Source organism: Myxococcus xanthus, from assembly GCF_006402735.1.
In the GTDB taxonomy this organism is placed as follows: domain Bacteria; phylum Myxococcota; class Myxococcia; order Myxococcales; family Myxococcaceae; genus Myxococcus; species Myxococcus xanthus_A.
In genome coordinates, this window is sequence record NZ_CP017174.1 from 6,272,576 (window position 1) to 6,387,918 (window position 115,343).

Sequence of the window (115,343 nt, forward strand, 5' to 3'; positions counted from 1 at the left end):
GAGCACCTGGCCGATGCGGCGCGACGGCGTCACGCGCGACAGCGCCTGCGTCAGCTGCGCCTGCGTGAGCAACCCCAGGCGGAGCAGCGCCGCGCCCAGCCGCTCCCAGCGCTCCGTGGAGGTGGCGAACACCACCTGTCCGTCCCGGAAGGACACCGTGCGGCGCCCCGTGGCGTGCTGCACCGCCAGCAGGCCGCTGCGGATGCCGGACAGGACGTGGGCGAAGACCTCCTCCACCGACAGGGTGCGCAGGCTGCCGGCGAGGAAGCCAGCGAAGCCGGGCGGCTCCTGGAGGAGGACCATCCCCTCCGGCCCGTGGAACCAGGCCTGGAGGGGACGAGACGGGGACAAACCCTGGGCGAGCGGCCGCTCCAGGTCGAGCGATGCCGCATCACCCACGAGGCGGGGCGTGGCTTTGGGTCGTGTCGCCACTGCCCACCTCTCCGACTGCCGGGGACTACTTCTTCGGCGCGTTCAGCTCCGCGTCGATGATGCTCTTGAACTCTTCGAAGGGCTGCGCGCCGGACAGCAGGATGCCGTTGATGAAGAAGGCCGGGGTGCCAGACACGCCCGCCTGCTTGCCCTCGGCCAGGTCCTTCTGAACGATGGCGCCCTTCTCACCCGAGTCCAGGCAGGCGTTGAACTTCGCCGTGTCCAGCTGCAGGTCGGCGGCGTACTTCTTCAGGGAGTCCACGCCCAGCGCCTGCTGGTTGGCGAAGAGCAGGTCGTGCATCTCCCAGAACTTGCCCTGATCGCCCGCGCACAGCGAGGCCTCGGAAGCCTTCGGCGCCTCCTTGTGGAAGTCGAGCGGGAAGTGGCGGAACACGATGCGGACCTTGTCGCCGTACTCCTGCTGCACCTGCGCCAGCGCCGGGTTGGCGCGGCTGCAGAACGGGCACTGGAAGTCGCTGAACTCGACGATGGTGATGGGCGCGCCCTCAGGACCACCCTTGGCGGCGCCCGTGGCGGCCACCTGCTTGCGGACAACGGGGGGACGCGGCGGCTCCGGCAGCGTCAGCTTGACATTGGCGGACTTGCGCAGCTCCTCGAAGAGGGCCTGCGCGCGCTCCTGCTTCGGCTGCTGCGTCAGGAACTCCACGATCTGCGGCTTCATCTGCTCGTAGGTGGAACCCTCGGGCAGCTGGCCAGCGGCACCGTCGTAGACTTCCTTGATGCGCTCCTCGGTGGGCGCGGGGACCTTGTCGTCGATCTCCGCCTTCAGGTACGCCTCTTGGGAGAGGCCGCGCTTCTTGGCCTCGGCATCCACGAGCTTCTCCGTCACCATGCCGTCCAGGCCACGCTTCAGGAGCTGCGACTTCTGCTTCTCCAGGTTGGCCAGCGGCTCCTGGAGGCGCTCGTTGAGCTCCTTGTAGGTGATCTTCTGCCCGTCGCCGAACGTCGCGACGACAGTGTCGGGCGCGGGCTCACCGGCGGCCTGCTGCGCCGCGGGAGCGGTGGCCGGCGCCTTCTCCTTGTTACAGCCGGCGGTGAAGGTGGCCGCCAGGAGCGCGGCGAGGATGACGCGGGTGGGACGGTTGAGCATATCCCGCCCACTTAGCCGAGCCTTACCGGACCTGCAAGTTAATGACGTCAGGCGACAAGCGGCTCGAACTCCAGCGCGCCGGCCAGTCCGGAGAAGCCCAATCCCATGCCCTCCAGCTCGCGGCAGCGGGCGGGAACGATTTCGTAGCAGCTCGGGTCGGACATCACCTTGCGCACCAGCTTGTGATTGAGCGCGTGGCCCGTCTTGTACGCCGTCATGTGGCCGATGACGGGCCGGCCGAACAGCGACACGTCGCCGATGGCGTCCAGGATCTTGTGGCGCACAAACTCGTCCGGGAAGCGCAGCCCGTCCGGGTTGAGGATGGAGACCTCGTCCACGACGATGGCGTTCTCCAGCGAGCCGCCCCGGGCCAGGCCCATCTGCTTCAGCTTCTCCACGTCCCGCAGGAAGCCGAAGGTGCGCGCGCGGGAAATCTCACGCGCGAAGTCCCGGTCGCCGAAGTCCAGGTCGAAGGACTGGCCCTGGATGACGGGGTGCTCGAAGTCGATGGTGCAGCTGATGCGGAAGTGCCGGGCCGGCGTGAGCGAGGCCTGCTTGTCGCCGTCCACCACCGACACCGCCTTGCGGATGACCAGCAGCTCCTTGGGCGCCTCCTGCTCCCGCACGCCCGCGCTCTGGATGAGCGCCGCGAAGGGCGCCGCGCTGCCGTCCATGATGGGGACTTCCGGGCCGTCCAGCTCCACCCGGAGGTTGTCGATGCCCATGCCGGCCAGCGCCGCCATCAGGTGCTCCACCGTGCCCACGCGGACACCGTCACGCCCCAGCGTCGTGGCCAGCGACGTGTCCACCACGTACTCCGCCAGCGCGGGGATGCTCACCGGGCGGGCGAGGTCCGTGCGCACGAAGACGATGCCATGCCCCGGGGGCGCCGGGCGCAGGGTGAGCGTCACCCGGGCACCCGAGTGGAGCCCCACGCCCTGCAGGGAGGCGATCTTCGAGAGAGTGCGCTGGTTGTAGGAGGACGGTCGCATTGTGGGTGTCGCCTCGTGGCTTCTCGGTGCTGCGGAGCTTCCGCTCCAGACCCGCCGGAGGGGCTGGAAACGTTCATCAGTGGTCTGATGTGACGCGCGAGTCGAGCAAGCAGCATGCCACTTCCGTGTGACATGCCTGGCAGCGCCGCGGGCTTGAAATTCAGCTCCAACCCCTTGGAGTTGCTCGGCTTTTTCGTGCGTCATCAGGGGCACCGGTTCCGGCCTGGCGCCCCTCCCCCCGTGGCGGATTGCTGATTCCCTCCTGAACCGCGACACCGATGTCGGGGATTTGTCATCCCCGTCCTTGGCATCCCCGCGCCCTCCCCCTCCTCACCAACCCGTGTCTTCCATGCAACACGGGCGCGTCCATAGCGCAAGGAACTCAACGACGCAAACACCGGCCGTGACAATCTCCCCCACACAGGGACTGTTATGCGGGGTGGCCAGTAGCGCCGCGACAGGGCTGTATCAGCGTGCGGGGGTGGTGAGGAACCTGTCCCGCAGGGCTTCTGCGTCCTGGCGATCAAAGCCCCTACCCTGGAGGTGGGTGCGGCGGCTGACGGCGTGGAAGGTGGACTCCAGCGTCTGGATGAAGCGCCGCAGGTCCTCGCCGAGCCGGGCGCGGATGCCGGGCCCCTCCGGGGGCCAGGGCAACTCCACCAGCAGCGAGGTGAAGCGGTCGAAGGCGTCGTAGTCGCCGTAGCGCAGCAGCTGGTAGCTGCCGTCGTGGAAGTAGCCCAGGAAGCCCTTGAGGGCGTCCAGCACGCGCTCGGCGGCGGGGACGTCCTCGGCGCGCAGGTGGGACTCCGCGGCGCGGCACAGCTGGGCGTACACCCACAGGTCCTTGCGCAGGCGCAGCGCCGCCTCCTGCGGACTCATCAGTTCGTCGAAGACGCCGTCGGCCAGGCCCCCGTTGGGCGCCAGCGCCTCCACCAGCGCCACCACCTGCGTGCGCAGCACCGCCGTGAAGGCGGACGCGGCGCGCAGGGGGGCTTCCGCGTCGCGGTCCAGGTTGACCAGCACCTCGCGGGCCACGCGCTCCGTCTCCCGGGCGATGTCGCGCGCGGCGCGCAGCGTGGCGGCCTGCAGGGACTTGGAGCCGGCCTTCGGGGACAGCTCCGAGTGCATCCACGACGCCAGCGCGGTGGCCTCGCTGCGCACCAGCGCCAGCAGCACGCGCACGCGGCGGGAGAAGGGCGGCTGCTCCTCCGCGTCCACATAGGCCAGGTAGTGCAGCAGCCGGAAGAGGCCCAGGAAGGCGGTGGTGAAGGCGGTGCGCTGCTCCTCCTGGAGGGTGACCAGCGTGTCCAGCAGCCGCACCGAACGGAGCCGGTCGTATTCGACGCGGAACTCCAGCGGGCGGAAGGGACGGAAGTAGCGGTTGAGGACGATTTCCCGCAGGGACAGCTTGCCCACGTCCTGGAACAAGCCGAGGTTCGCCGCCGGCAGCTTGAGCAGGTGGTCCAGCAGGTTCTTCAGCGCGTCGAAGGCCTCGCGCAGCACGAAGAGGCTCTCGGGCGGCGTCTCCTGGTCCAGCTGCTCTTCGATGAGCGCGCGCCGGACGCGGTCGTCCGCGAGCTGGGTCTCCACGTACTTGCGGAAGACCATCTTCTGGTCGCTGTCCGGGTCCTGCAGGTGGCGCGCGACGCGGATGGCGCGGTCCATGGCGTCGCGCACGTCCGCCAGCTCCTCGCGGAAGTCACGCGTGACGAGCGGCCTGTCGCGCGCGTCCACCACCGTGTTGAGGTTGAGATAGCGCTCCACCGCGCGCAGCAGCATCTCGAACTCGAACAGCAGCTCCTCCCGCCCCTCCACGGGCACGCCCCGCAGCCAGCGCTCGCGTTCGGCGAGGAAGCCGGCGCGCGACGTCTGGGAAGCGCGCATCAGGTCGGCGTAGAAGTCGCGGGGGACGCGGGGCGGTGAGGAAGGCGTGTCCTGGCTCATGGCATCTCAGAAGAGGCTGCCCTGGGGCGTGGGCGGTGGTTGCTTCTTGAAATATTGGTACGTGCGGTGCGTGGCCATCCGGCCCCGCGGCGTACGCTGGAGGAAGCCTTCCTGCATCAGGAAGGGCTCGTACACGTCCTCAATGGTATCGCGCTGCTCGCCCACGCTGGCGGCGATGGTCTCCACGCCCACCGGGCCGCCGCCGAACTTGTCGAGGATGGTCAGCAGAATCTTGCGGTCCATGGAGTCTAGGCCGCTGGCGTCCACCCCGAGCCTGTCCAGCGACTTCTGCGCCAGCTCCAGGGTGATTCTGCCATTGCCTTCCACCTCCGCGAAATCACGCAGCCGGCGCAGCAGCCGGTTGGTGATGCGCGGCGTGCCCCGCGAGCGGCTGGCCACCTCGCGCGCGGCGTCCTTGTCCAGGGGAATGCCCAGGATGCGCGCGGAGCGGTGGAGGATGCTCTCCAGTGCCTTGGCGTCGTAGTACTCCAGCCGTTCCTGAATCTGGAAGCGGTCGCGCAGCGGCGAGGTGAGCAGGCCGGTGCGCGTGGTGGCGCCAATCAACGTGAAGGGCGGCAAATCAATCTTCATCGCCCGGGCGGCGGGCCCGGTGTCGATGGTGATGTCCAGCCGGAAGTCCTCCATGGCCGGGTAGAGGTATTCCTCCACGGCGGCGTTGAGGCGGTGGATTTCATCGATGAAGAGCACGTCGCGCGCGTCGAGGTTGGTGAGCAGGCCCGCGAGGTCCCCCTTGCGCTCCAGGGCGGGGCCGCTCGTGACGTGGATTCCCACGCCCAGCTCGTTCGCGATGATGTGCGCCAGCGACGTCTTGCCCAGGCCCGGCGGGCCGGAGAACAGGCAGTGGTCCAGGGCTTCGCCCCGGCTGCGCGCGGCCTGCACGTAGACCTTGAGCTTTTCGACGACGGGCCCCTGGCCCACGTACTCGTCGAACGAGCGCGGACGCAGGGAAGCCTCGAGCCGGACGTCCTCGGGCAGGACGTCTTCCGAGAGTGTGTCGGACTTCCTCGCCATGACCATCCGGACCCTATACAGGAAGGCCGCGCGTGTCGCCGCACATCTGGCGGCGATACATCCAGTGGGCCGCCGGGCCCGCCAGCCAGGCGGGCGCGGGCAGGGGAAGGTGGGCCCCTCTCCCAGCGTTCCAGGCACAGCCCCCGCCGATACTCCGAGGCGATTGAAGTGCGCCTGCCGTGTGCGAAAGTCGAGCCTGGAGACCGCATGAACACGAGCCCTGCGTTTCGTCCCCTCCCCTCCCTGGCCGGTGCACGTGCCGAACCCGTGCCCGGGCTCCGGCTCCAGAAGCTCCGCCGGGCCGCGTTGGATGCGCGGGAGGCCTTCGTGAAGGAAGGCCCGGTGGCCGCGGTGGCCACCTGCGACCTCGTCACCTTCCCCTACCCCGCCCAGTTCGCCTTCAGCGGCGCGGCGTCATCTCCGGCGCCCTACGTCATGCTGACGAACCGGATGCAGGTGGTGCAGTTCGTGGACCGGGAGGGCGCGCGGCGCACACTGCTGTTCAACCCCTCCGACTACGAGCGCGGCGCCTCCGCCCCCTTCTACCGCGCGCTGCGCGAGCGCTACGGCGCCTTCGTCTCAGACAAGGTGATGTCCACGCGGCACGGCTCGGTGCAGAGCCACCTGGCCGCGTTGGGCCTCACCCCGGCGGATGTGGACTACCTGGCCTTCGACCACCTCCACATCCAGGACCTGCGCGGCTGGCTGGGCGGTGACGGCATGCCCGCGTACTTCCCCCGGGCCCGGCTGCTGGTGCAGCGCGCCGAATGGGAGGTGGCCCTGGAGCCGCACCCCATGCAGGCGGTGTGGCTCGTCCCGGGCGGCGCCGACATCCCCCGCGAGCGCGTGGTGCTGCTGGACGGTGACGTGTGGCTGGGCCAGGGCGCGGCGCTGCTCAGCACGCCCGGCCACACGCGCGGCAACATGTCGCTGGCGGTGGCCACCTCGCGCGAGGTGTTCGTCACCAGCGAGAATGGCGTGGCCACGGAGAGCTACACGCCGCTCCAGTCCGCCATCCCCGGCGTGCGCCGCTTCGCCGAGCACATGGGCTGGGAGGTCGTCCTCAACGGCAACACGCGCGAGGACTCCCTGGACCAGTACTCCTCCATGGTGGTGGAGAAGCTGTTCGCGGGCACGTCCTCCGTGGAGGGCGCGTTCATCAACTTCCACCCGTCCTCGCAGCTCACCGCGCACGTCATGGCGCCCGGCTTGTCGCCCACCATCGTCCTGCCCGCGCCCAACTTCGGCGACGTGCGGCCCACCCCCGCGTCACGGCGGGCCGCCTAGCACTCAGCAGTCCCGGCTGAAGCAGAGCCACCAGGGGCGGAAGGGCACCGCGTACAGCTCCTGGTCCCTGTCTCCGTCCGACGCGGCGAAGAAGATGTTGAAGCCGGCGCGCACGAAGTTGAACGGATTCGATGACGCAGCCCCCGGCGCGATGTCCAGCAGCCGGCTCGTCACCCAGGGGCGTCCGGCGCTGTACCAGACCTCGCGCCCGTGCCCCGCCGTCTCCGCGGAGAAGAACAACCAGCCGGACTCGGCCTTGAGCCCCGTGGGCACGCTGCCCACCGGCCCCGGCTCGATGTCGCGCACCATCATCGTGCCCTGCGCCGTGCCGTCGGTCCGCCACAGCTCGCGGCCGTGCACGCCGTCGTCCGCGGTGAAGTACAGCTCGCCCCCCAGCGCGACCAGCTCCTTGGGCATCGAGCCCTGGGGGCCGGGCCAGAGGTCCCCGACGAGCCTCGTGCCCTCCACCGAGCCGTCACTGCGCCACAGCTCGCCGCCGTGCACCGCGTCGCCTGGGTTGCCGTACCAGTCGCTCGCCCCCGCCAGGAAGTACAGCGTGTCATCCAGCGCGGCGAGGTACGCCGGGTAGTCACCTGGAAAGGTCCGCACCCGCTCGGCCGACGGCGGGGCCGTGCGCGCCACCCACAGCTCGGCCTGCTCCGTGCCCGGGTCCAACAGGAAGAACAGGTGCCGGCCCGCCGGCGTCAGCCCGAAAATCACCCCGGCGCCCTGCTGGGAGAACAGCCGCGTCGGCTGGCCCTGGAGGTCCACCCACCAGAGCACCGTCTCCGCGGCGTTGGCCGACACCAGCGCCAGGCCCTTGCTCCACGCCGTCAACTGGCTCAGGGCGAGCGAACCCGCGCCGGGCAGGAATTCGTGCACCCGCTCCGTGCCCTTCTCCGTGCCGTCGGTGCGCCACAGCTCGCGGCCGGACACCCCATCATCCGCCGTGAAGTAGAGGGCGCCGTCCACCTCGGTGAGGAACTCCGGCGCCGCGCCCACCGTCCCACGCCGCACGTCCCGCACCAGCACCGTGCCATCCGCCGTGCCGTCCGTGCGCCACAGCTCCGCGCCATGCACGCCGTCGTCCGCGACGAAGAAGACCCAGGGCCCCACCCGCGTCAGGTTCCGAGGCTGCGAACCCGCCGGCCCCGGCCTCAGGTCCTTCAGCCTCATCGTCTGCCGCGCCCCGTCGATGCTGGCCCACAGCTCGCGGCCGCTCACGCCGTCATCCGCGCTGAAGACGAGCACCTCGCCCGCCCGCGCCAGCTCCTGCGGCTGCGAACCCGTCAGTCCCGGCCGGATGTCACGCAGCCGCTGGGCCGTGTCGCTGCACACCGCCCAAGGCTGCGGAAACAGGACGGGCGCCTTGCGCCCCGACGACTCCGTCGACACGTCGACAGGTGCCTGCGACCCAGGGACGGCCCGCGCCCATTCCTCCCCCGCATCACCTTCCACCAGCGGCTCACACCCCGCCGCTCCCCCGCCAAGCAGCAACAGCCCCACAGGAATGGCACGCCATGACGTCATGTATGCAACCCTCATCCTCGGCGCCGTGCCGGCCCTCGCCGCTGGAGCTGGAAAGTGTCACCCATGCCGGATGCTCCTACTCGGACTCGGGTAGGAAATCGCGTCTGCTGTCCGGCATCACGCGACGCCTGACGACTTCTGCAGACAGGGCAACACTGGGGCCTTCTGGCCCCAGCGCCTTTCAAGCTCTCAACGGAAGAGAGGACGGTACGGCCCAGCCGTTCTCCCGGATTTTGCCGTCACAGCGCCGTCACACCGGCGTGTCGTAGCGCTCAGCCGCCGGAGCGGAGCGCCTTGAGGGCCTCGCGGAACAGCGCCTGGAAGGTGGCCTCCGCCCCCAGCCGCTCGCCGGCCAGGTCCGCGGCCTTCTCCGCCTGGGGCTGCTTGTAGCCGAGGTTGAGCAGCGCGGAGACCAGGTCCGCATGGGCGCCGCTGACGGCGGCGGGCGCGGTGCCACGCGACACCGCTTCCAGGTGAATTGTCTTCACCTTGTCCTTGAGCTCCAGCACCAGCCGCTCGGCGGTCTTCTTCCCCACGCCGTGAATCTTCGCCAGCCGGGCCACCTCGCCCCGCGACAGCGCCGCCACCAGCTCCGGCACCTCCATGCCGGACAGCACCATCAACGACAGCCGGGGCCCCACCCGCGACACGCTGTTGAGCAGCAGGAACACCTCTTCCTCGCCCTTCGTCAGGAAGCCGAAGAGGTCGAAGGCGTCCTCGCGCACCACGGTGCGCACGCGCACCTCCACCGGCTGTCCCTCCGCCGGCAGCTTCCCCAGCGTCAGTGAGGAGAAGTTCACCCGGTAGCCCACGCCGCCCACGTCGATGGTGGCGTCCTCCAGGTCCTTCTCCAGCACCGTCCCACGCAACCGCGAAATCATCTCGCCTCCGGACGCCGGTACGCGGGCGCCAGCCGGTCCGCCAACAGCGCCGCCGCGCCCTTGCGCTTCTTGCCCGACGCGGACGCCGCCGGTACCGCGGCCCGCCCATGGTTGAGGTGGCACAGCGCCACCGCCAGCGCATCACTCGCGTCCGCGCGCTCCAGCACCGACGCCTCCAGTTCCAGGAAGGTCCGCACCATCCGCGCCACCGCGTCCTTCCCGTCCGCGCCGCCCGCCCCCACCGCCTTCTTCACCTTCGCCGGCGCGTATTCGAAGACGGGCAACCCCGCCTGCGCCGCCGCCAGCAGCGCGACGCCGCGCGCATGCCCCAGCACCAGCGCGCTGCGTGCGTTGCGGAAGGTGAACACGCCTTCCACCGCCACCGCGGCCGGGCGGTATTTCACCAGGGCCGCCGTCAGCGCGCCGTGCAAGTCCCGCAGGCGGTCCGACAACGGCAGCGCCGGGTCGCCCTTGATGACGCCGTGGCCCACGTGCACCAGCCGGCCCCGCTTCTCCTCCACCACCCCGAAGCCCATGAACCGGCTTCCCGGGTCAACGCCAAGCACGCGCACGTTCCACTCCGTTCCAGGACTCCGCTACTGCAACAACGAATCCAGCATCGCGTCTTCGATTTCGTAGTTCCCGTGCACGTTCTGCACGTCGTCGTTCTCCTCGAGCGCGTCCAGCAGCTTCAGGAGCTTCTTCGCCGTGTCCACGTCCAGCGCGACGGTGTTCTGGGGGAGGAACACCCACCGCTGCTGCCCCAGCGGCAGGCCCGACTCCTGGAGCCGTCCCGCCACCGTGTGCAGGTCCGCCGCCGCGGTGCGCACCTCGGAGCCTTCGTCCCCCAGCATGATGACGTCCTCGGCGCCCGCGTCGATGGCCTGCTCCATCAACTGGTCCTCGGAGGGGCCGTACTTCACGCTGATGACGCCCTTCTTCTGGAACATCCAGGCCACCGCGCCCTCGGCGCCCAGGTTGCCCCCGTACGCGTTGAAGGTGGAGCGCATGTCGGCCGCGGTCCGGTTGCGGTTGTCGGTGAGGCACTCCACCAGGATGGCGACACCGCCGGGGCCGTAGCCCTCGTACGTCACCTCCTCGTAGTTCTCTCCCTCCAACTCGCCCGTGCCCTTCTTGACGGCGCGCTCGATGGTGTCCTTCGGGATGTTGGCCTCGCGGGCCGCGGCCAGCGCGACGCGCAGGCGGGCATTGCCGGAGGGCTCACCGCCACCGAGCCGCGCGGCGACAGTGATTTCCTTGATGACCTTGGAGTACAGCTTCCCCTTGGTCGCGCCCATCGCGGCCTTCTGGCGCTTGATCTTCGACCACCGATTGTGACCGGACATGGTGGGTGTGCCTCAGCGGGCGCCCAGCGGATGGAGCACCCCGCGCCGGGCCTTGTCCCCTACCGGGGGCCGCCGAGTCAAACCCTTCAAACGCCCGCGTCGTCGGACCGGACAGCCCCCGCCAGGTCCTCCGCGCCACTCGACGCGCCGGGGACCTTCTTGGGGAAGTCCAGGATGACGGGAGGCTGCGCGTCTCCGACCAGGGTGAAGGATGCGGAGGACCCATCCCCACCGCAGGCAGCGGGGGCCGTCTCCTGAGCATCCACCGGCACGGCGTCCACGGAGGGCTCGGGCTCGAAGAAGCCGGGCACCGTGGCGCCACAGCGCGCCCGCTCGCGTTCCTCCAGCAGGCACGCGGGCACCAGGATGCCCAGCGCGAACAGCCGCGTGGACGCCTCGTACGCCACCGCCTCCGGGAACTGGCACTCCAGCAACATGGCGCGCAGCGTCCGGCGCCCGTCGAAGAGGCGCACCACTTCGCCCACGTCCTCCGGCAACGACGCCAGCATCTCCGCTAGCCGGGCGAAGTCCACCGTCAGCCGCGACGCCAGCGGCAGGCCTCGGGCACGCAGCGCGTCGAAGCGCTCCAGGCCCTGCAGCACCGTCTCGCACAGGTAAGGGCGGTCCATGGTGAACGAGCCCTTGTGCAGCTCGGGCCCCAGCACCACCGAGTAGTCCCCCGCGCCGAAGCAGAGCATTCGCCGGAAGGCCAGGCTGCCGCGCTCGCCATTGAAGACGGCGTCCACCACCAGGCCGTGCCGGAAGGCGAACCAGCCCTGCCCTTCCGCCATCACCACGCGGCCAGAGCGGACGCCCGCCAGCAGCGCTCGCGCCACGTCCGTCAGCGGCAGCCGCTGCGTGTCCGACTCGAAGGCCGCGTCACCACTGCACCGGCCCGCCTTGAGCCGGGCCAGCGCAACCACGTCTCGCGCGTCCACGGGATGGGCCAGATAGTCGTCCGCGCCCACGCCGCCCGCCAGGTCCCGGTGGAATTCCTCTTCACGCCGGGCCAGCAACAGCACCGGCAGGTGCGCCGTGCGCGCGTCCGCGCGAACCTGGCCACACAGGCTGAAGCCGTCCCCGTCCTGGAGCTCCACCTCGGTGACGACCAACTGCGGCGCCGTGCCGCCTTCCACCAGCGACGCCAGCGCGGCCTGCGCGCCCGCGACCAGCAGGACCTCGAAGCCCGCCTCCGCCAGCGCAGCGGCCAGCACGGCCTGCGCGCCCGGCGCCGAATCCACCAGCAACACCCGAGGCCGGCCCCGTGACGCACGGCGACGCGCACCCGCCTCGGCCAGGGCTTCCGGTCCGGCATACGTGGAAGGTTGTGGGAGCGCGGTAGCCATGAATTACGAAATCTTCGCGCTAAGCCGGACAAATACGCAAGATGCAGACAAGCCCCTGGAATCGTTGGGTTTCCGCCCGCCACGGTGCGGGGTAGGGTGTCCACATGATGCGTCCCGGCTGCTTCGGCCCTCTCGTGTCCGCGCTATTGCTCGTCTCCCTGGAGTCCGCCGCCCAGGCGCCGGCCCCTGGCCCCGCCGACGAAACGCCACGCGTCACGACGTTTGACACAGCGCTTCTGCGCGGCACGAGCGAGGACCCGCTGGGCGCGGTGCTGGCACCGGTGACGCTGCCGGACGGAGCCACGGCGCTCTATGGCTTCGTGGGCGCGCCGGAGATCGGCGTGGGTTTCCGGCAAGGCATCTCCGGCTTCGAGTTGGAGGCGCGCGCGCGGCTCCAGTGGTTCCAGCTCTCCGCCTCGCTGGAGCTCGCGGTGCGGCGCAAGGTGCTGGAGCAAGGCATCCTGTCCCTGGCGCCCACGCTGGGCCTGGGCGTGGTGCTGAACTCGGGTGCCACGTACATGGATGACCGGAACTACTCCGGCGTGCTGTTCCGCGTATCGCCCGGGCTGGTGGCGGGCTGGCGCGTCGCGGACACGGTGTCCGTGCTGGGACTGTTGGACGTGCCGGTGGACATCGGCCTGTCCAATGGCCAGTCGCGGCGCATCCAGGCGCTCGGCGGAGGCGGCGTGGAGGTGTACCTGGGCAGCAACCTGTCGGCGCTGGCGGCGGGCCAGCTCGGCGTGGAGTCCTTCCAGGAGCGCTCGGGTGAAAGCCACACGCGCCTGGGCTACAGCGTACGGCTGGGCCTGGGCGCCCGGCTCTTCTGACTCACGTCAGTCCGAAGCGCTCCAGCTTCTTGAGCAGGCCCTGTCGCGACAGGCCCAGCGCCTCCGCCGTATGCGTGCGGTTGCCGTTCAGACGCCGCAGGGCCTCCTCGATTTCACGCCGCTCCAGCGCTTCCACCTTCTGCGCCAGCGTGGTGGTGCCCGGCGTGCTGGAGGGCCGTAGGCGCTCGCTGCCGGTGAAGGACAAATCCTCGGGTTGGATTTCGCGCCGCTCCCCCGCCAGCACGGTGGCGCGCTGCATCTCATGGCGCAGCTCGCGCAGATTCCCCGACCACGCATGGGCCAGCAGGGCCTCCGCCGCGGCGTCCGACAACAGCCGGGCGCGGCCGTCCGGGCACAGGTGCGCGCACTGGTTGAGGAAGTGCTTGGCCAGCAGCGGCAGGTCCACGGGGCGCTCTCGCAACGGCGGCAGGCGGATTTCGACGCCCTTCACGCGCCAGAAGAGGTCCTCGCGGAAGGCGCCTTCCTGAAGCATGCGGCCCAGGTCCCGGTGGGTGGCGGAGATGAGCCGCACGTCCACCTGGACAGGCCGGTCCGCGCCCACCGGCAGGATGTCGCCCGTCTCCAACGCGCGCAGCACCTTCACCTGGAGGGACGGCGACATGTCGCCCAGTTCGTCCAGGAAGAGCGTGCCTCCGTCCGCCTCCGCGAAGAGGCCACGGTGGTCCTTCGTCGCCCCGGTGAAGCTGCCCTTCACGTGGCCAAACAGGGCGCTCTCCAGCAATGACTCTGGAAGCGCGCCGCAGTTGATGGGGACGAAGGGCCCGTCGTGGCGGCGGCTCTTGAGGTGGACGGTGCGCGCGAGCAGCTCCTTCCCCGTCCCATTCTCCCCGGTGACGAGCACTGGCAGCTCACTGGCCGCCACGCGCTCCGCCAGGGACGTGGCCGCCAGGAAGGATGCGCTCTGCCCCACCAGCGAGACACCGCCCGCCGCGCGCGTCAGCGAGCTGCGCAGCGTCTCCACCTGCCGCTCCAACGTCACCCGCGCGAGCGCCCGCTGCACCACCACCAGCAGCACGTCCGGGTCCACCGGCTTGGTGAGGAAGTCGTACGCACCCAGGCGCACCGCCTCCAACGTGTGCCGCGTGTCCCCCGCCCCGGACACGACGATGACCTTCGTCCCGGGCTTCGCGCTCAGCAACGCCGCGAGCCCTTCCAGCCCCGCGGAGACACTCCCGTCGGGAGGCAGCATCAGGTCGAGCAGCACCAGGGGGAAGTCGCGCGCGTCGAAGGCGGCGCGAGCGGAAGGCCGGTCCGTGGCTTCCACCACCTCGTAGCCCCCCTCGCGCAGCAGCCCGCCATAGACTTTGCGGAACGCGGCGTCGTCATCCACGAGCAGCAACGGGTGCGGTGCGGACATGCGTGTGGCATCCACCTCAGTCCGGAAGCGGCGCCTGGCGTGGCGTCCCCATCAACTCCAAGGTGCGCAGGGCCACCTGGATGAGCGTCTGGGCGCACGGCTCACACCCGCCGCCACAGCACCGAGGCCAACGGCCTTCCGGGTTGCGCAGCAAAGGGCGCACACAGGATTGGTAGTAGCTGGGGAAGCCGAGCTCTTCGCTGGCGCGAACCAGCGCGGCTTCGAACGGAGGTGGCGCGGGGCTGGTGACGTCGGACACGGGGCTGTCATAACAGCCACCGTGTCCGCTGCCCACAAGCCCCGCGCCCGGCACGGACTCAAGGTGTCACGAGAATCCGGGAGCCCACACGGCCGTCGTTGGCGGGATTCGCGTCCGGCGCACTGCCCGTGCTCACGTTCGCCCCCACGAACCACACGTCCCCGCTGTCCACGTTGTTGGCTCGCGAGGACACCGTCAGCGTCCGGCATTGGTTCCGGGAGAGCGTCACGCTCGTCTGGCCGACACGGACGTCTCCCGACTCATCAATGCGCTCATCCCGCGACAGATAGGCATAGACGGTGGCGGCCCCCGACGACGTGCCGCGATTGCACACCGTCACCGACGTCGAATACGAGGCCCCCGTGCGGACCAAGGGAGGGCCGCTCACGGCCGTGACGGCGAAGTCGCTGCGGCCAGTGACGGCCAGTGGCACAGCGAAGGTGAATGCCCGCCGCACTGGCTCGGGCATCACCTCTTCCGGGTATCCCAGCCTTGCCACCAGACGGTAGGCCCCGTCCAGGGGGACGCTGGCCGAGCCTGACAGCACCACCGGCGCGCATGCCCCCGTGGCCAGATTGGACGGCGTAGCCCGGACAGAAAGCGTAGTGACGGGGAAGCCATCCGTCGTCTCCAGCGCGAGGTGAATGGGCATCCCCCATGGCCATGTGGGGCCCCGATTGCACACGGTGGCCGTGGCGGTGAAGAACTCGCCCGGCCAGACGGCGGTTGGCGCCTGGAGCGCGGTGACGGCATGCCCCGTCACGGTCGTCACCCGGAACGCGTCCCCGGAGGCCAGGTTGTTGGATTCCACCGTCTCCCGGACGGCGTTCACGCCATCCACCATGGCTCCCAAGCGCCAGCCTCCTTCTGGTGGCGCATCCAACTCCACGTCCCACGAGCCACACTCGTCGGGCTCCAGGGACGGAATCGACACGGAGGCGCTCAAGGAGAACTCTGGCACGGCGTCCCCGTCCTCCCCCCACATGGGGAACACGTCCAGGGACGCGCGCAGGGAACGCGCGTTACCCCGGTTGCAGACCGTCGCGACGGCGGGCATCGGGGCGGAGGGCCAGGTCACCGAGAGGTCGGTCGTCACGCCCGTCACCACCAGGTCCGGGCCGGAGCCAATCCCGACTATGGGGCCGACGAGCGCGTTGTCGTCCAGGTTCATTTCCCCTCCTTGCGGCGCGACGAGCTCCACTCGCGCCTTCACATGCACTTCACCGACCAACTGCGAGGGAACATTCCCCATCACGGGCACCACGGCGCATCCCTTTGCCAGCGCGCCAAAGGTCCTCGTGCCAACGGAGGTCCCCACCTCCGACTCCAGGCCATCCTCCGACATCAAGACGTGGATGAGCAGCTCGCTGGCGGCAACGCTGCCGGTGTTGCAGACGGTGACCTCCGTGATGAAGGGCTCCCCACCGGACAGCGCGTTCCGCTCCGGCGCGATGCGTGTCACCGAAAGCTCCGCATGATTTCCCACGCGCAGGTCCACGGCTTTGAAGTTGTTGTCCACGTGGGCCTCCGTCAACACCGCCTCAGGGTCCAGCTCCGCCTCCAGCCGCCACAAGCGGTGCGCGACCGCGTTCAGCCCCAAGGGCTCTTCCCACTCCGCGCACTGGTTCGCGGCCAGGGAGGGGACGATCCGGTAGAAGGCGCGCACTCCATGGTCGGCCACCGTGCCGCCCGCTCGCAGTTGAAAGCGGACGTCGGCGGACTGCCCCGGAACATTGCCCTGGTTGCAGACAGTGATTCGGACCGGAAGCGGCCCATTGCTCGCCTCCACCTGAGGCGCCTTCAACGCGGCAATGACGTAGTCCGGCATCTCCCCCACCAGCAACGCGGACACCGGACTGCGGTTGTTGGCTTCGTCGTCCTCGGGCTGCTCATCCAGCGGGTCCGCGATGGCCGCCACATACCAGCGCCCCGGCTGCGACACCTGCCCCTGCAGCAGGACGGCCTCGCAGCGCCCGGCCGGAAGGAAGAGGCCTGGCTGCCGGTTCAACTCCGTGTCCGTCGCATCGACGTGCGCATCGGCGGACAGGAAGAGAGACACGGACGTCACGCCGTCCAGCCTGCCTCGGTTGCAGACACGAACGGAGGCGGTGAACGGCGCATCCGGGAACACGACGGAGGGAAGCACTGCCGACTCCGTGACGAAATCCGTTCCCGTGCTCTCGACATACACCTGCAACACGGGCCCCACGTTGTTCGTCTCGTCGTACTCGCGAACCGTGCCTCGGGTGCTGGAGATCGCTCCCAGGAAGAAGGTTCCCGCGGCCTCGATGACCGCGGGAATGGCGTGCTCCGCGCATTGGCCGGGCGCCAGGGTGCCCAAGGACGCCTCCCCGAGCACCGGGTCCTCGGGCGTCACCCGGGCAAGCCGTGAGGCATGCAGCGCCACCCACGCGGACGCAGGCCCCCTGCCGTCGTTGCATACCCGCACCGTTCCCGTGAAGGGCTGCCCCGGCTCCACCGTGGCCGGCGCGCGGACGGCCTCCGTCACGAGATCCGCGAGCCCATCCTCCACGGAGATGGGTTGGCTGAAGCCCTCGTTGTTGTGTTCGTTGAACTCCGCCACCACGTTATCGGGGTCCACGATGGCGACGACGTACGTGGAAGACCAGGACGACACTTCGGGAAAGAGATACAGCGACAACGCCACGCGCCTGCACGCACCGGGCGCCAAGGACACAGTGGCCGTCGCGAACCCCTGGTCCAACCGGACCTCCGGCAGCGGCTGAACGCTGAATCCCACCAGCGCATGGCTGACGGACGTGGTCCCCTGGTTGCAAACCGTTGCGTCCACCGCCAGCGGCACATCCGGCCGGGCTGCCGCGGGCGCATCCACGGCCGTGACGACCAGGTCCGGCTTGGAGCCGATGCCCATGCGGCGCCCGACACTGGCATTGTTCGCCGTGCTGGCTTCCTCTCCCCACCGCTGCGCATCCACCACGGCACCGAAGTACCATTCGCCTTCCCGGGAAGGCTGGGCGTGGATGGAGGCCTCTCGCAAGACGCAGGTCCCGGGCGCCAATCCCTCCACGAGCATCGAGCCCGCGACCTGCACATCATCCCGGGAGATGACCGCGTCCAACGACAGGTAGGGCGTCAGCACCGCGCTACCGGAAGCCGTTCCCTGGTTGCAGACCGTCATCCGCGCCGGGAACGTTCCGCCGAACGCCACGCTCTCTGGCACCACGACCGAGGTCACGACGAAATCGGGCAGCGCCGCGAACCGCACGGGCACGCCGTCGTGCACGTTGTTCTCTTCCGCCAGCTCGGACACCTGAGCGCTCCGATCAACCAGCGCCCCCACGAACCAGGTTCCCGACCGTTGTGAGTCCCCGGGAACGGTGACTGGAAGCGTGGCGCACTGCCCCTGCCCCAATTCGCCCGTCGGCACGGGGCCGAAATGCCCATCCTCGACGGAGTGGCTCGGGTCCCGGGACAGGAACACCGTCACGTCCGACTGCGCCTCCACGGTGCCCTGGTTGCATACCGTGACGTCGGCATGGAAGGCGTCGGCCGGCCGGACAGCCGTGGGTGCATCAACGGCGGTGACGACGAAGTCCGGCAACTGCCCGACGCGCACGGGAAGGACGGGCCCCGTGTTGTTCTCCACCACGAGCTCCCGCATGCCGTGGATGGGTTTGAGCTCGGAAGACAGGAACCAGAGACCCTCGCCATGGTTCGCAGTCACCGTGCTGGCCAGGGTGACGCACCGTCCCGGGGGCAAGTACGGCACATCAAGCTCCCAGGCCGGCGCGCCACGCGAGGCCCCCGCCCCGCTCCGAGCAAAGTAACCACTCACCACGCCGTAGTAGCTCTCCAGGTTGCCCTGGTTGCACACCTGGGTCGCGACCTGGAACGACGCGCCAGGCCGGACACCAGACGGAGCATCCATGCGACGGATGACGAGGTCAGGCCCCGAGCCGATGCTCACGGGGACCACCTGGCTCCCATTGTTCGTTTCGGACAACTCGGCCCGCGTCTGCTCCGCATCGGCGAGCGCCCCAATGTAACGAACGCCCTCAATCCACTCGGGTGGCCTCGGAACGAGCGACAGCTCCGCCGAGGCGCAGCGTCCCGCGCCCAACGTGCCGAAGCTCCAAGTCTCCAGCAGTGCGTCGTGGGTCGTCACGTCCACGTCGACCGACTGATAGAAGGACACCTCTACGTCTCCCGCGACGGAGCCCACGTTGCAGACCTCGACGAGAGCGGGAAGAGACATCCCGAAATCCACGTTCGAAGGCATGGAAAGCCGGGTGACGACGAAGTCGGGCAGCGCCCCGATGCCGACCGGAAAACCCTTGCTCGTGTTGTTGTCCCGACGCAGCTCGGCTGCCGTGCCATACGGGTCCACCACCGCGCCCACGTACCAGACGCCACTTGAAGGCACCCAGAGACTCACGGGCGCGTCGACCGTGGTGCACGCACCGGGCGCCAGCGGCCCCACGGGCACCGCGCTCAGGGGCATGTCCGCGGCGGTGATGGTCGCATCCTCGGACAGCACGAGCGCCAGGTCCGCCTCCCCGGCCACGGTCCCCACGTTGCACACCTGCACGGCAATGGTGGCGGCCTCAGCCGAAGCAGCACGCGTGACGGGAACATTCACACTCCCCACCGTGAAGTCCGGCAGCGCGCCCACGCCCAAGCGCGCCGTGCGGACGTTGTCGTCTTCACGCGGCTCCGCCCAGGCGCCGTCCGGGTTCGCCACCGCGCTGACGGTGTACATGCCTTCGAACGACACGCCGGAGGCTGCTTGCACGTTCACCGTGGAGCACTGCCCGGGCGCCAGGGACTCCGTCATTGTCTCGCCCAGGGTGTGCTGCGCCGGTGCGTAGAAGGGAGACCAATCGCGGACCAGCCGCACAGGCGTGGCCCCGGAAGAACCGCCCTCGTTGCACACGGTGACTCGCGCGGAGAAGGCCTGCCCTGGAAGTACCGACGAAGGAACCTCCAGCCCGGTTACTGCGAAGTCAGGCGCCAGGCCGACGATCAACTCCCGGACGTCGACGTTGTCGTCCCACTGAAGTTCCTGCTCCCCATGGGAATACACCATGGCGCCCCAGAACCAGCGAACTTCGGGGAGTTCCCATCGAGGACTGGAGACGGGCACCGGGACGCGGAGGAGCACGCATTGCCCCTGCGCAAGCGGTTCGAAGTCGTGCATCCCCTGCACGGCATCCACATTCCCGTCAAACACAGCATCCTCCGACCGGAAGACGTACACGTAGCCGGACGCGCGCAATGTCCCCTCATTGCACACACGCACCTGCGTGGTGAAACGAACGTTGGGGGGTTGGACGGAAGGCATCTCCACGATATCAACGGAGAAGTCCGACCCCACGGCCACGGACAGAGGACCTCCCGCCAGGGCGTTGTTGTCCTCCCGGGGCTCGCGCTCGACGTCCAGCGAGTCCACCAGCGCGCCCAGCACGCCCTGGGTGGGCGCAGAGGGCGCGGTGAGCGAGACCTCCCGCGTGACACACTGACCTCGCTCCAGGGAGCCGACCGGCATGCCCCCCAGCGGCAGGTCGGCCCGGGAGATTCGCGAGGTCCGGGCCAGCACGATGGCGACGTCCGTCGAGCCTCGGGCAGCGCCCTCGTTGCACACCGTCACCTTCGCCGTGAAGGCAGTGCCCGGTGCCACCGTTCTGGGCGCGGACACGGCCGTCACGGCGAAGTCAGCCACGCGCCCGAGCGAGACCTGCCCTCCCGCGAGGGCGTTGTTGTCCACACGCAGCTCATTGCGCGGGAACATCTCGGGATACGGGTCCACGATGGCGCCCACGGTGAAGACGCCCGGCCACAGCGAGCCAGCGTGCGATGGCACCTTGATGGACACGCACTGCCCCGCCTGTACGAGCCCGGTCTCCGCCCAGCCGGCGAAGAGGTCATGGACCGTGATGTCCGCGTCCTGCGATAGGACGACCATCACATCCGTGTTCCAATCCCGGAGCCCCTGGTTGCACACCGTCACGTCCGTGAAGAAGCCCTGGCCCGGGGACACACCCGCCGGGGCCAGCACGGACGTCACCATGAGGTCCGGCCAATCTCCCACGTTCACGGGCACCAGCGGGGACGAGGTGTCGTTCTCCTCGAATGCATCCTGCGTCCAGACGTGTGCATCCAGGAGCAGCCCCATCGGACGGGCGTACTGCAACTGCACCGGCACGTCGTGACGGACGCACACGCCAGGGGCGATGGAGGGCAGGAACTGGAATGCCAACGTCTCCGCCCACAAAGCGCCGCGCGTCATCCGGGAACGAATGTCCAGACTGCCGGCGGGAGATGAAGCATTGCCTTGGTTGCACACCGTGGCCCGGACCATGAACCGAGAAAGCTCGTGGACGCTGACAGGCGCCTTCAGGAACGTGACGGCGAGGTCATGGCCAAGCCCCAGGAACACGCGCCTGCCGACGAACGTGTTGTTGTCCTCGTCCAGCTCCGCCCAGAGGCCGCCCGCATCTGCGAACGCCAGCAGGTACCGAGGCCCGGGAAGGGAATGGCTCGAGTGGATCGACACAGGCCCCGTCGCGCATTGCCCGGGCGCCAGGAAGCCGAAGCCCAGGCTGCCCGCGCTGGGCTCGGGGAGGACGAGTTCTTCGTCTGCGGACCAGTAAAGACCCACGTCCACGGGAGCGCCCACGGTGCCGTCATTGCACACCGTGACGCGAGCCGTGCCATCCGCCCACGCCGAGAGCGCCCCGGGCGCTTCAATGGCGACGATGCGGAAGTCCGGCGCCTCCCCAACCAGGATCCGGCTCGCCGGTCCCACGTTGTTGTCCCAGAAGGACTCGTCCCAACGCGCCCACCGCGCGTTCGCGACAGCGCCCACATACCAGATCCCGTCGACGATTCCGGGAACGGACGCCTCCACCCGCGTCCGGGCACACTGCCCCGCCGCCAGCGGCGCCACCTGCGCAGAACCGATGAGACGGTCCTCGGCCACGACAACGGGATGGGCGGACAGCAGGAGCTCCACCTCGAACGACGTCGGCATGGACCGGGTGCCTTGGTTGCACACCGTGACCTCCGTCCAGAACGGCATGGTGCCTGTCACGCTCGACGGCACGTCCACCTTCGTGACGATGAGGTCTGGCATCTCCGCGAACGTCAGTTGTCCCCCCACCCAGAGGTTGTTGCCAGGAACCAGGTCTGCATGCAGCTCCCAGGGATAGGCATCCACCAGGGCCCCCACATAGCCACGCATGAAGTGGCCCGTGCGGCTGACGTGAAGCTCCACGTCCTCACAGCCACCGGGGTCGAGGAAGAGGCCGCCCGTCCAGGTCTCGACCTTGTCATCCGCCGTGAGGACGGCATCTTCCGAAAGCAGGAGGTCGACGGTGGCATTGGCGACGAGCGTGCCGCGGTTGCACACCGTCGCCGTCGCCACGATGGGCCGCCCGAATTCGACGACGGCCGGTGCGCGGAATGCAGTGATGACGAAGTCGGGCCCATCCCCCACGCCCAGGGTTTCGCCCTGGAACACGTTGTTCGCCTCGTCGGCTTCTTCCACCTGCCCGTCCGCGTCCACGACGGCGGCGACGAAGTGCGCGCCCGCCAGCGCCGCGTCCATCCTCACCCAGCCTTGGACGCGCTCACAGGCAGAGGCCTCCAGCCCATCCACGGCCCGGCGCAGCAGCGTGGGGTCCGTGGACGTGGAGTCACGGCCCTGGGAGAGCCGCACCTCCGCGACGAAGGGCCCTGCGGGAAACGGCATGCGGTTGCACACCTCGACGGAGACATGGACGTCGTCCCCAACGCGGGCCGCGGACGGCAGCGACAACCGGCGCACTACCAGGTCGGGAAGCGTCCCCGGCGCAAGCTGGGTCAGCGCCCCTTGCGGTCCTGGAGGAAGGCGCTCAACGGACGTCTCCTGCGGACCACACGCGACCAGCGACACTTGCAGCGCAAGTCCCAATACCCACGCAAACCTTGACGGCATTACGCCCCCTCCACGTCCGAGGCGGACCTGGACGACTGCTATCAACGCCCCTGACGGCTCGACAGCTCTTTAGCAAACAACCCCTACGCTTGAGGAGATGGCGCAGGACGAATGCGCGCGCGGGCCAGGACAGAACCCGGGTGTCACGAGGCACCCATGTCTGACAATTCCATGAGTCCCGAGATGGCTGTCTGGAGTTACGGAATTCGAGCCCCGAAGGAGCGACGGTCGCGGCTCAAAGCAACGAGGATTGGGCTGACACTTCGGGCGCGCTCGTCAGGGGCTGGCACGTGGCACACCAGTACGTGTTCCGCCCGCCGAGGCGTTGATGGGAAACGGGCGTGGCGCAGCGCGGGCACGGCGCCCCAGCGCGGCCGAACACGTTGCGCCGGTGCTTCGCCTGGCCTTGAACGCCGAAGAGGTCTCGCTGGGTGCCGCGCAAGCGGAGCCCTTCATCGAGCACCGCCTGGATGGCGCGGTCCAGCCGCACCACCTCATCGGCCGTGAGGGACGACGCCAGCCGGCGTGGCTCAATCCCCGCCTGCCACAGGCTCTCGTCCGCATCCCGGTTGCCGAGCCCCGCCACCACCCGCTGGTTGAGGAGCACCGTCTTGAGGGGACTTTTCCGCCGCCGCAGTTGACGCGCCAGCACCGCTGGGGTGAACCCCTCTCCCAGCGCCTCTGGCCCGAGTTCGTCCAGCTTCAAGCGCGCGGCCAGCTCATCGGAAGGCGCCAGGGCGATGCGCGCGTAGCCCAGCGAGTCCGTGAACTGCAACTCCTCGCCGCCCTCCAACTCGAGCACCACCAGTGTCGAAGACGGGCGCTCACTCCCCTTGGGGCGCAGCGCCAATTCACCGAAGAGCATGAAGTGCAGCGCGAGCGTCGTCCCGTCATCGAGCGCGAGCAAGATGAACTTGGCCCTTCGGTTCGCGGCGGTGACCTGCCGCCCCTTCAAGGCTTCGATGAAGTCCGGCGGCGACGGGAAGCGAACGACAGCGGGAACCAGGACCTCCGCCCCCACGAAGCGGCGGCCCAGGACGGCTTGCTGCAAGTCCCGGGTGATGATTTCGACTTCAGGCACCTCTGCCACGCGGGCGTCTCCTCCGCACATGCATGGTGCCGGCGCCTGGCGTCGCGCTACGAAGACGCCCATCCGCCATGGCGCCCGGCTGCCCTCCGAGCGGAGCGCGCGGCGCTGCGCCCCAGGGCCGTCCGCCAACGGACGCGCCCCGGGGGCTCAGGCGCGGACTTCCACCTCGCGAACCTCGCGAGACACCTCCCGCACCTCGACCTTCACATCGAGGAACTGGGCGATAGTCTGGAGCTGCGTCTCGGCATGCCCATCCAGCGGCAGCGTGCGGAACGTGCCGCCCTTCGCCAGCGCCATGAGGAGTAACAGCTGGTCACACAGGTGCTCGCCCACCGGCACGCCCGCATCAAGGTAGCGCTTCACCTCTTCAGCGACCTGCTCGGCCACGACCTCCGCCCGCTTCCCGCGCTCACCGAAGCCGGTGAAGACCTCCGTCACGTGATCGCTCTCCACCTCGGCGACCAGCACGTTGCCGGGCCCCAGCGGACGTTTCAGCTCCTCCGTCCGGAGTTCATCGGGCCGCCACTTCAGCGCCGCCCCCGCCGTGCCCAGCTCGCGCTGCGCCACGTCGAACGGAATCATCGCAATCACGGCCTTCAGGTCGCGACGGACCACGCGCCCCCGCTCCAGCAAGTGCAGCGGCTTCAGCGGCGCGGGTCGCACGTCGACCCGGAACCGCCCGCCCCCGGCCGGGAAGAAACCGGCACGCTCCAGGGTCGCCTCCACGGACGGCCCCATGCGACGGACCAGCGGCAGATACGCCCGCTGGAGGAAGTCGAACGGTGGTGCCATGGGGTTGTGCGTCCCCCCCTCCAACATCAGCGTGGAAGGCCCGTCCGCCAGGAGCAGCGCCGGAAGCACCGTCTGGAGCACCAGCGTCGCGCTGCCCGCGGTGCCTACCGCGAAGTGGTAGTTCCCCGCGGCCAGGGCACTCGGCCGGAAGGTCAGCTCGCGTGAGCCGAGCTCCGCGCCCGACACCTCCGCGGCCCCCACGGCCTCCGCGGCCTTCACCGACGTCAGGTGCTGGCGCAGCAGGCCCGGCTTCTTCCGGCCCGCGCGGATGTTCTGGATGGTGAAGGGCTTGCCCGTCACCAGCGACAGCGCCAGCGAGGTGCGCAGCACCTGCCCCCCACCCTCACCCAATGAACCATCGATGCGCACCATGACGACTCCCTCCTTGCTGCTCGCGACTCACGAACCACCCGGCACGCACTGACACCACCGTGAAAATAGCGGCGCCCGCGTCCCCATCCTGGCGGCCTTTCGGCCTCTTGGGGAGCGCGGGCGCCTCGGTGTCTTCATCCCGGCATGGTCACCTCTGGGTTTCTAGCCCTTCACGCACACGACCTGCTTCAGGGTGTGGACCACTTCCACCAGGTCCGCCTGCGCCGCCATCACCGCATCGATGGGCTTGTACGCAGCCGGCGTCTCGTCGATGACGTCCACGTCCTTGCGGCACTCCACGCCGGCGGTCGCCTTCACGTGGTCCTCCACCGTGAAGCGCCGCTTCGCCGCCTCACGCGACATCACCCGGCCCGCGCCGTGGCTGCAGGAGTGGAAGCTGTCCGCGTTCCCCTTCCCGCGGACGATGAACGAACGCGCCCCCATGCTTCCGGGGATGATGCCGAGGTCGCCCTCGCGCGCCCGCACCGCGCCCTTGCGCGTTACGAAGCAGTTCTTTCCGAAGTGGTGCTCACGGGCGATGTAGTTGTGGTGGCAGTTCACCGCCGCGTCCTTCAGCTCGAACGGAGGCAGCTCACCGCTCAACTGCAGCGCATCCACCGCCTCTTGCAGCATCAGCGCGCGGTTCGTCGCGGCGAAGTCCTGCGCCCAGCTCACCGCGAAGACGTAGTCCTCGAAGTGCTCCGTCCCTTCCGCCAGATACGCCAGGTCCCCGTCCGGCAGGTTGATGAACCAGCGGCGCATGTCCTCCTTCGCCAGCTCGATGAAGTAGCTTCCGATGCGGTTCCCCACGCCGCGCGAACCGGAGTGCAACATCAGCCACACGCCATCCGACTCATCGAGGCACAGCTCGATGAAGTGGTTCCCCGTTCCCAGCGTCCCCAGGTGCGACAGCTCCGGCCCACGGCCGATGCGCGGATGCTTCCCGACGATGCGGTCGTACCCCTCCACCAACCGCGCCCACTCCTTCTGGTGCCGTGCGGGCGCCACACGCCACGCGCCCACGTCGTTGCGGCCACCGTTGTCGGAGCGGCCATGCGGCACCGCCCGCTCAATCGCCGAGCGCACCCCACGCAGCGAGTCCGGGAGCTGGTCCGCCCGCAGCGTCGTGCGAACGGCGATCATCCCGCAACCGATGTCCACGCCCACCGCCGCCGGCACCACCGCCCCTACCGTGGGGACCACGCTTCCCACCGTCGCGCCGTAGCCGCGGTGCACGTCCGGCATCACCGAGACCCACTTATGGATAAAGGGGAGGCCACGCAGGTTGCGGAGCTGCTTCTTCGCCTCGTCCTCGAACGGCACACCCACCGTCCACGCCTTGATGGGGCGGCCCGCCTCGTCCGACAGCACCTCGTAGTTCCCGTTGATGCGGCTCATCGTCTCCACCTTTCAGTCGTCCGCCGGGCGCTGTGTCCCGGTCACGGAGGAGGCCTAGAGCAGCCGGCGTGCCAACACGGCTCCCGAGGGACGCCCTCCAAGCGAGCTGGCATTCCCTATCTGGTTAGATAAAGTCCTATCCCTATGGCGAAATCGCGCGCGCGCAAAACGGTGGTCCTGGGGATGCTCGGGACGACACTGGACAACGGGCAGGGGCCGCAGCGCTGGACGCGGTGGCGGCCCACGGTGGCGCTGTGCCAGCAGGAGGACCTGTTGGTGCACCGGCTGGAGCTGTTGCATCCGCCGAACGCGACCTCGCTCGCGGGCACGCTGGTGGGGGACATCCGGCAGGTGTCACCGGAGACGGAGGTGCGGGGCAGGCCCCTGGACATCCAGAATCCGTGGGACTTGGAGGAGACCTACGGCGCGCTGCTCGACTACGTGCGCGGCTATGCCTTCAACCCCGAAGCGGAGGACTACCTGGTCCACATCACCACGGGCACGCACATCGCGCAGATCTGCATGTTCCTGCTGGTGGAGAGCCGGCTCATCCCCGGCAAGCTGGTCCAGGTATCACCCGACCCCAGGGACCGCGCGGGGGCGGGCACGCACACCCTCATCGATCTGGACCTTTCCCAGTACGACACCCTGGCCGCGCGCTTCCGGCAGGAACAACGCGAAGGCCTGGCCTTCCTCAAGTCCGGCATCGACACCCGCAACGCAGCGTTCAACCGCCTCATCGAGCGCATCGAACAGGTGGCCGTCCAGTCCCGCGCGCCTCTGCTCATCACCGGTCCCACCGGCGCGGGCAAGTCGCAGCTCGCGCGGCGCATCTACGCGCTGAAGAAGTCGCGGCGCGGGGTGGCGGGCCCCTTCGTGGACCTCAACTGCGCCACGCTCCGGGGCGACGGCGCAATGTCCGCCCTCTTCGGCCACGTGAAGGGCGCCTTCACGGGCGCGCTGAGCGACAGGCCCGGTCTGCTGCGGCAGGCGAATGGCGGGGTGCTGTTCCTGGACGAAATCGGTGAACTGGGCGCGGACGAGCAGGCCATGTTGCTGCGCGCACTGGAGGACAAACGCTTCCTGCCAGTGGGCGCGGACCGCGAAGTGGAGAGTGACTTCCAGCTCATCGCCGGCACCAACCGGGACCTCCAAGTCGAGGTCGAGCGCGGGCGCTTCCGGGAGGACCTGCTCGCGCGCATCAACCTATGGACCTTCCGGCTGCCCGCGTTGCGCGAGCGTCCGGAGGACATCCCACCCAACCTGCTCTTCGAACTGGACCAGTCCTCCGAGGCCGTGGGCACGCGCGTCACCATGAACAAGGAGGCGCAGGAGCGCTTCCTGGACTTCGCCACGTCCTCCGAGGCGCGATGGGCGGGCAACTTCCGCGACCTCAACGCGGCGGTGCTGCGCATGGCCACGCTGGCGGCGGGCGGACGGATTACTCGGGACGTGGTGGACGAGGAGCTCGAACGGCTGCGCGAGCAGTGGCGGCCCTCCGGAGCGAAGGCGGCGGTCGTCGCCGGGGACCTGGTCGCGGAGGTGCTGGGGGAGAACCTCGCCAGCGAGCTGGACCGCTTCGACCGGGTCCAGCTCGCGGACGTGCTGAGCGTCTGCCGGGCATCACGCTCGTTGTCGGACGCGGGGCGCGTGCTGTTCGCTCAGTCACGCGCCCAGAAGAAGAGCGTCAACGACGCGGACCGGTTGAAGAAGTACCTGGCCCGCTTCGGCCTCACGTGGGCGGACGTCAGCGGGCGAGGCGCGTAGGCCGGGCTCAGAGCATGGGCATGCCACGCGTCGTCACGCCCTTGCCTCCCTTCGCGCCCTGACTTCGCTGCCCTCCCTGCCCATCGCGGCCCAGGAGGTAGAACGACTCCTGCCGGGACACGAAGAACTTCCAGCCCTCCTCGGTGAGGTAGGCCGGGTCCTCCTGCATCACGAAGACCTTCTGCCCGTCCCACTCCGGCACCGCGGTGGCGGTGTTCAGCTCGATGGCGATGTACGAGCCCAGGCGAAGTGTCTTGGCCTCCTCCTGCCGGCTCGCCGAGCGGAAGTCGATGCTCGCGCCCAGCGCGTGGCCCTGATTACCCAGCGGGTGGCTGTACACCATGGCCTCGATGCCCTTCTCCTTCATCTCCGCCATCGTCTGCGTGTACACCTGCGCGGAGGTGCGGCCCGGACGGGAGGCGCGCAGCATCAGCGCGTCCTGGAGTTCGATGGTGTTGGCCAGCGCCCGCTTGAGCCCCTCCGGCGCGTCCGTCTCCCCCTCGTTCAGCACGTAGGCCATCTTCTGCCAGTCGGAGTTCAGCCCCATGTAGGTGATGCCGAAGTCCACGTGGAGCAGGTCGCCGCGGAGGATGACGACGTCCTCCTTCGCGGGCGCCAGGAAGCCTCGCGAGCTCGAGCCGTCCATGCCCTTGCGCTGCACGCGCAGGTCCGGCTGGAACCAGGTATCCACGCCCAGCTCCCAGAGCCTGTCATAGAGGAAGCGGCGCACGTCACCGACGGTCGTCTTCCCCGGCACCACCACCTCCGGAGAGAAGGCCTCCTTCACCACGGCCTCCGTCAGCATCACCAGCCGCTGGTAGTGCAACCACTCCTCGGGGATGCGCGTGTCCAGGTACTCCTCGATGAGCGGCGCGGCGCTCACGAAGCGGGCCTCCGCCTCCGCGCCCAGGGACTCCACCAGGAAGGCATAGCTGTCCTTCGTCAGGCTGCGCGTCACCCCGCGCTTGCCGCCAATGCCCAGGGCAATCGTCCGGGGCTGATAGCGCGTGTTCAGGTCCGCCAGGATCTCCTGCGGCTTGCGCCCTTCTTCGGGCAGCTCGAAGAAGCGCGCGAGCGTGGCCTCCGAGTAGCCGGAGAGCGCGACGCGCTTGAGTCCCTCGGGCCCGGCGTCGACGAACACGAAGATGTCCCGGTTGCCCGCATATGGACGCGGCGGCGCGATGAACTGGGTGAGCGGGTCGTCGTGGAACTCCTCGTTGACGACCACCCACATGCCCACGCCATGGCGGCGCATCATGTCCAGCAGCATGCCGTGGCGCTTCTCCAGCCAGGCTTCGCGCTCGGCGATCTGCTCCGACCAGGACATGAGGCGCGGCGGCGACTTGTCAGCAGCGCCCTGGCGCCCCGTGGTGGCACAGGCGGCCAGCAGCAACAGCGGCAGGGCCGCCCACTTCACGGACTTCATGTGAGGACTCCCATCGAGAAGGAGGCCGCACCGTATCGCATGAAAGCCAGGGGGCCTCCGCCTCCAGAGCCCTTGGAATCTCTGGAGGCGGAGGGCCTGGGGCGCGCCCCCTCCCTCACTCCCTGGAAGTCCGCACTCCAGCGCCTCTTCGGATGAACGCGTCCTCAACGCCCGCGTCATGTGGTCGTCGGCCCCCCAGTCCCACCGCGGCCACCCTTCGAGATGACGGCTGTCCCCCGACGCCGTCTGCTGGAGCGGGGCTTCGTCCCCCGCGCGCCGAACTCAGAAGCTGGCGATCCGGAACTCGAAGTCGCTCTCGTCGAACGCCTCCAGTCCCTGCCCCCCCAGGTCCTCCGCGTTTCCCCCCGCCTTCACAACACTCCGCGCGTCCCCCCAACCGCCCCGCTCCCCCCGGCTGGAGCTCCCGTTCGACCAGGCCGCCCATCCCCCGCCCATCGCCCCACGCCCCTCCTCAGGTGCCCAGATACCGCTCGCATCCCCTTGGCCCCGCGCGTCACCACGAAACATCTGCTCCCCCTCTTCTCAGGGGCTCGCGACCAACGCCCCCTCAATCTCAGATACGGACCCAGCCCTTTTTCTTGTGCATTCTGTTCAAAAAAATCCGGGACGCCCCGAGCGGGAGCGTCCCGTAAAACCTGTATCGCCAGCGCGACTCAGGACAATCCGGAAAACTGTCACTTATTTACGACGTGAGCTGTCCGAGCCATCTGGTTGAGACGCCGTATTCACGGACGGAACGACGGACATCCTCGCCGAGAACGGCGGGTGCGCCGTCAGGCCCGGGGTGGGCTCCGGCGGTGGGTCATGCGGGTTGATGCTCACCACCGCCCCATCACGCTTCGACTTCTTCGAGAGCTTCTTCACCATCGCATCCCCCTCTGCGCGGCACCGGCGAGGACAAGCGGCATGCCATCCCCCGCCTCCGCACCGGTACAACGCGCCGAGTCGGATTCCTTGGCCATCATTCGAAGAGGAGGATGCCGTGGACCCAGTCCGCGGAGGGGTGGGCCGCCAGCCATGTGCGCCGCTCGTCGCGGAGCGCGAGGGCCGCCGGCGCGCCGGCCCGGATGCGCTCACGAACCGCTTCGAAGAAGCGCCCCGCCGAGTCGGGGATTTCCGCCGTGGAGGCCAACACCGTGGCCGCGCCGGCTTCGATGAAGGCCACCGGCAGGCTGAAGGACTCATGAAGGAAGGGCGTGGCCCGTGCCGCGCTACACGTGGCCAGCAGCACGAGCGGCGCGCGCTCCAGCTTCAGCGCGCGAACCTGGGGGGCGGACAGCGCATATCGGCCATCTGTTTCAGGCGCCAGCACCACCAGCGAGGCGTCCGACATCTCAGGGCTGAAGGCGCCGTGCGCGTGGATTTCCACCTCGCTGGCCTGCGCCATGGCCGCCAGCACCCGCGTCGGCGTGGCCTGTATGCCCGACAGCTCGATTCGCTGCGGGTCCGGCGCGTGCGGCGGCTCCAGTGGAAGCAACCGCGGGAGGCCCAGCGACGCGGGCGCCTCCACCCCATTGACGACCAGGTGCGGCCCGCTGCCACGAGCCAGCACGGGAGACGCTCCTCCGGGCCGCCCCACACGGTAGCTCCAGGCGAGGTCCGCGGGCAGCAGTCCCCGCAGGCCATGCACCGGCGGCAGTGCGAGCACGTCCACCCGCTCGCAGCCCTTCAAGGCGGCCTGGAGCGACGGAGGCACCAGCCCGGAGGCGTCCCGCCCCAGGGGCTCCGCGCGGCTGGCGTCGAAGTGCCCCTGCAGCTCGCCCGTGGCGCCGCGCAGCGCCACCACCGAGCGCTCGTAGTCCACGGCGACGCCCAGCACACACCGCGCGGGCACCTCCACCTGAAGCGCGGCGCCCATGAGCGCCAGGGCCTCACCTGGGGCGTCCGTGCGGCCTGCCTCGTGCGCCAGGACGTTGTAGGCCCCCATGCGCGTCTTGCGCGCGTCCACATCGTTGGGAAGGGACTCCGCCTGTTGGATGGCGCCGCGCAGCAGCTCCAGCCCGGTCGCGCGGTCGCGCTCCAGCACGAACTGCCCCTCGGCGAAACGCATCTGCGCGAGCTTGCCCGGTGAGGGCTGCCCCCGGTGCAGCTCGGCCAGAGTGCGGCGCAACAGGTCCGCGTCCTGGCTGTCCGCCCCGAAGCGCGCCAGGTACGACAGCAACAGCGCGCCGGGCAGCCCCAGCGGCCGGCCACACTCCTGCGCCAGCTCCAGCTCGTTCCGCGCCTCGTGCGCGTCGAACTCCAGCCACGACAGGTATGCCAGGTTGCGGTGCACGTAGGTGCGCTGCTCGCAGGCCTCGGGCGTTCGCGCCAGGGACTCGCGCAGGTAGGCGCGCGCGCTGGTGACGTCCAACCGGTAGCGAGCGATGTGCGCCAGCTCCTGGAGGAACTGCTGCTCCAACTCCCATTCCTCCAACTCCCGGGATGCCAGCCAGCCACTCCATGCCTGCTCGAACGCCTCCGCCGGGCGGTTGAGCGCGAGATAGAGGTCCGACAGCCGCTTCTTCAGCGTGGCGCAGCGGTAGGACAACCCCTTGCCCTGACAGGCGCCCACGGCCGCGCGCAGCCGCGCCTCCGCCTTCCACCATTCGCCCGCGCGCTCCTCGGCGCCCGCCAGCTCTCGCTCGGCCAGCAGCGACAACCAGGGGTCCTCGGCCGCACGGGCCAGCCGCGTGAAATCCTCCAGGTGGCGCGCGCCTGCCGTCTGATTGATGAGCCCGCCCAGGTACAGGTCGTCCTCGCCCGAACGCCGCAGCGTCTCCAGGAAGCGCTCTGGCGAGGACAGCTCGCCCCGCACGAGCTTCGCGTAGTCCGCCGCCAGGGGTGCACGGCGGCTGAAATCCCGCTCCGCCACACGCTGCACGTAGCCGCGAAGCACCTCGCCGCCCTGGACGCCGTCCAACACGTCCGCCAGCGGCAGCAGGCGCAGGGTCCACTCCCGCGACGGCGCGGCCCTCACTGCGTCGTAGAACGCCAGCCGGACGATGCCAGGAAAGCGCTTCGCCTCCTCCAGCGGGAGCCGCGCCTGCGCGTCCACCATCAGGTCCCGCACCGCCGCGCGAGCCCCCTTCCAGGCCCGCCCACGCGCCTGCGTCTGATGCCGGAGCGCTCGCGCGCGGATCCGCGCCTCCTCGCTCCAGCCTGGATCCCCGCGCTTCACCACCGCGTCGAATGCCTCCGCGGCCAGCAGCGTCAGCCCCATCTCCCGCAGCACCAGCGCCCGGTTCCACTGCGCCTGGGCGTGCTCGGGCGCCTGTCGCAATACCCCGTCCAGCAGTGCCAGCGCCTGTTCCGGATGCCCCTGCTCCAACGCGACGATGGCCAGGTCGCTGTCCCGGTCCGGTGACGGCGACATCCGGTGGAGGAAGTCGGAGGCTTGCCGCAGGTCCTTGCGGACCAGGTACGCGGCGGCAATGCCATGCAGGTCCCCCTGGTCCTCCAGATCCGCCAGCGCCCGGAGCGGCAATGCCGCGCCAGTCCCGCCCGGAGGGCCACTGACAGCCGCGCGCAGGGGCACATAGGGCCGGTGTCCGTCCGCGCGTGCATAGGCAACCCTCGCCTCGATGAGACGCGACGACGTCTGCGCGAGCCAGACCTCCTGCTGGGAGCCCCGCACATCGGCGCTCTTGACGACGAGCACCAGGACGATGGCCGCCGCCACGGCGCCCACCGCGAACGGGGCCCAGCGCCAGTGAGGGCGCCCCGGCACTTCGGCCGTGTCACGTGTCTTGGGCGCGTCGGACGCCATCCTGGTTTCGGGCGCGCCCTCCTGCTCGTGCGCCAACGCCTGCGGGTCCCCCATCACATGGAAGCCCAGCAGCTCCAGTTGCATGGCTTCGTGCAGGCCGGACGCGCAGGGGTCACAGCGAGCGAGGTGATGCCGGAAGTTCTCCTCGTCCACGGGCGGCAGCTCGCCATCCAGGAAGAGGGACAGCCTGTTACAGAGCGTCCCCATCACGCGCTGCCTCCTCCGTCGCTCCCGGTGAGCGGCAACAGCAGCGCCTTCAACTCCTTACGGGCCTGATAGAGCCAGCTCCCCACGGTGCCTTCGGGGACGCCCATGCGCAGGGCGATGGCGCGGTAGCGCAGCCCCGAGGCATGCAGCGAATACGCCTCACGCACCCTGGGATTCGGCAGTTGGGCAATGGCCGCCTGGAAGTCCTTCTCCGAGATGTGCTCCCAGACCTCCATGGCCTCCGGTTCGGGGGCCGCCACCCCCTCGCGCACCAGCCGCAACTCTGGACGGTCCTGCTCCAGCAACTCCGAGCGCCGCTTGCGGCACTGGTCGAGGAAATGATTGGTCATCGCCCGACACAGCCACGCCCTGTAGACGGGCTCCGGCTGCGCGGCGAGTGCCCCGTGATGCAACAGTCCGCGCGTGAGCGCCTCCTGCACCAGGTCTTCCGGATCGAGGCCCCCCTGACCGCACAACCGTCTCGCCAGGGCCAACAGCATGGGCCTGACACGATGCGCGAACGCCTCGAACCCGTCGGGATGCACATCCGTACTGTAGGCCACAGGAATGCGAATGACTGTGGCAATGCGTTGGCCGCTCATCGACCCGGACTCCTTCCACGCCTATCGAAACGAAGTCCGGGGCAATCCTTGGAAGGCCGTCGTGAAGCAGACTTAATCGTATCAAGTTGCGCTCGCTCACCGACATCCCTGCCGCCCTGCGGACCAGGGACAGGCCGGCGTCAGGCCAGCGCGGCGGAAATCGAGGCAGGCTGCGCCACGGGTAATTCCAACGTCAACGCCGCGCCCCCCAGGGCTTCCGAGCGTCCCGCACTCAAACGTCCGCCATGCCGTTCGGCGATGCCTCGCGCGATGGCCAGCCCCAATCCCGTCCCCGGCCGAGGTCCCTCGCGCTTGCGGCCCGTCACGAAGGGCTGGAAGAGCCGGGGCAACAGCTCCGGTGGAATGCCAGGCCCGCTGTCCTCCACCCGGACGAGCAACCGGCCGTTCGCCTGCTCAATGGATGTCCTCAACCGCGGTGCGGGCACGTCTCTCAGGGCGAGCAGTGCATTCTCCAACAGGATGACCATCACCTGTGAGAGCTGGGACTGATCGGCCTCCACCGTGAGCGACGCGTCCTCCTCTGACTCGAAGGAGACGTCGGGCGCGAGCGAGCCCAGTCCCTGCCGCGCGGTGGAGTACGCCAGCGCGACGGTGGCTGAGACATCCACGCGGCGCAGGTCCAGCGGGCGCGGGCGACCGTAGCGCAGCAGCTCGTCCACGAAGTGACTGGCGCGGTCAATCTGCTCCCGCATGGCCGCCACCGTGTCCGGGTCCCCGCCCCTTCGCTCCAGCAGCTTGAGGTGCGCGGCGAGCACGCCCAACGGATTGCGGACCTCGTGGGCCACCGCGGACGTGAATTGCCCCAGCTCCGCCAGCCGCGCGGCTTGGTCCGCGCGCGCCTCCTCGCGAGCGAGCGCCACGGCCAGCTCGTCACTGGTGGCGCGGCCCTTGAGGAGCCGGCGCCCCAGCCAGGCCTGAAGCGCCTGACGCACGGGCTCGAACGCGAGCGCGGCCAGGGCCAGGAGAAAGAAGGCACCTACGCGGTACTCGGTGAGGAACGGCTGGCCGCTGCCCGACAGCAGCGTCAATACGCCAAAGAGGAAGCCCGCGGACAACACCGCCGCCACCGCGGAGTAGACGAGGCTGCGTTCAAGCAGCCGTCGGTCCGCGGCTGGCTGATGGGCATTGATGACGTGCACCAGCACCAGCAGCGCCGCCAGCACCAGGTACATTCCGAACGGCAACGCGTACCCGCCTGACAGCAACAGGGCGTTGCCGATACTGCCCAGGTACGCGAGCAGCCCGGCGATGCCCAGGCTGAGGAGAATGGGCCGTCGCTCGGGAGCTTCGCCGCGGTACGCGCGCGACAGATGAACCAGCGGCACGCTCGCCGCCGCCACGGCGAGCACCATGGTGGGCCAGAACAGGGGACCTCGCCCCATCGCCAGCGGCCCGTGCAGGACGTTGGGGAGGAACGCGCCAATGCCCGTCACCACCACCGCCACGCCGTACGCGAGCACCACCAACCGGTAGGAGCGCTGCCGGGTCACGTCATAGGCGGAGTGCAGGTATGCCGCCGCGACGAAGGCCCCACCCGCAACGAAGCGCTCCCCCACCCACGCCATGGACGGGATGCAGAGGAGCAGCAGCGCGCCCGTCCACCCCGCGGTCGCCAGACAGTAGAGCGCCAGGCCTCGTGCGTTGTGCCCCCGGAGCGCGGCCGTGAAGAACAGCAGCAGCGACACGGAGAGGACAGGCACGAGGCTGTAGGCGAACAAGGGCCCCATGCCCGTACTGTGACAGATCAGCGAGCGCCGTGAGGCGGACTCGCCGCCAAGGTATGGGCGGTGATGGCCCGGGTCATCGTCTCCCAGTCATCCGGGTGCAGGTCATGCCCCGCGTCCTGCAGTGTCACCAGGCGCGCGCCCTTGACGGCACGGCTCAAGGCCACGCCATGCGCATGGTCGATGACCGGGTCCACAGAGCCGTGGATGACCAGCAGCGGCGCTTCAATCTCACGAGTCCGGCCGTACCACTCCAGGCCACCGGACAGCCCCGCGTGGTTCAATGCACATTGAGGCGCGAGCGCGCGCCGGTAGTCCTGGACTGCTCGCGCCCGCACCCGGGCCTCGTCGAACGACCTCCGCGCACGGCCCACGCACAACCGTGAGAGTTCGACCTGGAAGCCGATGGCCTCCGCCTCGTCGGCCCAGTTCAGCGTGGCGGCCCGCTGGAAGTGCGCGAGCACCGCCGGGTCCATGCCCGGGTCCTCGAAGTCCGGCTCCGAGAAAATCTGGGCGCTGATGAGCGTCAGCGAGCGGACTCGCTCCGGGTACGTCAACGCCGCCATCTGGCAGAGCAGGCCCCCCAATGACATTCCCACGAGGTGCGCGCGCTCGATGCCATATCCATCCAGCACGGAGATGGCATCGGAGGCGAGGTCGTCCAGCGTGTAGGGCGTGGCGCCTGGCACACCGTGCGAGGAGCGCCCCGTGTCGCGGTGGTCGTAGCGGATGACGAAGTGACCCGTCCGCGCGAGCTGCTCCATGAGCCCGTCGGGCCACCCCAGCATCGAGCTGGCCGCCCCCATCAACATCAGCACGGGGGCGTCGCCCTCGCGTCCGAAGTGCTCGGTGCAGAGCCGAATGTCGCCCGATTCGATGATGCGCTCGGACATCCAGGAACCCCTTTCGACGGCCAGGAACTGGCGTGGATGACGAGTTAATAACCGACGCGTCGGTTATATTCAACCCGCACCTTTCGGGTGCCCCTCCAGGCGACACAACCTTCAGTCGAAGGACTCTCGTGGAAACACGCACCCGAGCAACGTGCGCAAGCGAGCGAGGACGTACTCCGTCAACGGCGGCGTCCGCTCCACCAACCACTGCATCGTCGCACCCGCGATGACGTCTTGAAGCAGGGCGGACACCGCGCCACGGTCGACGCTGGGAGGAAGCCGGACGGCGATGGCGTCGCGCACGAGCAGATTCCGCTCATGCGCCATCCGCCTCAACGTGGGGTCTCTCACGTCCTCCCAGGCCAGGAGCAGGTGTGCGTCGAGCGCCTCACCCTCCCCCATCACCGAGACCAGCGTCTTCAGGAAACGCCAGAGGCCCTGTGCTCCGACTTCCACGGGCAGACCGGCGAAGTACTCGCGCTTCTGCTCGGCGGTCCGCTCCATGAGCCGGAAGTAGAGGTGCTCCTTGTTCTTGAAGCGCTGGATGAGCGCCGCGCGGGACATGCCCACCGCGACGGCCACGTCATTCAGCGTGAATGCGCCCGGCCCGCTCCGAAGCAACACGGACATGGCGGCGTCGAGGATGGCTTCGTCGCTGTGCAGCTTGGGCCGGGGCACGGGCCGTAGATAACACGCGCGGCGAACGCGCGCGCTCAGCGCACCGTGGCGAGAAAGCCGTCCAGCAGCCGATTCACCTCGTCCGGAGCGTCGAGTTGCACCCAGTGCCCCGTGCCCTCCACCTTCGCGTGCGGCAGCTCTGGCACCAGGTGGTGATACGAGCCCGGTTCCTCGTTGAAGGCCGTCACGACCGACAGACGCGGCCCCGAGTAGCGCCGCAGCGGCGTCACGGGGTCGAAGTCCAACAGGGCTCCCAGTCCGCCCCGGACACCCTCTTGGGACGTGGCGCGCATCTCGGAGAGCACCCGCTCGCGGACCTCCGGCCGGGACGGCGCCAACATGGGGCCCCAGGCCTCCTCCACCACCGCGCTCCAGGCCTCGGTCGCCAGCACCGACATCAAGCCCTGGGCCTGCTCCGCGGGCATCGAGCGTCCATCCGAGGCCGGGGCGAGGAGGAACAGCCCCGCGACGCGGTCCGGATGCGCCCCCGCGTAGGCCACGCAGACGGCCCCGCCCAGGCTGTGCCCCACCAGCACGAAGCGCTGAAGCCCCAGCCCCTCCACCACCGTCCCCACGTCCCGGACGAAGTCCTCCACGGTGAAGCCGCCGTCCCGTGGCAGCTCGGACTTCCCGTGGCCTCGCAGGTCCAGTGCCACGGCACGCCGGTGCTCGCGCAGGTACGACAGTTGCGCGGCCCAGTGCGTGGTGTTGCCGGCACTCGAATGGACGAACACCACCGGCAGTCCACCCACGCCCCCATCGTCGACATTCAGCATTCCCTTGGAACCCATCATGACGGCCTCCTCTGGCCTCGAAGCGCGCGGTCATGCGCGACCTGATGCTTGTGGAGTACGGCCCATCCCTGACAGAAACTGTCAGCAATGGCTCGAGTCGACCGGGTGATGCGGCTGCTGGACTTCCTGCGGGGCAGGGACGGGACGACGGTGGCGGAGATCGCCGAGGCGCTCGACGTGAGCGCACGAACCGTCCACCGGGACCTGGCCACGCTGCGGGAACAGGGCCTTCCCCTGAGCAGTGACACAGGCCCTGGGGGCGGCGTCCGGCTGGAGCGGGACCGGGGCGTGGCGGCCGTCCACCTGTCGCAGGAGGAGGTGGTGGCGCTCTGGCTGGCCGCGAACCTGTCCGCGACGGGCAGCACGTTGCCCTGGGGCAGCGCGGCGCGCTCGGGGCTCCAGAAGCTCTTCGCCAGCGTCCCCAAGGAGCGGGGTCGGGGCATGCGTGAGCTCTGCCGCCGCGTGGTGGTGGGACGGCCGGCGAGCGCCCGCGTGCTGGCGGACGTCGGAACCCCGCCGGAGGAACTGCTCGCCGTCTTCGAGCGGGCCTTTCGCGAGCAGGTCTGCCTGTCCTTCGAATACCGCGACCGGCACGGCAAGGCGACCCGCCGCATCGTGGAGCCGCACGGGCTGCTGGTCGAATCGCCCGTCTGGTACGTGCTGGCCCGGGACGTGGAGAAGGCCGCCGCGCGCATGTTCCGCATGGACCGCATCCGCCGGGCTCGCCTCGTCCCCGACCGCCCCTTCACGCCCGACATGGAGGGACTGCGAGCCCAGGCCGAGGCCCAGCGCGCGGACGGTGCGCGCGCCTCTAGCTGAGGTAGGCTGCGCGCCCGCCGGAGCCGGAGTGCGCGCCGGAGTCACCAGGAGTCACACGGTGCGGTACTTCGCCATGGTCGCGGCCGGGGCCACCCTCTGGGGGTGCTGGGCGCTCTTCTTCCGTCCAGCGGGGCTCGCCGGGCCGCAGAACGCATTCCTCGTGCTCCTGGCCATGTCGCTCCCGGCGCCCTTCCTGTTCCGGCGCGAAGCCCTGCGCGACCGCCGAGCCACCCTGGCGATGCTCGTCGTGGCGCTGGCGGACGCGGCGAACACGGCCCTCTTCTTCGCCGCCATGGAGCGAGGGCCGGTGTCCATCGCCGTGCTGACGCACTACCTGGCGCCCTTGCTGCTGGCGCTGCTGGCCCCCTGGGTGCTGGGCGAGGAGCGCTCCACCCGGGCCCTGATAGGCGGCCCCGTGACGCTGGTGGGCCTGGCCCTGCTCATCGGCCGGCCCGACGGTGACTTCTCGGGGCTGACGGCGCTGCTGGGCGCGGGCAGTGCCTGCTTCTACGCCATCATCGTCCTGGCCGCGAAGCAGGCGGCGCGGGCCTATTCACCCATGGCCGTGACATCACTGCATGCCCCCATCTCCGCGGGCGTGCTGCTGCTCTGTTTCGGAGACCGGGTACTGCCACCCACGGTGGATGGAGGCACGCTCCTCGTGCTCGTGGGCGGCATCGTTTGCGGCCTCATTGGAAACATCCTCTTCCATACCGGTCTGCGGCACGTTCCCACCGCGGCCACGGCGGCGCTCACGTACCTGGAGCCGCTTACCGCTTCGCTGGTGGGCTGGGCCTTCTTCTCGGAGACGCTGACGCCCGTCGCCCTGGGCGGAGGCCTGTTGGTGCTGGTGACGGGCGCATGGGTGGCGACCGAGCGACGCGCCACCCTCCAGGCCGTGCCGCTGCGCGCCGCGCCACGCTGAACGCGTGCGCCAAATCACCGCTTGCATGCTTGGGGAGTCCTTTGGTCCTCTTGGGCCCCCGCACACACTCTTCCCTCCGTTCCTGGCGACGCCGTATGCCTATGGAAACCGCAGCCGACAGCCGTGAGTATCGCGTCGTCTTCTTCTGCCCCGCGTCGAGCGCCCGGCTCGAGCGGCTGGAAGTGCCCGTGCGACGGCTGCTCTCGCGTATCCACGCGCCGCCCGCGGAGCTGGCGCCGCTCCAGGAAGCGGGCGCGCTCACCGAGGCTGGCTGGCAGGTGTTCCTGGTCCGCTCGCTGACGGAGCGCTCCGCGGCGCAGGCCATGGCGGCCTATGTCAGCGAGGCCACGTGCGCGCTGGCCGCGGAGCTGGACGCGGAGGTGCTGGGGCTCTACGTGGACGTGTCCGGTGACTCGGCGCGCATCTGCCGCTGCGGTCCCGAGGACGGTCCGGAGACATTCGCGGGCCGCCGTCAGGCCGCGCTCAACCGCACCGCCGAATGGTTGGAAGTGACGCCCGTCAGCCTCTCCGCCCTCTTCCACCTCGACCTGCCCGACGCGGAGTACGAGCCGGACGCGGATGACCGCTTCGTCGAGGAGAAGCTCCGCGAGGCCCGGACCCTCATGGAGCGATACCGCCAGGGCAAATGAGGTCTCGAACGCCCGAGGACCTCGCGGGTCGCTGCCCGCGCTGCTTCCTCCCCATTGCCCTGTGTCTCTGCTCCGAGGTGCCGTGCGTCTCCACGCGCACGGAGCTGCTCATCGTCCGGCACCACAAAGAGACGCTCAAATCCACCAACACCGCGCGCATGGCGGCGCTCGCCATTCCCCGGTGCAGCATCGTCTCCTATGGCTCGCCGGGCGTCCCCTTCGACGCCTCCGTCCTGGAGGGCGATGACACGTGGCTGCTGTTCCCGGACGCGCACCAAGAGCCCGAGCCCGGTGCGGCCTTGCCCAGCAGGCTCATCATCCTGGATGGGAGCTGGGGACAAGCACGCCGCATGGTGCAGCGAGTCCCCGCGCTGCGGCGACTGCCCGGCTTGAAGCTGCCACCGCCCGCTCCGGACTCGCGGCGCCTGCGTCGCCCGCCCCACCCGGATGGCATGTCCACGCTGGAGGCCATCGCCGGTGCGCTTGCGTACCTGGAGGGCGAACACGTCGCCCAACCGCTCCACGCGCTGCACGAGCAGATGATTGACCGCGTCCTCGCGAGCCGGGGACGGCACACCTAGCGCGCTCGACTGCAAGGGGCCGCCCCGGCCGGCGCTTCGCGCTGAGCACGAACAGTCCACTCAGGATGGGGTTGGCGCCAACAGGCGTGGGCTTCAGCGCGCGGTCAGCGCGTCCAGTTCGGCGATGAGGGCGGGCACATCGCCGCGAGGAATCGCCCGACAGGGCCAGAAGCCCGCGGCGCGGTCCGTGGCGATGATGGGGATGCCTTGCTCCCGTGCCTGCGCCAGCTCGCTCAGATGGCTCTCACACCACGCTGGCGCGAGCACCACGTCCACCTGCTGGAGCGTGCGCTGGACCTGAGCCGTCACCTTCCGCACTCGCGGGTGGTTCAGGTGTCGTGGGTCCGTGCCCTCGGCGGGGCGCACCCAGAGGCTCCACTGGGGCCGTTCGTCGAGCACCGCCAAGGCTTCTCGCAGTCCGCCGCGCGCGAGAGCGGGCCCGGCGAGGAGGGCCACGTGCGGGCCGTGGTGCTGGGGCGCCTGGGGCGGTTCGCGGTCCGATGGAAAGTGCAGCCTGCGGAGCTTCTCCGGGGCGTGTCCGGCCAGCCGCAACCGCTCGAGGGCGAGCTCGCCTCGCACCCAGATTTCATCCGCGAGGACGCGCTCCGCCTCCTGCCGCGCGACGTCCTCCGCGGAGGCGCGATGGTTGCGAAGGAAGGCCTCCTCCGGGTGTCTCGCGGCCGCGGCGTCCAGGTCCGCGTGCAGTGCCCTCAACGAGGGCAGGTCCTCCACCAGCACGCAGCGCGCGCCCCGGCGGCGGGCCACCGCGAAGACCTCCCGGGCACCGAGCGCTGGCGCGAGCACCGTCTCCACCGACGCCGGAAGCAGCGCAGAGGCCGCCTGCGCCCATCGCTTGCGAAGGGTGAAGCGGGCCTGCAGTGTCGCCGCCGTCGAGCGCGCCGCGACGCGCATCCCCGCCTCCACGGCCCCCCAGCCTGGCAGCCCCCAGACGCGGAAGCCCTCGGGCACCGGCAGCGTCCGGCGGGTCCAGGCGTGGCGCAGGCGGGTGGGAAGGGGGCCCCAATCGGGCAGTCTCGGCAGCGCCCAGGGGGCCAGCACCTCTGCCTCGCGCGTGAGCAGCGATGCGAGGTGGGAGAGCCAGGGGGCGGGCTCCGGTGCGAGAACCAGGTTCATGGCGCCCGGGCCTCCGACCGTGGGACTTCGACGCGGGCGTGGCATGCGGTCTCCCCGCACGTCAGGCACGTCCGCTTCCGCGCCTCGGGGTTCAGCAGGCGTCGCCGGTTCTCGGCGATGGTGCGCTCTTCGAGCACGGCGCCAGAACCGGTGTCTTCGACTCGGCGCACGACGCGGTTGATGCGCAGGGTTCCCTCGGGAAGCTCGAGAAGGGACTCGTCCTCGGACCACAGCCGTGAGCGTGTCCGGGGGGCGTCCGCCCCATGGATGGAGAGCCGCAGCTTCCCGTCCGAGACGCGGGCACCGAGCCGCACCGGTCCCTCACGAGGCGCCACCACCAGGTCCACATAGGGCCAGGCCACCGTGGCATCCATTCCCCACAGCGCGCCTGGCGGCGGGGGTACCGCCTCCATCGTGTGCCCCCAGCGCTCCAGGATGTGCCAGCCCTGGCGTGCGGCGAACTCGAAGAGCGCATTGGCCAGAAGGCAGATGCCGCCCCCGATGGACGGGGTGAGACAGCCACCGCTCAGCGCCAGCCCATGCCGGTAACCCTTGCGCTCCGTCAGCCGGCCCAGCGTGCGCCAGAAAGAAAGGGGCCTGTCCGGAGCGAGGAGGAGGCCATCGAAGGCCGGCGCCGCCAGACGTACGTTGTGCTGCTTGCCCGCTTCGAGCACAGGGTCCGCGTCCGAGTCCGCGCGCTCCAGATTCACGGTGTGCGAGCCGAGGAGCACGCCCTTCTCGTGAGTGGGCGCCAGGAGCGGGCGCGGCCAGCGCTCTGGGGTCGCGGACCACCGCACCAACCGGTTCGCCTGGAGCATCAACTGCTTGCTCCGCCTCCACAGCAGGGCGTGGGCGGATAACTCCAGGAGTCGGGGAGCGATGGGAGGCGAGGGCATGTCCGAACATTCTGCAAGGGCGGCGCCAGGGAAGGAAACACCGGGGTCTGACACCACTCATGCACGGGCGCGGCTGCAGGGACACCCGCCTGGAATTCCCTCGCCTCTTCGGCGTCACCCGACGGTGTGGGCTGTTAGACTTGCCGCATCATGACCCGCGCCCAGCCCTCGGACACCGTGGTCCTCTTCGACGGCGTGTGCAACCTGTGCAACGGCACGGTCCTCTTCATCATCGACCGGGACCCGGACGCGCGCATCCGCTTCACGGCGCTGCAGTCCCAGCGGGCCGCCGCGCTGCTGGCGCCTCATGGCGTCGTGCCCAAGGAGGAACCGGACAGCTTCGTCCTCCTGCAGGACGGCAAGCTGTACGAGCGGTCCACGGCCGCGCTCCGCGTCGCGCGGATGCTGAAGGGGCCGTGGCGGTTTCTCTACGCTTTCATCGTGGTGCCCCGGCCGCTGCGCGACCTCGTCTACCGAATCATCGCGCGCAACCGCTACCGCTGGTTCGGCCGGGAAGCGCAGTGCCGCATCCCCACGCCCGAGCTGCGAGCCCGCTTCCTTCCGGAGACCGCGCCATGAAGACCCGCATCGCCCACGTGGTGAATGCCGTCGCCATCGTCGCCGCCGTGGGAATCGCCGGGGCGCTCTACTCGAAGCTGCCGGACCCGGTGCCCACCCACTGGAACTTCCAGGGCCAACCGGATGGGTTCACGCCCAAGCCGCTCGGCGCGTTCCTGGGGCCCGCGGTGATGACCGGTGTGTGGCTCCTGTCCCTCTTCACGTCGCGAGCATCCGCCCGAGCCGCCACGCGCCGGGGCCCCGCAGTGCTGGTGCACACGCTGGTCATCGTCATCATCGGCGTCGTGAGCTCCGCCTCGCTGCTGGCCGCGGTGAAGCAGTCCGCTCCGGCAGGCTCGCTGGTCCGGGCCCATGGCATGAAGGACGTGTCGGAAGAGGACTGACGCGCACCAACGCACAGCAGGCGTTGGCGTCGGTAAAGCAGGCCGCGCCGAAAGGACCTCGGGTCCAGGCGTCAGCGAAGAGGCACCCTCCAGCGAAAATCTCGTGAGCGCCTCCGCCGTCAGCAAGCGTTGACGTCGGTGCAGCGCGCCTTCTTCATCTCCGTGGCGAAGGGGCTGGGCGCCAGGAAGCCGGTAACACGTGGCTGGGTGAGCACCTTGCCCTCCGGCGAGATGAACGCCACGGTGGGCAAGCCCTCCACACCAAAGCGCTCCAGCAACGCGTCCAGCGAGTCCTCGCTGTTCGTCGCGTCAATCTTGATGTTGAGGAAGCGCCCCTCGTCGGACTCGGAGATGACCTGCTGCGCGGGGTACGTGTCGCGGTCCAGCTCCTTGCAGGCCGCACACCAGTCCGCGAAGAAGTCGATGAGCACCGGCCGGCCCTCCGCCTTCGCCTGTGCGAGAACCTGGTCGAAGGCCTCCGGGGAGAAGGTGGCCTGCTTCGCCGGCATGACGTGGTGCCACTGCCAGGACGGTGCGCGCGGCGGCTCGGCGAGCCCCAGGCTCACCCACAACGTGCCCACCGGGCCCGCGTCCAGCGCACCGCCGCGCAGCACCAGCGCCGCGACGACGAGCGCCACGCCCAGCGCCTTGAACGAGAACTCCCGCGCGCCTTCCTTGAACGAGCGATGCACCGCGCCCAGGGCCACGCCCACCACCACCAGCAGCGCGGCGATGACGGCTCCTGGCACCCGGCCGACCTGAAGGCCCAGCCCCTTCACCACGTCCCGCGCCCAGGGGAAGGCGTCCTTGAGGTAGCTGAAGGCCAGGGCCACCAGCATGATGCCCAGCACGCTCTTCACCCACTCCATCCACACGCCGCCGCGCGGCAGCCGGACGGTGAAGACGCCGATGAGGAAGAACGGCACGCCGATGCCCAGCGCGTAGACGAACAGCAGCGACGCGCCCAGCGTGGTGTTGGCCGACTTCGCCACGAAGGCCAAGAGGCCTGTCAGCACCGGGCCGGTGCACGGCGCCGCCAGGAAGCCGGACACGCTGCCCATCAGGAACGCGCCCGCCACACCCGCGCCGCCCACGGCGTTGAGCTTCGTCTGGAACGACGACGGCAGCGCCAGCTCGAACGCGCCGAACATGGACGTGGCCAGCAGCAGCAGGAACACCGCCAGGCCCGTCACCACCGCCGGGTGCCCTAGCATCGACCCGAACGCCTGGCCCGTCTTCGCCGCCAACACGCCCAGCGCGCTGAACACCACGCCCATGCCCACGATGTAGGAGGACGTCAGGAGCAGCGCGCGGCCCCGGCCCTCCGTCTTGCGCGCGCCGAAGACGGACACGGTGATGGGGATGAGCGGATAGACACACGGCGTCAGCGCGGTGAGCAACCCACCCGCGAACACCACCGCCGCGCCCACCGCGAGGCTGCCAGATTCGAGGAACCGGGCCGCATCCAGGTTGGCATTGGGGCCCGTGGGCAGCAGCCATGGCACCACGGCCACCGCCACTCCGGCCAGCACCGCCATCACTCCGAGCTTCTTCGCATCCATGCGCGCGTGACTCCGTGGTCCCAGGCCCCCTGTATACGCAGGCCCGGGGCCCCGGGCTACTGCGCAGGAGGAGCAAGCGGGGAAGCAGGCGTCTTCAGTCCGGCGGAGCGTGCCAGCCCCATGACGCCCTCCACCGCCGCGGCGATGTAACCAAACGGATTGGCCCCATCCACCGCGGTGACGTGCACCTCGCCCATCTTCTGCTGGAAGGCCGCGGCCACCTGGGGGAGCTGCTGCGCCAGGGTCATCTGGATGACCTCCGGGCTGACGCTGTTCTCGATGTCGCGCAGCGCGCGCGCCTTGCCCAGCTCCAGCTCCTGCTGCGCCTGGTCCTTGCGCACACTCAGCTCGGCGATGGCCACCTCCGTCTCCACGATGAACCGCCGGGCCTGCACCACCTGGAGCTCCGCGTGGAGCCGTTCGGCCTCCTGCTGGTGCGCGGCCATCTGCACCTCGTGCCACGCGGTGGCCTGTTCGTGCTCACGGCGCAGACGCTCCAGCTCCAGCTGGGCCTTCGCGCCGGCCTCCTCCTGTTCGCGGCGCAGCTTCGCCAGCTCCACCTCCTGCTCGTGCCGCTGGCGTGACAGCTCCAGTTCCTGCTCACGCTGCTGCCGCGCCAGCTCCATCTGCGCCTTGGCGTTCTCCGCCTCCTGCGCGCGCTGGAGCCGCACCAGCTCGATTTTCGCCTGCGCGGCCTCGGACTCCTGCGCCAGCTTCAGCTTCTCCAGCTCCAGCTTCGCGCGCCCGGCCTCCGTGTCCTGCTCGCGCTTGAGCTTCTCCAGGGCCACGCGCTGGCGCGCGACCTCCGCGTCCTGTTCTCGCTGGAGCTTCTCCATCTCCACCTGCGCGCGGCTGACGGCCAGCGCCCGCTCGGAGACGACTTTCGCGTCGGCCAGACGGGACTCCGCGGACAGCGCGTCCAGCTTCGCCTGTTCGTCGGCCACCTGCTTCTTCTGGCGGACCTCCTGCTCGGCGGCCATCTTGGCCAGCGCGACCTCGCGCTCCACGGTGGCCTGCTCCTGCTTCAGCGTGCGCTCCTGGGCGAGCTTCGCCTCGGCCACGCGCGCCTCCACCGCCAACGCCTCCAGCCGGGCCTGCTCCTCCGCCGTCTGCTTCGTCTGGCGCACCTCCTCCTCGGCCGCCAGCCGCTGGAGGCTCAGCTGCCGCTCGGCTTCCGTCTCTTCGCGATGGACGAAGCGCTCCTTGGCCAGCTCCGCCTCGCGCGCCTGCCGCTCCTGCTCATGACGGAAGCGCGCCTGCATGTTGGCGAAGACGGTGGAGGACAGGACGCGCACGTCCTGGATTTCAATCGTGTCCAGGATGACGCCCCAGCCCGCGTCCGTCTGGTCCTCCAGGCGACCCCGGCCCGACAGCACCGGCGCGATCTCCCGCACCAGCTCCGCGGCGATGCCCTCCTTGCGCTTGGAGAGGCACTCCTCCACGGACATGTTCGCCACCAGCCGCCGCGCGGCGCCGACGAACATCTCCCGCAGCAGCTCCGCCAGCTTCTCCTGCGCGCGCTCCGGGAAGGAGAAGTTGAGCATGCGGAAGGCCACCAGCGGGTCCGAGATTCGGTACACCGCCAGACCCGTCACCTGCACGCCCACCTTCTCGTGCGTCACCTGGTCCGCGGTGAACTGGAGTCGCTGGATGCTGGTGGGGACAATGGCCACCGAGTCCCCCGGCAGCTTGAAGCAGCTGGCGCCCTGGCCGCTGACCTCCCGCACCCGGCCGCGCCGCATGTGGACCAGGAACTCACTGGGCCGCGCGGTGACGAGCCCCCAGCGCTTCATCTTCTCCGGATCCTCCGCGGGCTTGCCGGCACGCCACCCGTCCACGTAGCGCGGCTGTTCCAGCTTGCCTCCACCCCCTCCGTCCATCCGGGCCAGGTGGGTCCTCCCGCCGCCCTCCCCCGTCTCCTGCGCCTCCTTCGTGCGGGCCGTCTGCTTCGCGCTCATGTGCGTGCCTCCCTGTGGTGGCCCCCACCCGTGCAGGCGGCCGGCCAGGGAGGGGCTCGCCGGGAAATCAAGAGGTTGGCCGGAGGGCGTGCGCCATTCTGGGGCACCTCGTCCCAGGACGGCGCGCCCGGACTGATCCACGACGGCGCGGCGTTGACTTAAGACGTCCTATTGGGAGCACGCACCCACACCCGCAGCGCTCCTGATGTTCGCTTGACCCGAAGGCGCCCCTTTTTATATTTGACCAGTCCGGTCCACATTCAGGTGTGACGGTGTAGGCTCCCCTGCGGCAAAGGCGCTCCGAGGCGCCGGTCGACGTCCCCTCCAGGAAGGTGTTGGAAGCAATGGTGAAGCTGCCGATCTACATGGACAACCACGCCACCACCCCGCTGGACCCGCGGGTGCTGGAGGCGATGCTGCCCTACCTGCGAGAGGACTTCGGTAACGCGGCCAGCCGTAATCACGTGTTCGGCTGGAAGGCCGAGGCGGCGGTGAACAAGGCCCGGCAGCAGGTGGCCGAGCTCATCGGCGCGGCCGAGCAGGAGATCGTCTTCACCTCGGGCGCCACCGAGTCCGACAACCTGGCCATCAAGGGCGTCATCGAGTTCTACAAGTCCAAGGGTGACCACATCATCACCCTCAAGACGGAGCACAAGGCCATCCTGGACACCTGCAAGCGCCTGGAGCGCGTGCGGCAGGAGCGGTTGGACGAGCTGAAGCTGCTGCGGCTGGCGCAGCTGGCGGGCCAGGACGTCACCGAGGACAACCAGTCGGAGCTGCTGGCGAAGTACGACGTGGACTCCGACGAGACGTACCGGAAGTGGGCCGAGCTGCCCACCGGAGGCGCGCGCGTCACCTACCTGGACGTGGAGCCCGACGGCCGGGTGAGCCTGGAGAAGCTGGCTGCGGCGATGACGCCGAAGACGGTCCTGGTCTCCATCATGTTCGCCAACAACGAGATTGGCGTGGTCCAGCCCGTCGCGGAGATTGGCGCGCTGTGCCGCTCCAAGGGCGTGCTCTTCCACTGCGACGCGGTGCAGGGCATCGGCAAGGTGCCCTTCGACGTGGAGGCCATGAAGGTGGACCTGGCCTCCATCACCTCGCACAAGATGTACGGCCCCAAGGGCATTGGCGCGCTGTACGTGCGCCGCCGGCCGCGCGTGCGCATCGCGCCCATCATCGACGGCGGCGGTCACGAGCGCGGCATGCGCTCCGGCACGCTGAACGTGTCGGCCATCGTCGGCTTTGGCATGGCGGCCGAGCTGGCTCGCAAGGAGCTGCCCGAGGAGTCGGCGCGCATCCTTCGCCTGCGTGAGAAGCTGCGCAAGGGCCTCACGGACGCGCTGGACATGACCATCATCAACGGCTCGATGGAGCACCGGCTGCCGGGCAACCTCAACATCTCCTTCGCCCACGCGGAGGGTGAGTCCCTGATGATGGGCATCAAGGACGTGGCGGTGTCCTCCGGCTCGGCGTGTACGTCCGCCTCCCTGGAGCCCTCCTACGTGCTGCGCGCGCTGGGCGTGGACGAGGAGCTGGCGCACAGCTCCATCCGCTTCGGCCTGGGCCGCTTCACCACGGAGGAGGAAGTCGACTACGTGGTGAACCTCGTAGTGGACAAGGTCCGCAAGCTGCGCGACATGAGCCCGCTCTACGAGATGGCCAAGGAAGGCATCGACCTCAAGAGCATCGAGTGGACGGCGCACTAGCGCCTTCCCAGGTAGACAGGGGGGCCCAGGCCCCCTCGCCCGGAGGGCGTTGCCCGCCGGAACCTTTGGTGAGAAGCATCCGTTGAAGGAGCAGGCATGGCTTACAGCGACAAGGTCATCGAGCACTACGAGAGCCCCCGGAACGTCGGGACGCTCGACAAGGAAGACCCGAACGTGGGCACCGGCCTGGTGGGCGCGCCCGCCTGCGGCGACGTGATGCGCCTGCAGCTCAAGATTTCCGAGGACGGGCTCATCGAGGACGCCCGCTTCAAGACGTTCGGCTGCGGGTCGGCCATTGCCTCGTCGTCGCTCGTCACCGAATGGGTGAAGGGCAAGACGGTGGACCAGGCGATGACCATCTCCAACAAGGACGTGGCCCGCGAGCTGTCGCTGCCGCCGGTGAAGATTCACTGCTCCGTGCTGGCCGAGGACGCCATCAAGGCGGCCATCGAGGACTTCAAGAAGAAGCGCGCCGCGCGTCAGGCCAAGGCGTCCTGACGTTCGGGAAAGGGAGAGGCGAACCATGAGCGAGCAGGCGACCCAGGAGACGACGCAGCGCCAGGCGCCTGCCACCGCGCCCGTGGCCAAGCCCCCCAAGGGCATCACCATTGCCGACAGCGCGGTGGCCCGGCTGAAGGAGCTGCTGGAGCAGCGGCAGACGCCCGAAGCCGGCCTCCGGCTGGCCGTGAAGGGTGGCGGCTGCTCGGGCCTCCAGTACTCCATGGAGTGGTCGGAGAAGTCCCGCGAGCGCGACAAGATTTTCGAGAAGGACGGCGTGCGCGTCTTCGTGGACCCGAAGAGCTACCTGTACCTCATCGGCACCGAGCTGGTGTTCGAGCAGACGCTCATGGCCTCCGGCTTCAAGCTGAACAACCCCAACATCAAGGCGGCCTGCGGCTGCGGAGAGAGCTTCTCCGTCTGACGCAGCACCACGCGCTCCGCCCCCCTCGCCGGGGTGGAGCCGCCGCCACGCGGGCCCGGCCAGCCGCCGGGCCCTTTTCGTTTGTCCCCTCCCCGCATTGGAGAGCCCCCTTTGAGGACCCACTTCGACGTCTTCGGCCTGAAGCGCGCCTATGACGTGGACGTGCCGGCGCTGGAGAAGCAGTACCGCGAGCTGTCGTTGCAGCTCCATCCGGACCGCGTGGCACAGGCCAGCGCGCGCGAGCGCCTGCAGGCCCTGGAGGGCACCACCGCCCTCAATGAGGCCTTCAAGACGTTGAAGGACCCGGTGCGCCGCGCCTTCTACCTGCTCAAGCTGCACGGCATCGACCTGGACCGCGAGGACGCGGGCGCGCAGAAGGACATGCCCCTGGCCTTCCTGGAGGAGGTCATGGACCTGCGCGAGTCGCTGGACACCGCCATGGCGAAGAAGGACCTGGGCCGCGCCCGGGCCATGGCGGACGACGTGGAGGCCCGGAAGAAGGCGGCCCTCACCGAGGCGGCGGAGTCGCTTCGCACCCTGGAGGCCGACGCGCCAGGGGCCGGCGGGCAGGAACTGGTGAGAAAGGCATCGCACGCGCTGGGGCGGGTGCGCTACTTCACGCGCTTCCTCGAGCAGGTGGACGCGTTCGAGGAGGAGATTCAGGCGTGAGCAAGAACGGCTACCTTCAGATTCACGACCCGCTGAAGCCCAAGGGGCAGGCGGTGGGCATCGACCTGGGCACGACGAACTCGCTGGTGGCGGCGGTGGTGAAGGACCAGCCCGTCTGCGTCCCAGTGGACGAGGGCGACGCGCTGTTCCTCCCCTCCGTGGTGCACTACGCAAAGGACGGCGGCGTGGTGGTAGGCGCCCGGGCCCGGAAGCTGGCGTCCGAGCACCCCACCGACACCATCGCCTCCGTGAAGCGCTTCATGGGGCGCAGCCCGGACGACGCGGAGACGCGGAAGCTGGGGCACTACAAGTTCGCGCCCGGCGCCAAGGTGGTGCGCTTCGACGTGGCGGGCGGCACGCCGGTCACGCCCATCGAAGTCTCCGGTGAGGTGCTGCGCGCCCTCAAGCGCCGCGCGGAGGCCCACTTCTCCACCAAGGTGGAGCAGGCCGTCATCACCGTGCCCGCCTACTTCGACGACGCCCAGCGGCAGGCCACCAAGGACGCCGGCCGGCTGGCCGGTCTTGAAGTGCTGCGGCTGCTCAACGAGCCCACCGCCGCCGCGCTGGCCTACGGCCTGGACAAGGGCAGCCAGGGCACCTTCGCCGTCTACGATTTGGGCGGCGGCACCTTCGACATCTCCATCCTCAAGCTGGTGGACGGGGTGTTCGAGGTGAAGTCCACCGGCGGCGACTCCGCGCTGGGTGGCGATGACTTCGACCGGGCGATTGCTCAGCGTGTACTGGAGACGCTGGGCGCGTCCGAGGCGCCGGCTCCCGCCTTGGTGGCGGAGGTGCTGGCGGCCTCGCGCAAGGCCAAGGAAGCGCTCACCGACGCTTCGTCGGTGGAGTTCACCGCGGGTGGGCAGACGCACTCGGTGAAGCGCGAGGACTTCGACGCCTGGGTTCAGCCCTACGTGCAGAAGACGGGCACGGTGTGCCGGCGGGCGATGAAGGACGCGGGCGTCACGGCCGGGGAGCTGGACGGCGTCATCCTGGTCGGCGGCGCCACGCGCGTGCCAGCGGTGCGCCGCTACGTGGCGGAGCTGTTCGGCCGCGAGCCGCTGGGCGACATCGACCCGGACCAGGTGGTGGCGCTGGGCGCGGCGGTGCTGGCCAACCTGCTCACCACGGCGGACCGTCAGGACGACGTGCTGTTGCTGGACGTGATTCCCCTCTCCCTGGGCCTGGAGACGATGGGCGGCATCGTGGAGAAGCTGATTCAGCGCAACTCCACCATCCCCACCACCGCGGGCCAGGTGTTCACCACCTTCAAGGACGGGCAGACGGGCCTGGACGTCCACGTGCTCCAGGGCGAGCGCGAGCTGGTGGAGGACAACCGCAGCCTGGCGCGCTTCACCCTGTCCGGCATTCCGCCCCTGGCCGCGGGCATGGCCCGGGTGGAGGTCCGCTTCCAGGTGGACGCGGACGGCATCCTCTCCGTCAGCGCCCAGGAGCAGAGCACCGGCGTCAGCCAGTCGATTACGGTGAAGCCCAGCCACGGCCTCACGGATGAGGAGATCGAGCAGATGCTGCTCGACTCCATCGACTACGCCGAGGACGACATCCAGGCCCGGCAGGTCCGTGAGCAGCGGGTGGACGCCGAGCGCGTCCTGGCCGAGGCGGACCGGCAGTTGGGCGAGCACGGCTCGCTGCTCCAGGAGGGGGAGCGCGCCGTCATCGATTCCGCCATCGCCCGCGTGCGCGAGCTGATGAAGGGCGAGGACCACCTGAAGCTGAAGGAGGCCGTGCACGCGCTGGACGAGGCGTCCCGCCCCTTCATCGAGCGGGTGATGAATCAGGCCATCACCCAGGTGGTGGCTGGCCACTCCGTGGAGGACTACTGACGTGCCCAAGGTGACTTTCAAGAGCCCCCTGGCCGAGGTCAGCGCCGACGTGCCCACCGGCACCACCCTGCTGGACGCCGCCGAGGCCTGCGGCGCCCAGGTGGGGCATAGCTGTGGCGGGGTCTGCGGCTGCTCCACCTGCCATATCTGGGTCCGCAAGGGCCTCGACTCGCTGAGCGAGCAGACGGACGCGGAGGCGGACCGCCTGGACATGGGCTTCGACGTCCGCCCCTATTCCCGGTTGAGCTGCCAGACGGAGCTGGGCGCCGAGGACATCCTGGTCGAAATCACCGAGGAGTCCCTCACCGCCTTCATGGACGAGAACCCCGTCCTGCGCCGTTCGCTCGAGGCCGAGGGAAAATGGCCGCTGAAGAAGTGAGGTTGTTACGTAGTGCTTGACGGGGCGGGGCAGTGGCTCTATACGTCCGGCCCATCGCAGCGCCGCACCGCGATGCCCCACCTGCCCAGGTGGTGGAATTGGTAGACACACTAGATTCAGGGTCTAGCGCCTGCAAGGGCATGGAGGTTCGAGTCCTCTCCTGGGCACAAAGTTGAGAAGGGGCCCCGGTTTCAAACCGGGGCCCCTTTTCGCTTTTCAGGGGTCAGGAACGCGCGGGCTCCACGGCATCGTGCGCCACGTGGTTCGCGGCCTCCCGCGCGAGGCTCCCGCCCTTGCGCAAGTCGCGGATGCGAATCTTCCGCAGGTGGACGGAGACGGCCCCCACCGCGACCTGGCTGATGACGGTGCCCAGGTGCGTGAGCGTGGAGAAGGCCGCCGCGTCCTCCGGCGAGGCCCCCAGGCTGCGAGCCGCCCAGCTCGTCACGAAGTAATAGATGCCCATGCCCGCGGGGACGCCCGGGAGCGACTGCCCCAGGGAGATGGCCCCCAGCACCACCGCCCCGGCGAAGAGTCCGCCGGAGATGCCGATGCCGTGCAGCGCCAGGCCATAGGCCAAGGCGGAGGCCAGCACTGGCGCCACCGAGAAGACGAACACCTTCGCCATGCCGGTGAAGGAGCGCGCGGTGCCCAGGCCCTCGCTGACGTGATGGAGGAAGCCCTCCACCCGGGGGAGCTTGTGGCGGCGGTGCAGCGCGAAGGCGAGCGGGCCGGACCAGTGCGCCAGCAACACCACCAGCGCGACCAGTCCCACGCAAAGTGACACGGCCACCTTCAGCTCCCCTTGGAAGCGGGACAGCGTCTGGCCGAAGGGGCCGAGCAGCGACAGCGTGACGAGCAGCATCAGCGCCGCGAACTCCATCAGCTTGCAGACGCCCACGGTGCCCAGACACCGGAGAAAGGGGATGCGCTGCGTCCTCGACAGGAGGAAGGAGCGCATGACGTCGCCCAGCTTTCCCGGCAGCGCGTTGTGGACGAAGGCGCCGATGGCCACCAGGTGGTAGCGCTCCTTGAAGGGCACCGGCCGGCGGAGGGTGCGCTGCCACTGCACCGCGCGCAGCGGGATGATGGAGGCCTGGAGCAGCATGAAGGGCACCAGCCACACGAGGTGGCCGGGCAAGTCCCTCACGAAGTCCCCCAGCGGGAAGCGCGGCTGGAGCAGCGGCCCCGTGCCGCTCAAGTTCCACTTGAAGAAGGCAGTGGACAGCAGGACGACGGACAGCACGAGCCCGAAGACGGCGAGCAGCGCCTTGATCAACGCCCGGCCTCCGGCGTGCCTCGCCCTCCCCTTCACGGCACCAACCGGAGTCGTGGGGTGTTTTCGAGATAGGCCGCCGCGAGCCGCTCATGGAGTTGTACGCAGTGCGAAAGGCCGGACAGGTCCACGGGCGCCTTCGCGGGCCAGCACACCAGGCTGTTGGCCTCCGTGCGCGTCAGTCCACCGTGCGAGCCGAACTCCCAGGCGAAGCCCACGGTGCCTCCGCGCTTCACGGCTTCGCCGAAGAGGACCATGTCCCCCGCGGTGGACATGGTTGGGAGTACGCGGAGGAAGTCCGCCACCGCGCGCTTGCTGAACTCGGTGGACAGTGGGGCCCGGTCCAACGTGTCCAAGGTGTAGACGCCGTCGCGTACGAGCGCGACCGCGCTATTGCCCCGTCGCAGCGCAACAAGGCCGATGTCCGGGCTCCGCGTCACCCGGGCGAGGACATCGGGGTGGCGCGCGAGCAGGGACATGGCTTCCAGCGGCTTGGGCTCGCCGGACAAGTACACATGGGCGAAGTTGCCGCAATCGACAGCCACCGGCGTGAATGGCGCTCGCGGCTGAGTGTCCGGCTCCGGTCGAGTCCTTCCGTCGCAGAGTCCGCGGACCACGTCGTCGGAGAGGGGTCCGTCACCGTGGGGCGCCATCAACCACTGCTCCAGAGGTTGGCCCCTCCGCTGCTCCCAGGGCAGACAGTCCACGTGCCCGTGGTCGGAGAGGAAGACGACGTCGTAGGGCTGCTCCACCGCGCCCGCCACGGCGTACAACTCCGCGAGGTACGCATCCACGCGGTACAGCTCGGCGCGGGATTGTTCGGAGCGCGGCCCCCGACGGTGGGCCACCTCATCGTAGTTACCGTAGACCAGATAGATGACGGGCACACCCCGCGCCATGTCCACCAAGGACTTGGTGAAGGCGAAGCTCCAACCCAGCCGCTGGAGGAAGACGTGGCTGAAGAGGAACGCCGGCTCGTGGCGCCAGTCGTGGAGCCCACGAGCCCAGTGGACGACTTCGCGCGCCGCGGCCCAGGTGTCCATGCCCAGGGAGCGCAGGTAGTCCCAGATGCCGCGCGTGCGCGCGCTGAGCAGCCCCAGCATCTCGTATGAGAACGAGCGAGACATCTGCTCGAAGCTGGCCAGCGTGCTCATGCTCAGCGCGTTCTCGGCCCCCGCGCGGAACAGGGAAAAATACCCGTGCCCCCCACCGTCGAGCAGGCTGGTGCGGCCCGCGCCGCGCAGACGCTGATCAATGGCCAGCGCATCCGCCGGGGTGTTCATCTGGACCTTGCGGCCCAGCTCGCGGTCGAACCACGAGTACGCCGGCAGGTTGGAGTGGCGCATGCCGTAGAGCAGGCCCGCCTGGAAGTAAGGCGTGGACGTGGGCGCTCCCCAGAAGGCCTCGTCCAGATGGAAGGCCCCCGAGCGGACGAGCCGCGACAAGAAGGGCATGCGCCCCGCGACGAGCGCTTCATCCAGCAGGCTCTTGGGGACGCCATCCAGATGGACGAGGAGCAGCTTCCTCGCCCTACTTCCTGGCGCGGGTGGAACCTTCTCCCGTACCCGGCGCACGAGGCCGTGAGCCCATAGATGCATCGCTGGTGGAAGCACAGCGCTCACGGGTGTCGCCTCCCCTCCTCCGGCAGCCAAGATGGGCACTTGAGAGGACAGCCGCCCCAGGGTGTGAGCCGCCTTCCAGGAGAGCGGGCGGGCAACCGCCGACGTTTCCTGGGAGAGGCCGACCCTGGACAAGAACGGAAGCAAGCGGGCGGGCGCCGTGAGCCACCTCCCCCCTACTGTCGCGTCAACCTACACGCGGCAGCCACCCGGCCATGGTTGTGACTGGACGGGTGGCGCGGCGCCGCATTCCCCGCGTCAGGAGCACGAAGCACGCGGCTCATCTGGCTCAGCGCAGCTTCACGTACTCACCCAGGTCGCCAAAACCGATGAGGTCGGCTCGGCCATCGTTGTTGATGTCCACGGCGAAGCGAGGGTGCCTGTTCACACGCCAGTCTCCGACGCCGTAGACAAAATCCGGCGACATGAGCGTGGACGCAGAGAAGCTGGAGCCCGTCGACAGGGCGGCGCGGGTCTCACTCTCTCCAAACCCAACAATGTCGGCCCTGCCATCACCATCGACGTCCGCGACGGTGCGCACATGGCGATCCACACGCCATCCCTGGTCCCAGGTGAACTCAGAAGTCCATTGCTGGGTTGGATTGAAGCCAGTGCCCGTGTTGTTGGCCAGCGCGACGTATACGCCACTCTTGGAGAAGCCAACGATGTCCGCCCTACCATCGCCATTGACGTCCGCGACGGCGCGCACGGAATTGGGCACAAACCACTGCTGGTTTACGCCAAAATCTCCCAACCAGAGCCTGGAAGCACCGAACGAAGAGCCCGTGGAAAGAGAAACATATACACCCGCATCACCAAACCCAACGACATCTGCCTTACCATCACCATTGACGTCCGCGACGGTGCGCACATGGCTCTCCACTCGCCATTGACCGGCATTGTAGCCAAAATCCCCCACCCAGAACTGGGGCGCACCAAAGCCGAGGCCATTCGACAGCGCGACGTGTACGCCAGCGTCATGGAAGCCAATGAGATCCGCCTTGCCATCGCCATTGACGTCCGCGACGGTACGTGGGTGCCGGTCCACGCGCCAGTTCTGAGCATAGCCGAAAGCTTGAAGATGGAGCAGCGAGGGAGCGAAGTAACCGGCATCTAGAGATGGGGGCACGTACACGGTCCGGGAGACAAACACGCCCGAATAGCCGAAGCCGACGATGTCGGGGAGTCCATCACCAGTGACATCCCCCATGACACGCTCGTGGTGGCCCACCTCCCACCCTCCAGCGCTCTGGTCAGCGCCAAACTGGCGCCCCCACATCGAGTCACCGTAGAGCAGGGTGGCGCCCTTGATGTCATACTGACTCAACCGACCGCCCCGACGCCAACGACTGTCGCCACACTCATACATGACCGAATCGGAATCGACGACTTCCCCGAACACCGTGTCGGCGTCGTCAGCCCCCCTCCCCCGACAACTGGACGAACTGATTCTCGCCTCCTCATTGGCGAAGCCGAGCGCATGACCGAATTCGTGGACCGCCATGGCACGGATGCAGCGCTCCCGCGTGTCCTGACAGTCCTGCATCCAATGCTGGAAAGAGAGGTTGAGCACCATGGCGCCATAGAGCGCCTCATTGAGCCACCCCAAGCCATACGTAAAGGAGCCATCGGAGGTATCTTCGATGAGGATGCGGATGCTCCCCGGATTCCCGAGACACGCCCCCCAGCCAGTGAAGTCGAGCGGCGTGACCAGGCCCCAGGTGCCCTCGACCGCGCTCCGCACCCATTCTCGTTCGACATCGCCAGCGGCCGATGGGTTCTCCCAGCAGACGGAGATGGTTCGAGAATCCCAAATGTATGTCGAGGCAGCGTAAAGCCCTGCCGAGTCAGCATCGACGGTCGCCTCCTGATCGAACGATGTCAGCGCATCGTCGGATCCACCACAACCCGTGACGAGGAGGCCTCCCACGAACGTCAGGATGAGAGGTAGAGCATGGAAGGTCAGGGTTCGCCGCACGAGGCTCTCACTTGTCTGGACGGGAACCGTCCGGCTCCGGAATGGGGGTATCAACGGCGGAAACAATGCATTGAAGCGCGAAGGATGGACACACACCTGCTGCTCAACCCCTAACGGATGAAATACGACACCCTGCCAGCACAGGCGCTGTCCCGAGCACAGCCAACGCGAATCCGGTACGTACCCGCGACCTTCGCCGTGTACCGGATGTGGGAGAGGCTGTCATAGGCATCGTCGTTGCTCGCGACCCCGGTATACGTATTGGTGCTGGTCTCGTATCGATCCAGGTGCAAGTACGTGTCCCCCCTGGCGGTGGCGTACATCACCATGGCGGTCCCCACATAGAGGGTCTCTCCCGCCGACAACGAGACGTTCTGGGCGACAGTGTTACGCGTCGCATTGTTGGTGCCGCTGGTCGCGAAATCAAACGTCACCGGTGTCGCTGGCCCTTGAGCAGGACACAGCCGCGTGTTGGTCGCCACAGCGCAATACGCATCGATGGCGGGCCGCACGTAGTTGATGGATTCAGCGTTGCAATTGGCATCCGTGCAACTACCAATGGACGTGACGACATTGACGGCATAGCATTCGCCCGCCGGTCCGACGCGCTTGACGTAGTCCTTGTTGCCACGCACGAGGATACCAGCCAGCAAATAGCTGCCGTCGATTTTCGCATAGACGCCCGACCCTGAGTTGCCTCCGAAGGTATCCGTGTCGCCGAAGAAAAAGTCCAACGTGGAAGCACGCGAGGCAAGCACCTTGCCCCCCGAATCAATCTTGAAGGGGATGCCGCTACCCGAGCCGATCACAGCCAACTGGGTCGTCGTCGACAGCGCCACGCTGTCCATGCGAACAGGTGCTGGAACAGCACGCAATGCACTGACAGGGCGGTCCAACTGGACGATGGCATAGTCCAACTGACGGCCACCCACCGTGGATGCGTTGCGCACGACGACGCGACTGCACCTGAAGACGTCTTCCGACGTCACCGGCTCCAGGGTGGTCGCTCCCGTTCGGTAATATTTGAAGACGAAGCGCGTGGATGCACACGACAGCGGCCCCTTCACACAGTGGCCCGCCGTGAGCACCAGGTCGTTATCAATGAGCGTGCCTGAACAAAAAGCAGCCGTCGGGTCATTCAAGAACCTCTGGTCGGAACAAAGGCCCTGGGCTTCCTGTAGCGTCTGCGAGAAGAAGCCGATGCTCGAGGGGTTGCTCGTGTCGAGGTCCGCGACGTCCACCAACGCCACGGTCGATTCCCGGGTGAACTTCTTCAGAGTCGCATCGGAGTGCGCGTAATAGTCCTTGCGGTCATCAACGCCGTAAACCACGCGCTGCCGCAGCGCGTCCGTGGGGGCGGACGTGTCGCCTCCCTTTGTCATGGGGCCAGAGTCCTGCACGCACGCCACTGAAAGGGAACAGAGCAGCACGCCGAAGAGCTTCCGTCGCACGTGAGTGAGAATGACCTGCATGGAGGGAGGCCCCTGCTGGAGTTGAGAACCTGGAATGTCGAGCAGCAAACATTCCAGGAACTACCAGTATTTATCGAAAGTCCGCAAGCATCTTTGAACGAATTTCAGCATGAACCTGGACCTAATTCGAGCTGCGGCACGCGGGCATCCATGATTCGAAAAGAAGACAACTTGACACACGGAGCCCCCATGCCCCGTACGCCATCAGCGTCCGTTCGACGAAATGTGCGCTGCGCCAGAAGTCGGCGCACGGAAAGATGCACGTAGAGTCATTGCATCTGGCTAGCAGCCGTTCCAGCAATGACGGTTGGCAGTCATCGAAGCGCGCGGATTTCTGGCCATGACCGGCCAGACGTTCCCAATGAGCGCAATTGCGGCCTGGCGACCCTGAAGGGCAGGAAACTGTCATCTACAGACACCATCGCAACACATCAAGAGGGATTGAGAACGCATCATGTATATCTGGGCGCCCCGTGGCTGGGTACGTTCCCCGCGTCCGGCCATGGTCCGTCCCCGCCGCAAGGAGCCCCACATGGCCCACAAGTCCCAGCCGGACTACTCCAGTCATGCCCTTGATGGATTGAAGCAAGCTTTGCGCGAGCGCCTGAAGACCAACCAACTCGCGCACAGAGAGCTGCTGTGGGAATCAACCCGCAGCAGGGAGGCCCCGCTCGAGAACGAGCGGGACGTCGAGGCCTGGTTCCTGGGCTCCCGCGCGGAGAACGCGGACATCTTCGAGCAACTGGTGCTGGAGGCCCTGAGAGACCACTCCTTCTGGCGCCGGAACTTCCACCCGATGGACCCACCGGCCATCACCCAGAGCATCAAGAGAGACCCGGGCTACCTCCGGGCGCTCGACACACTGCACACCGAGTTCGACAACCTCCTGGCCGAGTTGAAGAAGTCCGCGCCGTTCTTCAGCATGCGCTACCAGGGCCACATGACGTGGGAGCAGACGCTCCCGGGCATGGCCGGCTACTTCGCGGCCATGCTCTACAATCAGAACAACGTCGCGCTGGAGGCCTCACCGCTGACGACGGTGCTGGAGGTCCGGGCTGGCGAGGACCTGTGCCGGATGGTGGGCTATACCCAGCAGAACGGCATCCGGCCCTGGAGCCATCTGACCAGCGGTGGCACCACCGCCAACATCGAGGCGATGTGGGCCGCGCGAAACTTGAAGTTCTATCCCCTGTCCCTGCGCGAGGCCCTTCAGCGGGAGTCCACGCTTTCCGCCGCGAAGGCCCTCAAGGTAACGCTGCCCTCGGGAACCCAGGCACGTCTGGTTGACCTGGATGTGTGGCAAGCGTTGAACCTGGATGTGGACGAGGTGCTGGGCCTCCCCACCCGCATCCATGAGGAGTTCAAAATCCCGCCGGAGACCCTGACGGCGAACGTGAGCAACTACATGCTCCAGGATTTAGGGCTCGTGGAGTTCACCCGCCGCTACCTGGGAGACCTCCCGGCGCCCGTGTTCATGGTCCCCGGCTCGAAGCACTACTCGCTGCCCAAGGCGGCGGCGATTCTGGGCATCGGCGCGGACCACATGTTCAGCATTCCTCTGGATGAAGAGGGGCGCATGGACATGTCGGCCCTGGAGGCGCGGCTGGACCAATGCTTGAAGGACAAGCAGCCCGTCATCGCGGTGACGGCGGTGATGGGGACGACGGAGGAAGGGCTGGTGGACCCGCTCGCGTCCGTGCTGGCGCTTCGCCGGCAGAAGTACCATCCGCAGGGGATGTCGTTCTGCGTGCACGCCGACGCGGCCTGGGGCGGGTACTTCGCCTCACTCCTCCGCGCGCCGCCGAGTCCAAACAAGCGCCTCGCGGGGCCGCCCGCCCCCGTGCTGCCACTGAGCCGCTATGTCACGGAGCAGTTCGAGTCCCTCCCGGAGGCGGACACCATCACCGTGGACCCACACAAGACGGGCTACCTGCCCTACCCCGCCGGGGCGCTGTGCTACCGCAATCAGTCCATGCGCAGCCTGGTGGCCTTCGAGGCGCCCTACATCAACACAGCGGGGAGCCAGGAGGACCTCACCGTGGGCAAGTACGGCATCGAGGGCTCCAAGCCCGGTGCCGCGGCGGCAGGCGTGTACCTCAGTCATGCCGTCGTGCCACCCGACCAGCGTGGCTATGGGAAAATCCTCGGAAGGGCGCTCTACAACTGCAAGCTCTTCCATGCCCGGCTACTGACGATGAACACCGTGGCGAGCGACTTCGTCGTGGTACCGGGACCGCGCTTCAAGCTCTCCGATTCCCTCAAGCGCAAGTACGGCGGAGAGAAGCAGGCGCTGGAGTTCCTGCGTCAGCAAATCCAGGGCATGCGTCAGGAGCAGCTCCTTAGCGCCTCGGGTGAGGAGGAACTGGAGCTGCTGCGCGAAACGGGCGCGGACCTCAACATCCTCACCTACGCCTTCAACTTCAAGACCGAGCAGGGACTCAACACGAGCCTGGAGGAGGCAAACACCTTCAACCGCATGATCTACGAGCGCCTGGGTGTCAAAGCCGATGGCCGTGACATCTACGGCTACCGGCTGCTGGTGAGCACCACGGACTTCATCGAGGAGGACTACGGCAAGAAGTTCTTCGACGACTACAAGACGCGCTTGTTGGGGAGTGGTGCGGCCTCGGGACGTGGCGAGGAGGGCCGCATCACCGTGCTGCGCTCCGTCATCATGGACCCCTGGATTACCGAAGACCTCCAGGGGCGGCCGTTCCTCGACACCATCATCGAGGAGCTGCGAGCGGCCGTGATGGACGCGCTCAACGAGATGTGCGGCACCTCATCGAAGCGCTCGCGCTGACGCGCTTCAGGGAGCTCCGTCAGCGGCGAGGTTGTTGAGCCCGTGAGGCATTGGATTTCTCAAGGCCCGGCAGCCTCGTCGTCTTCGGAAAACCTCGTCTGCATCCGCGAGAGCGGGGCGCTGGTGCTCAGCACGCACCGGCTTCAGTCACGGACTTCCCCTACCGCCTGATGCGCAGCGTGACGGAGGTGAACACCTCGATGCGCTGTCCGCCTTCCTGGATGAAGCGGCTGGTGTAGCTCACCGGCTTGATGAAGATTCCGAACGCATCATGCTCGGTGTTGGATTTGACGCTGAACCACGCCATCTGAAGCGCCCCCATGCATGCGCCCGTGCAGCCCACGCCCTTGGCGCTGCGGTGCACGAACACCGTGCCTCCCTCAATCTGGTTCGAGTTGTTGGTGCGCGGCTTCGGCACGGAGATGAACAGTCGCCGCCCGGTGCTGGGATCTTCCCAGACGGCGCCCAGCAGGAGACCGCCGGTGCTGTCGGCGTTGGTGCCCATGGGGCGGAGCGTGACGTCAATGGAGCCACCGTTGTCGATGGCCGAGTTGACCTGGACGAGTTCCTCCTTCGTGGTCCACCCCAACCAGTGGAGTTGCGGGAGGCTGTAGTTGCCTGACGGACTGATGCCCATGTACGGGCTCGTGTCGCCAGAGGTGTCTTGCTTGCCGGTTACAGGGGCTCGCCGGTCGCCATGCGCGAGACCGAGAACGTGCCCCGCCTCGTGGGCGTAGTCCCGGAACAGATTTCCTTTCATGTAGATGCGCCGCCCCGCGAAATGCGGGGATCTGCACATCCCGCTGGGCAGCACATACACGGTCATGAACGCGTTCGAATTGGACTTCTGGATGGCCTACCGTTTGGCCTTTCCGCAATCGGCGGTCGTCACATGCACCGCCTGCGAACCGATGAGCTCCAGGTCCACCTGGTTCCGAGACGCGATTGAGTAGAAGTCGCGCAGATTTCGGATGTCGTTTTGGATGGCCGCCATCGGCTGTGCGCGCAGCGTGGACCAATTGGCCGCCATGCAGCCATCAGACTGCACCGCGTCAAGGAAGACACCATCCTCGAGCTCCGGGTGCTCGAAGGTCTCGCACGTCGCCCACATCTCACTCCAGTGCGCCCAATCGCAGTGACGTACGTCTCGACACAGGAGAGCGCCACATCGAGGGCCGGAGAGACGACCGCTTGGCCCGAGGACTCGACGGACGCCGCGATATCGGGGCCGCCCGACTGCTCGGAGGTGGGCGGCTCCTCTTCTCCTCCATTGCATCCTGACACGAGTGCTCCGCACAGCATCACGAGAGCAATTGACAGCTTTGGCATACGCCCCCACCGCGCAGCCCTTGGCTGCGTACCACTGCACAGCATGTGCAATGGAAGGACTGTCGTAACTCAATCAATGGACCAATCCATGGGTGTGCCATCGGGACTGGATTGTTAGTGGGTTACGTGGCTGGCGCTCTCCTGGTGCGAATGGCTTTACGCGTTTGCCCGCGAATTACGACTCACAATGCGAAGAGCTTTACACGCCGAGCACCACAACCATCAGGTGCTGAGAATATGATTCTCCCTGGGGCGTCGACCCAGCCCTGCCATGTCCGGCAGAAAGAGCAAGGCATTTGCTGAAGCACTGCAAATCATTGCCAATCATCCCACGTCTCTCACCCGGGCCAAGAAGCCTTCATCACGAACTCAGCGAGGATCTCGCGCGCCTCGATGACGCTGGTATCCCTCGGATCGATCGCCGCGACTGTATCGTTGTATGGGTCGAGGGAGAGATAGACCATGCCCGACGGCTGAACGAGCGCCTTGTACCCAGAAACGAAATAGAACTCCTGTTCCTCAGACCATCGGAAGTCGATCCGAGTCGCACCCGTAAAGCGGATGCGCAACTCTGACACGGGGCTGTCCGGCCGTGGGGAGCACACGAGTTCCAGTAGCACACCGCCGCGCTCTGCGACACGCGCCGCTATCGATAGAATCCTCCCGTCGTGCAGCGCCCACCGTCTTGCAATCTCATCAAGCGCTCGCGCACCCTCGAAAGTACTCATTCACTCCCCGTGAGTCACCCAAGTCCGGCCAACTCCTGCATCCTCACAGAGGATTTGCCCGCTCAGGCGTCCGGAGGCGCCAAAGGCGGCTCAGTAGGGGAGGATTTTTCACCAGCCGCGGGCGCGTCCACCGCATATCGGCCGGCTCCCGGGTGGAGTAGGCCTCCTTCAAGGCAACTCGTCCAGGCATCCTATTCCTGGGGGTCTCCATTTCACGACAACAAGACCCTTGCCAGCTCAGCCCCCAATAACAAAGTGGTCGTCCGCGCCGAGCATCTTCACCGCCAAGTCAACTGTTCCCACCTTGGGCTGCAAGGCAGATGGCCAGAGCCGGCGGGTCACTGAAGAGGCGCGCTCAGGTTAGAGCGTCGACCCAGGTCCGCAGCCGGGGAGCCACCTGAGCCTCGCCACGCACGCCGGGTTCGGCATCCAGGAGGAGCGTGTGGAAGCCTCGGGCTTCCAATCCCTTGCACATCTCCGCCCGAACCTGGGCATCCGGCGCGAACAGGATGCAGCCGTCGCCACCGCCCGCCCCGGACAGCTTGCCCGCCGCACCGTAGGTCGCGGCCAGTGCCAGCACCCGGCGCATGCCTTCCGTCTCAAGCGGCCCCAGCTCCAACAGCAGCGCGTGCTGCGCCTTCACGGCCTCCGCGAAGGCCCGGAAGTCTCCGCCGCTCAGCCCATCCTCAATCGCATGGCCCAGTGTGTCCGAGCGCGCCACGAAGCTCCGGCGGCCTGACTCCTCCAGACGCGCTTCCACCTGGCCAATCAACACCCGCGTCGAGGCGCTCTCGCCGGTGAAGGCATACGCCATGGACACCCGAGGCGAAGGCAGCCGCCACACGTCCACCGACGGCGACTCTGCCAGCGCCGCGCGCAGTCGCCCGGCGTTGCTCGCCTCAATCAGCGGCGCCACGTCGTAGCGCCGGTAGCGCAGCACGCCTCCGGCGAAGCTCGTCGCCACGTCCCCGCCACTGCCCTTGCCGCCCTGCCCCAGCGTGTGCGCCAGCAGCGCCAGCTTCAGCGCGTCGTAACGCTCCTCCAGCACATAGCGCGCGCCTTCCGCCGCCAGCACCGTCGCGCACGCACTGCCGCCCATGCCCAGCTTCTGCCCGTTCGGGCCCACCGCGGACGGCGCCACCGCCAGGTCGAAACCCTGACTCGCGCGGCCATGTGCCCGCAGCGCCTCGTCCAGCGCCCGCGCAACGAAGGCGAACCCCGCCGGGACTTCACGCTCCCAGCGCACCCCCAGCGGCGTGGTGCTCCCCGCCAGCGTCCCCTCTTCCAGGCACACGTGCACGCGGGCATCCGCGCGGCGGCGGACATACGCGGCGGTGCGTGGCGCCACCGCGGCCAGGCGCGCCACGCCGCCCCACAGCACGGCGTACTCCCCGGAGAGGAACAGCTTGCCCGGCGCGGAGAGGGCGCGCTCCATCAGAAGAGGTGCTCCGCCTTCAGCTCCGCGTCACCACCGGGCACGCAGCGAATCACATCCACCGCGCCGCACGCGCGGGCCAACGCCTCCGCGGCCACCTCGTGCGCGGCGTCCGTCAGCAGCACCGGGTTCGGCCCCGCGTCCAGCGTGAACCACACCGGGATGCCCTTCTTGCGCTGCTCCTTCAGGTGCTGGATGAGCGCCAGCGTGCCAGGGCTCATGTAGCTCAGCGGCGGATTCGCGGCGAAGGACGTCGCGTGCATCCGCCACGCGTTCCGCTCACACAGCTCACCCAGGGCCTGCAGGTCACGCCGGGCGATGTGCTCGCGCACCTGGACCACCTCCGCCTCCGCGTCCTTCACCCACGCCGGGTAGTACGGGCTGGTGTCCACCGTGTGCTTCATCCCGTCCCGCGACTTCACCTCTTTCTCGCCGCGGTCGAGAATCGCCACCACCATGCGAACGTCCGGCCAGTGGGCCGCGTCGAAGCGCTGCACCGCGAAGCTGTCCTCACCATCCGGACGCTCGCCGCGCTGCCACTCGCAGAACCCACCCTGCACGCTCCGACACGCCGAGCCGCTGCCCATGCGCGCCAGGATGCTCGCCGCGCGTGGCTCCGCGGGCAGACCCGCCGCAGCGCGCCCCGCCACCGCCAACGCCGCGAAGCCCGCCGCGCTGCTGGCCAACCCGGCCGCCATGGGGAAGTCCCCGCGCGACACCACCTTCGCGGGGCCCAGGTCGGCCTTCGCCTGGGCACGCACCAACTCCAGCAGCCGCAACACGCGGTCGCGCTCGCTGCCCTTCGCGGTGTGCCCGTTGAGCTCCACCTGGTCGCTCGCGGCGCCGAACTCCACCGTGGTCGTCACCGACAACGGCGACAGCGTGAGGGACAGGCTGGACTGGTGCGGAAGAATCAGCGCGTCGTCCCGCTTCCCCCAGTACTTCACCAGGGCGATGTTGGGATGCGCCAGAGCTGTGGCTTTCATGGGAAGACTCACGACGCCCGCGGACCCGCGAGCTGGCTGCTGAAGCAGCGCACGCCCATCCGGGTGAGCTTCGTCACCACGGGCTTGGGCTCCAGGAACAGGCCAATGACGGCCCCACCATCTCCACCGGCCCCGGTCAGCTTGGCACCCAGCGCCCCCAGCTCCCGCAACCGGTAGATCATCTCTTCCAACTGCGGCGACGACAGGCCTAGCGCAGCGAGCAGGCCCTGGTTGACGTTCATCGCGTCGCCCAGTGCCTCCAAATCTCCCGCCGCCACCGCCTTCGCGCCCTCCGAGGACACCCGTCCAATCTCCGTGAACAGGCGCTCGTAGCGCGACGGCCAGCGAGCCTGCCGCTCCCGCAGCGCGCCCACCGTCTTCTTCGTGGGGCTGCGCTCACCCGCGAGCGTCACCACCACGTGCAAGGGCTTGGGGCACTCCACCACCTGCCCCGTCCCCTTGGCGGCCCCCGGCTTGCGCCGATAGAGGACCAGCTGCTCCGCCGCGCTCGTGGTGTGGTCCACCCCGGACGGCGTGCCGTGGAACTCCTGCTCCATCGCCCACGCCACGCGCGCCGCGTCCTTCGGCGTGGCCACCTTCCCCGCCGCCTGGAGAAGCAACCGCGCGCACGCCACCGACAGCGCCGCCGAGCTTCCCAAGCCCACCGCCAGCGGCAGGTCCGCCTCCAGCGACACCTTCACCGGCGGCGCGCCCGTCACCGCCGCTGCACGGGCGAACGCCGCCGTGAGCTGCGCCCGCTGCGGGCGGCTGAGCGTGGAGGGCAACGCGAGTTGACACGCCTTCGCGGGCACGGCGCGCGCCGTCACGCCCTGCGACAACGGACCGGCCAGGGCCGGGTGCCCATACACGACGCTGTGCTCACCCAACAGGATGACCTTGCCGGCGCCAAAGGCCGACCAGGATTCAGGACGAGGAGCCACGGCGTCAGACCGTGGTGCCGGTCGCGGCCGCGGCATCCTCGGCGGGGAGGCTGGCCAGGAGCTCGCGGGCCTTCTCCACCTTCACGTGGCCCGCCTTCACCAGCAGGTTGGCGATCTTCTCCACCCAGTCGCCCCGCGCGCCCGCCGTCACCGCCACGCAGCGCGCGTGCATCGCCATGTGGCCCTTCTGGATGCCCACGCTGCCCAGCGCCCGGAGCGCCGCGAAGTTCTGCGCCAGGCCCACCGCCGCGAACACCATGGCGAGCTCTCGCACCGACGTGGTCTGCATCAGCTTGAGCGCCATCTGCACGCCCGGGTGGATCTTGATGGGCCCGCCCACCGTCCCCAGCGCCATGGGCAGCTCGATGCGGCCCACCAGGTGGCCCTCTTCCAGGTACCAGGTGGACAGCGGCCGGTACTGCCCATTGCGGCAGGCGAACGCGTGCGCGCCCGCTTCAATGGCGCGCCAGTCCTGCCCCGTGGCGATGGCCACCGCGTCAATGCCGTTCATCACACCCTTGTTGTGCGTGGCCGCGCGGTACGGGTCCGCCTCCGCGAAGCGGCTTGCCTGGGCGATGCCCTCGGCGATCTCCTCGGCCGGCATCTCAAAGTCCGCCAGCAGCGGGATGGGGATACGGCACATGGCGCGCGCCAGACGGCGGTCCGCCAGGTTGGAGAGGATGCGTAGGTACACCTTGCCGTCGGTGATCTGCTCGATGAGCGGCGCCACGCCCTCCGCCATGGTGTTGATGAGGTTGGCCCCCATCGCCTCCTGGGCGTCGATGATGAGGTGGACGATGAGCAACGGCTCGCCGCGCGGTCCCTCGGGGGCCGGCAGCACGCGAACCTCGACGTCCTTCGCCCCGCCGCCACGCGCCACCATGGCCGGGTGGAAGCTGTTGGCCAGCGCGAGAATCTGCTCCTTGTGCTCCAGGATGCGCTCGGTGGCCACCGTCGGGTCGCCGTAGCGCGACACCTGCACCTGGCCAATCATCAGCGACGGGTCGGCCTCGCCGATGAACCCGCCCGACTCCCGGACGATCTTCGCCGCGAAGGACACCGCCGCCACGACGGACGGCTCCTCCACCGCCATGGGCACCAGGTAGTCCCGCCCGTTGACCTGGAGGTTGAGGCCCAGGCCCAGCGGCAGGGAGAACGTCCCCACCGCGTTCTCAATCATCTGGTTCGCCAGGACAGGCTGGAGCGCCTCCGAGCCCAGCAGCTGCTGCAGGTCCTCGGGCGTGAGCCGGAACATGCGGGAGAGGTGCGCGTGGCGCTCCTCCATCGGCAGCTTGTGGAACCCGGGAAGCCGGGACGTCACGGTGTCAGACATGTTCTTCCTTCCAGACTTCGGCGCGGCCACCCTCTACAGCGCCGCCAACCAATCCTTCAACTCTCCGGTGACCACTCGGGGCCGCTGTCTCAGTTCAGCGCAGCTTCTGCTACCCGTCAGGACGAGCGCCTGCCGCAGGCTGGCCAGGATGACCTCCAGCGCCGCCTCCGCCGCCTCGAGGCCGCCCGCCTGCTGCGCGCGGAACAACGGCAGCGCCATGCCTGCCAGGTTCGCGCCCAGCGCCAGCACCTTGGCGGCATCCAGTCCCGTGCGGAGGCCGCCGCTCGCCACCAGGTGGACGTCCGGGCCCACGGCACGGCGCACGGTGGCCAACGCGGCCGCCGTGGGAATGCCCCACGCGCTGAATTCCGCTCCCAGCTGTGCCTGTACGCCCGACGCGCGAAGTTGTTCCACGCGCACCCAGGACGTCCCGCCAAGGCCGGACACGTCGATGTTCCGCACGCCCAGGTCCACCAGCCGCCGCGCGACGTCCGGGCCGATGCCGCAGCCCGTCTCCTTCACCAGCAGCCGGTCGCCAAAGGCCCTCACCAGCAGCTCCACCACGCGGTAGCCGCCCTGGAAGTCCCGGTCGCCTTCCGGCTGCGTCAGCTCCTGGCCCGCGTTGAGGTGCAGCGCCAGCCCGTCCGCGCCAATGCCGTCCACCAGCCGGCGCGTTCCATCCACGCCCAGCCGGATGGCCTGGAACATGCCGATGTTGCCCAGCAGCGCCACCGTGGGCGCCACCTGCCGCACCTGGAAGGACGCGGCCCGCGAGGCGTCCTCCGACATGGCGCGCTGGCTGCCCACACCGAAGGCCAGGCCGTGGCGCTCGGCGAGCAGCGCCAGGTCGCGATTCACCGCGCCCGCACGCTCCGTCCCACCCGTCATGCCGGTGACGAGCAGCGGGTAGCGCAGCCGCTTGCCCAGGAACGCCGTGGACAGGTCCACGTCCTCCACGGACATCTCCGGCATCGCGCAGTGGACCAGCTTGACGCACTCCAGCAGGGTGCTGTTTCCGCTGGGTTCGACGTCGCCCGTCGCGCAAAGGTCGAGATGCGCGTCCTTGCGTCTGGCTGTGATGTCGTCGCCCATCTCGATGAAGTCCGGTCCGCCCAGGTGCCACGGCGCGTAAGTGCCCGAATGACCGGGGTTTCCTAGCAAGCACGGCGGCCAAGGCGCAAGCCAAAGGGCCCGGGCGGTCAGTCTCGGCGTGTGGGTGGACGCTGGCGCCTTGTGGGCGGTATGAGCGCCGCGTGAGCGCCACCCCGACCCACGTGGTTGTCTTCCTGCACAGCGGCGACTACGACCGCGTGCATCAAGGCCTGTCCATCGCCGCCGCTGCCGTGGCGTCTGGCCGCAAGGCGGAGGTTTACCTTTTCTGGTGGGCCCTGGAGCGCTTCCTCGATGGGGCGCTCGACGACCCAGACTTCATGGGTCGCGATGACGTCACCAACCGCTTCGAGTCGCGTGGGATGCCCACGTTGCGCGCCCTCCTCACACACCTGACCGATTCAGGACGCTTCACGCTGGCCGGGTGCACGGGCTCGCTGGGAGCCCTGGGGGCGGAGGCGCGGGCGGATGCCAGTGGCATCGCCCTGTGGCTGGGCTGGAGCGCCATCCTGCAGCGCACCGCGGGCGTGACGGACCGCTTCTACCTCTAGAAGCGAGACGCCGCCCGCGGTGGGGGCCGGGCTTCAGATGGACAGCTTGGCGCCCAGGATGATGGTCCGGGGCGCGTTGGGCCGGGCTCCGTAGGGGCGGCGCGACACGATGACCTGCTCGTCCAGGATGTTGCGCGCGCTCAGGTACAACTGCCCCCAGCGAGAGAAGTTCCAGTTCGCGTTGACGTCGAACGTCAGCAGCGCGCCCGTCAGCTCGCCTGGAGGTGCCTCGCCCTGCCCCGCCCGCTCGCGCATGGCATCCACGTAGAAAGCGCTCAGTGCCAGGCCGCCCCAGGACGACTCCACGCCCGCGGTGGCGTAGATCTGGTGCCGCGGAACGTAGGGCAGTTCGTCTCCCGCTCGCACGTTGCCGAACTGCGGGTCCGCGGACTGGAAGTCCTCGCGCAGCCGCGTGCGGGTGAAGGTGTACGCCAGCGAGACGGGGAACGTCAGGCCGCCACCCGGACGGAAGGTCTTCTCGCCGAAGATCTCCAGGCCATAGATGAACGCCTTGCCCGCATCCGTCTGCCGGTCGAGGTCGTCATTGAGGCATCCGCTGGAGAACGTGCAGATGTCGGTGAGGTTCGAGTAGTCGTTGAAGAAGCCCAAGGCCTCGAAACGCTCTCCGCGGCGTGTCCACCGCGCGCCGCCCTCGTAGTTGATGCTCTTCTCCGGAAGCACCGCGGAGGGCTGTCCGGGCGCGGGGGGCGAGAAGCCGCGATAGGCGCCCGCGAACAGGCCCAACTCTCGCGTCAACGCACCGTAGACACCCATGCCCGGCATGAGCACTTCCAGCGCGCCGCTCGACGCTGTCCCCACCAGCCGGTTCACGGAGTTGGAACGGATGATCTCCAGGCGGACACCCGGCGTCAGCACCAGGGGCCCCCACGCAATGGCGTCCGTCGCGTGCAGGGCAACGGCGTGCGTGGAGTCCCTGTTGTTGGCCGTCGTGTACGTGGGCTCGTTGGTACGCACGAGCTGGCCGCCCTGCATGAGGTAGGCATCCTCGGTGTGAAGGCGGTCGATGCTGTCGTAGTGGAAGCGGGCGCCGAGCTCGACGTTGTGACTCAGCGGCCCCGTGACGGCGGACCACCGGGCAATGCTCTGGAGGCCCTGAGACACGAACGTCCGATCATTGGGACCGATGAGCAGCGCGTCCTGGGTCGACGACGTGTCGACCGTTCCGGTAAGCACGCCGTAGTAGATGGAGTTGCGCGCGCTCGTCGGGTCCGCGAGCACGCTGGCGATGGATGCGCCCCGAAAGCGGTTCACCTTCCTCCAGGCCCGGCTCAGGTCATGCCGGTAGACGGATGTCGTCACCGCCAGCCCGCCGGCCTCGAGTTCGTGGCTCAGAACGACCTGAGTGCGGTGCCACTTCATGTGGTCCAGGGCGCTCGCGATGTAGCGCCGCAGCGGCGCAGCGGCGAAGTCCGCGTCGCTCAAGCCCAGGTACGTCTCGTTGGCGTCCTCGTCGGAGTAGCCCAGCTTGACCTGGAGCGTCTGGCGGACGGGCCCCTCGGGAACGAGCAGGTAGCGGCCCTTGGCCATCCACTCGTTGCGGGTGAAGCCCGTGTTACCGCCCACGGTGTCCAGTTCCTTGAAGCCGTCACTGCGCAGGTGGAGACCTTCCAGCAGGAAGCCCGCACGCTCGGTGCTCGCGCCGAAGACGCCATGGACCTTGCCGTAGAGGTACCCGCCCCCCGCCACGTCCAGCCAGATGGACTCCGCCGCGGGGATGTCTCGGGTGAGGAAATCCACGGAGCCGCCCACCGTCTGCGGTCCCTGCTGGATGGCCGAAGGGCCCTTGAGTACGCGGATGCTCTGCATGCGCGTGGCCAGCGGGAAGTAATAGGCCGCCGGCGCGGAGTACGGCGCGGGGCCGAAGAGGATGCCGTCCTCGAGCAGGGTGACCTTCTTGCTGCGGTCCGGATTGACGCCGCGCAGGCCCACGTTCGGCCGCAAGCCGAAGCCGTCCTCGCCTCGTGCATACACACCGGGAACCGTCTGGAGGATGGCCGCCGGGTCATCGCGCTCGAAACGCTCGAGCTGCGCGGGCTTCAGCACGTGGATGGAGCCGCTGGTGCGCGCCTCCGACGTACCCACCACCACGCTCTCGAACTTCTTCTCGACGGCCTCGGGCGCAGGCTCCAGGACGAGCGGCTCGCTCGCGGGAACTTCGGAGGCCAGCGGCGCGTCGCCCATGAGGGACGGCTCGGGCTGTGCCAACGGCTCGGCCGGAGGCGACTCGGGAGCGGCGGCGGTGTCCGGTGCCAGGGGCGGCTCGGGTGCCACCTGCTCCCGCGACGGCTCGGGGACCACGGCGGCGGCGTCCTGGGGCGGCTCGGACTGCGCCGCGGCCGGGGAGGCCCATGCCAGCAAGAGCGCCGGAAGTGTCCAGCTCCGCGCCCACATCAGCTTCTGCTCGAACAGTGCCATCTGAAGCGTTTCGACCTTGTCTCGACCGGGATGTCCGACGACTCAAGAAGCCAGGAGCCGGGGATGGCGGCCCGCCCGCGCGCGGACCACCCTCCCCGGCTCCTGCTTCTACACTGCGCCAGCGACTACTGCTTCTCGATAGGACCGCCGATGACGATCTTTCCATCCGTCTGGATGGCGATGCCGCGAGCGGACTCCTCGGTGGCCGCGGTCGCGACGTTGATCTTCGCGATGCCGCCGGTGCCGAAGGTCGGGTCGAGGTTGCCATCGGTGGTGAATCGCGCCACCACCATCTGGTTGTCGCCACCCTCGGTCACGAAGCCCGCCGCGTAGATGCGGTTGGTCGCGTCGAAGGCAACGGACCAGAAGCGGTCGTTCTCCGTGGCGGAGATCGGCGTGGCCTTGATGATGACCTCCTCCGCCGTGCCGTTCGTCGGGATGATGGCCAGGATGCCGTCGTCGTTCCCGCTGCCGCCGGCGCGGTAACCCACCGCGGCCGCCCAGTTGCCGTCCGCCGACTTGGCCACGCCGAAGAAGGCCTGCTCCGGGCGCTCCAAGCCGTAGGTCTTGTAGCCTTCCGGCGCGAAGGTCGTGTCCGGCTGGCCGTCCGGCGTCTGCATCAGGAGGAGGGCCTGGATGTTCTGCGCGCTCGGCGTGCCGCTGCCCACGTGCAGGACGCGGTCGTCGTTCAGGACCACCAGGTTGCGGCCACGGTCATTGTCACCGGCCAGGTCCAGCACCACGGAGCCACCCGTGCCCCACGTCGGGTCGAGCGCGCCCGTGGCGGTGTAGCGGAAGGACACCAGGTCCACCGTGCCGGAGGACGCGGAGCGGCCGTAGCCGGTCGTCACGTAGCTGCCGTTGGACTGCATACCCGCGGCGTAGGCCTCGGCCATGCCCCACTCGGGGTTGGTCTCGCTCTGGGCCTGGAACGGCGCGGACGTCACGACGCCCTTCCAGCCGAAGGCATCGTCCGCCTTGCCGTTGTCGTTCAGGCGCTGCAGCACGATGCGGTTGGCCGCCTGCGCACCCACGCCCGTGGGCATGGACGTGTAGCCGGACGTCATGATCTTCCCGTCCGGCTGGATGAAGCCGTAGCGCATGCCGTCGTTCAGGTTGGACAGGTTGAGGACGCTGAACCCGTTGGGCGTCCCGGCTGAGCCGAACGTCGTGTCCAGCGCGCCCGTCGCCGTCAGGCGGGCCACCACGCGGTCGGTGTCCGCACGCGTGCCGTCCCCGCGCTTGTTGCCGAACAGCACGATGCGGTCCGTGGCGTCCACGCGCACGTCCCACAGCGAGTCACGCGTGCCGTCGCGGCCGGTGCCGAAGTCCACGTGCGTGATGCCGCCCGCACCGAACGTCGTGTCGTGCGTACCGTCCTCGTTGAAGCGGACCACCGCGATGTCGCTGTCCAGCGCGCCGGTGCCCGCGTCGGGCGTCGGGTTCGTGCCCGCGTCCGTACCAGCGTCCGTGTTGGTGCCCGCGTCAGGCGTCGGGGTCGGCGTGGGCTCGTCGTCGTCGCCACAACCCGTCATGCACGCCAGCGTGAGCGCCAGCGCGGCTCCACGCACCAGGAAGCTGCGGTGCTTCACCGTCTTCAACATGATGTCTTCCCCTCCTCGGGATTTCGTCGAACTGCAAACGATAATCGTTATCAGTTTCTTCGCGTCCGCCTCGTACTCCGGAAGACCGCGACCGGTCAACAGCCAACCTGTGGGAACCCACACGTTTCTCCGGGCAAACTTTGAAGTTGATTGTCATTAACAACATCGGCGTGTTAGCGAGCCCGGCCATGAACACCGAGTCATCGCGCCCCCTCTACGTCCTGCGTGCGCGCGCCATCGCGCTCGCGGTGCCCGCCCTCCTCTCGCTGTCCGCGTGCAAGTCGGACAAGGTGACTCCGGCGGACGCCGGCACGGACAATCCCGACAACACGGTGGCCGCGACGCGCGCCGCGCTGCTGGAGGCATCCGGAGCTTGTGTGCTGCAGACGGCACGTGAGTTCCAGACGGTGGCCACCGCGATGGAGAGCGCTGTCGCGGCCCACGCCGCCACGCCGGATGCCACCACGCGAGACGCCGCGCGCGCGGCCTACCACCAGGCCATGGACGCGTGGCAGGTGGCGGAGGTGATGCAGTTCGGTCCCGCCGCGCCCCGCAGCCTCCCGGGCGGCGCGGAGATTCGTGACAACATCTACTCGTGGCCCCTGGTCAGCCGGTGTGCCATCGAGGAGCAGATCGTCAACCGCGGCTACGAGTCGGCGAGCTTCGACAGCTCGCTGGTGAGCCGCCGCGGCCTGTACGCGCTGGAGTACCTGCTCTTCTTCGAGGGCAACGACACCGCCTGCCCCGGCACCTCCGTCATCGTGTCCCAGGGCACGTGGGCGGCGCTGTCCGCGGACGAGCGGGCCGCGCGCAAGCGGGCGTACGCCGCAGTGGTGGCCGCCGACGTCCACCGCCGCGCGGACGCGCTGGTGAACGCGTGGGCCCCGGACGGGCAGAATTTCAGCAGGACGCTGACGACGGCGGGCTCCGGCAATGCCGTGTATCCCTCCACGCAAGCTGCGCTGAACTCCGTGAGCGACGCCATCTTCTATTTCGAGCGCGAGGTGAAGGACCTCAAGGTGGCACGGCCGCTGGCGCTGCGTGACTGCTCCACGTCGACGTGCCCCGAACACCTGGAGTCACAGTTCGCCGCGCGCTCGAAGGCGAACATCCGGGCCAACCTGGTGGGCTACCGGCGCATGACGGAAGGCTGTGGCGAGAACTTCTCCGGCACGGGCTTCGACGACCTGCTCGAGGCGTCGGGCGCCGACGCGCTGGCGGCGAAGCTGCGCGAGCGCAACGCGGCGGCGGCGGCGGGCATCGACGCCGTTCCAGGTGAAGACCTGGCGGCGGTCCTAGCTCAGGACAAGGCCTCGATGCGTACAATGTACGACGCCATCAAGGGCGTGACGGACGTGCTCAAGACGGAGCTCGTCACCGTTCTGGACCTGGAGCTGCCCCAGTCCGTCGAGGGGGACAATGACTGAGGTGGCGTCCGGCAAGCGCCCCGCGTCCGGGCGCCTCTGGCAGGTGCTGCTGGCGCCGCGAGACATCGCGGCGCTGGTGGCGTTCCGCGTGGCGCTCGGACTGCTCATCTTCGTATCGGCGGTCCGGTTCCTCGCCTACGGCTGGGTGGACGTGCTGTTCACCGGCCCCCGCTTCCACTTCACCTACTGGGGCTTCGGCTGGGTGCCCGCGCTGCCGGCGCCGTGGATGCACGCCGTCTTCGGGGTGCTCGCGGTGCTCGGGCTCTGCATGGCGGTTGGCCTTTTCTACCGCGTGACGGTGGGCCTGCTGTTCGTCGCCTTCACCTACGTCCAGCTCGTGGACGTCAGCAACTACCTCAATCACTACTACCTGGTGAGCCTGCTCCTCGGGCTGATGCTCCTCGTGCCGGCGCACCGGGCCTTCTCGGTGGATGCCTGGCGCAAGCCCGCGCTGCGCAGTGACTGGCTGCCCTCGTGGTGCACGCTCCTGCTGCGATTCCAGGTGGGGGTGGTGTACGTCTTCGCGGGGCTGGCGAAGCTGACCGGTGACTGGCTGCTCCATGCCCAGCCCCTCAGCATCTGGCTGTCGGCTCGGACGAGCCTCCCTCTCGTCGGCCCCATGCTCGACGAGCCCTGGGTCGCCTACGTCGCGGCCTGGTCGGGATTCCTCTTCGACACCACCATCGTCGCCTTCCTCCTCACCCGGAAGCTGCGGCCCTTCGCCTATGTGGTGGTGCTCGGGTTCCACGCGGCCACCTCCGCGCTGTTCCCCATTGGCATGTTCCCCGTCATCATGGTCACCGGGGCCCTGGTCTTCTTCGAAGCCTCCTGGCCACGGCGGCTGTTCCGCGGACTGCGCGCCCGCCTTGCCCGGTCGTCCGTCGCGAAATCGGCCGCCCCTGCAATGCCCGCGACGCTGGCCCTGAGCGCTCCCGGCTGGATGGGACAGGTGGCGCTCGGACTGGCCCTGACCTACGCCGTCGTGCAAATCGCCGTGCCCCTCCGCACACACCTCTACGGTGGCAACGTCCTGTGGCACGAACAGGGCATGCGCTTCTCGTGGCGGGTGATGGCGCGCGAGAAGAACGGCAGCGTGACGTTCATCGTCCGCGACCCGGCGTCGGACCGGGAGTGGCACGTCGCGCCCAGCCAGTACCTCACCCGCCTCCAGGAGCGGGAGATGTCGGTGCAGCCGGACCTCATCCTCCAGTTGGCGCGGCATATCGCCCGGGACTTCGAGGCGCAGGGCAAGGGGCCGGTGCAGGTTCACGCCGAAGCGCACGTGTCCCTCAACGGGCGTCCCGCGGAGCTACTGGTGGACCCCGACGTGGACCTCGCCCGGGAGGTGGACAACCTCGCGCCCAAGCGGTGGATTCGCCCCGCCCCGGAGTCACCGCCCATCCGCTTGCGCTCTCCGCTGCGCAGCGCGACGGCCGAGCGCCCCTAGGCGCGTGCTTTTTGGGAGGGACGAGGGGCTGGGTAACGGGCTCTCCGTTGCAGTCAGGCATCCTGCCCCGCTTCCCCGGGGGGCCGGCGGTGGACGGAACGTTCGTTCCACGGCCGCCCTCTGAGGGGGAGCTCCTCGCCCATTCCCTGTTCCCCCGGAAGTGGCATCGCCGTTGGGGCGCGGGCAACCCACCTCGTGGCCCGTTCCGGGAGCGGTTCCGGGGCAAGCGCGGCGGCCATCCAGGCGCCGTCTCCGCCGTTGCCGAGCCCTGACGCTTGTTTACGTTTCCAGAGGGCTCCGCACGGGGCCCGGAAACGAGACGGCCATGGCGCTCCACCCTTCCCACGACACGGGCCGCGCTGGTGCGGACCGGCCAGCGCTCCACGGTGGCGGCGGTTGGCACCGGCTGGGCAATGCGCTCAAGACCACCGTACTGCTGGCCGGGCTCACGGCCCTGGTGCTCGTCATCGGCGACCGCTTGGGCGGCCCGCGGGGCCTGCTCTTCGCCGGCCTCTTCGCGGTGGTGATGAACTTCGGCTCCTACTGGTTCAGCGACCGGATTGCCTTGGCCATCCACGGCGCCAAGCCGTTGCCCTACGAGCAGGCGCCCTGGCTGCACGACATGGTGGCGCGGCTGGCCTCCCGTGCGGGCATGCCGAAGCCCAAGGTCTACATCCTCCCCACGGCGGCGCCCAACGCGTTCGCCACGGGCCGCAACCCGAGCCACGCCGCCATCGCGGTGACGGCGGGGCTGATGGAGCTGCTCGACCGGCGCGAGCTGGAGGGCGTGCTGGCCCATGAACTGGGGCACGTGCGCAACCGGGACACCCTCATCGGCACGGTGGCGGCGACCCTGGCCGGCATCATCAGCTACGCCGCGCAGATGCTCTTCTGGTTCGGCGGCTCCATGCTCAGCCGGGGCGACAACGACGAGCGCGGCGGACTGGGCAGCGCCTTCGCCAACCTGGGCCTGCTGCTGGTGGCCCCCATCGCCGCCACGCTGCTCCAGCTCGCCGTCAGCCGCTCACGGGAGTACGGAGCGGACCAGACGGGCGCCGAGCTGGCGGGCGACCCGGACGCGCTCGCCAATGCCCTGCTGAAGCTGGAACGCGGCGCGGAGGCCATTCCCTACGACAGGGCCCCCGCCACCTCCCACCTCTTCATCGTCAACCCGCTCCACCATGGCGGAGTCATGGCCCTGTTCTCCACCCACCCGCCCATCCCCGAGCGGGTCCGCCGGCTGAGGGAGATGGGCGCCCGCCTGGGAGCCCGCACCGGTGGGCGCGGCGGCTGGGAGTACGCGTACTGAGGTGACGGACGGCGCCCCGGGCGCCCGCCGGGCCGCTGGCCAAGGCGACGCAGGGAGTGAACCGAAGCACGTCCAGCAGTGGACCCTTGACGCCCCGGGGGCTGACGGTAGGCTGCCCCGCTTTTTGCATTTCCCCGTGGAGGTCGTTCCCGTGCTGGTCCTGGTCCTCGCCCTTGCTGTCGGGCTCGCCATCTCGCTCTATTTCAATCTCTTCGCCGGCCCCAAGCACGCCGCGCTTCCCTCGTCGTCCACGTCGTCGTCGGCGCCCCGCGCCGAGTTGGTGACGGACACCCAGGCGCGTGCCAAGGCCGAGGCGGAGCTGCAGCGCAAGCAGAAGGAGCTGGACGAGCAGCGCACTCAACTTCAGGACGTGAAGGAGCAGCTGAAGCAGGCCAAGCGCAAGCTCTACGAGCAGAAGGAGTCCGACAAGAGCGCGCAGGACCTGGCCAAGGCGCGTGCCGAGGTGGAGCGCAACGCCTCCACGCAGCTCGAGCGGACCCGTGAGGAGCTGTCCCACGCGCTGGTGGAGAACCAGCGGCTGAAGGCGGAGGTGGAGTCCAAGGGCCGCCGCCCGCAGCCCGCGCCGGCCGCGCCCGCCCCCATCGCCGCGCCCGCCACGCAGGTCGCCGCGCCCGCCCAGGAGGGTGAGGCCGTCATCGCCGCGGTGGTGCCGGTGGTGCCCACGGCGACGGAGACGGTGCCGCAGGAGCGTGGCCAGCGCCGCTACCGCGAGCTGACTGACGCCGACCGCGAGAAGATGGAGCGGCTGGAGCAGGCGGCGAACAAGGACCGCCTCCGCGCGGTGGAGCTGGAGAAGGAACTGCGCCGGGTGAAGGGCCGCAACGAGACGCAGCAGCGCGTCTATGCCGCCACCAAGCACGACCTGGACCTGAGCCGCGACAAGTACAAGGCCCTGGAGAAGCGCCTCAACCGCACGCTCCTGGAGCGCGACCTGATTCGCCGGGCCATCAAGGACCTGGAGAAGAAGACGGGCATGCTCGCCGACCGCACGGAGCTGACGCCCGAGGAGGTCGCCGCCAGCGACCAGCGCACCGAGGAGACGTCGCGCGTGCGCGCCGAGGCCGAGGCCCAGGCCACCCCCAAGACGGAGGCCCCGGCCGACACCGAGCAGCAGGCGCCCGAGAGCGCTCCGGCCGACGCGGAGTCCAAGCCCGCGCAGGCCTGACGCACCCGCCCTCACATGGGCACCTTGAAGGGCTCGGCATCCTGGAGGACCTCCAGGGCCGGGCCCTTCGTCATTTCCACATCAGGAGTCGGACGAGCCGCAGCCGCCTTCCAGCGGCACCGGCCCCCGGGCCTGGAGAAGGCCCGTCAGGAGCTTGACTGTGAGGCGCTTGAACTCCGCCATCTCCTGCGCCGTGAGGTAGCGAAGCAGCTCCGCGTCCGTCCATAGGAGCGCGTCGCGCAGCAGGTTCAGCTCCGTCTGACCGGCCGGGGAAAGCTCCAGGCGCGCGCACCGGCGATCTTCCGCGGTGCTTCGCTTCACCAGGCCGTCCTCCTCCAGGCGCGCGACGAGCCGGCTCACCGCGGGTGCGTCCACGAGCAGCCGCTCCGCGATGGCGGCCTGGCTGCGCACACCGTCAGCGATGGATTTCAGCGCCAACAACTGCATGAAGGGTCTGCTGGTCTGCTCGCCCAGTCGCTCGGTGAGGAGGCGACGGATGGCGCGCCGCAGCGAGGCCATTTGCTCCGGGACAGTCATCTCCCCCCAAAGATGGTTGCAGACTACAACCATTGTCAATTACATCGACGCGACGCGTTTGGTCACAACGGGGGGAAGTTTTCAGCCCACACGCAGTTCCCTCATTTCCTCCTCCTGGTATGGCATCCCCTTCCGTCATTCTTCTGGCGCTCTTCGCGGCGTCGACGCTGACCGAGCCGTCACCGTCCATTCCTGCGCCCGTCCCCTTCCAGCCGAAGGTGGAGGACGCGATGCTCACCCCCGTTGCCCCCGCACAGCGGCAGGTGACGACCTGGGACGAGGCGCTCGCGCTCGTCCGGGAACGTTCCACCGACCTCCGAAGCGCCGAAGCCGGCGTGGAGCGCGCCGCTGGCCGCTCCCGGCAGGCCCTGGCCGCGCTGCTACCCAATGCGCGTCTGTCATCCAGTGTCGGTGTGGACCTCCTCAACCCCGACCTCCCCGTGGGCGCTGGCGGTACACCACTGGTGGGCATAGGTGGCGGCGACACCCGCGGTCCCTCCACGCCGCTGATCACCGCCACGGCGAACGTGACGCAATCCCTGGTGGACGTCAGCGCCTGGCGCGGGCGCGCCTCGGCCGTGGCCGCCGAGAAAGGCGCGGCGGCGACGCTGGGCGAGACGCGGCGGCTGCTCACGCGGGGGCTGGCCCAGGTGCTGGTGTCCACGGTGGCGGCGGAGCGGGCGGCGGAGATCAACCGCGTGGGCCTGCGGCAGGCATTGGAGCGCTTCGCGCTCGCGCAGCGCACCTATGAACTGGGCGCGGGCAACCAGTTGGACGTGGTGCGCGTGGAGCAGGACGTGGCGGTGGCCCGTGGCGCCCTCGTCGCGGGAGACGAGCAACTGCGGCGCAGCCGTGAGGCCCTGGGTCTGGCGGTGGGCTTCGGCAACGCCGTTGGCGTCAGCCGGGACTTCAACCTCCAGGGACTGGTGAACGAGACGCAGCGGGCCTGCACGCCCTTGAAGGACATGAACGAGCGGACGGACCTCGTGGCCTCGCGCGCGCAGCTGGAGTCCGCGCGCGACAGCCGCCAGCAAGCCACCGCCGGCTACCTGCCCACGCTGGGCCTGTCGAGCACCGCCATTGGCCTCACCACGGACCCCGGCTTCGGCCGCGTGGCCATCTGGAGTGTGTCCGCGGTGCTCTCCGTCCCCATCTGGGAAGGCGGCCTGCGCGGCGGCTTGATTCGCGAGCGCGAGGGGCTCGAGCGCCAGGCAGCGGAGACGCTGGAGAGCACCCGCCGCGACGTGTCGATTCAGGTGGCCCAGGCCCGGCGCTCCGTGGAGGTGGCCGAGGCCCTGGTGGCGACGGCGGTGGCGTCCCGCGACCTCGCGGACCGGACCGACCGCCTCACCCGCCGTTCTTTTGAAGTGGGCCGCGGCAGCAGCCTCGAGCTGGTGCAAAGCGGAGCGGCCCTGCGCCAGGCGGAGCTGACCCTGGTGCTGCGTGAATTCGAGCTCGTCCAGGCGCGCCTGGACTCATTCCTGACGGAGGCGCGGTGCGACTGGTGAATCGGATGAAGGCAATGTGGGGTGCCACCCTGCTGGCGGTGGTGGCGGGCTGTTCGGGGCAGAAGGCCGCCCCACCGGCCCCTCCGCCCCGCGAGGTGGAAGTCGTGACGCTCACCCCGCGCGAGGTGCGCGAAACGGGGGAGTACCTGGGCTCGCTGATGTCGCGGCAGAACGTCAGCGTGCTGCCCCAGGTCGCGGGCTACGTGCGCAAGATTCACGTGCGTCCCGGTGAGAAGGTGGAGGCCGGCGCGGCGCTCATCGAGGTGGACTCGCGCGAAGGCACCGCCGCGCTCGACAGCGCGCAGGCGCAGCTCAGCTCCACCCAGGTGAGCCTGGAGCTGGCGCGCCGCACGCTGGAGCGCACCGAGGCGCTCTACAAGGAAGGGCTCGCGAGCGCGCAGGAGCTGGAGCAGGGCCGCGCGCAGGTGGAGGCGGCCCAGGCCGCGGCGCGTTCTTCCGCCGCGCAGGTGACGCAGCGCCAGGTGCAGCTCCAGTACCACGTGGTGCGCGCGCCCTTCGCAGGCACGATGGGCGACGTGCTGGTGCGGCTGGGTGACTACGTGGGCATGACGACGCCGCTCACCAGCGTGGCGCAGGCGGACGTGCTCGAGGTGAGCGTGTCGGTGCCGTCGCCGCGCGCCCGGTCGATGAAGCCCGACACCGCGCTCGAAATCCTCGACGGCACGGGCAAGGTGCTGCTCACCAGCAACGTCTTCTACATCGCGCCCCAGGCGGACCCGCGTACCCAGTTGGTGGAGGTGAAGGCCGCCTTCCGCAACACCGTGGGCCTGCGGCCCAGCGAGCTGGTGCGCGCGCGGCTCGTGTACTCGGCCCGGGATGCGCTGCAGATTCCCGCGCTCGCCATCGTGCGGCAGAGCGGTCAGCCCTTCGCGCTGGTGGTCCTGGCGAAGGACGGGAAGACGGTGGTGGAGCGCCGCCCCATCACGCTCGGCGCGCTGGGCGAGATGGCCTACGTGGTGGAGAGCGGGCTCCAGTCGGGCGACCAGGTCGCCGTGTCCTCGCTGCAAGCGCTGCGGGATGGCATGGCGGTGAAACCCAAGCAGGCCAACGCCCCCAACGCCCCCACTGACAGCGGCCCGCCCCGGGCCTCTGGCAATGGTGGCGGCACTGTCGGCGGGAGCCGCTGAACGAAGGGCCGGATAAAGCACCATGTTCGTCGATTTCTTCATCCGTAGGCCCGTCTTCGCCATCGTCTGCTCCATCCTGCTGACGCTGGTGGGCCTGATAGCCATCCCCACGCTGCCCATCTCCCAGTACCCGGACCTGGCGCCGCCACAAGTCACCGTGACGAGCACCTACGTGGGTGCGAGCGCCGAGGTGGTGGAGAGCGCCGTCACCATCCCGCTGGAGCAGGAGCTCAACGGCGTGGAGGGCATGCGCTACATCACCTCCACCAGCAGCAACGACGGCACCAGCCAGATCACCATCACCTTCGAGGCCACGCGCGACATCGAGGTGGCCGCCGTCGACGTGCAGAACCGCGTCAGCCGCGCCGCGGCGCGCCTGCCCTCGCAGGTGAACCAGACGGGCATCGTCGTCAACAAGGCCTCCAGCCAGATGCTGCTGACGGTGGGCCTGTTCAGCGAGGACAACCGCTACGACGCCAAGTTCCTCAGCAACTACGCCGACGTGAGCCTGAAGGACGCCATCAAGCGCGTGCCCGGCGTGGGTGACGTCCGCATCTTCGGCGAGCGCAAGTTCTCCATGCGCCTGTGGCTGGACCCCACGGAACTGGCGCGCCGCAAGCTCACGCCCCAGGACGTGACGCGCGCGCTCCAGGAGCAGAACCTCCAGGTGGCCGCGGGTCAGATTGGCCAGCCGCCGTCCACCGATGACCAGCCCTACCAGATCGCTGTGCGGGCCCGGGGCCGGCTGGTGGAGCCGGCGGAGTTCGGCGACATCGTCCTGATGCGGAACACGGATGGCACGAGCATCCGGGTGAAGGACGTGGGCCGCGTGGAGCTGGGCGCGGAGAACTACGGCACCGTCCTGCGCTTCAACGGCAAGACGGGCGTGGGCCTGGGCATCTTCCAGCTGCCCACCGCCAACGCGCTGGACGTGCGCGACGGCGTGTACGCGGAGCTCGAGCGGCTGTCGAAGCAGTTCCCGCCCGGCATGCAGTTCCAGACGGGCACCGACACCACCCTGGCCGTCCGCGCCTCCATCAACGAGGTCATCAAGACGCTGGTGGAAGCCATCGTCCTCGTCATCCTCGTCATCTTCCTGTTCCTGCACGGCTGGCGCAGCGTGCTCATCACCGCCTTCACCCTCCCCGTCTCGCTCATCGGCACCTTCGCCTTCGTCCACCTGATGGGCTTCTCCATCAACACCCTCACCCTCTTCGGCCTCACGCTGGCCACGGGCCTGGTGGTGGACGACGCCATCGTCGTCATCGAGAACATCGAGCGGTTGATGGTGGAGCGGCGCCTGTCCCCCGTGCAGGCCGCGCGCGAGGGCATGAAGGAGGTGACCGGCGCGGTCATCGCCATCTCCATCGTGCTGGTGGCGGTGTTCGTCCCGGTGGCGCTCTTCCCGGGCACCACCGGCGCCATCTACCGGCAGTTCGCGCTGACCATCGCCGCCTCCGTGGCGCTGTCCACCTTCTGCGCCCTCACCCTCACCCCGGCGCTCAGCGCGAAGATGCTGAGGCACCACGAGGGACCGAAGTGGGTCTTCTTCCGCTGGGTGGATAAGGTGCTGGACGGCACGAAGGCCGTCTACGGGCGGAGCCTGCGCAAGTTGCTGAAGTATCCGGTCCTGGTCCTGCTCGCCTTCCTGGCGTGCATCGGCGGCACGGCGCTGCTGTTCCGCGCCGCGCCCACGGGCTTCATCCCCGACGAGGACCAGGGCTACCTCATCATCTCCATTCAGGGCCCCGAGGGCATGTCGCTCGCCCAGACGGAGAAGGTGCTGGCAGAGGCGGAGGCGATTCTGCAGGCGCAGCCCGAGGTGCGCGCCATGTTCGCCATCGGCGGCTTCTCCATGCAAGGCAGCGGCCCCAACATGGCCACCATCTTCTCGTCGCTGAGCCCCTGGGAGGAGCGCAAGGGCAAGGGCCAGTCGGTGGCCGCGCTAGTGGAGCGGCTGCGCGGCCCGCTGAGCGGCATCGGCGGCGCGCGCGTGCTGCCCTTCCAGCCGCCCGCCATCCGAGGCGTCGGCAGCGTGGGCGGCTTCCAGTACATCGTCGAGGACGTCGACGGCACCAGCTCGCTGGATGACCTGGCCGCGGCCACGCAAATGCTGGTGGCGAAGGCCAACGAGCAGGGCCAACTGCGCGGCGCCTTCAGCACCTTCAACGCGGACACGCCGCTGCTCGACGTGGAGGTGGACCGGCAGAAGGCGAAGGCGCTCGGCGTGCCGATTGAGCAGGTGTTCGGCACCATGCAGGTCTACATGGGCAGCCAGTACGTCAACGACTTCAACTACGCCAACCGCACCTACCGCGTGTACGTCCAGGCGGAGCAGCAGTTCCGCGACAGCCCGTCGGACATCGGCGCCTTCTACGTGCGCAGCGACACCGGGGACATGATTCCGCTGGAGTCGCTGGTGAAGGTGGAGCCCACCGTGTCCGCCCAGGTCATCCGCCACTACAACCTGTTCCGCTCGGCGGAGATCAACGGGCAGCCGGCGCCGGACGTGTCCTCCGGCCAGGCGCTGGAGGCCATGGAAGCGCTGGCCGCGCAGTACCTGCCCCAGGGCATGAGCGCGGAGTGGACGGGCATCAGCCTGGAGCAGAAGGAGAGCGGCGGTCAGACGGCCATCATCTTCGCGCTGGGTCTGCTCTTCGTCTTCCTGGTGCTCGCGGCGCAGTACGAGAGCTTCAGCCTGCCGCTGGTCATCATCTTCTCCGTGCCCCTGGCCATCATGGGTGCATTGGGGCTGCAGTTGGCGCGCGGGTTCGCCAACGACGTGTTCTGCCAGGTGGGACTGGTGATGCTGGTCGGCCTGGCCAGCAAGAACGCCATCCTCATCGTGGAGTTCGCCGAGCAGCTCCGGGAGGGCGGGAAGAGCGCCATCGACGCGGTGGTGGAGGCGGCGGAGGTCCGCCTGCGCCCCATCCTGATGACGTCCATCGCCTTCCTCCTGGGCGTGGTGCCACTGATGACGGCCTCCGGCGCCGGCGCGGCGTCCCGCAACTCCCTGGGGACGGCGGTGTTCGGCGGCATGCTGGTGTCCACGGTGGTGAACTTCGTGTTCATCCCCGGGCTCTACGTGATGATGCAGAAGCTCCGCGGCGACGCGAAGCGGACCACCGGTGAGGACGAAGCGGTGCCCACGCCCGCCGCGTCCCACTGAGGTCCGCGGGCGCTGGAAGAAAAACGGCCCGGCTCCTCACACGAGGGGCCGGGCCGAATGCTATTTGGACATCAAGCGAACAGTGGCGCCAGCGCCTCCCCGTCGCGGATGAGCCGCGTCTCAGGTCTCGGAGATGGGATACCCGCCACCGCACCCGCACGTCCTGGCGCGATCAAACCGGTACTCCGTGCAGGTTCCGCCCTGCGGGTTGGAGCACACGCGATAGCTGTTGCGATCCTGGTACTCGGTACCAGTCGTCACCAACTGCCCATCGACGCGCGTCTTGCAGATAGGGTTCAGCGGGTCGCAAGCCGTCTTCGGTGCGCACTCGTATTGAGCAGACCAGTCAGTACAGGCCAGGTAGCCAGCGCCAATGCAGTTCCCTTCGCTCGCGGGCTGGCATGAACTCGTTAGCGCCTGCAACATCTCCGCATCGGGAACCGGAATGACGGAGCTCAACTCAATGCTGCTTGAGGAGAGTTCACCGTCGCCAGAAAGCTGCTCTTCCGCAGGACCACACGCGGACAGCATCACCAGCACCGCCGCTCCAACAAAACCCCTGAGCTTCGTCATATGCAACACCATCAAGCTTCCGCCGCCAGAAGCCAGTTTGACGACCCGTCGCCAACTGCCTCCAGGTCATAGTTGTCGTGACAGGGGATGCGGCAATTTGCTCCAACCGGAGATCCCAAACACGACATAGCACCATCCACATCGAACAACTCAAACTACCCTCCAAACAAGAACCAGAAAAAAGACAGACACAAACACCTTGACACCCACCAAAAGTCAAACAGAGCCCATGCAAAATTAAATTTCCACCACCTCTGCAATCACCCATGCAAATCCACACGCCATCTGTTTTGAGTTTGCGCCGAGAAACCAGTCCGAGGTCCCGGTGGATAAGGTCTCGCACAAACCAAGCTCTTGACCTTCCCGAGCTCCGGGTCCTGAAAGACCGAGTCAGCGCAGTCGAGACGTGTCGGGATGCGCCCCCTGGAGTACGCTGAGACCCACTGGAGGTAGCCCCTCCCCCTCGGCGGCCCCCGAGCAGGCGCCTGTGCCCCCTGGAGACGAGACTTGCGGTTGGACAGCCCGCCACGTAGCGAGGAATGCCCGTGAAGCTCTCCCTCGCGACACGCATCTTCCTGGGCTACGCCGTGGTGCTCGGCACCTTCGGGCTGGTGTCCCTGTTCAGCGTGACGGAGCTCCACCGCAACCGGCTGGAAATCCGGCTGGTGAGCCAGGGCTACCTCCAGCTCTCCCAGGACGCCGCGGAGCTGGAGACCTTCCACGCCACCCAGGAGAAGGACACCGAGCGCCTGATTCAAGAGGGCAACGTCGAAATCCGCCGCGCCTTCATCCGGCTGGCCCGGACCTACAACTCGCCCCTCATGACCCAGCGGCTCGCCGCCGCCCAGGCCAAGGCGCATGAGGTGCTAGCCTCCGCCCCCGACAGCGAGGGGCCCTTCATCCGGGGCCTGGAGGACCGCTTCGGCGAGCTCCAGGCCCGCTACCGCGACTACGGCCGCGCCGCGGAGGCCGTCTTCGCCGTCCTGTCCACGGAGAATCCGGACCGGGAACAGGTCGCCGTCGCAACCGCCGCGCTGCGGCAGGAGGAGAACTCCATCGGCCGCGAGATTCGCGTGCTGCGCGCCGCCCTGTCCAACCGCATCCGGGAGCGCGTGGACGGCGCCGAAGAGCGCGAGCGAACCACCGGCCTCTTCATCATCGGCTTCTCCGTGGCCGCCATCGCCGTGGGCGTGGGCGCCACCGCCTGGTCCGCCCGCACGCTGCGCCCCATGCGCAACCTCATCCGGGGCGTGTCCCGCATCGGCCGCGGTGACTACAACGCCCAGCTCGGCGTGCGCGGCGACGACGAGGTGGCCGTCCTGGCCCGGGAGTTCGACCAGATGGCCCGCTCGCTCCAGGCGCGCGAGGCCCAGCTCAAGGCCCAGGCCGAGGCCCTCATGCGCGCGGAGCAACTGGCCGCCGTGGGCCGCATCTCCGCGCAAATCGTCCATGAGGTGCGCAACCCCCTGTCCTCCATTGGCCTCAACGTGGAGTTGCTCCAGGACGGCTTGGAAACCGCCCGCTTCGCCACCCCCGAGGACGCGGCCGAGGTGAAGGACCTCATCGCCGCCGTCACCCAGGAAGTGGACCGCCTGGCGGACGTCACCGAGCAGTACCTGCGCATGGCCCGCCCGCCCCGGCCCGACCTGGACCCCCGCGACGTCACCGCGGTGTTGGACACCGTGCTCGACTTCACCCGCGAGGAGCTGGAGCGCGCCGGCGTGGACGTGGTGCGCGACTTCGCCCTGGATACCCCGCACGTGCTCGCCGACGAGGGCCAGCTGCGGCAGGTCTTCCTCAACCTGCTGCGCAACAGCCGCGAGGCCATGCCGTCAGGCGGCCGCCTCACCATCATCACCCGTCCGGCGGAGGACGCCGTGGAGGTCACGGTGCGCGATACCGGACAAGGCATCACGGAGGATGTCCGACAGCACCTCTTCGAGCCCTTCTTCACCACCAAGGAGGGGGGCACCGGCCTGGGACTGGCCGTCAGTCAGCAAATCCTCCAGGCGCACGGTGGCTCGCTCTCCTGCCAGAGTATTCCCGGCCAGGGGACGGCCTTCGTGTTAAGGCTTCCTCGCGCATGAGCTTCACTACGTACCGGGACGTGCTGCCCTCGGGGCTGCGCGTCGTCACTGTCGAGACGCCCCACCTCCACACCGCCCTGCTCGCCGTCTACGTGCGGACGGGCAGCCGTCACGAGACGCTCGTCAGCAATGGCGTCAGTCACTACCTGGAGCACCTCTTCTTCCGCGGCAGCGAAGGCTGGCCGGACACGGTGAAGATGAACGCGGCCGTGGAGGAGGTCGGCGGAAACCTCAACGGCGTCACCACCCGGGACCACGGGTACTACTACACGCCCATCCACCCCGCGCACCTGCGCGTGGGCCTGGACATCATCGGCGACATGCTCACCCGCCCCCGCCTCACCGACATGGAGGTGGAGCGGCAGATCATCCTCGAGGAGATGCTCGACGAGGTGGACGAGAAGGGCCGGGACATCGACCTGGACAACCTGTCCAAGCACCTGCTCTTCCCCGGTCACCCGCTGGCCCTGAAGATTGCCGGCACGCGTGAGTCCGTCACCAGCCTGACGCACCCGCAGATCCTGGAGCACTTCGCCCAGCACTACGTCGCGGGGAACATCGTCGTCACCGCCGCCGGCCGGGTGAAGCACTCGGAAGTCCTGGAGATGACCGAGCGAGCCTTCGCCCGCCTCCCGCGCGGCCCGTCCAGCGTCGAGGCGCCGCCGCCCCTCACTCCGGCCGGCCCGCGCCTGCACTTCGTCAGCCATGACGAGTCGCAGACGGAGTTCCGCCTCAACTTCCGCGGCGTCCCCGAACAGCACGAGGACTACCCCGCGCTGCAGATCATCCGCCGCGTGTTGGATGACGGCCTGTCCTCGCGGCTGCCGTACGAAATCGTGGAGAAGCGCGGCCTGGCGTACTCCGTGAGCGCGTCGCTGGACGCGTACCACGACGCGGGGCTCCTCGAGATTGAGGCCGCCAGCGCTCCAGAGAGGGCCGCGACGGTCATCACCGAGGCCTTCCGCGTGCTGTCCACGCTCTGTGAGAACGAGGTGGGCGAAGAGGAGCTGGCGCGCGCCAAGCGCCGGCACCGCATGCTGCTGGAGTTCTCCCAGGACTCGCCGGGCGAGCTGGCCGGCTGGTTCGGCGGCACGGAGCTGTTCCGCACGCCGGAGTCGTTTGGCCACCGCGCCGACCTGGTGGACTCGCAGTCCGCCGCGCGCGTGCGCGAGGTGGCCCGGCGCTACTTCAACCGGGAGAACCTCACGGTGGTGGCGGTGGGCCAGCGCAAGGGCCTCAAGGCCCTGGAGCGCGTGGTGGCGGACGCCCCCGGCCTTCCCGGGCCGGAGGCCGCGCCGCTGGCGGTGGTCAGCGGCGGCCGCGGATGATGACCGGGCCCGAGGACTTCTTCTTGGGCTTCGGCAGCAGCGCGTTCAGCGTCTTCTGGGTGCGGAGGTAGTCCGGGTTCTCCGGCTCCCGCTTCAGGGCCTCGTCGATGAGCTTGAGGCCCTGCGTCACCTTCGTCTGCATCCGCGCATAGAGGGCGGCGAGTTGGGCCTTCTCCTCGAAGGTGGCCTCGCTCATGCTGAGCAGCAGCTCCAGCGACGACTCCGCGTCCGTGATGCGGTCCGCATTCAGGTGGATGCGCCACATCCGGGCGTGAACGGGCGCGAAGCGGGGCTCCGCGGACAGCGCGAAGCGGTAGGCCTCCTCCGCGCCGCGCCGGTCCCCTTGCTCCTCCAGGGAGCGCCCGCGCACGTACTGCGCCCGGGCCAGCCGGGGGTTGAGCTGGAGCGCCTGGTCCACCAGGGCCTGCGCATCCGCTCGGCGGCCCTGCACCCGCACCGTCTCCGCCAGCCACGCCAGCGCGTCGGCGTTCTGCGGCTGCGCCTCCACCAGATTGCGCAGGGCCTCCTCCGCGTCCGCGGCCCGGCCCAGGGCCAGCAGCACCCGTGCGCGCAGCGTCACCACCTCCGGCCGCTCCGCGTCAGCTCCCTTCACGGCGTTCAGGTCGGACTCGGCCAGGTCCGGGAAGCCGCTGACCAGGAAGTAGCGCGCGCGCAGCAGCCGCGCGGAGGCCAGCGCCGGGTCCTGGTTGAGGAGCCGGTCCATGAGGTTGGCGGCCAGGAGCTCGTCGCCCTTGAGCCAGAGCACCTCGGCCTCGACGGACTTGGCCTCGGCGTCGTCTGGGTTCTCCCGCAGGATGTTCTCCAGCGTCTTGAAGGCGGCATCAATCATGCCTTCCCGCGCCTGGATCCGGGCCAGCCGCAGCACGTCCGCATCCGGCAGGTTGCCCGCATCCCGCATGGAGATGAGCGCCGCGAGCGCGTCCTTGGTGAGGCCCTGCTGGAGGTAGATGTCGGCCAGCTGGCGCTGGATGGTGGGGTCCGAGCCCGGCGACATGGAGGCGGCCTGCTTCAAGGCCAGGATGGCGGCGCCCTCATTGCCCGCCATGCGGTGGGCCTGCGCCATGAGCAGGTGCGGCTCCGGACTGTCAGGCGCCGCGGTGGCGGCCCTGCTCAGTGCGGCAAGCGCGGCGTTGGCCTGTCCACTGGACAGGTGGCTGCGGGCTTCAGTCAATGCTGCCTGGGCCCGCTTGGCCTGGTTCTCCGCGGCGGCAACTTCCGGCTCTTTGCAAGCAAGCAGCGGAAGGAGCGCCAGGGTCCACGGTCTGATTCGAAAAAGACGGTGCATCGCTGAGGCGCAGGGTACCGGATGTTATCCTCCTTCGTCGATGGACCCATTCGTTCGGCGCCTCGTGGAGAGGCTCCATGACCCCAGCAAGCCGCTGTCGCGAAACCGGCACTTCCACACGTTCGAGACCCCCGAGGGGCGAGCGGCGCTGAAGGTGGTCCGGCGGCTGCGCAGCCTCCAGAAGGACATCCTCGCGTGCCACGCGGAGGGGTTCCGCGCGCGAATCTTCCGCCACGCGACTGGGAAGGGCGAACACCGCATCGAGCTCCTCATGGAGCGCCTCTCCGGCCGCCGCGTCTCTATGCTCCAGTCCGACGAATTCGAGCTGCTCACCGCGCTGCCCGGCGTGCGTGACGCGCTGGAAGTGTTCGACGAAGCGGCATAGGCTCCTCGCCATGGATTCCTGTCGGCACCTGGCCCCCGTGTCCCTGCGCGGCTGAGCGCGGCAGCAAGCGGACTGCTCCGCGCTGTTCGGACGCCGCTGCACTCTGCGTCCGTTCCAGGCGATGTGTGCCCTGGTAGGGCCTCCCCGGTCTCTTTGCTGCCTTCGTGCCCGCTTTCCGCGTCGCGGAAGGCCCGGGCGCGATGTGCCGCGCTCCTGTTCCTGAGCCACGGCCTCGCCTGGCGTGCGCCCCGTGCGTGACGAACCTCCGTCATGCGTGTGCGGCTTCCACGCGCGTGCGGGCTGCCGGGCACTACCTGGCCCGTGTACTCGACCGGTGCCCGGCGCTGACGGGGCTCGCCTTCGACATCTCCCGCTTCGCTGCCCGGCGGGCCGCCAGGGTCCATGCCCGTGCGGGTGCCCTCATCGCGGACGGCGAGCGGACGTTGCCCATCCGAAGTCACAGCGTTGCACTGGCGCTCAGCGTCTTCGCTCCTCGCAACGTCCCAGAGTTCCACCGCGTCCTGAATCACCGAGGCGCACTGCTCATCGTGACACCCACAGACCAGCACCTGACGCAGCTCATCCAACCCATGGGCCTGCTGAGCGTCGCCGCGCGAAAGGAGGAGCGGCTCCACACACGGCTGCGGACCACGTTCGCGCCAGGCGTCCGGGAATCGCTGGAGCTGACATTGCAGCTGACGCGCGACGACGCGTTCCACATCGCGGCCATGGGGCCCAGCGCGTTCCATGCTTCCACGGAGGAGCTGCGGCGGCGCGCGGACGTGTTGCCCGAGCCTTACGCCGTCACCGCGTCCTTCACCGTGGCCAGCTACCAGCGCGTGGAGAAACCCCTCTAACAACACGCGCCGCGGCAACAGAGGCCACAGGCGGTGGTCAGGAACCGGGCGCACGTGAATCGCATCGCGACGTCAGGCGACCGAGGGTGCCGGAATGCGCCAATGGCAGACACCTGCCGCCCGTGAAACACAGCGGGCCCGGCGCGCGTGACGGCGTGCCGGGCCCGTGGAACGGCTACTCCGGAGGTCCACGCCGGGGCGGCGGCGCGTTCTTCATCCGTTCGTATTCCTCGTCCGTGAAGACGCGGCTGCGGGTGAGGAAGCGCACGCCCAGCGGGGACTCCAGGCTGAAGCCCGCGCCCCGCCCCTTCACCACGTCCAGGGTGAGGTGCGTGTGCTGCCAGTACTCGAACTGCGCGCCGCCGATGTAGACGGGGCAGCCCTCCACCTCGCCCAGGAAGACGTCTCGCTGGCCCACGCGGAAGTCCCCCACGGGGTAGCACATGGGCGCGCTGCCATCGCAGCAGCCGCCCGACTGATGGAACATCAAGGGCCCGTGCGTGGCGCGGAGCTGGCGAATGACGGCGGCGGCCTCGGGCGTCACGTCCACCCGGGCCACCGCCGTGGCGCCGTCCTGTCCGCCCGTGTCAGGGCCGGCACCGGCGCCACTCATCAGAAGAAGCCCATGGCCTTGGGGCTGTAGCTGACCAGCAGGTTCTTCGTCTGCTGGTAGTGGTCCAGTATCTTCCGGTGATTCTCACGCCCGATGCCGGACTGCTTGTAGCCGCCGAACGCCGCGTGCGCGGGGTAGATGTGGTAGCAGTTGGTCCACACGCGGCCCGCCTCGATGGCGCGCCCCGCGCGGTAGGCGGTGTTCCCGTCACGCGTCCACACGCCGGCGCCCAGGCCGTACAGCGTGTCGTTGGCCTGGCGGATGGCGTCGTCGAAGTCCTTGAAGGTCGCCACGCTCACCACGGGGCCGAAAATCTCCTCCTGGAAGACGCGCATGCGGTTGTGGCCCTGGAACACGGTGGGCGCCACGTAGTAGCCCTCCTTCAGGTCGCCGGACAGCGCCACGCGCTCGCCGCCGATGAGGACCTTGGCGCCCTCCTTCTTGCCGATGTCGATGTAGCTGAGGATCTTCTCCAGCTGGTCGTTGGACGCCTGGGCGCCGACCATGGTGTCGGTGTCCAGCGGGTTGCCCGGCTTCACCTTGCGGACGCGGTCGAGCGCCTTCTCCATGAACTGGCTGTAGATGCGCTCGCTGATGAGGGAGCGCGACGGGCAGGTGCAGACCTCGCCCTGGTTGAGCGCGAACATGGCGAAGCCTTCCAACGACTTGTCGAAGAAGTCGTCGTCCCGCGCCATCACATCCTCGAAGAAGATGTTGGGGCTCTTGCCGCCCAGCTCCAGCGTGACGGGGATGAGGTTCTCACTGGCGTACTGCATGATGAGCCGGCCCGTGCTCGTCTCGCCGGTGAAGGCCACCTTCGCGATGCGCGGGCTGCTGGCCAGCGGCTTGCCCGCCTCGACGCCGAAGCCGTTGACGACGTTGAGCACACCTTCGGGCAGCAGGTCCTGGATGAGCTCGGTCCACAGAAGGATGCTGGAGGGCGTCTGCTCCGCGGGCTTGAGGACCACGCAGTTGCCCGCCGCCAGCGCCGGGGCCAGCTTCCAGGCCGCCATCAGGAGCGGGAAGTTCCAGGGGATGATCTGCCCCACGACGCCCAGCGGCTCGTGGAAGTGGTAGGCGACGGTGTCGTGGTCCAGCTCGCTCACCCCGCCTTCCTGCGCGCGGATACACCCGGCGAAATAACGGAAGTGGTCGATGGCCAGCGGGATGTCCGCGGCCAGCGTCTCACGCACGGGCTTGCCGTTGTCCCACGTCTCGGCGACCGCGAGCATCTCCAGGTTCTGCTCCATCCGGTCGGCGATCTTGTTGAGGATGTTCGCTCGGACGGTCGGCGAGGTGCGGCCCCAGGAGAGCCGGGCCGCGTGGGCCGCATCCAGTGCCTTCTCGATGTCCTCGGCCGTGGAGCGGGCCACTTCACAGAAGGGCTTGCCCGTCACGGGGCTGATGTTCTCGAAGTACTGACCACGCGTGGGTTCGACCCAGCGCCCGCCAATGAAGTTCTGGTAGCGGGGCTTGAACTGCACCTTGGAGCCGGGCTGATTGGGGGCGGCGTAGATCACTGCGCTCTCCTTGGGTGGTTTGGTGAACGGGACACCCCAGAGCAGCGCGCGTGCCAGGGCCCGCGTCCGTCGACGTTGCGGCGCGTCGTGTCCCGCTCTGCGACACCTGTCCGGACACGCATGGCGCGGAGCGCGACAGGTGCGTCGCGCGATGGACACCGTCTTCCAGTGAACGTTCAGGCGCGCGAGGGCAGCGTGATGCCGAAGCGCTCCGCCATCCGGTAGAGCGTGCTCCGCGCGATGCCCAGACGCCGGGCGGCCTGCGCCACGTTGCCGCCACTGAGCGCCAGTGCTTCCTGGATGGCGCGGGCCTCCAGCTCGCGCAGCGGGCCGGCGGCGGCACCCGCGCTCGGTTGACGCGGCGCATTGGAAGCAAGCGGCACTGCGGGCCGTGGTTCTACCTGGGCCCCGGGCGAGGGCGGGCTTCCCAGGCCTGACGGCAGGGCGGCCACGTCCAACACGGGGGCGCCTCCCGCGCGAACCAGCGCCAACCGCAGCACTGTCTTCAGCTCGCGCACGTTGCCGGGCCAGTGGTGGGCTGCGAGCCGGGTGAGCGCGGCGGCGGAGATGCTCGGCGTGGCCAGGCCCTCTTCTTCCGACAACCGCCGGAGGAGTGCATGGGCCAGTTCCGGCAGGTCGGTGCGCTCGCGCAGCGGTGGCAGCCGCAGCACCGCGCCCTGGAGGCGGAAATAGAGGTCGGAGCGGAACGTGCCGTTGCGCACGGCCTCGTCCAGGTCCCTGCAGGTGGCGCCCACCAGGCGGAAGCGCGAGCGTCGCACGCGGGGCTCACCCACTCGCGAATAGGAACCGTCCTCCAGCACCCGTAGCAGCAATACCTGGAGCGCGGGCGGCATCTCCGCCAGCTCGTCGAGGAAGAGCGTCCCGCCGTCCGCCGCCGCCAGCTTTCCGTCCGCGCCTCCGACACGCGCGCCAGTGAAGGCGCCGGGCGCGTGGCCGAACAGCTCGCTCTCCAGCAACGCGGGCGACAGCGCGCCGCAGTTCACCGCCACGAAGGGCCCCGTGGCGACCGTGCTGGCCGCGTGCAGTGCGCGCGCGAGGAGCTCCTTGCCCGTGCCCGTCTCCGACAGCAGGAGCACCGGCAAGCTCGTGGGCGCGAACCGCTCCGCTTCTCGCAACGTGGCGCGGTGCTGCGGGTCGTTCCCCTTGAGCGCCTCCCACGGTCCAGGTGGCACTACCGTATCCGCTTGCCACAGGTCCCGAGACAGCGCTCGCGGCGCACGGCCCACGGAGGAAGGCTCCGCCACAGCCGGGCGCGAATCCGCGCGCCCAGGGGTCATGCCCACGAACTCACCACCGGACAGCGACGCCTCTCGCGGTGCATGCAGAGACCGGACACCAGAAGACTCCAGCCGCACCAGCACTGCGAGCGCCGAGCTCCCATCCCCCGTCCCCACCGCCTCCGCATGGATGCGCCAGGCCGGCCCCTGTAAAGAAAGACGCGTCTCCAGCGCCACGCCTCGCAACGCGGCGTCCGTCAGCACCCGCCACGAGACTCCGAGCGCTGCCTCCACCGCCATCGGCCCCTGCCCACCGAGCAACGCGCGCGCGGCCGCATTGCAGCGGCTCACCCGCCCCATCGGCTCGACGACGAGCACCGGACCATCCTCACGCGACAGGCGCGACTCCAACCCACCCCGCGCAGCCGCGGCCACCCGGGCCCAGGCGACCTCGCGCAGCCGCGCCTCGGCGGCGTGGGCCACGCTGGCCACCGCCACCAGCACCAGCGGATCCGCCGCGCCAGCCGGCCCCGTGACGTCCAGCACGGCCACCAGCTCCCCAAAGGGGTCATGGACCGGCGCCGCGTAGCAGACCAACCCATGGTGCCGCTGCGCGTAGTGCGCCGGCCCCACCACCGCGACGGCGGAGGATTCCGCCAGGGCAGTGCCAATGGCATTCGTCCCGCGAGACGTCTCATCCCAGCAGGCCCCCTCCACCAGGCGCACATAGTCCGCGTGGTTGGTGAAGTCCCCGCCCGAGCTGCGCGTCGCCAGGATGACGCCCTCACGGTCCGCGAGCAGCGCCACCCGACCCGAAGGAAGGGGCGCCGCCGACAACATCTCCAGCATGCCGCCCAACTCCTGCCACACCGGCTCCAGCCGGGCGCGGCGCTCGACGAGCGCCAGGCTGCCCACGCTGGGACCTTCGTCCGGCTGCCCGGTGCTCGGGGCGCCCAGCGACCGTGAGCGCTGCCACCGGGGGAGGATGGAGCGCAACTCCGGGCGCAACCCCGCCTCCCCGTCGAGCGCACCCACGAGGAACTGCTCCCACAGGAGCGGTGATGCGCTGAGCGTCAGCGTCCCCAAGGAATTTGAATCTTGGTTGAATCCCGATGGGGACAACAACCTGGGAACGCCGCAATGTTTCTGTCCCAACCTGACGCAGCGCACCATGGGACTCGGGTCGCCCCCACCCCACCTTCGAAGTCCAGGGTTGGGACCTCGCCTGACACGTCATTGACGCGTCAGCCGGCGGCGCGACACGGCGCTGACACGTCAACGGCCCGCGTCCGGACCCAACCCACTTCACAGGTCCCTCTCACACACCTCTGAGGTCCCCCCCGCGACAAACGTGGCGCGTTGCGTGCAAAACACTCCGCGTCTCAAGTATGGCGGACGCCCACGTGCGCTTTTCCGGCGACACGTTGAGGGGGAGGAACTCTTGTCTTCACATCCGTATCACCCATGGCTTGGAGGTCTGGCCGTCCTCTGGGCGGTCACGGCCCAGGCCCAGGCGCAGCGCATCCCCGGCATCGAGCTGGAGCGGCTGCAACTCAATCCCGGTGCACGCGACAGCCTGGTGCTGTCCACCGGCGACCTCATGTCCCGCGGCGAGTACCGCCTCGGCTTCACCGGACACTATGAGAAGGAGCCCTTGGTGCTCGTCTCCGGTGGAGAGCAGCAAGGCGTCATCGTCTCCAACCGCGTGACGGTCCACCTCAGTGGTGCCTATGCCATCACTGACTGGCTGGAGCTCGGCGCGCAGGTGCCCATCGTGTCCCAGTGGGGACCGGACACCGCGGCGCTGGGCGTCGCCACGCCGTCCACGAGCGCGCTTGGCACGCCGTGGCTCCAGGCGCGCGCGGGAATCCTCTCCGAGCAGCGCGGCGGGCTGATGGATTTGGGCCTGCACCTCGGCGCGGCCCTGCCCATTGGCAGCACGGAGACGCTCACCCGGGACCAGGGCTTCGTCTTCTCGCCTCGGCTCGGCCTGGGCAAGCAGTTGGGCGGCACGTGGCGCGTGGGCGCCGACCTGGGCGCGTTGGTGCGGACCAAGACGTATGCGCTGTCCCCCAACACGCAGCCGTACCTCGACGAGCTGGGCACGGAGCTGAACGGCGGCGTCAACCTGTCCGCCGGCCTGCTCGGCTTCCGCCAGGAGCTGGTGGTGCGCGGCACCCTGCCCGTCGCGAACGCGCCGGAGTCGATGGAGGTGCTGCTGGGCGTGCGCGTTCCCATGCCCGCGGGCACGGAAGTCTACGCCATGGGTGGCCCTGGCTTCGGCAGCACGCCGGGCACGCCGTCGTTCCGCGTGCTCGCCGGCCTCACCTTCGGCACCCCCGCCTCCACGCCCAACGCATGTGTGGAGGGTCAGCCCCATGACCCCGCCCGCTGTCCGGACTTCGACCTGGACGGCGACGGCATCAAGAACGCCGCCGACCGCTGCCCCACCGTCGAGGGCCTGTCGGAGCTGAATGGCTGCCCGGACGGGGACGACGACGGCGACGGCCTGCCCAACCTGGCGGACCGCTGCCCGAAGGAGGCGGAGAACTTCAACGGCTTCGAGGACCAGGACGGCTGCCCGGATGACCCGGACACCGATGGGGACGGAATCTCCGACTCCAAGGACCAGTGCCCGGACCAGGCCGAGGACAAGGATGGCTTCCAGGACGAGGACGGCTGCCCCGACCCGGACAACGACAACGACGGCGTGCTCGACACCGCCGACCGCTGCCCCAACGAGGCTGGCCCCAAGGAGAACCGCGGCTGCCCCGACCAGGACCGCGACAGTGACGGCATCGTCGACCGGCTCGACAACTGCCCCACCGAGCCCGGCCCGGCGAAGAACCACGGCTGCAAGGAGAAGCAGCTCGCGCAGATTGGAGAGAATCGCATCCAGCTGCTCGAGGCCGTCTACTTTGAGAACAACAAGGACGTCATCATCGCGCGCAGCAACAAGCTGCTCGACACGGTGGCCAACATCCTCATCGCCCACCCGGAAGTGGAGAAGGTGCGTGTCGAGGGCCACACCGACAACCGCGGCAACCCTGACTACAACCTGGACCTGTCCCAGCGCCGCGCCGACGCCGTCGTGCACTACCTGGTGAGCAAGGGCGTGGCCCGGGAGCGCCTGGAGTCCAAGGGCTTCGGCCCCACCCAGCCCATCGCGGACAACAACACCACCCAGGGCCGCGCGAAGAACCGCCGCGTGGAGTTCAAGATCGTCGGCGACGCAGAGGGCGTGCAGACGCAGCAGGGCGAGCCCTCTCCCGACACCCACTGAGAACCGAGGCAGACATCCCCATGAAAACGCGTGTCCTCTTCAAGACGGCGGCGCTCTGTCTCGCGCTGCTCTCATCCCTGACCGGCTGTGATTCGGGCGGTGCCCGGACAGCCGCGGCCCCCACCGAGCCCGTGCTCGTGAGCCGGTCCGCCTCCCTCGTCGGAGACGGCCAGCTCGAGCCCGGCGAGCAGTGTGACGACGGCAACACCACCAGCGGCGACGGCTGTTCCGCCACCGGCACCATCGAAGCAGGCTACCTGTGCCACGTGCCCGGGCGCCCCTGCTCGCTGGCGAGCCTGTGCGGCAACAACGTCGTCGACTCCGGCGAGGCGTGTGACAGCAACGTCCCCGGCTCCGACTGCACGGCGACCTGTGACCTGTCCCTGTGCGGCAACGGCATGTTCGACAACCGCGCCCACCCGTCCTACGCGCAGGAAGTCTGCGACGACGGCAACCGCTTCGAGGGCGACGGCTGCAGCCGCCTGTGCGAGGTGGAGCCTGGCTTCGCCTGCGCCGGCAGCCCCAGCCGCTGCGTGCGCGCGGGCGTGACGGTCTTCAACACCGGCGTGGACGAGAACAACCGCCGGCTGGAGGTCGGCCCGGATCCGCACTGGTTCTACTCGGGCACCAACACGGGCGCGGCCACGGGTCCGCGGACCGCCAACGACTGGCCTCAGGAAATCCAAACGGCCCGCTTCATGGCGGCGCCCCTGGGAGCGCCCGTCTGCGTGTACCAGGACTTCATGGTGCCCTCGACGACCAACGTCTCGCAGTTCCGCCTGCGGCTGGCCACGTTCAACGACAACCAGTTCGACAGCGCGCGCGTCAACGGGCAGCTCTTCACGCCCACCGTCGTCAACGAGCCGGCGGGCCAGCCCTGGCAGAAGAACATCTTCCGCGAGTTCGGCACCAACGCTCCGTGGCGCGCGGGCCTCAACCGCATCGAGCTGTGCAACGAGAACGAAGCCACCGAGCCCAACGCCTTCCGCTACCTGTTCGTGGACGCGTACGACGACCGCTGCGGCGACGGCGCCGTGTCCCTGCGCGAGGAGTGCGACGACGGCAACGCCACCAACGGTGACGGCTGCTCCGCCACCTGCGGCATCGAGGCGGGCTACGGCTGCACCGGCCAGCCCAGCACCTGCGCCCAGACGTGTGGCAATGGCACGCTGAACCCGGGCGAGCAGTGCGACGACGGCAACTCCACGGCGGGCGACGGCTGCAACGCGAGCTGCCGCGTGGAGAAGGGCTACGCCTGCCCCACCCCGGGCGAGGCTTGCAAGGAGACGTGCGACAACGGCGTCATCGACCCGGGCGAGCAGTGCGATGACGGCAATGACTACGACTCGGACGGTTGCTCCTCGGCGTGCCGCATCGAGCGCGGCTATGAGTGCCAGGGCGCTCCGTCCATCTGCGCCCCCCTGTGCGGCAACGGCCGGATGGACGCGGGTGAGCTGTGCGACGACGGCAACACCACCCTGGGTGATGGCTGCTCCAACGCCTGCACCCTGGAGTTGGGCTACGCCTGCCCCGCCCCGGGCCAGGCCTGCGTGCTCACCTGCGGCAACGGCAACGTGGACCCAGGCGAGCAGTGCGACGACGGTGACCTGGAGCCGGGGGACGGCTGCAGCACCGAGTGCCGCGTGGAGGATGGCTACGCGTGCAGCACGCCCGCAAACGGCCCGTCCGTCTGTGTCGAGAGCTGCGGCAACGGCGTCCTGGACGCGAACGAGACGTGTGACGACGGCAACACCACGGCGGGCGACGGCTGCTCGACGGGCTGCCGCGTGGAGAATGGCTATACGTGCAGCGGCGCGCCCAGTACCTGCGCCACCATCTGCGGCGACGGCATCCGTGCGGGCTCGGAGACGTGCGATGACGGCAACACCACGGCGGGCGACGGCTGCAACGCCACCTGCTCGGTGGAGCCGGGCTGGAGCTGCCCTGGCGCTGGCAACCAGTGCTTCTTCACCTGCGGCAACGGCACGGTGGACAGCGGCGAGGCGTGCGACGACGGCAACACCACGGCGGGCGACGGCTGCAACGCGAGCTGCCGCGTGGAGAATGGCTATACGTGCAGCGGCGCGCCCAGCACCTGCGCCACCACCTGTGGCGACGACGTCCGCGCCGGCAGCGAGGTGTGTGACGACGGCAACCTCAACAACGGCGACGGCTGCTCCTCGCGCTGCCTCCTGGAGGACGGCCAGCCCTGCAACGCGTCTGGCGTCTGCGAGAGCGGCATCTGCAACCCCGACACCAACACCTGCATCAGCCCCAACACCTGCGGCAACGGCATCCTCGACGAGGGGGAGCTGTGCGACGACGGCAACACCACGGTGGGCGACGGCTGCTCGGCCACCTGCGCCATCGAGGACGGGTTCGGCTGCACCGGCATCCCGTCGGTGTGCGCGGTGACGTGTGGTGACGGCATCAAGGCGGACAGCGAGGCCTGTGATGACGGCAACACCGCCAACGGGGACGGCTGCTCGGCCACGTGCACCGTGGAGAGCGGCGCCGCGTGCCAGACGGCGGACGTGAGCGTGTTCATCACCCGCCAGGGCAACGCGAACTGCACGGAGGTGTCGGACATCGACGCCCCCGTACTGCCCAACGCGGCCATCCAGGCCGAACTGGGCGTGCCGGGCCGCTACCGCATCCGGTACGTGTCCGGCGCCGTGAGCTACTCGGGTGGCGCCAACTGGTACCCCGGCGTCATTGGCGTCAGCGCCAACGCGGGCACGCAGGTGCAGGGCTTCTCGCTGGGCTACACGCCCCGCGGCGGTCCGGGCTCGGCCACGCGCGCCGAGGCCATGCCGCTGGGCTTCCCCCTGTCCCGCGACTTCACGGCGGCCACGGGTGACGTGCGCATCGCGCTGGTCGACACCGACTGCGACCTGGCCAACAACTCCGACACGGCGGTGACCTACCGCGTGGACGCGCTGTCCATCTGCCAGACGGCCCCTGTCGTCACGTCCCCGACGCCGGGCGGCACCGCCGGCGAGGAGCTGGAGGGCACCGCCACGCCGGGCGCCACCGTGGACGTGTACCTGGACGGCAACCCCGCGCCGGTGTGCACCGTCATCGCCGACGCGGAGGGGAACTGGAGCTGCACGCTGCCGGATGACCTGGAGGAAGGGCCGCACACGGCCGTCGTCACCTCCACCTTCCCGGGCGCTCCGCAGACGTCCACGTCGGTGGAGTTCATCGTGGACTACTCGCCGCCGGCGCCTCCGGTCATCACCGGCCCCACGCCGGGCGCGGTGCTGGACACGCAGACGCCCGTGCTGAGCGGCACGGCGACGCCGGGCGACGAGGTGACGGTGTACGAGGGCGGCACCGTCCTCTGCACCACCACGGCCGACGCGGCGGGGAACTGGAGCTGCACGCCCACCACGCCCATGGCTGAAGGCCCGCACACGGTGACGGCCACCGCCACGCCTCCGGGTGGCAGCCCCGGCCCCACCTCCACGCCCGTCACCTTCACCATCACCCTGACCACGACGGAGCCGCCGGTCATCACCGGGCCCGCCGACGGCGCGGTGCTCAACACGTCGACGCCGCCCCTGAGCGGCACGTCGGCCCCGGGCACGGTGGTGACGGTGTACGAGGGCGACACGGTGCTCTGCACCACCACCACCAACGACGTGGGCGCGTGGAGCTGCACGCCGACCCAGCCGCTGGAGGATGGCCCGCACACGGTGACGGCCACCGCCACCGACAGCGAGGGCCGCACCAGCGAGCCCTCCGCGCCCAGCGAGTTCATCATCGACACCCAGGAGCCCGACACGTACCTGCCGCGCACGCCTCCCTCGCGCGGCGGCAACCGGACGGCGACCTTCGAGTACGACGCCTCCGAGGAGGGCGTCACCTACGAGTGCAGCTTGAACGGGGGCCCCTTCGAGCCCTGCCGGGACAGCTATGACGTGGGCGAGGGTCAGCACACCCTGCGCGTGCGGGCCACGGACCGCGCGGGCAACGTGGACAGCACCCCCGCGGCGTACTCGTGGACGGTGGAGCTCACCCGGGCCTTCGCCGGTGGCGGCTGCAGCACGGCGCCCGCCGCGTCCTGGCTGGCGCTCCTGGGCCTGCTCGGCCTCCGCCGGAGGAAGCGCGGCTAAGGGCTGACCGCTACACCTTTCCGCCGGGAGGTCCACAACCCCCTTAGAGGCCCCCTCCGCCGGCCTCGTGGACCTCCCGGCGGATTTTCCCCCCGCCACGCGCCAACCCGTATGCTGGGGCCGTGCACGTGGCGGGGCGATTGAATGAGACTTACGAGGAGGAGCTCCTCCTCGCGATGGACGAAGGACTGCTCTCCGGAGAGGAGGTGGCGGTCCTGCGTGAGGAAGCGCTTCGCCTGCGGCGTGGCCCCCTGGAGCTGCTGCGGGAGCGAGGCCGGCTGTCCGAGGACTCCCTGGTGGCGCTTCGTGGCGAGCTCGCCTCCGAGAGCACGGACCCGAGCGCTGGCCGTCCGCTCGAGGCCGCCACGCTGACGCCGGTCACCCCGGGCGTGTCCCCGCCTCCCGCCGTGGAGCCGGACGGCGCCACCTTCCCGGTGCCGGACTGGGACCGCTACCAGCCCGTGCGCTTCCTGGGCCAGGGCGGCATGGGCCGGGTGTTCCTGGCGTATGACCCCATGCTCCGCCGCAACGTGGCGCTGAAGTTCGTGCGCGGGGACGACCCGGAGCTGGCCCGGCGCTTCCTCTCCGAGGCCCGCGCGCAGGCCCGCGTCCGACACGAGCGCGTGTGCGAGGTGTACGAGGTCGGCGAGGTGCGCGGCCGGGGCTACATCGCCATGCGCTTCGTGGACGGCCAGCCACTGGGACAGCTGGCGCGCTCGCTTACGCTGGAGCAGAAAGTGCTGGTGCTGCGCCAGGCCGCCGAGGGCGTGCACGCCGCCCATGGCGCGGGCCTCATCCACCGCGACATCAAGCCCGGCAACATCCTGGTGGAGCGCACCGAGGACGGCGGGCTGGCCCCCTTCGTCATGGACTTCGGTCTGGCGCGTGACTGGCGCGAGGACGGCGCCACGCCCAACGCCGTGCAGGGCACCCCGCACTACATGGCCCCGGAGCAGGCGCGCGGCGAGGTGTCCCGCCTGGACCGGCGCGCGGACATCTACGCGCTGGGCGCCACGCTCTACTCGCTCCTCACCGGCCGGCCGCCCTTCACCGGCGCCACCGAGGCGGAGGTCATCACTCGGCTCCAGCACGAGGAGCCGGCGCCGCCGCGCGCGCTCGATGCCGACATCCCGTCGGACCTGGAAGCCATCGTCCTCAAGTGCCTGGAGAAGCAGCGGCCCGCCCGCTACGACTCGGCGCGGGCGCTGGCGGAGGACCTGGAGCGGTTCCTCGAAGGAGAGCCCGTCCTCGCGCGACAGGGGCTGGGCTACCGCCTGCGCCGCAAGGCCCGCAAGCATCGGGTGGCGCTGACGCTGGGCTCCGCGGCCCTGACGGTGGTGTTGCTGGCGCTCATCCAGGCGGGCATCGCCCGCGGCGAGGTGGCCGAGCGCGAACGCCTCACGCGCCGCTTCACCGAACGGGTGGAGCGCATCGAGGCCTCCGCGCGTTACTCCGCCCTGTCCCGCATGCACGACACCCGTGAAGACCGGCGCGAGCTGCGCGCCAGCATGGACGCGCTGGAGGCCGAGGTGCGCGAGGCGGGCCCCCACGCGCTGGGCCCCGGCCAGTACGCCCTGGGCCGCGCGTTGCTCGTCTTGGATGAGCGGGACGCCGCGCGCAAGCGCCTGGAGGCCGCGTGGGCCCAGGGCTACCGCGAGCCCCGGGTGGCCTGGGCGTTGGCGCAGGTGCTGGGAGACCTCTACCAGGAGCGGCTGCTGCTGGACGTGGAGCGCCGCAGCCCGGAGCAGCGCGAGGTCCGCCGCAAGGAACTGGAGCAGAACTACCGGGACCCGGCCCTGGCCTACCTGCGCCAGGCCGAAGGCCCCGACGTCCCCGTCCCACCGCTGTACGTGAAGGCGCTGTTCGCCTTCTACGAGGGCCGCCACGAAGAGGCCCTGACCCACCTGGAAGCCATGGGCCGCGCGCAGCCCTGGTTCTACGAAGCGCCCCTGCTGCAAGGCGACGTGCTGCTGGCGCGGGCCACGCAGCGCTGGCACCAGGGCGACAAGGCCGGCTCGCAGGAGGACCTGGACGCGGGCCGCCGCGCCTATGCCGCCGCCGTCGCCACCGCGGAGAGCCAGCCCATGGGCCACTACGTCCTGGCGCGCCTGGAGCTGGCCGCGCTGGTGATGGAGCTGTACGGCGAAGGCAACGTGCTGCCCCACTATGAGCGCGGCGTGGAGGCGGCGACCCGCGCGCTCGCCGCCGCGCCGGATCACCACCGCTCGCTGGTCGTCCTCTCCCGCCTGCACCGCCGGCTCGCGGAGCAGCGCACCAGCCAGGGACGCGAGGACGCCGAGCCGCTGCTGGAGAAGTCCATCCACGCCGCGCGCGAGGCCCTGGCCCTGGCGCCGCCCAGCGACCGTGTCGCGCTGGAGCTCGCCATCACCCACCGGCTATGGGCCCGCTACCGCCAGGAGCGCGGGCAGGACCCGAGCGAGCAGCTCCGTCTGTCCATCGAGGCCTTCGAGCGCCTGCGCCCCGAGGAGCGCGACTATGCCTTCCACGCCAACCTGGGCCTGACCTATCAGGTGTGGGCGGACGCGGAAACCGAGCGCGGCGTGGACCCGCTGGAGCACCAGGGCAAGGCGATTGACGCGTACCTGGAGGCCATCCGCGTGCGGGAGAACCAGGCCGACGCGTGGATCAACCTGGGCAACGCCCTGCGCCGCCGCGCTTCGAATCCACGCGCCACCGACGCCGCGGGAGATTTGACGCGGGCTCGTGACGCACTGGCGAAGGCGCTGGCGCTCAATCCCGGCAACGTCGTGGCCAGCTTCCGCGGCGCGGAAATCTCCGAGCAGTTGGCGCGCTGGCGCTGGAGCCATGGCGAGCCCTTCGAGGCGGACCTGGAGCAGGCGCTGGCCCTGTTCCGGCAGGGGCTGGGCATCAACGCGAAGCTCCCCCCGCTCCACAACGGGCTGGGCGCGGCGCTGCTGTGGCAGGCCGAGCAACGCTGGGAGGAAGGCGGCGCCCCCGAACTCCTGCTCCAGCAGGCGCAGGCGGCCTTCGAGGAAGCCCGAACGCTGGCGCCCAGACAGGTGTACGCCCACAACAACCTGGGCGAGGTGTGGACCCTGAACGCCACCTTCCAGTCCGCGCGCAGGGAGAATCCAGAACCGAGTGCCCGCACCGCCGTGGAAGCCTACCGTCAGGCACTCTCGCTCCAGCCCCAGGACGCCGACCTCTGGGCCAACCTCGGCCGCGTGCAGACACTGCTGGCGACGTGGAGCGTGGAGACCGGCGGCGACCCACGGGCGGAGCTGGCGAAGGCCGAGGAGTCCCTGGCGCAGGCCACCACGCTGAATCCCCGCCAGGGCCACACGTGGCGCAACACGGGCGAGGCCCGCGCGCTCAAGGCCCGCTGGCTGGCGCACCGGGGCACCGCTCAGGAATCGGACTTCGAGCTCGCGTCGCAGGCCTTCCAGCAAGCCCTGTCCCTGGAGCCGCGCCGGCATGACTACCGGCTGGCCACCGCGCGATTCCAGCTCGCCTGGGCCGCGTGGCGTCAGCAGAGGAACGAGGACGCCGCGCCGCTGCTGAACCAGGGGCTCGCGCTCGTGGCGGAAGTCCTGGCGGACCGGCCCAGGTGGGCGCGGGCCCAGGCGCTTCGCGGCGGCGGGCTGCTCGCCCTGGCAGAGACGCGCGCCTCCTCCGAGCAACGGCAGGCCTGGCGCATCGAGGGCCAGGAGGTGTTGCGGCAAGCACTGGCCCGCAACCCTCACCTGGAATCCGAATGGAGAGGCCGGCTCGGCGCGGCTCGCGAGCCGCTGGCCGGCCCTCCTACGCCCTGACTAGCTCAGTACTCCTTGGGCGGGTCCGTCGTCACGTCGAGGTTGCCGTTCTTCGTCTCCAACTCGAGCCCGTGGCGGCGCGCCTCGGGGGAGCCGCCAGTCACCACCGTGAACGGGTACGAGCCGACCGCGGCCCCGTCGGCAACGGGGTCCTCGCGCTGAGAGGCGGCCAGAGACGTGTTGTTCAAGCTGAACGACGCCGTCGAATCCAGGCACGCGGGGGGATTCACCGTCACGTCCGATGTACTGCCAACCGTGTCAATGGCGAAGCGGACCGTGTCTCCGTGTCGAACCTTGTTGTTGGGGATGTAGCTCAGGTTCCCGGACTTGTTGATGAAAACAGTGATGATGGCCATGGGCCGTGGCTCCTGTGCCCCGCTGGGGCGTGTGATGAACTGCTGCCGTCTGTGATTTGCAGGCACCATACCAGACAGGTCTGGTTCACAGCGCCCTCGAAGATTCACCACCGGAGCATGCCCTCAGCCGCAGGTGGACGCGTCAGCCCCACCCACGAGGTTCAGCATGACACGTCAGGCCGGCTCAGAGCTTCGGTGGATCCGTCGTCACATCCAGGTTGCCGTTCTTCGTCTCCGCCTCGCCTCCGAAGTGCGGCTTCTCCGGCAAGAGAGGGACCTCCACGGTGAACGAATACGTGGTGAACTCGGCCGATTCGGAGACCGGGTCCTCGTAGATGGGGGGCGCCGCGGAGGTCTGGTCCAGGGTGACGGAATTCGTTGCAACCAGGCACGCGGGCGGATTCACCTTCGCCCACAAAGGACCGTTGAGCGGGTCGAGCACGAAGCGGACGGGTTGCCCCCGCCGGACCTTGTTGTTGGGCTCGTAGACCAGATCCCCCGACTTCTTGATGGTGACGGTGACAACGGTCATGGGCGCGGCTCCCGTGCCCCCAACGGGGCAATGAGAAGGATTGCTGCGGGCTGTGAGTTGCAGGCACCGTACCAGCCAGGCATGGCGCGCAGCCCCCTCGACAATTGACACCCGAGCCACCCCCGAAAGACAAATGGACGCGTCAGCCGAACCCACCAGGTTCGGATTGACGCGTCAGCCGACGCTACCCACCACTGAGGCCCAGCTCCCGCACGCGCCGCTGGAGCGCGCGCTTGGAGACCTCCAGCCGCTGCACCATCCGGTCGAGGTCGCCCTCGCACTCGTGGAAGCAGCGCGTGATTTCCTCGGGGCTCAAGTCGCGCGCGGTGCGCAGGAGCGAGCTCTTGTCGATGAGGACGTAGACGGACGGCCGGGGAATGCCCAGCCAGTCCGCGGTGGCCTTGAGGTCCCAGGAAGAGGCGCGAAGGGCCTCCAGCAACTCCTGCTCGCCCACGTCCGCGGGCTTGCGCCGCGGTGCCTTCGCGCCCTCCCCCGCCTCGTCGCCCGTGCGCTCGGTCAACGGACGCCCGGGGACTGGCTGCGCATCCGCGTCCAGCACCTGCTCCAGCCGCGCATCGGCACGCAGCCCCGGCATGCCCCGGCTGCCAATGACGAGCTGACGGGTGACGTTGCGCAGCTGGCGGATGTTGCCGGACCACGCGTGGCGCACCAACTGGACGGCCAGGGCCGCGGGCAGCCAGGGCTCGGCGCGCGGGTCCGAAGACGTCAGTTGACCGCCCTCCCCCATGGCCTCCAGTTCCTGGCGAGCGAAGTGGTGGAAGAGCAGGCCCACGTCCTCGCGGCGCTCGCGCAGCGGAGGCACCAGGATTTCAAAACCGGCTAGCCGGTGCAGCAGCGGGGCCTTGAAGGTGCGCTCCTGGATGCGGGCCTCCAGGTGCGCGTCCGTGGCGGAGACGAGCCGCACGTCGACGGGCACCGGCGTATGGCCGCCCACCGGATAGATTTCGCCCGTCTCCAGCACACGCAGCAGCGCGGCCTGCACCTCGGGCGGCGCCTCGCCGACCTCGTCGAGGAAGAGCGTGCCGCCCTCGGCGGCGCGGAAGAAGCCCTCCCGGTCCTTGCTGGCACCCGTATAGGCCCCGCGCTGGGCGCCGAAGAGCTCCGCGGCGACCAGCTCCTTGGCGAGCGCCCCCAGGTTGACGCTGACGAAGGGACCGGCACGGCGAGGACCACTGGCGTGGATGGCGCGCGCCACCAGCTCCTTGCCCGTGCCCGTCTCGCCCCGGATGAGCACCGGCACGGTGAGGTCGGCCACCCGGATGATGTCCTCGCGCACGCGGTGGATTCCCTCACCGTGGCCGACGATGCCCAGGTCCAGCACGCCCGGCTGACGGAAGGACGAGGCCAGGTGGAGCAGCAGCACCACGCGGTCGGCCAGCACCAGGGGCACCCCGGCGGACAGCTCCTCGCGGGAGAACTCCCGGCCGCCCATGACGGGCTCGTTCGCCACGCGCACCTGGGTGCCGTCCTCCGGCACCAACATCCGGAGGCCGCCTCGTGGGCCGGGCTCGAACTCCACCGGCTTGCGGCTGAGGAATGGGTCTCCCAACGGCAGGGACATGAGCCCCCCAGGCCGGGAGAAGTCCGGCGCGTTGCGAGACAAAGCCGCCGTGCGCCCCTGCGACGCGAGCACCTCCAGCAACAGCCGCTCGCCAATGCGCTGCGGCTGGGGATGGGACACAATCGTCAAGGCGGGCACGGAGAGCGCCACCGGGCTCTGCCCGGCCTGTGCGCGGCCCGCGGTGGTCGACATGTCTGCGGCGAGTTTCTGCTGCATGAGTATTCGTGTGAGTCCTGGGATACCCGTTGAGCCTACACCTCCGGACGCCCGAGCGCTGGGTTCATCCACCGAGGAAACGACGTGAGAATCCCGTGGGTTGGGGGAACTGGCCGGTGCAGGGGGCCGCGACCTATCCTCCTCCGCAGGCTCCAACTTCCGGACCCCATGGGATACGTCCACATCCTCCGAGGCTTCGCTTCCCCGCACGAGGGACACTCACGCACTGTCCGCATCTACACACCCGATACGTATGACGCCTCACCTGACAGGTCCTTTCCTGTCCTCTACATGCAGGACGGGCAGAACGTGTTCGCCCATCCGGAGTCCGCGCTCTTCGACACCTGGTGCGCCAACCTCACGCTGGAGCGGCTGGTGGCGGAGCACCAGGTGGAGCCGTGGCTCATCGTCGCGGTGGACTCCACGCACGACAGGCTCTCCGAGTACTCGCCATGGGATGAGCCCCGCAGCAACGTGGCGGCCCGGGCCGAGCCCTACGTGCGCTTCATGGTCGAAACGCTGAAGCCATACATCGAACGCACGTACCGCGTCCGCAAAGGCCCCGAGTGGACGGCGGTGATGGGCGCCTCGCTGGGTGGCCTCATCTCGCTGCACCTGGGGCAGCGACATCCAGCGCTGTTCGGCCGCATCGGCGGGTTGTCCCCGTCGGTGATGTGGAGCTGGAACCGGATGTTCTCCGAGTGGTCGGCCCACTCTCGACGGTGGACGCGCATCTACCTGGACGCGGGCACCACGGAAACGGTGGACCCGGTGGGGTACGTCATGCGCTACGGCGAGGCGACGCGGGACTTCCACCGCCACCTCCAGTCATTGGGCTACGCGGACCACGAGCTGCGGCTGGTGCTCGAACCCGGCGGAGAGCACCACGAACGGGACTGGCAGCGGCGGCTGCCGGAGGCCATGCGTTGGCTGCTGGCGTGACACGCCGGGAATCCCGGCGTATGGCGAACCAGTGGTAGCGTGTGCGCGGCATGACGCATCTGCTTCCGGCGACTCCGACTGAAATCTTCGTCTACCTCCTCTTTAGCGGCATCTCGCTCTATGCCGCCTGGACGGTGTGGGGCGTCGTCCGCGTCATGATGGTGGAGCGGAATGTGCTCAAGCACGGAGAGGCCGCCGAGGCCACGGTGCTCGAGCTGAAGGACACGGGCTGGCGCATCAACAAGCAGCCCCTCTTCGAATTGCTCCTCGATGTCCGCCAGAGCGGACGCGCCGCCTATCAAACGAAGGTGAAGAAGAAGCTGGGACGCCACCAGGGCATCTCGACGATGGGCGTGGGGACGCGCCTCGACGTCAAGGTCGACCGGAACGACCCGCTCAAGGTCGCCATCGTCGGCGCGGCCATGACGGCGCCTGTCGGGGCCTTCATGCGACAGGGCATGCCGTCCGAGGGAGACCCGGTGAAGGCGATGCAGAACCTTCAGTCGCTGATGGACAAGGGACTCATCACCCCTGAAGAGTTCCAGGCGAAGAAGGCGCAGATTCTCGCGCGTATCTGAGAACGCGCATCGAGGTGATTGGTGCTGACCGCGGTCCTGGCGATGTTGCCCTTCCTTCTCTTCTCGCTCGTCGGCTTCGGCGTGGCGGGGTACTTCTTCTATGCGCACGCGCAGACGCAGCGCCTCCGCGAGCACGGAACCGCCGGCGAGGCCACCATCCTCCGGATGGAGCGCACGTCGATGCGGATCAACAAGAGTTACGTCTACGACTTCCTGCTGGAGTTCAAGGTGCCGGGCCTCCCCACATACAGGCGGCAGCACCGCAGCCGGGCGCATGATTGGAAGGCCTTCATCCTGGAGCCCGGCGTGCGACTCAAGGTGAAGATCGATCCGAACGACCCTCAGCGGTTCGTCGTCCTGGGGCCCGTCGATGAGCAGCGCCCCCAGAGCATCCAAGCCCTCATCGCGGGAGCCGCTGGCTTTTCCGAGTCCAGGACCGTGGCCCCCCCAGACCCGGTGAAGGCATTGAAGGACCTCCAGTCGATGCTCGACAACGAGCTCATCACGCAGGACGAATACGCGCGGAAGAAGGCGGAGATTCTCTCGCGCCTTTGAAGCGGCCTCGCCCTACACGATGGACGCGGCGGCCCGCTGCACCTGGGGCACGCCGGGCAGCGTGGGCGCCGGGTTGAGCGCCTGGACCAGCAGCGAACGCAGCGCGTCCGCCAGGTCATCCGCCGCGCCCAGGGCTCCCGCGGGAGCCCCCTGCAACGCCGCGGGGACTTCCGCGCCCACCACCACCACCGGCATCCGGACCTCCCAGGCCAGGTAGCGAGCGAGCCGCACGGAGGGCTCGGCCACGTCCATCAGCAGCGCGCCCATGGCGCCCGCCGTGAAGGGACGCCACAGCGGCCGCGCCGCCTCCGCGGGAGGCAGCACGCAGAAGTCCAGGCGCAGCACCTCGCTGAGCACCAGGCGCCCCAGCGTACCAAAGCCACTCTTCACCGCGGTGGGATCGGCCGACAGCGCTTCCATGCCGGGCATGCGGGAGAGAACCCGCCGGGCCGCGCTCGCGCCACTGCCGCACACGAAGATTTTCGCGGTGGCCACCTTCGCGGGGGCCCGCGTGCGGAGAATCCGGCCGCGCAGCGCGTGCACCTCCGCCGCGCCCAGCAGTTCGCCGGACGCAGCCTCCACGCCGTCCCCGTCCGCGGCCTTCGCCACGCCCCGCTGCATGAGCGTGGTGAGGACGTTGAGCACCTCCAGGTCGGTGGCCGGCGCCAGGTCAAGCACCTCGCCCAGGGCGCGCGGATGGCGGAGCAGGTCCACCACCTGCTGCGTCACCGGATGCTGGTCTCCTTGCAGGTCCGCGTCCGGCGCCAGCATCAACCGCGTGTGGCGCGGCGGCAGGCCGGGCATCAGCCGGTTCACCTCGTCCGACTGGCGCATGCCCTCCAGCAGCGCGTCATCCATGCCGCGATTGATGCGCGGCCGCGCCGTGTTCCCACCGGGCGAGAAGGTGAACGTCCCGTCCACCCACGCCAGCAGGCGGAACAGGGCCTTCTCCCCTTCCACGCGCCCCAGCTTCGCGTTCACCGGGCGGCCTTCGACAACGGAAATCTCGCCCCGGTCGTTGCCGCGCTCCAGCGTCAGCCGGCCGCTGCGCCGGTTCATGCCCAGGAGCTGCATCAAATCCGGGATGCTGAGCTGGCTGAGCGAGCCTTCGATTTCCTGCTGCTCGCTCTTGAGGTCCTTGGCCGCCTCGCTGCGCCGGAAGATGTGCTCGATGCGGCTGAGCACCTCGTCCAGGTTGAAGGGCTTGCGCAGGTAGCCGTCCCGCAGGCCGCGCAGCCGGTCCGACTCGAAGCTCGCGGTGGTGAGCACCACCGGGATGTCCTCGGTGCGCGGGTTGGTGCGCAGAATCTGGATGAAGGTGCGCGCGTCCAGCAGCCGGCAACCCTCGTCGAACAGCGTGAGGTCCGGGTGGCGCAGCACGGCCACCTCCAGGGCCCGCGAGCCATCCGGCGCGTAGTGAACCTGATAGCCCTTGGTGCGCAGCGCCCGCGACAGCGAGCGCACGGACTCGAGGTCAGGGTCGGCGATGAGGATTTTCCGGACCGGGGCCACGGTGGCGCTCCGCTTCGTGTCAGTAGGGCTGCAGGTCGTATTCGGCCTGCAGCTTGGAGATGAGCCCGTCCACCACCGCGGTGTCCGAGGTGTGGAACCCCCACGTCGCTCCGTGGCCCCGCCGCTGGATGAGCGCGTAGGCCGCGTTCTCGGAGAGCCAGAGGATGAACTCGTGCCGTGCGATGCGGTCGTCGCCTTCCAGGAACACGGGCGTCAGCGCGGGGTGTGACTCCAGGTCGACGCGGCGGCCCAGCAGGTAGATGCGCGACGCCAAATCTGGCGGCGCGGACTCCAGCCCGGCGGCGATGTTCAGGTCCGTGCGAATCTCCGGCCCGCCTACGTACAGCAGGCCGCGCGAGCCTGGGTCTCGCATCATCTCCCGGGCAATCTCCGCCTGGAGTTCGTCGAAGAGCACGTCGGACACCTTGCCCCGGCGGCTCGGCTCGGAGCGCTCGTCCACCGGCAACCGGGGGCTGTTCGGCGTGCCCAGCAGCAGGTCCACCTCGTCCCAGAAGGGCAGCCCGTCCAGCATCAGCCGGCGCTGCAACGACGCGCGCCGCTCGTCCATGCGGCGGCGGCAGCGGTGCACCAGCTCGTCGAAGTCCTCGCCGTCCTTGGGGAAGGTGCTGGCCCCGCCCACCATCGCCAGCGGGAGGCGCTGGTCCACCTCCATGGCCTCGGGCTCCTCGCGCACGGCGGCCACCGCGCGGCGCACGAACATCAGCGCCCCGAAGAAGTCCGTCTCCGGCAGCAGGAGGTAGAACTCCTGGTCGCTCGCCTTCGCGATGACGTCCGAGTCGCGGATGATCTTGCTGAGCGCCTTGATGATGCCGCGCACCGCCTTCTTCGCGTCCGCCGCGCCCTGGCGCACGCGCACCAGCGGCAGGTTGTCGATGGAGAAGGTCAGCAGGGAGAACGTCCGCCCGTAGCGCCGGGCCTTGTAGATCTCCTTGGACGCGTAGTCGGTGAAGTAGCTGAGGTTGTACGCCGCCGTCTCGCGGTCTCTCAGGCCCAGGCGCTGGAGCGCGAGCATCTTCCGGCCGTTCTTCAGGCCCACCGCCGCGAAGTCACCCAGCACGCGGGCATCGCGCGAATGCTCGGGCCGGAAGTCTCCCGACAACGGGTCGGAGAGCTGCGCCAACCCGACGATTTCCCCCGACGCCACCAGGGGCACGTACATCACCGACGAGCGCTCGTCGCGGGCCAGCCACGGCTGGGCCTCTCGCAGCCGTCCGGACAGCGGCCCTTCCGGGCTCATCTTCTCCGCGAGGAACTGCCGGTCCAACAGTCCGCGGTAGGCCCGCAGCACCAGGTCTCCCCGGTCGTCCACCACCCACAGCGCGGCGCTCTGCGCGTCGCAGATGGCCGCCAGCTCCGAGGTGAGCCGCTCCTGGAGCCACTCCAGGTCGGGATGGGACAGGAGCTCCAGGCAGCGCTGGTGCAGGTTGTGGAAGCGAGCGAACTCCAGGTTCTCATCGCGAAGCTGCGTCCGTTCGCGGCGCAGGGACGCGCGCTCCAGCGCCCGGTCCACGGCGAGCAGCATGTCGTTGGCGTCCACCGGCTTGGTGAGACAGTCCGCCGCGCCCGAGCGCAGCGCCACCTCCGAGTTCCGGATGTCGGTGCGATGGCTGACGAGGATGACCTCCTGGTCGGGGTCCCGCTCGCGCAGGCGCGCGGTGAGGGCGAAGCCGTCCACGCCCGGCATCACCACGTCGGTGATGACCAGGTCGAACGGCGTGCGTGCCGCCTCTTCGAGCGCGAGCGTTGCGTTCTC

At 69.1% G+C, this 115,343-nt stretch carries 87 protein-coding genes and 1 tRNA gene (2 of these 88 running past the window's edge); 35 read left to right on the forward strand and 53 right to left on the reverse strand.

All coding sequences use genetic code 11. The annotated features are described in order from the left end of the window. The 5 genes from BHS09_RS25505 to ruvB form a co-directional block, all read right to left on the reverse strand. A protein-coding gene (locus BHS09_RS25505) for a DUF4388 domain-containing protein (protein ID WP_140799369.1) crosses the window boundary here: on the reverse strand, positions 1-432 show its start. The gene continues 804 nt to the left of window position 1, outside the view; 432 of the gene's 1,236 nt are visible here — the first part of the coding sequence; the start codon lies at positions 430-432; its stop codon lies beyond the left edge, outside the window. A 25-nt stretch (positions 433-457) separates the two neighbouring features. After that, positions 458-1,543 (reverse strand): thioredoxin domain-containing protein, encoded by a 1,086-nt coding sequence (locus BHS09_RS25510; RefSeq protein WP_140794045.1) that lies wholly within the window; start codon positions 1,541-1,543, stop codon positions 458-460. Between the two features lie 47 nt (positions 1,544-1,590). After that, entirely contained in the window at positions 1,591-2,535 is a 945-nt protein-coding gene (gene lpxC / locus BHS09_RS25515) for a UDP-3-O-acyl-N-acetylglucosamine deacetylase (protein WP_140799370.1), read from the reverse strand. A 468-nt stretch (positions 2,536-3,003) separates the two neighbouring features. Then, entirely contained in the window at positions 3,004-4,479 is a 1,476-nt protein-coding gene (locus tag BHS09_RS25520) for a hypothetical protein (RefSeq protein WP_140794049.1), read from the reverse strand. A 6-nt stretch (positions 4,480-4,485) separates the two neighbouring features. Continuing rightward, positions 4,486-5,517, reverse strand: a complete 1,032-nt coding sequence (ruvB, locus tag BHS09_RS25525) for a Holliday junction branch migration DNA helicase RuvB (RefSeq protein ID WP_011554947.1) — start codon at positions 5,515-5,517, stop codon at positions 4,486-4,488. Positions 5,518-5,718: 201 nt separating this feature from the next. Between ruvB and BHS09_RS25530 the strand changes: the two genes are divergently transcribed. Continuing rightward, a complete protein-coding gene (locus tag BHS09_RS25530) occupies positions 5,719-6,798 on the forward strand; it encodes an MBL fold metallo-hydrolase (protein ID WP_140794051.1) in 1,080 nt (359 codons plus the stop codon). A 3-nt stretch (positions 6,799-6,801) separates the two neighbouring features. Here BHS09_RS25530 and BHS09_RS25535 read toward each other — a convergent pair whose 3' ends face one another. The 5 genes from BHS09_RS25535 to BHS09_RS25555 form a co-directional block, all read right to left on the reverse strand. Then, the gene (locus tag BHS09_RS25535; RefSeq protein WP_237077416.1) at positions 6,802-8,328 is read right to left on the reverse strand and encodes an ELWxxDGT repeat protein; all 1,527 of its coding nucleotides are present in this window, start codon (positions 8,326-8,328) and stop codon (positions 6,802-6,804) included. 272 nt (positions 8,329-8,600) lie between these two features. Beyond that, positions 8,601-9,209: a Holliday junction branch migration protein RuvA gene (gene ruvA / locus BHS09_RS25540; RefSeq protein ID WP_140794055.1), complete on the reverse strand. Its 609-nt coding sequence runs from the start codon at positions 9,207-9,209 to the stop codon at positions 8,601-8,603. Beyond that, positions 9,206-9,781 (reverse strand): crossover junction endodeoxyribonuclease RuvC, encoded by a 576-nt coding sequence (ruvC, locus tag BHS09_RS25545; protein WP_140794057.1) that lies wholly within the window; start codon positions 9,779-9,781, stop codon positions 9,206-9,208. The genes ruvA and ruvC overlap by 4 nt, the downstream gene beginning before the upstream one ends. A 24-nt stretch (positions 9,782-9,805) precedes the next feature. Then, a complete protein-coding gene (locus BHS09_RS25550) occupies positions 9,806-10,555 on the reverse strand; it encodes a YebC/PmpR family DNA-binding transcriptional regulator (RefSeq protein WP_140799371.1) in 750 nt (249 codons plus the stop codon). A gap of 86 nt (positions 10,556-10,641) precedes the next feature. Next, positions 10,642-11,901, reverse strand: a complete 1,260-nt coding sequence (locus BHS09_RS25555; RefSeq protein ID WP_140794061.1) for a response regulator — start codon at positions 11,899-11,901, stop codon at positions 10,642-10,644. A 104-nt stretch (positions 11,902-12,005) separates the two neighbouring features. On the opposite strand from BHS09_RS25555, the gene BHS09_RS25560 reads away from it, so the two are divergent. Further along, the gene (locus BHS09_RS25560; RefSeq protein ID WP_140799372.1) at positions 12,006-12,728 is read left to right on the forward strand and encodes a hypothetical protein; all 723 of its coding nucleotides are present in this window, start codon (positions 12,006-12,008) and stop codon (positions 12,726-12,728) included. Position 12,729: 1 nt separating this feature from the next. Here BHS09_RS25560 and BHS09_RS25565 read toward each other — a convergent pair whose 3' ends face one another. From BHS09_RS25565 to BHS09_RS25590, 6 genes are all read right to left on the reverse strand, one after another. After that, a complete protein-coding gene (locus BHS09_RS25565) occupies positions 12,730-14,106 on the reverse strand; it encodes a sigma-54-dependent transcriptional regulator (RefSeq protein ID WP_140799373.1) in 1,377 nt (458 codons plus the stop codon). A 16-nt stretch (positions 14,107-14,122) separates the two neighbouring features. Then, positions 14,123-14,365, reverse strand: a complete 243-nt coding sequence (locus tag BHS09_RS25570; protein WP_140799374.1) for a hypothetical protein — start codon at positions 14,363-14,365, stop codon at positions 14,123-14,125. 58 nt (positions 14,366-14,423) lie between these two features. Next, a complete protein-coding gene (locus BHS09_RS25575) occupies positions 14,424-22,322 on the reverse strand; it encodes a CARDB domain-containing protein (protein WP_140799375.1) in 7,899 nt (2,632 codons plus the stop codon). A gap of 235 nt (positions 22,323-22,557) precedes the next feature. Further along, a complete protein-coding gene (gene mutM, locus BHS09_RS25580) occupies positions 22,558-23,412 on the reverse strand; it encodes a bifunctional DNA-formamidopyrimidine glycosylase/DNA-(apurinic or apyrimidinic site) lyase (RefSeq protein WP_237079821.1) in 855 nt (284 codons plus the stop codon). A 147-nt stretch (positions 23,413-23,559) separates the two neighbouring features. Further along, positions 23,560-24,576, reverse strand: a complete 1,017-nt coding sequence (gene rtcA / locus BHS09_RS25585; RefSeq protein WP_140799377.1) for an RNA 3'-terminal phosphate cyclase — start codon at positions 24,574-24,576, stop codon at positions 23,560-23,562. Positions 24,577-24,738: 162 nt separating this feature from the next. Next, positions 24,739-25,974 carry an RtcB family protein gene (locus BHS09_RS25590; protein WP_011554960.1) on the reverse strand — a complete coding sequence of 412 codons (1,236 nt, stop codon included), beginning with the start codon at positions 25,972-25,974 and terminating at the stop codon, positions 24,739-24,741. A 144-nt stretch (positions 25,975-26,118) separates the two neighbouring features. Between BHS09_RS25590 and rtcR the strand changes: the two genes are divergently transcribed. Further along, a complete protein-coding gene (rtcR, locus tag BHS09_RS25595; RefSeq protein WP_140794077.1) occupies positions 26,119-27,741 on the forward strand; it encodes an RNA repair transcriptional activator RtcR in 1,623 nt (540 codons plus the stop codon). A 7-nt stretch (positions 27,742-27,748) separates the two neighbouring features. Here the strand turns inward: rtcR and BHS09_RS25600 are convergent, their stop codons facing one another. The 8 genes from BHS09_RS25600 to BHS09_RS25635 all read right to left on the reverse strand — a co-directional run bounded on the left by BHS09_RS25600 (position 27,749) and on the right by BHS09_RS25635 (position 37,855). Next, positions 27,749-29,167 (reverse strand): M24 family metallopeptidase, encoded by a 1,419-nt coding sequence (locus BHS09_RS25600; protein ID WP_140799378.1) that lies wholly within the window; start codon positions 29,165-29,167, stop codon positions 27,749-27,751. A gap of 699 nt (positions 29,168-29,866) precedes the next feature. Beyond that, a complete protein-coding gene (locus BHS09_RS25605) occupies positions 29,867-30,055 on the reverse strand; it encodes a hypothetical protein (protein WP_140794082.1) in 189 nt (62 codons plus the stop codon). A 94-nt stretch (positions 30,056-30,149) separates the two neighbouring features. After that, a complete protein-coding gene (locus BHS09_RS25610) occupies positions 30,150-33,146 on the reverse strand; it encodes a CHAT domain-containing protein (RefSeq protein WP_140794084.1) in 2,997 nt (998 codons plus the stop codon). Next, positions 33,143-33,745, reverse strand: a complete 603-nt coding sequence (locus BHS09_RS25615) for an RNA polymerase sigma factor (RefSeq protein WP_140794086.1) — start codon at positions 33,743-33,745, stop codon at positions 33,143-33,145. The genes BHS09_RS25610 and BHS09_RS25615 overlap by 4 nt, the downstream gene beginning before the upstream one ends. 140 nt (positions 33,746-33,885) lie before the next feature. After that, the gene (locus BHS09_RS25620) at positions 33,886-35,493 is read right to left on the reverse strand and encodes a sensor histidine kinase (RefSeq protein WP_140794088.1); all 1,608 of its coding nucleotides are present in this window, start codon (positions 35,491-35,493) and stop codon (positions 33,886-33,888) included. Positions 35,494-35,510: 17 nt separating this feature from the next. Next, positions 35,511-36,383 carry an alpha/beta fold hydrolase gene (locus BHS09_RS25625; RefSeq protein ID WP_140799379.1) on the reverse strand — a complete coding sequence of 291 codons (873 nt, stop codon included), beginning with the start codon at positions 36,381-36,383 and terminating at the stop codon, positions 35,511-35,513. A gap of 111 nt (positions 36,384-36,494) precedes the next feature. After that, the gene (locus BHS09_RS25630; protein WP_140794092.1) at positions 36,495-37,061 is read right to left on the reverse strand and encodes a TetR/AcrR family transcriptional regulator; all 567 of its coding nucleotides are present in this window, start codon (positions 37,059-37,061) and stop codon (positions 36,495-36,497) included. Positions 37,062-37,096: 35 nt separating this feature from the next. Further along, complete coding sequence (locus BHS09_RS25635; RefSeq protein ID WP_140799380.1) at positions 37,097-37,855, reverse strand: alpha/beta fold hydrolase; 759 nt, start codon at positions 37,853-37,855, stop codon at positions 37,097-37,099. Between the two features lie 87 nt (positions 37,856-37,942). On the opposite strand from BHS09_RS25635, the gene BHS09_RS25640 reads away from it, so the two are divergent. The 4 genes from BHS09_RS25640 to BHS09_RS25655 all read left to right on the forward strand — a co-directional run bounded on the left by BHS09_RS25640 (position 37,943) and on the right by BHS09_RS25655 (position 40,830). Beyond that, the gene (locus BHS09_RS25640) at positions 37,943-38,674 is read left to right on the forward strand and encodes a helix-turn-helix transcriptional regulator (protein ID WP_140799381.1); all 732 of its coding nucleotides are present in this window, start codon (positions 37,943-37,945) and stop codon (positions 38,672-38,674) included. A 58-nt stretch (positions 38,675-38,732) separates the two neighbouring features. Next, entirely contained in the window at positions 38,733-39,599 is an 867-nt protein-coding gene (locus tag BHS09_RS25645; protein WP_174260589.1) for a DMT family transporter, read from the forward strand. Positions 39,600-39,700: 101 nt separating this feature from the next. Next, positions 39,701-40,249, forward strand: a complete 549-nt coding sequence (locus tag BHS09_RS25650; RefSeq protein ID WP_140794100.1) for a hypothetical protein — start codon at positions 39,701-39,703, stop codon at positions 40,247-40,249. Next, positions 40,246-40,830: a tRNA-uridine aminocarboxypropyltransferase gene (locus tag BHS09_RS25655; RefSeq protein ID WP_140799383.1), complete on the forward strand. Its 585-nt coding sequence runs from the start codon at positions 40,246-40,248 to the stop codon at positions 40,828-40,830. The genes BHS09_RS25650 and BHS09_RS25655 overlap by 4 nt, the downstream gene beginning before the upstream one ends. A gap of 93 nt (positions 40,831-40,923) precedes the next feature. On the opposite strand, the gene BHS09_RS25660 is transcribed toward BHS09_RS25655, so the two are convergent. Together BHS09_RS25660 and BHS09_RS25665 are read right to left on the reverse strand one after the other, a co-directional pair. Beyond that, positions 40,924-41,964, reverse strand: a complete 1,041-nt coding sequence (locus BHS09_RS25660; protein ID WP_140794104.1) for a hypothetical protein — start codon at positions 41,962-41,964, stop codon at positions 40,924-40,926. Then, the gene (locus tag BHS09_RS25665) at positions 41,961-42,860 is read right to left on the reverse strand and encodes a VanW family protein (protein WP_237077419.1); all 900 of its coding nucleotides are present in this window, start codon (positions 42,858-42,860) and stop codon (positions 41,961-41,963) included. The genes BHS09_RS25660 and BHS09_RS25665 overlap by 4 nt, the downstream gene beginning before the upstream one ends. 150 nt (positions 42,861-43,010) lie before the next feature. Between BHS09_RS25665 and BHS09_RS25670 the strand changes: the two genes are divergently transcribed. Both BHS09_RS25670 and BHS09_RS25675 read left to right on the forward strand, forming a co-directional pair. Then, on the forward strand, positions 43,011-43,439 hold the full coding sequence (locus BHS09_RS25670) for a thiol-disulfide oxidoreductase DCC family protein (RefSeq protein ID WP_140799384.1): 429 nt from the start codon (positions 43,011-43,013) through the stop codon (positions 43,437-43,439). Continuing rightward, positions 43,436-43,822, forward strand: a complete 387-nt coding sequence (locus tag BHS09_RS25675) for a DUF1648 domain-containing protein (RefSeq protein ID WP_140799385.1) — start codon at positions 43,436-43,438, stop codon at positions 43,820-43,822. The genes BHS09_RS25670 and BHS09_RS25675 overlap by 4 nt, the downstream gene beginning before the upstream one ends. A 119-nt stretch (positions 43,823-43,941) precedes the next feature. Here the strand turns inward: BHS09_RS25675 and BHS09_RS25680 are convergent, their stop codons facing one another. Both BHS09_RS25680 and BHS09_RS25685 read right to left on the reverse strand, forming a co-directional pair. Continuing rightward, positions 43,942-45,384 carry a protein-disulfide reductase DsbD family protein gene (locus tag BHS09_RS25680; RefSeq protein WP_140794110.1) on the reverse strand — a complete coding sequence of 481 codons (1,443 nt, stop codon included), beginning with the start codon at positions 45,382-45,384 and terminating at the stop codon, positions 43,942-43,944. Positions 45,385-45,440: 56 nt separating this feature from the next. After that, on the reverse strand, positions 45,441-47,342 hold the full coding sequence (locus BHS09_RS25685; RefSeq protein WP_237079822.1) for an SPFH domain-containing protein: 1,902 nt from the start codon (positions 47,340-47,342) through the stop codon (positions 45,441-45,443). Positions 47,343-47,689: 347 nt separating this feature from the next. Here BHS09_RS25685 and BHS09_RS25690 point away from each other — a divergent pair, with 347 nt between their 5' ends. From BHS09_RS25690 to BHS09_RS25720, 7 genes are all read left to right on the forward strand, one after another. Beyond that, entirely contained in the window at positions 47,690-49,051 is a 1,362-nt protein-coding gene (locus BHS09_RS25690) for an IscS subfamily cysteine desulfurase (protein ID WP_237078457.1), read from the forward strand. Positions 49,052-49,147: 96 nt separating this feature from the next. Further along, positions 49,148-49,549 carry a Fe-S cluster assembly scaffold IscU gene (iscU, locus tag BHS09_RS25695; protein WP_140799387.1) on the forward strand — a complete coding sequence of 134 codons (402 nt, stop codon included), beginning with the start codon at positions 49,148-49,150 and terminating at the stop codon, positions 49,547-49,549. A 25-nt stretch (positions 49,550-49,574) separates the two neighbouring features. Continuing rightward, positions 49,575-49,973: a HesB/IscA family protein gene (locus BHS09_RS25700; RefSeq protein ID WP_002634234.1), complete on the forward strand. Its 399-nt coding sequence runs from the start codon at positions 49,575-49,577 to the stop codon at positions 49,971-49,973. Positions 49,974-50,084: 111 nt separating this feature from the next. Then, on the forward strand, positions 50,085-50,642 hold the full coding sequence (gene hscB / locus BHS09_RS25705) for a Fe-S protein assembly co-chaperone HscB (RefSeq protein WP_140856062.1): 558 nt from the start codon (positions 50,085-50,087) through the stop codon (positions 50,640-50,642). Next, on the forward strand, positions 50,639-52,486 hold the full coding sequence (gene hscA / locus BHS09_RS25710; RefSeq protein WP_140799388.1) for a Fe-S protein assembly chaperone HscA: 1,848 nt from the start codon (positions 50,639-50,641) through the stop codon (positions 52,484-52,486). Before hscB ends, hscA begins: the two co-directional genes overlap by 4 nt. A gap of 1 nt (position 52,487) precedes the next feature. After that, entirely contained in the window at positions 52,488-52,865 is a 378-nt protein-coding gene (locus BHS09_RS25715; protein WP_011554983.1) for a 2Fe-2S iron-sulfur cluster-binding protein, read from the forward strand. A gap of 83 nt (positions 52,866-52,948) precedes the next feature. Then, a tRNA-Leu gene (locus tag BHS09_RS25720) sits at positions 52,949-53,032 on the forward strand. A 56-nt stretch (positions 53,033-53,088) separates the two neighbouring features. Here BHS09_RS25720 and BHS09_RS25725 read toward each other — a convergent pair. From BHS09_RS25725 to BHS09_RS25740, 4 genes are all read right to left on the reverse strand, one after another. After that, a complete protein-coding gene (locus BHS09_RS25725) occupies positions 53,089-54,177 on the reverse strand; it encodes a lysylphosphatidylglycerol synthase transmembrane domain-containing protein (RefSeq protein WP_140794121.1) in 1,089 nt (362 codons plus the stop codon). Further along, a complete protein-coding gene (locus BHS09_RS25730) occupies positions 54,174-55,736 on the reverse strand; it encodes an alkaline phosphatase family protein (RefSeq protein ID WP_174260655.1) in 1,563 nt (520 codons plus the stop codon). The genes BHS09_RS25725 and BHS09_RS25730 overlap by 4 nt, the downstream gene beginning before the upstream one ends. 310 nt (positions 55,737-56,046) lie before the next feature. Then, positions 56,047-57,735 carry an FG-GAP-like repeat-containing protein gene (locus BHS09_RS25735; RefSeq protein WP_140799389.1) on the reverse strand — a complete coding sequence of 563 codons (1,689 nt, stop codon included), beginning with the start codon at positions 57,733-57,735 and terminating at the stop codon, positions 56,047-56,049. A 110-nt stretch (positions 57,736-57,845) separates the two neighbouring features. Beyond that, on the reverse strand, positions 57,846-59,207 hold the full coding sequence (locus tag BHS09_RS25740; protein WP_237079823.1) for a trypsin-like serine peptidase: 1,362 nt from the start codon (positions 59,205-59,207) through the stop codon (positions 57,846-57,848). 532 nt (positions 59,208-59,739) lie between these two features. Here BHS09_RS25740 and BHS09_RS25745 point away from each other — a divergent pair. Next, entirely contained in the window at positions 59,740-62,010 is a 2,271-nt protein-coding gene (locus tag BHS09_RS25745; protein WP_237079824.1) for a pyridoxal phosphate-dependent decarboxylase family protein, read from the forward strand. A 160-nt stretch (positions 62,011-62,170) separates the two neighbouring features. Here BHS09_RS25745 and BHS09_RS39520 read toward each other — a convergent pair whose 3' ends face one another. From BHS09_RS39520 to fni, 8 genes are all read right to left on the reverse strand, one after another. Then, positions 62,171-62,770, reverse strand: a complete 600-nt coding sequence (locus tag BHS09_RS39520; RefSeq protein ID WP_237079825.1) for a hypothetical protein — start codon at positions 62,768-62,770, stop codon at positions 62,171-62,173. Between the two features lie 96 nt (positions 62,771-62,866). Beyond that, complete coding sequence (locus tag BHS09_RS39525; protein WP_237079826.1) at positions 62,867-63,121, reverse strand: hypothetical protein; 255 nt, start codon at positions 63,119-63,121, stop codon at positions 62,867-62,869. Between the two features lie 556 nt (positions 63,122-63,677). Next, the gene (locus tag BHS09_RS25755; protein ID WP_140794127.1) at positions 63,678-64,067 is read right to left on the reverse strand and encodes a hypothetical protein; all 390 of its coding nucleotides are present in this window, start codon (positions 64,065-64,067) and stop codon (positions 63,678-63,680) included. Between the two features lie 355 nt (positions 64,068-64,422). Continuing rightward, the gene (locus BHS09_RS25760; protein ID WP_140799391.1) at positions 64,423-65,502 is read right to left on the reverse strand and encodes a mevalonate kinase family protein; all 1,080 of its coding nucleotides are present in this window, start codon (positions 65,500-65,502) and stop codon (positions 64,423-64,425) included. Then, positions 65,502-66,488 carry a diphosphomevalonate decarboxylase gene (gene mvaD, locus BHS09_RS25765; RefSeq protein ID WP_140794131.1) on the reverse strand — a complete coding sequence of 329 codons (987 nt, stop codon included), beginning with the start codon at positions 66,486-66,488 and terminating at the stop codon, positions 65,502-65,504. The genes BHS09_RS25760 and mvaD overlap by 1 nt, the downstream gene beginning before the upstream one ends. Positions 66,489-66,496: 8 nt before the next feature. Beyond that, complete coding sequence (mvk, locus tag BHS09_RS25770) at positions 66,497-67,429, reverse strand: mevalonate kinase (RefSeq protein ID WP_140799392.1); 933 nt, start codon at positions 67,427-67,429, stop codon at positions 66,497-66,499. A 4-nt stretch (positions 67,430-67,433) separates the two neighbouring features. Then, positions 67,434-68,762, reverse strand: coding sequence for a hydroxymethylglutaryl-CoA reductase, degradative (locus tag BHS09_RS25775; protein ID WP_140799393.1), 1,329 nt, complete (start codon positions 68,760-68,762; stop codon positions 67,434-67,436). A 33-nt stretch (positions 68,763-68,795) separates the two neighbouring features. Continuing rightward, positions 68,796-69,854: a type 2 isopentenyl-diphosphate Delta-isomerase gene (fni, locus tag BHS09_RS25780; protein ID WP_140799394.1), complete on the reverse strand. Its 1,059-nt coding sequence runs from the start codon at positions 69,852-69,854 to the stop codon at positions 68,796-68,798. A gap of 182 nt (positions 69,855-70,036) precedes the next feature. On the opposite strand from fni, the gene BHS09_RS25785 reads away from it, so the two are divergent. Further along, a complete protein-coding gene (locus BHS09_RS25785; protein ID WP_011554998.1) occupies positions 70,037-70,423 on the forward strand; it encodes a hypothetical protein in 387 nt (128 codons plus the stop codon). Between the two features lie 33 nt (positions 70,424-70,456). On the opposite strand, the gene BHS09_RS25790 is transcribed toward BHS09_RS25785, so the two are convergent. Together BHS09_RS25790 and BHS09_RS25795 are read right to left on the reverse strand one after the other, a co-directional pair. Next, complete coding sequence (locus tag BHS09_RS25790) at positions 70,457-72,859, reverse strand: TonB-dependent receptor domain-containing protein (RefSeq protein ID WP_174260590.1); 2,403 nt, start codon at positions 72,857-72,859, stop codon at positions 70,457-70,459. 125 nt (positions 72,860-72,984) lie between these two features. Continuing rightward, positions 72,985-74,463, reverse strand: a complete 1,479-nt coding sequence (locus BHS09_RS25795) for an NHL repeat-containing protein (protein ID WP_140799395.1) — start codon at positions 74,461-74,463, stop codon at positions 72,985-72,987. A 188-nt stretch (positions 74,464-74,651) separates the two neighbouring features. Between BHS09_RS25795 and BHS09_RS25800 the strand changes: the two genes are divergently transcribed. The 4 genes from BHS09_RS25800 to BHS09_RS25815 all read left to right on the forward strand — a co-directional run bounded on the left by BHS09_RS25800 (position 74,652) and on the right by BHS09_RS25815 (position 79,832). Continuing rightward, positions 74,652-75,890, forward strand: coding sequence for an imelysin family protein (locus BHS09_RS25800; RefSeq protein ID WP_174260087.1), 1,239 nt, complete (start codon positions 74,652-74,654; stop codon positions 75,888-75,890). Continuing rightward, the gene (locus BHS09_RS25805; RefSeq protein ID WP_140799396.1) at positions 75,883-77,337 is read left to right on the forward strand and encodes an HTTM domain-containing protein; all 1,455 of its coding nucleotides are present in this window, start codon (positions 75,883-75,885) and stop codon (positions 77,335-77,337) included. The genes BHS09_RS25800 and BHS09_RS25805 overlap by 8 nt, the downstream gene beginning before the upstream one ends. A gap of 325 nt (positions 77,338-77,662) precedes the next feature. Continuing rightward, complete coding sequence (locus tag BHS09_RS25810) at positions 77,663-78,646, forward strand: zinc metalloprotease HtpX (protein ID WP_140794149.1); 984 nt, start codon at positions 77,663-77,665, stop codon at positions 78,644-78,646. Between the two features lie 151 nt (positions 78,647-78,797). Next, entirely contained in the window at positions 78,798-79,832 is a 1,035-nt protein-coding gene (locus BHS09_RS25815; protein WP_140794151.1) for a coiled-coil domain-containing protein, read from the forward strand. Positions 79,833-79,913: 81 nt separating this feature from the next. Here the strand turns inward: BHS09_RS25815 and BHS09_RS25820 are convergent, their stop codons facing one another. Continuing rightward, positions 79,914-80,369, reverse strand: a complete 456-nt coding sequence (locus BHS09_RS25820; RefSeq protein ID WP_140794153.1) for a MarR family winged helix-turn-helix transcriptional regulator — start codon at positions 80,367-80,369, stop codon at positions 79,914-79,916. Positions 80,370-80,488: 119 nt separating this feature from the next. Between BHS09_RS25820 and BHS09_RS25825 the strand changes: the two genes are divergently transcribed. Genes BHS09_RS25825 through BHS09_RS25835 form a run of 3 tightly spaced genes read left to right on the forward strand, consistent with a single transcriptional unit; the run spans position 80,489 to position 86,194 of the window. Beyond that, complete coding sequence (locus BHS09_RS25825; RefSeq protein WP_140794155.1) at positions 80,489-81,877, forward strand: TolC family protein; 1,389 nt, start codon at positions 80,489-80,491, stop codon at positions 81,875-81,877. Between the two features lie 5 nt (positions 81,878-81,882). Next, positions 81,883-83,025 (forward strand): efflux RND transporter periplasmic adaptor subunit, encoded by a 1,143-nt coding sequence (locus tag BHS09_RS25830; protein ID WP_237077426.1) that lies wholly within the window; start codon positions 81,883-81,885, stop codon positions 83,023-83,025. Positions 83,026-83,047: 22 nt separating this feature from the next. Further along, positions 83,048-86,194 carry an efflux RND transporter permease subunit gene (locus BHS09_RS25835; RefSeq protein ID WP_140794159.1) on the forward strand — a complete coding sequence of 1,049 codons (3,147 nt, stop codon included), beginning with the start codon at positions 83,048-83,050 and terminating at the stop codon, positions 86,192-86,194. 120 nt (positions 86,195-86,314) lie between these two features. On the opposite strand, the gene BHS09_RS25840 is transcribed toward BHS09_RS25835, so the two are convergent. Beyond that, positions 86,315-86,767 carry a hypothetical protein gene (locus BHS09_RS25840; protein WP_237077427.1) on the reverse strand — a complete coding sequence of 151 codons (453 nt, stop codon included), beginning with the start codon at positions 86,765-86,767 and terminating at the stop codon, positions 86,315-86,317. Between the two features lie 539 nt (positions 86,768-87,306). Between BHS09_RS25840 and BHS09_RS25845 the strand changes: the two genes are divergently transcribed. Together BHS09_RS25845 and BHS09_RS25850 are read left to right on the forward strand one after the other, a co-directional pair. Beyond that, a complete protein-coding gene (locus BHS09_RS25845; protein ID WP_140794163.1) occupies positions 87,307-88,854 on the forward strand; it encodes a sensor histidine kinase in 1,548 nt (515 codons plus the stop codon). Beyond that, positions 88,851-90,182, forward strand: coding sequence for a M16 family metallopeptidase (locus BHS09_RS25850; protein ID WP_140794165.1), 1,332 nt, complete (start codon positions 88,851-88,853; stop codon positions 90,180-90,182). Before BHS09_RS25845 ends, BHS09_RS25850 begins: the two co-directional genes overlap by 4 nt. Here BHS09_RS25850 and BHS09_RS25855 read toward each other — a convergent pair. Then, positions 90,163-91,488, reverse strand: a complete 1,326-nt coding sequence (locus BHS09_RS25855; protein ID WP_140794167.1) for a tetratricopeptide repeat protein — start codon at positions 91,486-91,488, stop codon at positions 90,163-90,165. The two genes, BHS09_RS25850 and BHS09_RS25855, sit on opposite strands and share 20 nt — an antisense overlap. Positions 91,489-91,528: 40 nt before the next feature. Between BHS09_RS25855 and BHS09_RS25860 the strand changes: the two genes are divergently transcribed. Both BHS09_RS25860 and BHS09_RS25865 read left to right on the forward strand, forming a co-directional pair. Further along, positions 91,529-91,873, forward strand: a complete 345-nt coding sequence (locus tag BHS09_RS25860) for a hypothetical protein (RefSeq protein WP_011555013.1) — start codon at positions 91,529-91,531, stop codon at positions 91,871-91,873. 254 nt (positions 91,874-92,127) lie between these two features. Continuing rightward, positions 92,128-92,730 carry a class I SAM-dependent methyltransferase gene (locus BHS09_RS25865; protein ID WP_237079827.1) on the forward strand — a complete coding sequence of 201 codons (603 nt, stop codon included), beginning with the start codon at positions 92,128-92,130 and terminating at the stop codon, positions 92,728-92,730. Positions 92,731-92,905: 175 nt separating this feature from the next. Here the strand turns inward: BHS09_RS25865 and BHS09_RS25870 are convergent, their stop codons facing one another. The 3 genes from BHS09_RS25870 to BHS09_RS25880 form a co-directional block, all read right to left on the reverse strand. Further along, the gene (locus tag BHS09_RS25870) at positions 92,906-93,343 is read right to left on the reverse strand and encodes a DUF779 domain-containing protein (protein ID WP_140799397.1); all 438 of its coding nucleotides are present in this window, start codon (positions 93,341-93,343) and stop codon (positions 92,906-92,908) included. Further along, the gene (adh, locus tag BHS09_RS25875; protein ID WP_140799398.1) at positions 93,343-94,863 is read right to left on the reverse strand and encodes an aldehyde dehydrogenase; all 1,521 of its coding nucleotides are present in this window, start codon (positions 94,861-94,863) and stop codon (positions 93,343-93,345) included. Before adh ends, BHS09_RS25870 begins: the two co-directional genes overlap by 1 nt. A gap of 176 nt (positions 94,864-95,039) precedes the next feature. After that, a complete protein-coding gene (locus tag BHS09_RS25880) occupies positions 95,040-97,187 on the reverse strand; it encodes a sigma-54-dependent Fis family transcriptional regulator (RefSeq protein ID WP_140799399.1) in 2,148 nt (715 codons plus the stop codon). A gap of 355 nt (positions 97,188-97,542) precedes the next feature. Here BHS09_RS25880 and BHS09_RS25885 point away from each other — a divergent pair, with 355 nt between their 5' ends. The 3 genes from BHS09_RS25885 (at position 97,543) to BHS09_RS25895 (ending at position 107,296) form a co-directional block, all read left to right on the forward strand. Beyond that, positions 97,543-99,384, forward strand: coding sequence for an OmpA family protein (locus BHS09_RS25885; RefSeq protein ID WP_140799400.1), 1,842 nt, complete (start codon positions 97,543-97,545; stop codon positions 99,382-99,384). Positions 99,385-99,404: 20 nt separating this feature from the next. Beyond that, a complete protein-coding gene (locus BHS09_RS25890) occupies positions 99,405-103,502 on the forward strand; it encodes a DUF4215 domain-containing protein (RefSeq protein WP_140799401.1) in 4,098 nt (1,365 codons plus the stop codon). Positions 103,503-103,624: 122 nt separating this feature from the next. Then, entirely contained in the window at positions 103,625-107,296 is a 3,672-nt protein-coding gene (locus tag BHS09_RS25895) for a serine/threonine-protein kinase (protein ID WP_140799402.1), read from the forward strand. Between the two features lie 5 nt (positions 107,297-107,301). On the opposite strand, the gene BHS09_RS25900 is transcribed toward BHS09_RS25895, so the two are convergent. The 3 genes from BHS09_RS25900 to BHS09_RS25910 form a co-directional block, all read right to left on the reverse strand. Beyond that, the gene (locus BHS09_RS25900; RefSeq protein WP_237077430.1) at positions 107,302-107,652 is read right to left on the reverse strand and encodes a hypothetical protein; all 351 of its coding nucleotides are present in this window, start codon (positions 107,650-107,652) and stop codon (positions 107,302-107,304) included. Between the two features lie 184 nt (positions 107,653-107,836). Further along, complete coding sequence (locus tag BHS09_RS25905) at positions 107,837-108,184, reverse strand: hypothetical protein (RefSeq protein ID WP_140799403.1); 348 nt, start codon at positions 108,182-108,184, stop codon at positions 107,837-107,839. Between the two features lie 184 nt (positions 108,185-108,368). Further along, the gene (locus BHS09_RS25910) at positions 108,369-109,982 is read right to left on the reverse strand and encodes a sigma 54-interacting transcriptional regulator (RefSeq protein WP_140799404.1); all 1,614 of its coding nucleotides are present in this window, start codon (positions 109,980-109,982) and stop codon (positions 108,369-108,371) included. Positions 109,983-110,150: 168 nt separating this feature from the next. Between BHS09_RS25910 and BHS09_RS25915 the strand changes: the two genes are divergently transcribed. Genes BHS09_RS25915 through BHS09_RS25925 form a run of 3 tightly spaced genes read left to right on the forward strand, consistent with a single transcriptional unit; the run spans position 110,151 to position 112,057 of the window. Next, positions 110,151-110,924: an alpha/beta hydrolase gene (locus tag BHS09_RS25915; protein WP_140794187.1), complete on the forward strand. Its 774-nt coding sequence runs from the start codon at positions 110,151-110,153 to the stop codon at positions 110,922-110,924. Positions 110,925-110,974: 50 nt separating this feature from the next. Further along, positions 110,975-111,502 carry an SHOCT domain-containing protein gene (locus BHS09_RS25920; protein ID WP_140799405.1) on the forward strand — a complete coding sequence of 176 codons (528 nt, stop codon included), beginning with the start codon at positions 110,975-110,977 and terminating at the stop codon, positions 111,500-111,502. A gap of 21 nt (positions 111,503-111,523) precedes the next feature. Further along, positions 111,524-112,057: an SHOCT domain-containing protein gene (locus tag BHS09_RS25925; protein ID WP_140794189.1), complete on the forward strand. Its 534-nt coding sequence runs from the start codon at positions 111,524-111,526 to the stop codon at positions 112,055-112,057. Positions 112,058-112,069: 12 nt separating this feature from the next. Here BHS09_RS25925 and BHS09_RS25930 read toward each other — a convergent pair whose 3' ends face one another. After that, positions 112,070-113,569 (reverse strand): DUF4388 domain-containing protein, encoded by a 1,500-nt coding sequence (locus BHS09_RS25930; RefSeq protein ID WP_140799406.1) that lies wholly within the window; start codon positions 113,567-113,569, stop codon positions 112,070-112,072. 19 nt (positions 113,570-113,588) lie between these two features. Then, positions 113,589-115,343, reverse strand: partial view of a GGDEF domain-containing response regulator gene (locus tag BHS09_RS25935; protein ID WP_140799407.1) — the 3' portion only. 96 nt of this gene lie beyond the right edge of the window; only the last 1,755 of its 1,851 coding nucleotides appear in the window; its start codon lies beyond the right edge, outside the window; its stop codon occupies positions 113,589-113,591.

Excerpts from the sequence above, each read along its gene's own strand:
- BHS09_RS25560 (WP_140799372.1), top strand. The coding sequence starts at position 12,006 with ATGATGCGTCCCGGCTGCTTCGGCCCTCTCGTGTCCGCGCTATTGCTC.
- BHS09_RS25660 (WP_140794104.1), bottom strand. The coding sequence starts at position 41,964 with ATGAACCTGGTTCTCGCACCGGAGCCCGCCCCCTGGCTCTCCCACCTC.
- BHS09_RS25775 (WP_140799393.1), bottom strand. The coding sequence starts at position 68,762 with ATGTCTGACACCGTGACGTCCCGGCTTCCCGGGTTCCACAAGCTGCCG.
- BHS09_RS25590 (WP_011554960.1), bottom strand. The coding sequence starts at position 25,974 with ATGAGCCGCATCAACGGGAACTACGAGGTGCTGTCGGACGAGGCGGGC.
- BHS09_RS25820 (WP_140794153.1), bottom strand. The coding sequence starts at position 80,369 with ATGACTGTCCCGGAGCAAATGGCCTCGCTGCGGCGCGCCATCCGTCGC.
- BHS09_RS25625 (WP_140799379.1), bottom strand. The coding sequence starts at position 36,383 with ATGTCCGAGCGCATCATCGAATCGGGCGACATTCGGCTCTGCACCGAG.
- BHS09_RS25870 (WP_140799397.1), bottom strand. The coding sequence starts at position 93,343 with ATGAGTGGCGCCGGTGCCGGCCCTGACACGGGCGGACAGGACGGCGCC.
- BHS09_RS25555 (WP_140794061.1), bottom strand. The coding sequence starts at position 11,901 with ATGGCTACCGCGCTCCCACAACCTTCCACGTATGCCGGACCGGAAGCC.
- BHS09_RS25740 (WP_237079823.1), bottom strand. The coding sequence starts at position 59,207 with ATGCAGGTCATTCTCACTCACGTGCGACGGAAGCTCTTCGGCGTGCTG.
- BHS09_RS25700 (WP_002634234.1), top strand. The coding sequence starts at position 49,575 with ATGAGCGAGCAGGCGACCCAGGAGACGACGCAGCGCCAGGCGCCTGCC.
- BHS09_RS25755 (WP_140794127.1), bottom strand. The coding sequence starts at position 64,067 with ATGAGTACTTTCGAGGGTGCGCGAGCGCTTGATGAGATTGCAAGACGG.
- BHS09_RS25855 (WP_140794167.1), bottom strand. The coding sequence starts at position 91,488 with ATGCACCGTCTTTTTCGAATCAGACCGTGGACCCTGGCGCTCCTTCCG.
- BHS09_RS25535 (WP_237077416.1), bottom strand. The coding sequence starts at position 8,328 with ATGACGTCATGGCGTGCCATTCCTGTGGGGCTGTTGCTGCTTGGCGGG.
- ruvA (WP_140794055.1), bottom strand. The coding sequence starts at position 9,209 with ATGATTTCGCGGTTGCGTGGGACGGTGCTGGAGAAGGACCTGGAGGAC.
- BHS09_RS25670 (WP_140799384.1), top strand. The coding sequence starts at position 43,011 with ATGACCCGCGCCCAGCCCTCGGACACCGTGGTCCTCTTCGACGGCGTG.
- BHS09_RS25760 (WP_140799391.1), bottom strand. The coding sequence starts at position 65,502 with ATGGAGCGCGCCCTCTCCGCGCCGGGCAAGCTGTTCCTCTCCGGGGAG.
- BHS09_RS25795 (WP_140799395.1), bottom strand. The coding sequence starts at position 74,463 with ATGTTGAAGACGGTGAAGCACCGCAGCTTCCTGGTGCGTGGAGCCGCG.
- BHS09_RS25835 (WP_140794159.1), top strand. The coding sequence starts at position 83,048 with ATGTTCGTCGATTTCTTCATCCGTAGGCCCGTCTTCGCCATCGTCTGC.
- BHS09_RS25915 (WP_140794187.1), top strand. The coding sequence starts at position 110,151 with ATGGGATACGTCCACATCCTCCGAGGCTTCGCTTCCCCGCACGAGGGA.
- iscU (WP_140799387.1), top strand. The coding sequence starts at position 49,148 with ATGGCTTACAGCGACAAGGTCATCGAGCACTACGAGAGCCCCCGGAAC.
- BHS09_RS25575 (WP_140799375.1), bottom strand. The coding sequence starts at position 22,322 with ATGCCGTCAAGGTTTGCGTGGGTATTGGGACTTGCGCTGCAAGTGTCG.
- BHS09_RS39520 (WP_237079825.1), bottom strand. The coding sequence starts at position 62,770 with ATGAAAGGAAATCTGTTCCGGGACTACGCCCACGAGGCGGGGCACGTT.
- BHS09_RS25810 (WP_140794149.1), top strand. The coding sequence starts at position 77,663 with ATGGCGCTCCACCCTTCCCACGACACGGGCCGCGCTGGTGCGGACCGG.
- BHS09_RS25565 (WP_140799373.1), bottom strand. The coding sequence starts at position 14,106 with ATGTCCGCACCGCACCCGTTGCTGCTCGTGGATGACGACGCCGCGTTC.
- BHS09_RS25830 (WP_237077426.1), top strand. The coding sequence starts at position 81,883 with ATGAAGGCAATGTGGGGTGCCACCCTGCTGGCGGTGGTGGCGGGCTGT.
- BHS09_RS25805 (WP_140799396.1), top strand. The coding sequence starts at position 75,883 with ATGACTGAGGTGGCGTCCGGCAAGCGCCCCGCGTCCGGGCGCCTCTGG.
- BHS09_RS25790 (WP_174260590.1), bottom strand. The coding sequence starts at position 72,859 with ATGGCACTGTTCGAGCAGAAGCTGATGTGGGCGCGGAGCTGGACACTT.
- lpxC (WP_140799370.1), bottom strand. The coding sequence starts at position 2,535 with ATGCGACCGTCCTCCTACAACCAGCGCACTCTCTCGAAGATCGCCTCC.
- BHS09_RS25845 (WP_140794163.1), top strand. The coding sequence starts at position 87,307 with ATGCCCGTGAAGCTCTCCCTCGCGACACGCATCTTCCTGGGCTACGCC.
- BHS09_RS25600 (WP_140799378.1), bottom strand. The coding sequence starts at position 29,167 with ATGAAGTCCGTGAAGTGGGCGGCCCTGCCGCTGTTGCTGCTGGCCGCC.
- BHS09_RS25640 (WP_140799381.1), top strand. The coding sequence starts at position 37,943 with ATGGCTCGAGTCGACCGGGTGATGCGGCTGCTGGACTTCCTGCGGGGC.
- BHS09_RS25900 (WP_237077430.1), bottom strand. The coding sequence starts at position 107,652 with ATGGCCATCATCACTGTTTTCATCAACAAGTCCGGGAACCTGAGCTAC.
- BHS09_RS25890 (WP_140799401.1), top strand. The coding sequence starts at position 99,405 with ATGAAAACGCGTGTCCTCTTCAAGACGGCGGCGCTCTGTCTCGCGCTG.
- BHS09_RS25860 (WP_011555013.1), top strand. The coding sequence starts at position 91,529 with ATGGACCCATTCGTTCGGCGCCTCGTGGAGAGGCTCCATGACCCCAGC.
- BHS09_RS25825 (WP_140794155.1), top strand. The coding sequence starts at position 80,489 with ATGGCATCCCCTTCCGTCATTCTTCTGGCGCTCTTCGCGGCGTCGACG.
- BHS09_RS25680 (WP_140794110.1), bottom strand. The coding sequence starts at position 45,384 with ATGGATGCGAAGAAGCTCGGAGTGATGGCGGTGCTGGCCGGAGTGGCG.
- BHS09_RS25655 (WP_140799383.1), top strand. The coding sequence starts at position 40,246 with ATGAGGTCTCGAACGCCCGAGGACCTCGCGGGTCGCTGCCCGCGCTGC.
- BHS09_RS25615 (WP_140794086.1), bottom strand. The coding sequence starts at position 33,745 with ATGAGCGGCCAACGCATTGCCACAGTCATTCGCATTCCTGTGGCCTAC.
- BHS09_RS25510 (WP_140794045.1), bottom strand. The coding sequence starts at position 1,543 with ATGCTCAACCGTCCCACCCGCGTCATCCTCGCCGCGCTCCTGGCGGCC.
- BHS09_RS25650 (WP_140794100.1), top strand. The coding sequence starts at position 39,701 with ATGGAAACCGCAGCCGACAGCCGTGAGTATCGCGTCGTCTTCTTCTGC.
- BHS09_RS25905 (WP_140799403.1), bottom strand. The coding sequence starts at position 108,184 with ATGACCGTTGTCACCGTCACCATCAAGAAGTCGGGGGATCTGGTCTAC.
- mvaD (WP_140794131.1), bottom strand. The coding sequence starts at position 66,488 with ATGAAAGCCACAGCTCTGGCGCATCCCAACATCGCCCTGGTGAAGTAC.
- rtcA (WP_140799377.1), bottom strand. The coding sequence starts at position 24,576 with ATGGTGCGCATCGATGGTTCATTGGGTGAGGGTGGGGGGCAGGTGCTG.
- BHS09_RS25675 (WP_140799385.1), top strand. The coding sequence starts at position 43,436 with ATGAAGACCCGCATCGCCCACGTGGTGAATGCCGTCGCCATCGTCGCC.
- BHS09_RS39525 (WP_237079826.1), bottom strand. The coding sequence starts at position 63,121 with ATGTGGGCGACGTGCGAGACCTTCGAGCACCCGGAGCTCGAGGATGGT.
- BHS09_RS25730 (WP_174260655.1), bottom strand. The coding sequence starts at position 55,736 with ATGCATCTATGGGCTCACGGCCTCGTGCGCCGGGTACGGGAGAAGGTT.
- ruvB (WP_011554947.1), bottom strand. The coding sequence starts at position 5,517 with ATGGTCATGGCGAGGAAGTCCGACACACTCTCGGAAGACGTCCTGCCC.
- BHS09_RS25685 (WP_237079822.1), bottom strand. The coding sequence starts at position 47,342 with ATGAGCGCGAAGCAGACGGCCCGCACGAAGGAGGCGCAGGAGACGGGG.
- BHS09_RS25745 (WP_237079824.1), top strand. The coding sequence starts at position 59,740 with ATGGCCCACAAGTCCCAGCCGGACTACTCCAGTCATGCCCTTGATGGA.
- rtcR (WP_140794077.1), top strand. The coding sequence starts at position 26,119 with ATGGCGAAATCGCGCGCGCGCAAAACGGTGGTCCTGGGGATGCTCGGG.
- BHS09_RS25800 (WP_174260087.1), top strand. The coding sequence starts at position 74,652 with ATGAACACCGAGTCATCGCGCCCCCTCTACGTCCTGCGTGCGCGCGCC.
- BHS09_RS25920 (WP_140799405.1), top strand. The coding sequence starts at position 110,975 with ATGACGCATCTGCTTCCGGCGACTCCGACTGAAATCTTCGTCTACCTC.
- BHS09_RS25605 (WP_140794082.1), bottom strand. The coding sequence starts at position 30,055 with ATGGTGAAGAAGCTCTCGAAGAAGTCGAAGCGTGATGGGGCGGTGGTG.
- BHS09_RS25850 (WP_140794165.1), top strand. The coding sequence starts at position 88,851 with ATGAGCTTCACTACGTACCGGGACGTGCTGCCCTCGGGGCTGCGCGTC.
- BHS09_RS25550 (WP_140799371.1), bottom strand. The coding sequence starts at position 10,555 with ATGTCCGGTCACAATCGGTGGTCGAAGATCAAGCGCCAGAAGGCCGCG.
- BHS09_RS25635 (WP_140799380.1), bottom strand. The coding sequence starts at position 37,855 with ATGATGGGTTCCAAGGGAATGCTGAATGTCGACGATGGGGGCGTGGGT.
- BHS09_RS25840 (WP_237077427.1), bottom strand. The coding sequence starts at position 86,767 with ATGACGAAGCTCAGGGGTTTTGTTGGAGCGGCGGTGCTGGTGATGCTG.
- BHS09_RS25620 (WP_140794088.1), bottom strand. The coding sequence starts at position 35,493 with ATGGGGCCCTTGTTCGCCTACAGCCTCGTGCCTGTCCTCTCCGTGTCG.
- BHS09_RS25665 (WP_237077419.1), bottom strand. The coding sequence starts at position 42,860 with ATGCCCTCGCCTCCCATCGCTCCCCGACTCCTGGAGTTATCCGCCCAC.
- BHS09_RS25520 (WP_140794049.1), bottom strand. The coding sequence starts at position 4,479 with ATGAGCCAGGACACGCCTTCCTCACCGCCCCGCGTCCCCCGCGACTTC.
- BHS09_RS25910 (WP_140799404.1), bottom strand. The coding sequence starts at position 109,982 with ATGCAGCAGAAACTCGCCGCAGACATGTCGACCACCGCGGGCCGCGCA.
- BHS09_RS25530 (WP_140794051.1), top strand. The coding sequence starts at position 5,719 with ATGAACACGAGCCCTGCGTTTCGTCCCCTCCCCTCCCTGGCCGGTGCA.
- fni (WP_140799394.1), bottom strand. The coding sequence starts at position 69,854 with ATGGGCGACGACATCACAGCCAGACGCAAGGACGCGCATCTCGACCTT.